The 107,737-nt window shown below is 64.0% G+C and carries 130 protein-coding genes, 3 tRNA genes and 1 pseudogene (1 of these 134 cut by a window edge); 70 read left to right on the top strand and 64 right to left on the bottom strand.

Translation table 11 applies throughout. From position 1 onward, the window contains the following. Both ACR652_RS00985 and ACR652_RS00980 read right to left on the bottom strand, forming a co-directional pair. A protein-coding gene (locus tag ACR652_RS00985) for a hypothetical protein (protein WP_434504648.1) crosses the window boundary here: on the bottom strand, window positions 1-110 show its beginning. 637 nt of this gene lie to the left of the window's left edge; 110 of the gene's 747 nt are visible here — the first part of the coding sequence; the start codon lies at window positions 108-110; the stop codon falls past the left edge of the window. 67 nt (window positions 111-177) lie between these two features. Then, window positions 178-648, bottom strand: a complete 471-nt coding sequence (locus ACR652_RS00980; protein WP_434504647.1) for a type II toxin-antitoxin system RatA family toxin — start codon at window positions 646-648, stop codon at window positions 178-180. A gap of 105 nt (window positions 649-753) precedes the next feature. Between ACR652_RS00980 and ACR652_RS00975 the strand changes: the two genes are divergently transcribed. Next, on the top strand, window positions 754-1,248 hold the full coding sequence (locus ACR652_RS00975) for a hypothetical protein (protein WP_434504646.1): 495 nt from the start codon (window positions 754-756) through the stop codon (window positions 1,246-1,248). Between the two features lie 39 nt (window positions 1,249-1,287). On the opposite strand, the gene ACR652_RS00970 is transcribed toward ACR652_RS00975, so the two are convergent. From ACR652_RS00970 to ACR652_RS00945, 6 genes are all read right to left on the bottom strand, one after another. Next, window positions 1,288-1,581 (bottom strand): Flp family type IVb pilin, encoded by a 294-nt coding sequence (locus ACR652_RS00970; protein WP_434504645.1) that lies wholly within the window; start codon window positions 1,579-1,581, stop codon window positions 1,288-1,290. A gap of 11 nt (window positions 1,582-1,592) precedes the next feature. After that, window positions 1,593-1,754, bottom strand: coding sequence for a Flp family type IVb pilin (locus ACR652_RS00965; protein WP_434504644.1), 162 nt, complete (start codon window positions 1,752-1,754; stop codon window positions 1,593-1,595). Between the two features lie 61 nt (window positions 1,755-1,815). Beyond that, the gene (lipA, locus tag ACR652_RS00960) at window positions 1,816-2,784 is read right to left on the bottom strand and encodes a lipoyl synthase (protein WP_434504643.1); all 969 of its coding nucleotides are present in this window, start codon (window positions 2,782-2,784) and stop codon (window positions 1,816-1,818) included. Between the two features lie 19 nt (window positions 2,785-2,803). Further along, complete coding sequence (locus ACR652_RS00955) at window positions 2,804-3,139, bottom strand: hypothetical protein (protein ID WP_434504642.1); 336 nt, start codon at window positions 3,137-3,139, stop codon at window positions 2,804-2,806. Between the two features lie 398 nt (window positions 3,140-3,537). Beyond that, window positions 3,538-6,999, bottom strand: coding sequence for a DNA polymerase III subunit alpha (gene dnaE, locus ACR652_RS00950; RefSeq protein WP_434504641.1), 3,462 nt, complete (start codon window positions 6,997-6,999; stop codon window positions 3,538-3,540). Window positions 7,000-7,173: 174 nt separating this feature from the next. After that, entirely contained in the window at window positions 7,174-7,512 is a 339-nt protein-coding gene (locus ACR652_RS00945; protein WP_434504840.1) for a phasin family protein, read from the bottom strand. Window positions 7,513-7,779: 267 nt separating this feature from the next. On the opposite strand from ACR652_RS00945, the gene ACR652_RS00940 reads away from it, so the two are divergent. Continuing rightward, window positions 7,780-9,534: a serine hydrolase gene (locus tag ACR652_RS00940; protein ID WP_434504640.1), complete on the top strand. Its 1,755-nt coding sequence runs from the start codon at window positions 7,780-7,782 to the stop codon at window positions 9,532-9,534. Between the two features lie 50 nt (window positions 9,535-9,584). On the opposite strand, the gene ACR652_RS00935 is transcribed toward ACR652_RS00940, so the two are convergent. Together ACR652_RS00935 and ACR652_RS00930 are read right to left on the bottom strand one after the other, a co-directional pair. Continuing rightward, window positions 9,585-10,295 carry a DnaJ domain-containing protein gene (locus ACR652_RS00935; RefSeq protein WP_434504639.1) on the bottom strand — a complete coding sequence of 237 codons (711 nt, stop codon included), beginning with the start codon at window positions 10,293-10,295 and terminating at the stop codon, window positions 9,585-9,587. 3 nt (window positions 10,296-10,298) lie between these two features. Further along, window positions 10,299-11,009: a VWA domain-containing protein gene (locus ACR652_RS00930; protein ID WP_434504638.1), complete on the bottom strand. Its 711-nt coding sequence runs from the start codon at window positions 11,007-11,009 to the stop codon at window positions 10,299-10,301. A gap of 110 nt (window positions 11,010-11,119) precedes the next feature. Here ACR652_RS00930 and ACR652_RS00925 point away from each other — a divergent pair, with 110 nt between their 5' ends. Continuing rightward, the gene (locus tag ACR652_RS00925) at window positions 11,120-11,668 is read left to right on the top strand and encodes a DUF2478 domain-containing protein (protein ID WP_434504637.1); all 549 of its coding nucleotides are present in this window, start codon (window positions 11,120-11,122) and stop codon (window positions 11,666-11,668) included. 121 nt (window positions 11,669-11,789) lie between these two features. Here the strand turns inward: ACR652_RS00925 and ACR652_RS00920 are convergent, their stop codons facing one another. Further along, the gene (locus tag ACR652_RS00920; protein ID WP_434504636.1) at window positions 11,790-12,854 is read right to left on the bottom strand and encodes a transporter substrate-binding domain-containing protein; all 1,065 of its coding nucleotides are present in this window, start codon (window positions 12,852-12,854) and stop codon (window positions 11,790-11,792) included. Between the two features lie 136 nt (window positions 12,855-12,990). On the opposite strand from ACR652_RS00920, the gene metC reads away from it, so the two are divergent. Beyond that, a complete protein-coding gene (gene metC, locus ACR652_RS00915) occupies window positions 12,991-14,178 on the top strand; it encodes a cystathionine beta-lyase (protein WP_434504635.1) in 1,188 nt (395 codons plus the stop codon). A gap of 51 nt (window positions 14,179-14,229) precedes the next feature. On the opposite strand, the gene ACR652_RS00910 is transcribed toward metC, so the two are convergent. The 5 genes from ACR652_RS00910 to ACR652_RS00890 form a co-directional block, all read right to left on the bottom strand. Beyond that, entirely contained in the window at window positions 14,230-14,703 is a 474-nt protein-coding gene (locus tag ACR652_RS00910) for an NUDIX hydrolase (RefSeq protein ID WP_434504634.1), read from the bottom strand. Beyond that, on the bottom strand, window positions 14,700-15,698 hold the full coding sequence (locus ACR652_RS00905) for an inorganic phosphate transporter (protein WP_434504633.1): 999 nt from the start codon (window positions 15,696-15,698) through the stop codon (window positions 14,700-14,702). The genes ACR652_RS00910 and ACR652_RS00905 overlap by 4 nt, the downstream gene beginning before the upstream one ends. 9 nt (window positions 15,699-15,707) lie before the next feature. Then, complete coding sequence (locus ACR652_RS00900; protein WP_434504632.1) at window positions 15,708-16,352, bottom strand: DUF47 domain-containing protein; 645 nt, start codon at window positions 16,350-16,352, stop codon at window positions 15,708-15,710. 79 nt (window positions 16,353-16,431) lie between these two features. Beyond that, on the bottom strand, window positions 16,432-17,229 hold the full coding sequence (locus ACR652_RS00895) for a DUF2865 domain-containing protein (RefSeq protein ID WP_434504631.1): 798 nt from the start codon (window positions 17,227-17,229) through the stop codon (window positions 16,432-16,434). Between the two features lie 1,332 nt (window positions 17,230-18,561). After that, window positions 18,562-18,822: a hypothetical protein gene (locus tag ACR652_RS00890; RefSeq protein ID WP_434504630.1), complete on the bottom strand. Its 261-nt coding sequence runs from the start codon at window positions 18,820-18,822 to the stop codon at window positions 18,562-18,564. Between the two features lie 12 nt (window positions 18,823-18,834). Between ACR652_RS00890 and ACR652_RS00885 the strand changes: the two genes are divergently transcribed. Together ACR652_RS00885 and ACR652_RS00880 are read left to right on the top strand one after the other, a co-directional pair. Beyond that, a complete protein-coding gene (locus ACR652_RS00885; RefSeq protein ID WP_434504629.1) occupies window positions 18,835-19,011 on the top strand; it encodes a hypothetical protein in 177 nt (58 codons plus the stop codon). A 306-nt stretch (window positions 19,012-19,317) separates the two neighbouring features. Then, the gene (locus tag ACR652_RS00880) at window positions 19,318-19,533 is read left to right on the top strand and encodes a hypothetical protein (protein ID WP_434504628.1); all 216 of its coding nucleotides are present in this window, start codon (window positions 19,318-19,320) and stop codon (window positions 19,531-19,533) included. An 8-nt stretch (window positions 19,534-19,541) separates the two neighbouring features. Here the strand turns inward: ACR652_RS00880 and ACR652_RS00875 are convergent. The 5 genes from ACR652_RS00875 to ACR652_RS00855 form a co-directional block, all read right to left on the bottom strand. After that, window positions 19,542-19,618, bottom strand: a tRNA-Arg gene (locus ACR652_RS00875). Window positions 19,619-19,627: 9 nt separating this feature from the next. After that, a complete protein-coding gene (locus ACR652_RS00870; RefSeq protein WP_434504627.1) occupies window positions 19,628-19,939 on the bottom strand; it encodes an ETC complex I subunit in 312 nt (103 codons plus the stop codon). 176 nt (window positions 19,940-20,115) lie between these two features. After that, window positions 20,116-20,192 (bottom strand) — tRNA-Pro (locus ACR652_RS00865). A 68-nt stretch (window positions 20,193-20,260) separates the two neighbouring features. After that, window positions 20,261-20,746 (bottom strand): DUF192 domain-containing protein, encoded by a 486-nt coding sequence (locus ACR652_RS00860; RefSeq protein ID WP_434504626.1) that lies wholly within the window; start codon window positions 20,744-20,746, stop codon window positions 20,261-20,263. Window positions 20,747-20,805: 59 nt separating this feature from the next. After that, entirely contained in the window at window positions 20,806-21,420 is a 615-nt protein-coding gene (locus ACR652_RS00855; RefSeq protein WP_434504625.1) for a cold-shock protein, read from the bottom strand. Window positions 21,421-21,845: 425 nt separating this feature from the next. Here ACR652_RS00855 and ACR652_RS00850 point away from each other — a divergent pair, with 425 nt between their 5' ends. The 3 genes from ACR652_RS00850 (at window position 21,846) to ACR652_RS00840 (ending at window position 24,447) form a co-directional block, all read left to right on the top strand. Next, window positions 21,846-23,297 (top strand): aspartate aminotransferase family protein, encoded by a 1,452-nt coding sequence (locus ACR652_RS00850; protein WP_434504624.1) that lies wholly within the window; start codon window positions 21,846-21,848, stop codon window positions 23,295-23,297. 327 nt (window positions 23,298-23,624) lie between these two features. Beyond that, the gene (locus ACR652_RS00845; RefSeq protein ID WP_434504623.1) at window positions 23,625-23,945 is read left to right on the top strand and encodes a hypothetical protein; all 321 of its coding nucleotides are present in this window, start codon (window positions 23,625-23,627) and stop codon (window positions 23,943-23,945) included. Further along, on the top strand, window positions 23,923-24,447 hold the full coding sequence (locus ACR652_RS00840) for a hypothetical protein (RefSeq protein WP_434504622.1): 525 nt from the start codon (window positions 23,923-23,925) through the stop codon (window positions 24,445-24,447). The genes ACR652_RS00845 and ACR652_RS00840 overlap by 23 nt, the downstream gene beginning before the upstream one ends. Before the next feature lie 355 nt (window positions 24,448-24,802). Here ACR652_RS00840 and ACR652_RS00835 read toward each other — a convergent pair whose 3' ends face one another. Continuing rightward, the gene (locus tag ACR652_RS00835; protein WP_434504621.1) at window positions 24,803-25,021 is read right to left on the bottom strand and encodes a hypothetical protein; all 219 of its coding nucleotides are present in this window, start codon (window positions 25,019-25,021) and stop codon (window positions 24,803-24,805) included. Then, a complete protein-coding gene (locus tag ACR652_RS00830) occupies window positions 25,018-25,383 on the bottom strand; it encodes a hypothetical protein (RefSeq protein ID WP_434504620.1) in 366 nt (121 codons plus the stop codon). The genes ACR652_RS00835 and ACR652_RS00830 overlap by 4 nt, the downstream gene beginning before the upstream one ends. Window positions 25,384-25,529: 146 nt before the next feature. On the opposite strand from ACR652_RS00830, the gene ACR652_RS00825 reads away from it, so the two are divergent. Further along, window positions 25,530-26,312: a hypothetical protein gene (locus ACR652_RS00825; protein WP_434504619.1), complete on the top strand. Its 783-nt coding sequence runs from the start codon at window positions 25,530-25,532 to the stop codon at window positions 26,310-26,312. On the opposite strand, the gene ACR652_RS00820 is transcribed toward ACR652_RS00825, so the two are convergent. The 7 genes from ACR652_RS00820 to ACR652_RS00790 all read right to left on the bottom strand — a co-directional run bounded on the left by ACR652_RS00820 (window position 26,309) and on the right by ACR652_RS00790 (window position 32,776). Beyond that, window positions 26,309-26,521 carry a hypothetical protein gene (locus tag ACR652_RS00820; RefSeq protein ID WP_434504618.1) on the bottom strand — a complete coding sequence of 71 codons (213 nt, stop codon included), beginning with the start codon at window positions 26,519-26,521 and terminating at the stop codon, window positions 26,309-26,311. The genes ACR652_RS00825 and ACR652_RS00820 overlap by 4 nt on opposite strands. A 228-nt stretch (window positions 26,522-26,749) precedes the next feature. After that, window positions 26,750-27,172 (bottom strand): hypothetical protein, encoded by a 423-nt coding sequence (locus ACR652_RS00815; protein WP_434504617.1) that lies wholly within the window; start codon window positions 27,170-27,172, stop codon window positions 26,750-26,752. A gap of 9 nt (window positions 27,173-27,181) precedes the next feature. After that, complete coding sequence (locus ACR652_RS00810) at window positions 27,182-29,443, bottom strand: hypothetical protein (protein WP_434504616.1); 2,262 nt, start codon at window positions 29,441-29,443, stop codon at window positions 27,182-27,184. A gap of 4 nt (window positions 29,444-29,447) precedes the next feature. Further along, window positions 29,448-29,780 carry a hypothetical protein gene (locus tag ACR652_RS00805; RefSeq protein WP_434504615.1) on the bottom strand — a complete coding sequence of 111 codons (333 nt, stop codon included), beginning with the start codon at window positions 29,778-29,780 and terminating at the stop codon, window positions 29,448-29,450. Window positions 29,781-29,912: 132 nt separating this feature from the next. Then, complete coding sequence (locus ACR652_RS00800; protein ID WP_434504614.1) at window positions 29,913-30,491, bottom strand: hypothetical protein; 579 nt, start codon at window positions 30,489-30,491, stop codon at window positions 29,913-29,915. A 46-nt stretch (window positions 30,492-30,537) separates the two neighbouring features. After that, window positions 30,538-31,323, bottom strand: coding sequence for a hypothetical protein (locus ACR652_RS00795; protein ID WP_434504613.1), 786 nt, complete (start codon window positions 31,321-31,323; stop codon window positions 30,538-30,540). 10 nt (window positions 31,324-31,333) lie between these two features. Next, complete coding sequence (locus tag ACR652_RS00790; protein WP_434504612.1) at window positions 31,334-32,776, bottom strand: terminase large subunit domain-containing protein; 1,443 nt, start codon at window positions 32,774-32,776, stop codon at window positions 31,334-31,336. Window positions 32,777-33,441: 665 nt separating this feature from the next. Between ACR652_RS00790 and ACR652_RS00785 the strand changes: the two genes are divergently transcribed. Further along, window positions 33,442-34,017 (top strand): recombinase family protein, encoded by a 576-nt coding sequence (locus ACR652_RS00785; RefSeq protein WP_434504611.1) that lies wholly within the window; start codon window positions 33,442-33,444, stop codon window positions 34,015-34,017. A gap of 144 nt (window positions 34,018-34,161) precedes the next feature. On the opposite strand, the gene ACR652_RS00780 is transcribed toward ACR652_RS00785, so the two are convergent. The 6 genes from ACR652_RS00780 to ACR652_RS00755 all read right to left on the bottom strand — a co-directional run bounded on the left by ACR652_RS00780 (window position 34,162) and on the right by ACR652_RS00755 (window position 39,166). Beyond that, window positions 34,162-35,097, bottom strand: a complete 936-nt coding sequence (locus ACR652_RS00780; protein ID WP_434504610.1) for a ParB N-terminal domain-containing protein — start codon at window positions 35,095-35,097, stop codon at window positions 34,162-34,164. Window positions 35,098-35,108: 11 nt separating this feature from the next. Next, window positions 35,109-35,684: a hypothetical protein gene (locus tag ACR652_RS00775; RefSeq protein ID WP_434504609.1), complete on the bottom strand. Its 576-nt coding sequence runs from the start codon at window positions 35,682-35,684 to the stop codon at window positions 35,109-35,111. A 214-nt stretch (window positions 35,685-35,898) separates the two neighbouring features. Next, the gene (locus ACR652_RS00770; RefSeq protein ID WP_434504608.1) at window positions 35,899-37,017 is read right to left on the bottom strand and encodes a hypothetical protein; all 1,119 of its coding nucleotides are present in this window, start codon (window positions 37,015-37,017) and stop codon (window positions 35,899-35,901) included. Between the two features lie 128 nt (window positions 37,018-37,145). Further along, on the bottom strand, window positions 37,146-37,388 hold the full coding sequence (locus tag ACR652_RS00765) for a hypothetical protein (RefSeq protein WP_434504607.1): 243 nt from the start codon (window positions 37,386-37,388) through the stop codon (window positions 37,146-37,148). Continuing rightward, the gene (locus tag ACR652_RS00760) at window positions 37,388-37,678 is read right to left on the bottom strand and encodes a hypothetical protein (protein WP_434504606.1); all 291 of its coding nucleotides are present in this window, start codon (window positions 37,676-37,678) and stop codon (window positions 37,388-37,390) included. Before ACR652_RS00760 ends, ACR652_RS00765 begins: the two co-directional genes overlap by 1 nt. Before the next feature lie 225 nt (window positions 37,679-37,903). Beyond that, complete coding sequence (locus ACR652_RS00755; RefSeq protein ID WP_434504605.1) at window positions 37,904-39,166, bottom strand: tyrosine-type recombinase/integrase; 1,263 nt, start codon at window positions 39,164-39,166, stop codon at window positions 37,904-37,906. Window positions 39,167-39,525: 359 nt separating this feature from the next. Here ACR652_RS00755 and ACR652_RS00750 point away from each other — a divergent pair, with 359 nt between their 5' ends. Both ACR652_RS00750 and ACR652_RS00745 read left to right on the top strand, forming a co-directional pair. Then, entirely contained in the window at window positions 39,526-40,044 is a 519-nt protein-coding gene (locus ACR652_RS00750; protein WP_434504604.1) for a hypothetical protein, read from the top strand. A gap of 31 nt (window positions 40,045-40,075) precedes the next feature. Next, entirely contained in the window at window positions 40,076-40,582 is a 507-nt protein-coding gene (locus ACR652_RS00745) for a hypothetical protein (protein ID WP_434504603.1), read from the top strand. A 72-nt stretch (window positions 40,583-40,654) separates the two neighbouring features. Here the strand turns inward: ACR652_RS00745 and ACR652_RS00740 are convergent, their stop codons facing one another. After that, window positions 40,655-41,527 (bottom strand): branched-chain amino acid aminotransferase, encoded by an 873-nt coding sequence (locus tag ACR652_RS00740; RefSeq protein ID WP_434504602.1) that lies wholly within the window; start codon window positions 41,525-41,527, stop codon window positions 40,655-40,657. Window positions 41,528-41,725: 198 nt separating this feature from the next. On the opposite strand from ACR652_RS00740, the gene ACR652_RS00735 reads away from it, so the two are divergent. From ACR652_RS00735 to ACR652_RS00725, 3 genes are read left to right on the top strand one after another with little or no spacing between them, the layout of a single operon-like run. Continuing rightward, window positions 41,726-42,238: a MarR family winged helix-turn-helix transcriptional regulator gene (locus ACR652_RS00735; RefSeq protein WP_434504839.1), complete on the top strand. Its 513-nt coding sequence runs from the start codon at window positions 41,726-41,728 to the stop codon at window positions 42,236-42,238. Further along, a complete protein-coding gene (locus tag ACR652_RS00730) occupies window positions 42,235-42,993 on the top strand; it encodes a response regulator transcription factor (RefSeq protein WP_434504601.1) in 759 nt (252 codons plus the stop codon). The genes ACR652_RS00735 and ACR652_RS00730 overlap by 4 nt, the downstream gene beginning before the upstream one ends. A gap of 9 nt (window positions 42,994-43,002) precedes the next feature. Next, window positions 43,003-44,373 (top strand): ATP-binding protein, encoded by a 1,371-nt coding sequence (locus ACR652_RS00725; RefSeq protein ID WP_434504600.1) that lies wholly within the window; start codon window positions 43,003-43,005, stop codon window positions 44,371-44,373. Here ACR652_RS00725 and ACR652_RS00720 read toward each other — a convergent pair whose 3' ends face one another. The 4 genes from ACR652_RS00720 to ACR652_RS00705 form a co-directional block, all read right to left on the bottom strand. Further along, a complete protein-coding gene (locus ACR652_RS00720) occupies window positions 44,374-45,030 on the bottom strand; it encodes a TetR/AcrR family transcriptional regulator (RefSeq protein ID WP_434504599.1) in 657 nt (218 codons plus the stop codon). Window positions 45,031-45,186: 156 nt separating this feature from the next. Further along, the gene (gene proC, locus ACR652_RS00715; protein WP_434504598.1) at window positions 45,187-46,014 is read right to left on the bottom strand and encodes a pyrroline-5-carboxylate reductase; all 828 of its coding nucleotides are present in this window, start codon (window positions 46,012-46,014) and stop codon (window positions 45,187-45,189) included. Continuing rightward, window positions 46,011-46,514: a YbjN domain-containing protein gene (locus ACR652_RS00710; protein ID WP_434504597.1), complete on the bottom strand. Its 504-nt coding sequence runs from the start codon at window positions 46,512-46,514 to the stop codon at window positions 46,011-46,013. Before ACR652_RS00710 ends, proC begins: the two co-directional genes overlap by 4 nt. Window positions 46,515-46,862: 348 nt before the next feature. Beyond that, window positions 46,863-47,393, bottom strand: a complete 531-nt coding sequence (locus tag ACR652_RS00705; RefSeq protein ID WP_434504596.1) for a L,D-transpeptidase — start codon at window positions 47,391-47,393, stop codon at window positions 46,863-46,865. A 239-nt stretch (window positions 47,394-47,632) separates the two neighbouring features. Between ACR652_RS00705 and ACR652_RS00700 the strand changes: the two genes are divergently transcribed. Together ACR652_RS00700 and ACR652_RS00695 are read left to right on the top strand one after the other, a co-directional pair. Further along, window positions 47,633-48,505, top strand: a complete 873-nt coding sequence (locus ACR652_RS00700) for a methyltransferase domain-containing protein (protein ID WP_434504595.1) — start codon at window positions 47,633-47,635, stop codon at window positions 48,503-48,505. Between the two features lie 90 nt (window positions 48,506-48,595). After that, on the top strand, window positions 48,596-50,059 hold the full coding sequence (locus tag ACR652_RS00695; RefSeq protein WP_434504594.1) for a pyruvate kinase: 1,464 nt from the start codon (window positions 48,596-48,598) through the stop codon (window positions 50,057-50,059). Window positions 50,060-50,061: 2 nt separating this feature from the next. Here ACR652_RS00695 and ACR652_RS00690 read toward each other — a convergent pair whose 3' ends face one another. After that, entirely contained in the window at window positions 50,062-50,406 is a 345-nt protein-coding gene (locus ACR652_RS00690) for a protease inhibitor I42 family protein (protein ID WP_434504593.1), read from the bottom strand. Then, on the bottom strand, window positions 50,400-51,653 hold the full coding sequence (locus tag ACR652_RS00685; protein WP_434504592.1) for a glycosyltransferase: 1,254 nt from the start codon (window positions 51,651-51,653) through the stop codon (window positions 50,400-50,402). Before ACR652_RS00685 ends, ACR652_RS00690 begins: the two co-directional genes overlap by 7 nt. Window positions 51,654-51,817: 164 nt before the next feature. Here ACR652_RS00685 and rlmN point away from each other — a divergent pair, with 164 nt between their 5' ends. After that, complete coding sequence (gene rlmN, locus ACR652_RS00680) at window positions 51,818-52,981, top strand: 23S rRNA (adenine(2503)-C(2))-methyltransferase RlmN (protein ID WP_434504591.1); 1,164 nt, start codon at window positions 51,818-51,820, stop codon at window positions 52,979-52,981. A 33-nt stretch (window positions 52,982-53,014) separates the two neighbouring features. Here rlmN and ACR652_RS00675 read toward each other — a convergent pair whose 3' ends face one another. After that, window positions 53,015-55,570: a rhamnosyltransferase WsaF family glycosyltransferase gene (locus ACR652_RS00675; protein WP_434504590.1), complete on the bottom strand. Its 2,556-nt coding sequence runs from the start codon at window positions 55,568-55,570 to the stop codon at window positions 53,015-53,017. 159 nt (window positions 55,571-55,729) lie between these two features. Here ACR652_RS00675 and ACR652_RS00670 point away from each other — a divergent pair, with 159 nt between their 5' ends. Beyond that, the gene (locus tag ACR652_RS00670) at window positions 55,730-56,362 is read left to right on the top strand and encodes a GDSL-type esterase/lipase family protein (RefSeq protein ID WP_434504589.1); all 633 of its coding nucleotides are present in this window, start codon (window positions 55,730-55,732) and stop codon (window positions 56,360-56,362) included. Here ACR652_RS00670 and ACR652_RS00665 read toward each other — a convergent pair. Further along, window positions 56,359-56,856 (bottom strand): disulfide bond formation protein B, encoded by a 498-nt coding sequence (locus ACR652_RS00665; protein WP_434504588.1) that lies wholly within the window; start codon window positions 56,854-56,856, stop codon window positions 56,359-56,361. The two genes, ACR652_RS00670 and ACR652_RS00665, sit on opposite strands and share 4 nt — an antisense overlap. A gap of 2 nt (window positions 56,857-56,858) precedes the next feature. Further along, window positions 56,859-57,437 (bottom strand): YqaA family protein, encoded by a 579-nt coding sequence (locus ACR652_RS00660; protein ID WP_434504587.1) that lies wholly within the window; start codon window positions 57,435-57,437, stop codon window positions 56,859-56,861. Between the two features lie 154 nt (window positions 57,438-57,591). Here ACR652_RS00660 and ACR652_RS00655 point away from each other — a divergent pair. Together ACR652_RS00655 and ACR652_RS00650 are read left to right on the top strand one after the other, a co-directional pair. Further along, a tRNA-Leu gene (locus ACR652_RS00655) sits at window positions 57,592-57,676 on the top strand. Window positions 57,677-57,885: 209 nt separating this feature from the next. Continuing rightward, window positions 57,886-59,151: a tyrosine-type recombinase/integrase gene (locus tag ACR652_RS00650; protein ID WP_434504586.1), complete on the top strand. Its 1,266-nt coding sequence runs from the start codon at window positions 57,886-57,888 to the stop codon at window positions 59,149-59,151. 29 nt (window positions 59,152-59,180) lie between these two features. Here ACR652_RS00650 and ACR652_RS00645 read toward each other — a convergent pair whose 3' ends face one another. From ACR652_RS00645 to ACR652_RS00585, 13 genes are all read right to left on the bottom strand, one after another. Then, on the bottom strand, window positions 59,181-59,825 hold the full coding sequence (locus tag ACR652_RS00645) for a hypothetical protein (RefSeq protein WP_434504585.1): 645 nt from the start codon (window positions 59,823-59,825) through the stop codon (window positions 59,181-59,183). 326 nt (window positions 59,826-60,151) lie between these two features. Beyond that, entirely contained in the window at window positions 60,152-60,415 is a 264-nt protein-coding gene (locus ACR652_RS00640; protein ID WP_434504584.1) for a hypothetical protein, read from the bottom strand. 35 nt (window positions 60,416-60,450) lie between these two features. Then, window positions 60,451-61,290: a hypothetical protein gene (locus ACR652_RS00635; RefSeq protein WP_434504583.1), complete on the bottom strand. Its 840-nt coding sequence runs from the start codon at window positions 61,288-61,290 to the stop codon at window positions 60,451-60,453. Then, window positions 61,287-61,490 (bottom strand): hypothetical protein, encoded by a 204-nt coding sequence (locus ACR652_RS00630; protein ID WP_434504582.1) that lies wholly within the window; start codon window positions 61,488-61,490, stop codon window positions 61,287-61,289. Before ACR652_RS00630 ends, ACR652_RS00635 begins: the two co-directional genes overlap by 4 nt. Continuing rightward, a complete protein-coding gene (locus ACR652_RS00625; RefSeq protein ID WP_434504581.1) occupies window positions 61,487-61,768 on the bottom strand; it encodes a hypothetical protein in 282 nt (93 codons plus the stop codon). The genes ACR652_RS00630 and ACR652_RS00625 overlap by 4 nt, the downstream gene beginning before the upstream one ends. Further along, window positions 61,761-62,069, bottom strand: a complete 309-nt coding sequence (locus ACR652_RS00620; RefSeq protein ID WP_434504580.1) for a hypothetical protein — start codon at window positions 62,067-62,069, stop codon at window positions 61,761-61,763. Before ACR652_RS00620 ends, ACR652_RS00625 begins: the two co-directional genes overlap by 8 nt. Next, window positions 62,062-62,331, bottom strand: coding sequence for a hypothetical protein (locus ACR652_RS00615; protein ID WP_434504579.1), 270 nt, complete (start codon window positions 62,329-62,331; stop codon window positions 62,062-62,064). Before ACR652_RS00615 ends, ACR652_RS00620 begins: the two co-directional genes overlap by 8 nt. Window positions 62,332-62,356: 25 nt before the next feature. After that, window positions 62,357-62,653, bottom strand: a complete 297-nt coding sequence (locus ACR652_RS00610) for a hypothetical protein (RefSeq protein WP_434504578.1) — start codon at window positions 62,651-62,653, stop codon at window positions 62,357-62,359. Further along, window positions 62,650-64,656, bottom strand: a complete 2,007-nt coding sequence (locus ACR652_RS00605; RefSeq protein WP_434504577.1) for a ParB/RepB/Spo0J family partition protein — start codon at window positions 64,654-64,656, stop codon at window positions 62,650-62,652. The genes ACR652_RS00610 and ACR652_RS00605 overlap by 4 nt, the downstream gene beginning before the upstream one ends. A 7-nt stretch (window positions 64,657-64,663) precedes the next feature. Further along, the gene (locus tag ACR652_RS00600) at window positions 64,664-64,894 is read right to left on the bottom strand and encodes a hypothetical protein (RefSeq protein WP_434504576.1); all 231 of its coding nucleotides are present in this window, start codon (window positions 64,892-64,894) and stop codon (window positions 64,664-64,666) included. Between the two features lie 259 nt (window positions 64,895-65,153). Then, window positions 65,154-65,651, bottom strand: a complete 498-nt coding sequence (locus tag ACR652_RS00595) for a DUF6948 domain-containing protein (RefSeq protein ID WP_434504575.1) — start codon at window positions 65,649-65,651, stop codon at window positions 65,154-65,156. Between the two features lie 510 nt (window positions 65,652-66,161). Further along, window positions 66,162-66,413, bottom strand: a complete 252-nt coding sequence (locus ACR652_RS00590; RefSeq protein WP_434504574.1) for a hypothetical protein — start codon at window positions 66,411-66,413, stop codon at window positions 66,162-66,164. 453 nt (window positions 66,414-66,866) lie between these two features. Next, complete coding sequence (locus ACR652_RS00585) at window positions 66,867-67,427, bottom strand: helix-turn-helix domain-containing protein (protein WP_434504573.1); 561 nt, start codon at window positions 67,425-67,427, stop codon at window positions 66,867-66,869. A 124-nt stretch (window positions 67,428-67,551) separates the two neighbouring features. Between ACR652_RS00585 and ACR652_RS00580 the strand changes: the two genes are divergently transcribed. The 9 genes from ACR652_RS00580 (at window position 67,552) to ACR652_RS00540 (ending at window position 71,681) form a co-directional block, all read left to right on the top strand. Further along, window positions 67,552-67,797, top strand: a complete 246-nt coding sequence (locus ACR652_RS00580; RefSeq protein ID WP_434504572.1) for a helix-turn-helix domain-containing protein — start codon at window positions 67,552-67,554, stop codon at window positions 67,795-67,797. Continuing rightward, window positions 67,794-68,000, top strand: coding sequence for a hypothetical protein (locus ACR652_RS00575; RefSeq protein WP_434504571.1), 207 nt, complete (start codon window positions 67,794-67,796; stop codon window positions 67,998-68,000). Before ACR652_RS00580 ends, ACR652_RS00575 begins: the two co-directional genes overlap by 4 nt. After that, window positions 67,997-68,218 carry a hypothetical protein gene (locus ACR652_RS00570; RefSeq protein WP_434504570.1) on the top strand — a complete coding sequence of 74 codons (222 nt, stop codon included), beginning with the start codon at window positions 67,997-67,999 and terminating at the stop codon, window positions 68,216-68,218. Before ACR652_RS00575 ends, ACR652_RS00570 begins: the two co-directional genes overlap by 4 nt. A gap of 50 nt (window positions 68,219-68,268) precedes the next feature. Beyond that, on the top strand, window positions 68,269-68,475 hold the full coding sequence (locus ACR652_RS00565) for a hypothetical protein (protein WP_434504569.1): 207 nt from the start codon (window positions 68,269-68,271) through the stop codon (window positions 68,473-68,475). Between the two features lie 279 nt (window positions 68,476-68,754). After that, window positions 68,755-69,144: a hypothetical protein gene (locus ACR652_RS00560; RefSeq protein WP_434504568.1), complete on the top strand. Its 390-nt coding sequence runs from the start codon at window positions 68,755-68,757 to the stop codon at window positions 69,142-69,144. Between the two features lie 137 nt (window positions 69,145-69,281). Continuing rightward, window positions 69,282-69,641, top strand: coding sequence for a hypothetical protein (locus ACR652_RS00555; RefSeq protein WP_434504567.1), 360 nt, complete (start codon window positions 69,282-69,284; stop codon window positions 69,639-69,641). A gap of 189 nt (window positions 69,642-69,830) precedes the next feature. Continuing rightward, a complete protein-coding gene (locus ACR652_RS00550; protein ID WP_434504566.1) occupies window positions 69,831-70,130 on the top strand; it encodes a hypothetical protein in 300 nt (99 codons plus the stop codon). Further along, window positions 70,115-70,675: a hypothetical protein gene (locus tag ACR652_RS00545; RefSeq protein ID WP_434504565.1), complete on the top strand. Its 561-nt coding sequence runs from the start codon at window positions 70,115-70,117 to the stop codon at window positions 70,673-70,675. The genes ACR652_RS00550 and ACR652_RS00545 overlap by 16 nt, the downstream gene beginning before the upstream one ends. A 124-nt stretch (window positions 70,676-70,799) precedes the next feature. Next, window positions 70,800-71,681: an MT-A70 family methyltransferase gene (locus ACR652_RS00540; RefSeq protein WP_434504564.1), complete on the top strand. Its 882-nt coding sequence runs from the start codon at window positions 70,800-70,802 to the stop codon at window positions 71,679-71,681. Window positions 71,682-71,725: 44 nt separating this feature from the next. Here ACR652_RS00540 and ACR652_RS00535 read toward each other — a convergent pair whose 3' ends face one another. Further along, window positions 71,726-72,136 carry a hypothetical protein gene (locus ACR652_RS00535; protein ID WP_434504563.1) on the bottom strand — a complete coding sequence of 137 codons (411 nt, stop codon included), beginning with the start codon at window positions 72,134-72,136 and terminating at the stop codon, window positions 71,726-71,728. Window positions 72,137-72,159: 23 nt separating this feature from the next. On the opposite strand from ACR652_RS00535, the gene ACR652_RS00530 reads away from it, so the two are divergent. The 36 genes from ACR652_RS00530 (at window position 72,160) to ACR652_RS00355 (ending at window position 100,670) form a co-directional block, all read left to right on the top strand. Next, window positions 72,160-72,504, top strand: coding sequence for a hypothetical protein (locus ACR652_RS00530; protein ID WP_434504562.1), 345 nt, complete (start codon window positions 72,160-72,162; stop codon window positions 72,502-72,504). Beyond that, window positions 72,501-73,565, top strand: coding sequence for a helix-turn-helix domain-containing protein (locus ACR652_RS00525; RefSeq protein WP_434504561.1), 1,065 nt, complete (start codon window positions 72,501-72,503; stop codon window positions 73,563-73,565). Before ACR652_RS00530 ends, ACR652_RS00525 begins: the two co-directional genes overlap by 4 nt. A 10-nt stretch (window positions 73,566-73,575) precedes the next feature. After that, a complete protein-coding gene (gene nusG, locus ACR652_RS00520; RefSeq protein WP_434504560.1) occupies window positions 73,576-74,181 on the top strand; it encodes a transcription termination/antitermination protein NusG in 606 nt (201 codons plus the stop codon). Then, window positions 74,182-74,556 (top strand): HNH endonuclease, encoded by a 375-nt coding sequence (locus tag ACR652_RS00515; protein ID WP_434504559.1) that lies wholly within the window; start codon window positions 74,182-74,184, stop codon window positions 74,554-74,556. 148 nt (window positions 74,557-74,704) lie between these two features. Then, window positions 74,705-75,259, top strand: coding sequence for a P27 family phage terminase small subunit (locus ACR652_RS00510; protein WP_434504558.1), 555 nt, complete (start codon window positions 74,705-74,707; stop codon window positions 75,257-75,259). A gap of 26 nt (window positions 75,260-75,285) precedes the next feature. Beyond that, the gene (locus ACR652_RS00505; protein ID WP_434504557.1) at window positions 75,286-77,049 is read left to right on the top strand and encodes a terminase large subunit; all 1,764 of its coding nucleotides are present in this window, start codon (window positions 75,286-75,288) and stop codon (window positions 77,047-77,049) included. Next, window positions 77,037-78,320 carry a phage portal protein gene (locus ACR652_RS00500; RefSeq protein ID WP_434504556.1) on the top strand — a complete coding sequence of 428 codons (1,284 nt, stop codon included), beginning with the start codon at window positions 77,037-77,039 and terminating at the stop codon, window positions 78,318-78,320. The genes ACR652_RS00505 and ACR652_RS00500 overlap by 13 nt, the downstream gene beginning before the upstream one ends. After that, on the top strand, window positions 78,317-79,003 hold the full coding sequence (locus ACR652_RS00495) for an HK97 family phage prohead protease (RefSeq protein ID WP_434504555.1): 687 nt from the start codon (window positions 78,317-78,319) through the stop codon (window positions 79,001-79,003). The genes ACR652_RS00500 and ACR652_RS00495 overlap by 4 nt, the downstream gene beginning before the upstream one ends. 28 nt (window positions 79,004-79,031) lie before the next feature. Then, complete coding sequence (locus ACR652_RS00490) at window positions 79,032-80,360, top strand: phage major capsid protein (protein WP_434504554.1); 1,329 nt, start codon at window positions 79,032-79,034, stop codon at window positions 80,358-80,360. A gap of 95 nt (window positions 80,361-80,455) precedes the next feature. After that, window positions 80,456-80,914, top strand: a complete 459-nt coding sequence (locus tag ACR652_RS00485) for a hypothetical protein (protein ID WP_434504553.1) — start codon at window positions 80,456-80,458, stop codon at window positions 80,912-80,914. A gap of 5 nt (window positions 80,915-80,919) precedes the next feature. After that, on the top strand, window positions 80,920-81,549 hold the full coding sequence (locus ACR652_RS00480; protein WP_434504552.1) for a head-tail connector protein: 630 nt from the start codon (window positions 80,920-80,922) through the stop codon (window positions 81,547-81,549). Further along, window positions 81,546-81,893, top strand: a complete 348-nt coding sequence (locus ACR652_RS00475) for a hypothetical protein (RefSeq protein ID WP_434504551.1) — start codon at window positions 81,546-81,548, stop codon at window positions 81,891-81,893. The genes ACR652_RS00480 and ACR652_RS00475 overlap by 4 nt, the downstream gene beginning before the upstream one ends. Window positions 81,894-81,896: 3 nt before the next feature. Further along, window positions 81,897-82,316 (top strand): hypothetical protein, encoded by a 420-nt coding sequence (locus ACR652_RS00470; RefSeq protein ID WP_434504550.1) that lies wholly within the window; start codon window positions 81,897-81,899, stop codon window positions 82,314-82,316. A gap of 32 nt (window positions 82,317-82,348) precedes the next feature. After that, window positions 82,349-83,275 carry a phage tail tube protein gene (locus ACR652_RS00465; protein WP_434504549.1) on the top strand — a complete coding sequence of 309 codons (927 nt, stop codon included), beginning with the start codon at window positions 82,349-82,351 and terminating at the stop codon, window positions 83,273-83,275. Beyond that, window positions 83,275-83,466 carry a hypothetical protein gene (locus ACR652_RS00460; protein ID WP_434504548.1) on the top strand — a complete coding sequence of 64 codons (192 nt, stop codon included), beginning with the start codon at window positions 83,275-83,277 and terminating at the stop codon, window positions 83,464-83,466. The genes ACR652_RS00465 and ACR652_RS00460 overlap by 1 nt, the downstream gene beginning before the upstream one ends. Next, a complete protein-coding gene (locus tag ACR652_RS00455) occupies window positions 83,453-83,863 on the top strand; it encodes a hypothetical protein (protein ID WP_434504547.1) in 411 nt (136 codons plus the stop codon). The genes ACR652_RS00460 and ACR652_RS00455 overlap by 14 nt, the downstream gene beginning before the upstream one ends. Before the next feature lie 20 nt (window positions 83,864-83,883). Then, on the top strand, window positions 83,884-84,192 hold the full coding sequence (locus ACR652_RS00450) for a phage tail assembly chaperone (RefSeq protein WP_434504546.1): 309 nt from the start codon (window positions 83,884-83,886) through the stop codon (window positions 84,190-84,192). Further along, window positions 84,192-84,851 (top strand): hypothetical protein, encoded by a 660-nt coding sequence (locus ACR652_RS00445; RefSeq protein ID WP_434504545.1) that lies wholly within the window; start codon window positions 84,192-84,194, stop codon window positions 84,849-84,851. Before ACR652_RS00450 ends, ACR652_RS00445 begins: the two co-directional genes overlap by 1 nt. A gap of 9 nt (window positions 84,852-84,860) precedes the next feature. Next, window positions 84,861-87,593: a phage tail length tape measure family protein gene (locus ACR652_RS00440; RefSeq protein WP_434504544.1), complete on the top strand. Its 2,733-nt coding sequence runs from the start codon at window positions 84,861-84,863 to the stop codon at window positions 87,591-87,593. A gap of 140 nt (window positions 87,594-87,733) precedes the next feature. After that, window positions 87,734-88,243 carry a hypothetical protein gene (locus ACR652_RS00435; RefSeq protein WP_434504543.1) on the top strand — a complete coding sequence of 170 codons (510 nt, stop codon included), beginning with the start codon at window positions 87,734-87,736 and terminating at the stop codon, window positions 88,241-88,243. Beyond that, window positions 88,240-88,815, top strand: coding sequence for a hypothetical protein (locus tag ACR652_RS00430; RefSeq protein WP_434504542.1), 576 nt, complete (start codon window positions 88,240-88,242; stop codon window positions 88,813-88,815). Before ACR652_RS00435 ends, ACR652_RS00430 begins: the two co-directional genes overlap by 4 nt. After that, entirely contained in the window at window positions 88,809-89,171 is a 363-nt protein-coding gene (locus tag ACR652_RS00425) for a hypothetical protein (protein WP_434504541.1), read from the top strand. Before ACR652_RS00430 ends, ACR652_RS00425 begins: the two co-directional genes overlap by 7 nt. A gap of 116 nt (window positions 89,172-89,287) precedes the next feature. Then, window positions 89,288-91,216 carry a phage tail protein gene (locus ACR652_RS00420; protein WP_434504540.1) on the top strand — a complete coding sequence of 643 codons (1,929 nt, stop codon included), beginning with the start codon at window positions 89,288-89,290 and terminating at the stop codon, window positions 91,214-91,216. 12 nt (window positions 91,217-91,228) lie between these two features. Next, window positions 91,229-92,119 (top strand): hypothetical protein, encoded by an 891-nt coding sequence (locus tag ACR652_RS00415; RefSeq protein WP_434504539.1) that lies wholly within the window; start codon window positions 91,229-91,231, stop codon window positions 92,117-92,119. A gap of 355 nt (window positions 92,120-92,474) precedes the next feature. Continuing rightward, complete coding sequence (locus tag ACR652_RS00410; protein WP_434504538.1) at window positions 92,475-93,701, top strand: hypothetical protein; 1,227 nt, start codon at window positions 92,475-92,477, stop codon at window positions 93,699-93,701. A 90-nt stretch (window positions 93,702-93,791) separates the two neighbouring features. Beyond that, window positions 93,792-94,019, top strand: coding sequence for a hypothetical protein (locus ACR652_RS00405; protein ID WP_434504537.1), 228 nt, complete (start codon window positions 93,792-93,794; stop codon window positions 94,017-94,019). A 44-nt stretch (window positions 94,020-94,063) separates the two neighbouring features. Beyond that, the gene (locus ACR652_RS00400; RefSeq protein WP_434504536.1) at window positions 94,064-94,483 is read left to right on the top strand and encodes a hypothetical protein; all 420 of its coding nucleotides are present in this window, start codon (window positions 94,064-94,066) and stop codon (window positions 94,481-94,483) included. 102 nt (window positions 94,484-94,585) lie between these two features. Beyond that, window positions 94,586-96,952, top strand: a complete 2,367-nt coding sequence (locus tag ACR652_RS00395; RefSeq protein ID WP_434504535.1) for a hypothetical protein — start codon at window positions 94,586-94,588, stop codon at window positions 96,950-96,952. Beyond that, complete coding sequence (locus ACR652_RS00390) at window positions 96,952-97,503, top strand: hypothetical protein (protein ID WP_434504534.1); 552 nt, start codon at window positions 96,952-96,954, stop codon at window positions 97,501-97,503. Before ACR652_RS00395 ends, ACR652_RS00390 begins: the two co-directional genes overlap by 1 nt. 39 nt (window positions 97,504-97,542) lie before the next feature. Next, a complete protein-coding gene (locus tag ACR652_RS00385; protein WP_434504533.1) occupies window positions 97,543-97,779 on the top strand; it encodes a hypothetical protein in 237 nt (78 codons plus the stop codon). Beyond that, entirely contained in the window at window positions 97,779-98,147 is a 369-nt protein-coding gene (locus ACR652_RS00380) for a hypothetical protein (RefSeq protein ID WP_434504532.1), read from the top strand. Before ACR652_RS00385 ends, ACR652_RS00380 begins: the two co-directional genes overlap by 1 nt. A 124-nt stretch (window positions 98,148-98,271) precedes the next feature. After that, entirely contained in the window at window positions 98,272-99,084 is an 813-nt protein-coding gene (locus tag ACR652_RS00375) for a lysozyme (RefSeq protein WP_434504531.1), read from the top strand. Further along, window positions 99,084-99,506, top strand: coding sequence for a hypothetical protein (locus tag ACR652_RS00370; protein ID WP_434504530.1), 423 nt, complete (start codon window positions 99,084-99,086; stop codon window positions 99,504-99,506). Before ACR652_RS00375 ends, ACR652_RS00370 begins: the two co-directional genes overlap by 1 nt. A gap of 232 nt (window positions 99,507-99,738) precedes the next feature. After that, window positions 99,739-99,873, top strand: a complete 135-nt coding sequence (locus tag ACR652_RS00365; protein ID WP_434504529.1) for a hypothetical protein — start codon at window positions 99,739-99,741, stop codon at window positions 99,871-99,873. 132 nt (window positions 99,874-100,005) lie between these two features. After that, entirely contained in the window at window positions 100,006-100,257 is a 252-nt protein-coding gene (locus ACR652_RS00360; protein WP_434504528.1) for a hypothetical protein, read from the top strand. A gap of 116 nt (window positions 100,258-100,373) precedes the next feature. Next, window positions 100,374-100,670: a hypothetical protein gene (locus ACR652_RS00355; RefSeq protein ID WP_434504527.1), complete on the top strand. Its 297-nt coding sequence runs from the start codon at window positions 100,374-100,376 to the stop codon at window positions 100,668-100,670. A 129-nt stretch (window positions 100,671-100,799) separates the two neighbouring features. Here the strand turns inward: ACR652_RS00355 and ACR652_RS00350 are convergent, their stop codons facing one another. Together ACR652_RS00350 and ACR652_RS00345 are read right to left on the bottom strand one after the other, a co-directional pair. Continuing rightward, a complete protein-coding gene (locus tag ACR652_RS00350) occupies window positions 100,800-101,201 on the bottom strand; it encodes a hypothetical protein (RefSeq protein ID WP_434504526.1) in 402 nt (133 codons plus the stop codon). Window positions 101,202-101,814: 613 nt separating this feature from the next. Further along, entirely contained in the window at window positions 101,815-102,069 is a 255-nt protein-coding gene (locus ACR652_RS00345; RefSeq protein ID WP_434504525.1) for a hypothetical protein, read from the bottom strand. Between the two features lie 666 nt (window positions 102,070-102,735). On the opposite strand from ACR652_RS00345, the gene ACR652_RS00340 reads away from it, so the two are divergent. From ACR652_RS00340 to ACR652_RS00330, 3 genes are all read left to right on the top strand, one after another. Continuing rightward, window positions 102,736-104,934 (top strand): multicopper oxidase domain-containing protein, encoded by a 2,199-nt coding sequence (locus ACR652_RS00340; RefSeq protein ID WP_434504524.1) that lies wholly within the window; start codon window positions 102,736-102,738, stop codon window positions 104,932-104,934. An 83-nt stretch (window positions 104,935-105,017) separates the two neighbouring features. Further along, on the top strand, window positions 105,018-105,332 hold the full coding sequence (locus ACR652_RS00335; protein ID WP_434504523.1) for a hypothetical protein: 315 nt from the start codon (window positions 105,018-105,020) through the stop codon (window positions 105,330-105,332). Window positions 105,333-105,689: 357 nt separating this feature from the next. Beyond that, a complete protein-coding gene (locus ACR652_RS00330) occupies window positions 105,690-106,751 on the top strand; it encodes an outer membrane protein (protein ID WP_434504522.1) in 1,062 nt (353 codons plus the stop codon). A gap of 97 nt (window positions 106,752-106,848) precedes the next feature. On the opposite strand, the gene ACR652_RS00325 is transcribed toward ACR652_RS00330, so the two are convergent. Together ACR652_RS00325 and tuf are read right to left on the bottom strand one after the other, a co-directional pair. Then, entirely contained in the window at window positions 106,849-107,313 is a 465-nt protein-coding gene (locus ACR652_RS00325; RefSeq protein WP_434504521.1) for a redoxin family protein, read from the bottom strand. A gap of 283 nt (window positions 107,314-107,596) precedes the next feature. Beyond that, window positions 107,597-107,737, bottom strand: a pseudogene (gene tuf, locus ACR652_RS00320) (elongation factor Tu); the annotation flags it as partial.

Genomic DNA, 107,737 nt, shown 5'->3' with positions numbered 1-107,737 from the left:
AGCAGCTTTGGCTGCGTCGGGGAGGCCCAGCCGTCTTCGAGACGGCAGGTCCCCACCAGGCCCGCCGCCAGCAGCGGCGCCTGTTCGGGAGGGTTGTGGATGAGAAACATGGTCTGCCCCTGGTAGCCATCTCCGACATCCCCGCGCGCGGGGAGCCCCCGTCGGATCGCAGGCGCGCTAGCGCCGGCCGTAGACCTCGTCCGCCCGTTTCACGAAGGCGTCGGCGTATTTCTGAAACGCCTTGTCGAACATGGCGCCCATCACCAGCCCCAGCGCCATGCTCTTGAACTCATAGGCGATGAAGAAATCGATGATCGAGCGCGGGCGGCCGTCCGGCCCCGGCGCCTCCTCGCGGAAGGACCAGCGATTGTCCAGCTTGCGGAAGGGTCCGTCGATATAGCCGACTCTCACCTCGAGCGCGTTGGCGTCGCATGTGACGCGGCTGGCGTAGCGCTCGCAGATCGCCTTGAAGCCCACCTGCATCTCCGCGACGATCTCGACCACGCCGGGAGCAATTTCGGCGCGGCGGCGCACCCGCATCGACTCGCACAACGGGACGAACTGCGGATAGGACTCGACGTTGCAAACCAGCGCGAACATGTCGGCGGCGCTGTGGGAGACGTGGCGGCGCGTGCGAAAGCTTTTCATGGTCTCGGGCTTTTAAGCGATTTCCGGCGAAGTTGAAACGCTGCCGTGTCGTCGTCTACCCTGAAAACGCCTCCCGGTCGCGGGTCGGCCGTTTGGAGGAAGAGAATGGCGACGAAGAGCGATTTCACGCCCGAACAATGGCGCAGGCTCCTCGCGGCGCCCCTTCTGGCCGCCTTCGCCGTCAGCGCGGCGGACCCCAGCGGGCTGATCGGCACGCTTCAGGAAAGCATGGCCAGCGCCGGCGCGCTCGCCTCCGCGCGGGCCAATGGCGCCGCGAACGCGCTGATCCGGGCGGTGGTGGACGATCTCGACTCGGCGGAGGGCCGCACCTCGACCCGGGCGGATGTCCAGCGGCTGATCGAAGGCGCGGAACTTCCGGACATCAGGGCGGCGGCGCTGGCTGCCCTGCGGGACGTCGCCAGCATTCTCGACGCCCGCGCGCCGCAGGACGCCGCGGCGTTCAAGGATTGGCTGACCGACATCGCGCGACGTGTCGCGGCCGCCGCGACGGAGGCCGGCTTCCTCGGATTTGGCGGAGAGAAAGTGAGCGCGGCCGAGCGCGCCGCGTTGAAAGATATCGACGCGGCGCTAACGCGATAGAAGGACAGAACCGCCCCAACAGGACCTGTCCCCGACGGGTCACAGATTTCCCGAGACCTTCTCGAAGGTCGCGGAGACGGTCGTGCCCAGTTTGGTCGAGGCAACAATGATGACCAGCCCGATCAGGCTCGCGATCAGCGCATATTCAATCGCGGTGGCGCCCGACCGATCATCCAGGAACCTCTGCATCAGCTTTGCCCTTTTCCCGCTTGGGTTGAGTTGATGCTGCGAATTCAACTCCAGAATGGTCAAGGTCACGTTAAAGCCGGCGCACGCGCCGCGCTGGCTCAGATCGACTTTGCCCTTGGGCGGTAGACAGCCGGGCGACGGCAAGGCTGTCTGCGTCAGAGGTTTCCGGAAACCTTGTTGAAGGTTGCGGAGATCGTCGTGCCCATTTTCCGGGAGCCCGCGATAATGACCAGGGCGACCATGGTTGCGAGCAGGGCGTATTCAATCGCGGTGGCGCCCGATTGATCGTCCAGAAATCTCTTGAAAAGCTTCGCCATCGTTTCCCCGTCGAACGTCAACGTGATCTTTGTCGTCATTTAGCGAGGCGAATGGTCAAGATCACGTTAAGGCCGGCGATCGGGAGGCGCGGAGGCGCTCGAAATCCTCGCCGGCGTGGTGCGAGGAGCGGGTCAGGGGCGACGAGGCCACATAGGCGAAGCCCTTTGCCAGGGCGACGGCCTTGTAGGCGTCGAATTCCTCCGGCGTCACGAAGCGCTGGACCGGGTGATGCTTGCGCGTCGGCTGGAGATACTGGCCCAGCGTGATGAAATCGATGTCGGCCGAGCGCATGTCGTCCATCACCTGCATCACCTCGTTGCGCGTCTCGCCGAGCCCGAGCATGAGCCCCGATTTGGTGAAGAGCTTCGGGTTGAGCTCCTTGGCGCGCTGCAACAGGCGCAGCGAATGGAAGTAGCGCGCCCCCGGCCGAACCGTCACATAGAGGGACGGGACAGTTTCGAGATTGTGGTTGAAGACGTCGGGCGCCGCCGCGACCACCTGCTCCAGCGCGCCCGGCTTGCGCAGAAAATCGGGGGTCAGAACCTCGATCGTCGTCCCGGGACATGTCTCCCGGATCGCGGCGATGGTGCGGGCGAAATGATCCGCCCCGCCATCCGGAAGGTCGTCCCGGTCAACCGAGGTGACGACGACATGGGAGAGCCCGAGCGCCCGCGTGGCCTCCGCCACCCTGCCCGGCTCACCGGAATCGAGCGGCGCCGGGAGACCGGTGGCGACATTGCAGAAGGCGCAGGCGCGGGTGCACACCTCCCCCATGATCATGAAGGTCGCGTGCTTCTTCTCCCAGCACTCGCCGATATTGGGGCAGGCGGCCTCCTGACAGACAGTCGCGAGCCCAGCGCCGTCGAGCAGCGCGCGGGTCTCGCTCCAGGCCTTGGACCCCGGCGCCTTCACCCGGATCCACGGCGGCTTGCGCAGCACGGGCTGGTCGGGCCGGGACGCCTTTTCTGGATGCCGCAGCGCCCCCGTTCTGGGGCGCGGGTCATTGTTGAGCAGATCGATGACGGGCACAGGGAGCCTCCCTGCGCCTTTATCTAGGCGCTGATCCGCTTCCCGGCAACGCGATCCTGTCCGACGTCTGGGGGTGATGGCGCCGCCAGGCGTAGCCAAGGCCCAGCGCTCCGATCACCGCGGCCACAAGCGTCGGTTGGCTGCCGCTTTGAGCCTGCCCGAACAGGCGGGCGAACTCCGCCCCCATCCAGGCGCCGCAGACGCCCACAATGGCGAGTGAAGCCGACCACGCGCGCCAGAGGCGCACGCCCGAAAACACCCAGCCCACGGCGCCGCCCAGGGCGAGGAAGACGAAAAACTGGACAACACACGAGACGACCGGCGCGCCCTGCGCCGCGTCGAGAAGACTGTCCATGGAAGACTCCCCCGAGACCCCCCGGCCCCGGCGCCGGCGAGCGGCGACCTGATGGTAAACGCCGATCCCGATCCTATCGTTCCGCTTGACGCGCGCGAGTCCGGCAGGAACGCTTTCCCTCTTCTTTTGGAGACGGGCTGTCGTCCGATCGGCCGCAGCGTCGCCATTGAGCGCGACCTCGCGCTCCGCCGCTGAGCGGGGCCGGCCGAAGCGGCTGGCTCCTGAGGCGGCGCGGGGCGAAGAGCCCCTTGATCCGCCTGCCCCTGGGCGCCGGCCAGACCTGGGCATGGCCGAGACCGGGCCTCACAAAACACTTCTAGAGCAATGCTTGAAGTTACGTAAATTGTTAAATTTCAATGATTTGATATTTAAAGTTAAAGTTTAACTCTAATGTTTCCCTAGAGGTATTCGACGTCGAGCACGCCGGGTATGTCCCGCAGAGCAGACGCAACCTCGGCGCTGACGGGATAGCTTCCGGGGAGCCGAATCTCGATCTCCTCGAAGGCGGCGTCGCGCCTGATGAGCAGCGACACTTCACCTTCCCCCCTGCCGGAGAGCCTGCCTTTGATCCTATCAAGCGGACTCTGGTCTTCGATCACCACGCGCAGCCCCTTCTGGGCGCGAGCGGCGGCCGCGGCGAGCGACTCGACCGCGACGATGCGGGCGCGCACGTCGTCGCCCTCGACGCTGGCCGAAAGCGTGACCAGCACTGCCGCGCCCTTCTCCAGCGCGTCGCGATACTGGTTGAGCGCCTCCTGGAAAAGGATGGCTTCGTACTGGCCGGTCGTATCCGAGAGCTGGACGATGCCCATCTTGGAGCCCGACTTCGTGCGGCGCTCGGCGCGGTCCAGAACCACCGCCGCGAGCCGCCCGGCGGTCGCTCCCTTCTTCACGTCGGCGGCGAATTTCGCCCACCGCGACACCCTCAATTTGGGTAGGAGTGACGCATAGGAGTCGAGCGGGTGCCCGGAGAGGAAAAACCCGGCCGCCTCATATTCGCGCCGCAGCCGCTCCTCCCCCGCCCATGGCTGGACCTTCGGCAGCACGAGGTCGTCGGCCTCGGCGTCGCCGAAGAGCGCGTTCTGGCCCGCCTTGCGATCCTCGGCGTGGCGATTGGCGGTGGCGAGGATCGATTCGATCGCCGCGAAGGCGCGGGCGCGATTTGCCTCCAGCTCGTCGAAGGCCCCGCAGGCGGCGAGATTTTCGAGCACCTTCTTGTTGACCTCGCGCGGGTTGATCCGCCGGGCGAAGTCCGACAGGCTCGTGAAGGGGCGGTCGCCGCGAGAGCGCACGATCGACTCCGCCTGCCCCTCCCCCACGCCCTTGATGGCGGACAGCGCGTAGCGGATCACGAGCTTGCCGTCGGCGCCGGGCGCCACGTCGAAATCCACGCCGGAGCGTTTGATCGAGGGCGGCTCGACGGCGATGCCGAGCCGGCGCGCTTCGTCGCGGAACTCGGCCAGCTTGTCCGTCTGGCTCTTGTCGAAGGTCATGGAGGCGGCCAGGAACTCGGCCGGATAATGCGCCTTGAACCAGGCGGTCTGATAGGCGATCAGCGCATAGGCCGCCGCATGCGACTTATTGAAGCCGTAGTCGGCGAATTTCGCCAGAAGGTCGAAGATGAAATTGGCCAGCTCGGTCGTCACCTCGCGCTCGACCGCGCCCCTCACGAAACGCTCGCGCTGGGCGTCCATCTCGGCCTTGATCTTCTTGCCCATGGCCCGGCGCAGCATGTCGGCCTCGCCCAGCGTGTAGCCGGACAGCACCTGCGCGATCTGCATCACCTGTTCCTGATAGATGATGACGCCGAAGGTCTCCTTCAGGATCGGCTCGATCTTGGGGTGATAATAATCGGCCTCCTCGTCGCCGAGCTTCACCGCGCAATAGGTGGGGATGTTGGCCATCGGGCCGGGTCGGTAGAGGGCGACCAGCGCGATGATGTCCTCGAAGCGGTCGGCGTGCATCTCGACCAGCGCCTTGCGCATGCCCGCGCTTTCGAGCTGGAACACGCCCACCGTCTCGCCGCGCCCGAGCATGGCGTAAGTCTCTTTGTCGTCGAGCGGAATTTTCTCCAGATCGACGCCGGGGTCGCGCCGGCGGGCGAGCCGCGTCGCCATGGCCAGCACGGTCAGGGTCTTGAGGCCGAGGAAGTCGAATTTGATCAGCCCGGCCGGTTCGACCCATTTCATGTTGAACTGGGTCGCCGGCATGTCGGATTTGGGGTCGCGGTAGAGCGGCGTCACCTCGGTGAGCGGCCGGTCGCCGATGACGACGCCGGCGGCGTGGGTCGAGGCGTTGGAATAAAGCCCCTCCAGCGCGCCGGCGATCTTGAACAGCCGCGAGACCCGTTCCTCCTGTTCGGCGGCCTCCCGCAATTTCTGTTCGCCGGCGACGGCTTCGGCCAGAGTGACGGGCTTGGCCGGGTTCTGCGGCACGAGCTTGGCGAGCTTGTCCACCTGCCCGAGCGGCATTTCCAGCACGCGGCCGACGCTGCGGAGCACGCCGCGCGCCAGGAACGAGCCGAAGGTGATGATCTGCGCCACGCGATCCGCGCCATAGCGCTCGCGGACATAGTCGATCACCTCGCCGCGCCGCGTCTGGCAGAAGTCGATGTCGAAGTCGGGCATCGACACGCGCTCGGGGTTGAGGAAGCGCTCGAAGAACAGGCCAAAGCGCAGCGGGTCGAGATCGGTGATGGTGAGCGCATAGGCGACCAGCGAGCCGGCGCCCGAGCCGCGCCCCGGCCCCACCGGAATCCCCTGCGCCTTGGCGTATTTGATGAAGTCGGAGACGATCAGGAAGTAGCCCGGAAAGCCCATCTTCTCGATGGTCGACAGCTCGAAGTCGAGGCGCTTGAAATAATCCTCGCGGGTCTGCCCCTCGCAGGGGCCATGCGCGGCGAGGCGCGCCTCCAGCCCCTCGGTCGCCTGCCGGCGCAGCTCCTCCGCCTCCACCTCGGTGAGCGGCCGGTCGTCCGGGGCGTCGCGCAGATAGCGCGGCATGATCGGCTTGCGGGTCTTGGGCCGGAAGCTCACGCGGCGGGCGATTTCCACCGTATTGGCGGTAGCTTCGTCGAGATCGGCGAAGATCGCGCGCATCTCGGAGCGTGTCTTGAAATAATGCTCCGGCGAGACCCTGCGCCGGTCGGCGACGCTGGTGACGGTCCCTTCGGCGATGCAGAGCAGCGCGTCATGGGCCTCGAAATCGCCGCGCGAGGCGAAATAGGGCTCGTTGGTCGCGACGAGCGGGACGCCGCGGCGGTAGGCGAGATCGAGAAGCTGCGGCTCGACCTCCTGTTCGGAGGGCAATTTGTGCCGCTGGAGTTCGAGATAAAGCCGATCCCCGAACAGGCTTTGCAGCGTCTCCAGCCGCGTGTGCGCCAGTTCTGGCCGGCCGGCGGCGAACATGCGGTCGAGCGGGCCGTCGGGACCGCCGGTCAGGGCGATCAGCTCTGCGCCGTCCTCGGCCAGCGCGGCGAGGGTCAGATGCGGCTCGTCGCCTTCGCCCGTATCCAGCCAGGCGCGCGAGGCGGCGCGCATCAGGTTGAGATAGCCGGTCTCGGTCTTGGCGAGCAGGACGATATTGGCGACGCTTTCGTCGCGCGCCGAAGGGCTGCTGGCCCTGGCGTCGCCGAAATCGACCCGCAACTGCACGCCGGCGATGGGCTGAATCCCCGCCTTGGAGGCTTTCTCCGAAAATTCGAGCGCGGCGAAGAGGTTGTTGGTGTCGGTGACGGCCAGCGCGGGCTGCTCGTCACGCACGGCCAGATCGATCAGCTTGCCGATCGTCAGCGCCCCCTCGCGCAGCGAAAAGGCTGTGTGGAGATGGAGATGGACGAAACCGGGGGATAAGGCGCTCATGGCGGGATGTTAACGCCTGGGGCCGCCGGCTGGAACAAAGGGATGTGGCGCGTCCACAGCCACGAAGCGGCGAGACCCACGCCAGCAAAAGAAAAACCCGGCGGAGGGCAAAACCTCGCCGGGCTATGATGCGTGGGGCCGCGCCCCTGGACGAAAGGGGCGGGACGCCTGGCCTTACTCGGCGGCCGTGAAGGTCTTGGTCGCGGTTTCCAGCGGCTTGAACACTTCCTTGGCGATCGAGGTGTACAGCTCGCCGATCTTGGTCGCCTCGGCGATGAAATCCTCATAGGCGCTCTTGGCGAAGTCCGTCTGAAGCGCGAAGGCCTCGTCGATCTTCTTCACCGTGATGAGCTTTTCCGCCAGGAGACGGCTCTTCTCGAAAGACTTCTTGGAGTAATCCGTCGTCTCGGCCGCAATGCTCTGCCAACCCTTCGTGACGGCCGCGGCGGCGGCGGACACAGCCTCGAACTGCTCTTTACCGATCTGCTGCACGCTGTCGAAATTGCCGACCATGGGTTTCGTCCTCTTCAATGGCGCGTCCTCGATACGCCGCCCCCTGGCGGCGCGGCGTATGCGCCAGCTAACAGTTGAAATATATGCGGCGCACAAAAGTTCGTCAATGAAAATGTTGCAGCGCAAAAAGTGGTCGTAAATTTCAGTCAAGCCTTAACTCTCGGGTAACCGCGTTCTCCTACCCTTGTCGACTGTAGCGTTTTTGTGACGCCAACCTCAGGTTGTCGTCTCGAGCGCAAGTGCCAGTTCCGTATGGGGCGCGTAGAAATGTCGAAACCGAGTTTGCTGGACCGTCTGGCCCAGCCCCGCTCTCTTGCCGCCATCTTCGCGGCGATCCTCGCCTTCATCGCCGTCACCGCGATCCCGGCGGAAGCGCGCCGCCATGGCCACCGGTCCTACGCCCGCCACAGCTTCCACCATCATTTCGCGCATAGCCGCCTCCCCGGCGCCAGCCATCATGGCGGCGACGAGATCATCGGCGAGCATCGCGGTTTCGCGGCCATCGTCGTCGACGGCAACAGCGGCCACACGCTCTACGCCCGCAATGAGCACGAGCTGCGCCACCCCGCCTCCGTCACCAAGGTGATGACGCTTTATCTCCTGTTCGAGCAGCTCGAAAAGGGTCGCCTGCGGCTCGATACGCCGCTGATGATTTCGTCGCACGCGGCCGCGCAGGCGCCCTCGAAGCTCGGCCTCCAGCCCGGCGAGACGATCAGCGTCGAGAACGCCATCAAGGCGGTGGTGACGAAATCGGCCAATGACATCGCCTGCGCCATCGCCGAGAACATCGGCGGCGACGAGCGCAGCTTCGCGCAGATGATGACGCGCAAGGCCCACGCGCTCGGCATGCGCAACACCCATTACGCCAACGCCTCCGGCCTGCCGGACCCGGCGCAGATCACCACGGCCTATGACCTCGCCCTCCTCGGACGGGCGATTCAGGACCGCTTCCCGCGCTATTATCGCTATTTCTCGATCCACAGCTTCGCCTACAACGGCGCGCTGCACGCCAATCACAACCATCTCCTCGGCCGCGTCGAGGGCATGGACGGCATCAAGACCGGCTATACCCGCGCTTCCGGCTTCAATCTGCTGACCTCGGTGCGTCGTGGCCATCACCACATCGTCGCGGTCGTCATGGGCGGGACCACCGCCGCCGGCCGCGACCACATCATGGCCAATCTGATCGAGGACTACATCGCCGGCGGCTCCCCCAACCGCACCGCGGCGGCCATCACCGAGGACGGCGCCGCGGCCGATGAGAGCGCCGAAGCGCCGGCCATCGAGCGCGTGGCCGAACGCCGCGTCGTCGCGCCCGAGCCGGTCGCCGAGCCCGTCGCGCCCGAGCCGGTCGTCGACCGCCAGCCGCAGCGCGTGGCCGCGCTCGCCGAGCCGGAGATTGACCGCGAAGAGGTCGGCGCCGTCCCGCCGCGCTCCGCTCGCCACGCTGCTCCCGTTCCCGCCGGCCTCACGCCGCCCCTCGCCGTGCCGATGCGCGAGAAGGTGGAGAAGGTCGAGAAGCCGGCCGAGAAGGACGCGGCCGAGAAGGTGCGCCCCGCTTTCGTATCCGGCGTGCAGAAGCACGTCGCCGCCGAAGAGGCTCCGGCCAGAAAGGCGCATGGGAAGGACCTCGCCAAACAGCAGCTCGCCGCCGTCATCGACGGCTCGACCTCGGGCCACGCCGCGCGCGCCCGCGACATCACACCCGCCACCACGACGCCCTCGGCGATCCGTTCGACGACCAGCGTCGCCAAGGCGGATGTGGCGCGGCCGTCGAAGCCCGGCTGGATGATCCAGATCGGCGCGGCCGAAGACCCCGAAAAGGCCAATGCGCTGCTGTCGCGCGCGAAGAGCCAGTTGCAGGGCTTCCCGGCCACCGCGCGCGCCTTCACCGAAAAGGTGCAGAAGGGAAATGAAACGCTCTATCGCGCCCGCTTCGCCGGTCTCGAGGAGCAGAGCGCCCAGTCGGCCTGCAAGGCGCTGAAGAAATCCGGCTTCGCCTGCTTCACGACGAAGAACTGAGGGCGCGGCCAATGTCGACGACATGGGATCATGCAGACCCCGGGCGGCGTCTAGTGGTGTCGCCGCATCAGGACATCCTTGGCTTCATTTACCCGCGCCGCGAGATCCGTCGTCCCGCCAAGGTCTGGATGAAGTTTCTTCATCAGATCGCGGTGCGCCCGGGCAATGTCGGCCGCCGCCGCGCCCTTTTTCAGACCGAGGATTTCGTAAGCTTCATCCTCGGTAATCGTGCCCGAGCGGCGCGCGCGCGTCTCGCCGCCGCTCCCCGCGTCGTGGTGCGGATCGCCTGCCGCACGCCAGCCGGCAAAGCGGCGGTCCAGATACGCCTCTAGAAGCCGGGCGCCGTCGGGGTCGTCGCGCAGGCAGATGTTGTAAAGCTCGAACAGGGCCGGCCGCGTCAGCGCGTCCAGCCGCTTGCCCTCGTCCTTGCCCGCGAGGATCATGCCGCGAATGGCGCCCGTCGCATGGTCGAGCTCCATCTCGATCATGGCGGAGCGCACCCGCGAGACGCCGCCCCCGCCGGCTCCGGCGTCGCGCATGGAGCCCTGCGACCCCAGGCCCATCAGCCACAGCCCGGCGGCGGCGAGGCCGAGGCCGAAGTCCAGCCGCCCGCGCGCCAGCAGCAGTCCGCCCAGCGCCATCAGCAGAAAGCCCCCGCCGCGCCTGAGCAGCCACGCGAGAAAGGCCGGCGAGGCTTGCGTATAGACCTTGAGCGCATAGAGCCCCAGCGCGAGCGCGAAAAATCCGAGAAGCACAGGCATGGCTTATTGTGACCCCATCTGCGACAGCAGCAAGCGCGCGGCGTCTTCGCCCTGCCCCGCGCGTTTTTCAAGTTCCGGCAGGCCCCCAACGGCATAAGCGGCGGCCGCCCCGAGCAGTTCCGCCAGACGGCGCGGAGCCGCGAGATCGAAGGCGGCGTAGGCGCCGCCCGTCAGTCGCGCGATTTCACGGAAGGCGCCCTTCGCGATCGGGTCCGCGCCCTCCTGAAACAGGAAAGCCTTCAGCCCCAGCAGGCCGAGCTGTCCCGCAAGGGCGCAGAGATGATCGGCGTTCTCCTCCATCGCGTCGCCGATATAGACGAGCGCGCCGACGCGCTGGGCTCTGGTCTCGTCGAGGGCGTGGCTCAGCACCCGGCCAATCTGGGTGTGGCCGCCCTGACAGGAAATGCGCGCCATCAGCGCGGCGAGGCCCGCGCCCTGCGACACGAAACCGGAGGCGCGGCACTCCCGAAAACCTCGGAAATAGACAAGCTGCACGTCGAGACCGCCCTGCGCGGCCGTTGTGCGAAACATGTCATGCTGAATGGATTGCGCCAGATCCCAGGTCGGCTGGCGGCTCATGGTGGCGTCGAGGGCGAAGATCAGCCGCCCGCGCCCGCAGGACGGCGCAACATCCCGCGCCTTGTCGAGGAAGGCGTCGACAGCGCTTCTTTCCGCCGGGCGCGGCGCCGGCGCCTTTTTGAGGTCATCGCCCACGGCTGTTCACGTCGCTTGTTCGTAACGATATATAAAATCGGCTCCGCGGCATACAAAACAAGTGCCTGTACGACGCCCCGGCGGCGCGATTCACAAGGGAAAAGACGGCCATGGAACACGACGCCCTGCCCCCCACGCCCATCGCCGCCCTGCCCGCGCAGGACAGCCGCGCCGTGCAATCCCTCATGCGGGCCTTTGCGCTGGAGCTGGCGCAAGCGGGCGTGCGCGTCGCGGGCGTGACGCAAATGCGAGGCCAGGACCCCGCTGGCCGCTCCCGGATTTTCCTGCGCGACGTGGCGTCGGAGGCGGAGTTCATGATCTCGCAGGATTTGGGTCCGGGCTCCACGGCCTGCAATCTGGACGCGGGCGAGCTGGCGCTGGCCTGCGCCGCCGTCGAACGCGCCGCGCGGGACGGCGCCGAGCTGATCGTGGTCAGCAAATTCTCCAAGCAGGAGGCGGAGCGCGGCGGCCTTTGCGACGCGTTCCGGGCGGCGATGGGCGCGCGCATTCCCGTCATTGCGGCGGTCTCGCCGCATTTCCGCGAGGAATGGCGGGTCTTCGCCGGACCTCTGGCCGAGGACGTCGCCCCCTCGCAGGAGGCGCTCGCGGATTGGTGGGCGCGGGCCAAAAGCTTCTCGCATGACAGGCGCGCAATCTGAGGAACGATGCAGGTTCGGCTTGCCTTCCGGCGCTCTGTTATGTAAGTAACCTTATGTAACGCATCCCTCGGTGCGTGACGCTGGAGGGCGGCGTCCCATCCCACCCACGGGACGCCGCCTCTCACTGCGCCGCCGGCGCGTACAACAAGCCACCCTTGTTCCAGAGCGCATTGATCCGTCGTTCCATGCGGAGCGGCGAGCGCTGGCCCAGATTGCGCTCGAAGATGTCGGCGTAATTGCCGACGTGCTTGATTATGCGATAGGGCCAGTCGCCGGCCAGCGCGAGACCCGCGCCGCGGTCGCCCTCGACGCCCAGAAGGTGGCGGATGCGCGGCGCCTCCGATTTCAGCGCGGCGTCGACCGTCTCGGCCGAAACCTCGAGCTCCTCCGCGTCGATGAGGGCGAAAAGCGCCCAGCGCACGATGGAGAGCCATTGGTCGTCGCCCTGCCGCACGAGCGGCCCATGTGGGGCCTTCGTCAGCAGATCGGGCAGAACGTCATGGTTTTCCGGCCCTGTGAGTTTTGCGCGGGCGCCATGCAGCGCGGCGGCGTCGGCGGTCAGAGCGTCGCATCGACCGCCCGCATAGGCGGCGGCCGCCTCCTCGAAACTCGGAAACAGCTTCGGCTCATAGGGAGTCTTGCGCATGCGGAAGAAATCGGCGAGCTCGAGCTCGTACGTCGTGCCCTGCTGCACGCAGACCGAAACATCCGAGAGGTCCTGCGCGGAGGCGAAGCTGCGCTGCCGCCGCACCAGAAAGCTCTGGCCGTCATGGAAGGAAACGCCGGCGTAGATGGCGCGCTGCGCTCCGCCGTCGCGCGACTGGGTCCATGGCCCGGCGCCCCCGATCAGATCGACCCATCCCGATTGCAGCGCGGCGACGCGCTCCCTGGCGCCGAGGCCCAGGAACCGGACCTTCGCAGGATCATCGAAAAGGGCAGCGGCGAGGGCGTGGCAGAAGTCGACGTCGAAACCGCGCCAGACGCCCTTGTCGTCGGGCTGCGCAAAGCCCGCCGCATCCGACACGCCGCAGGAGAGATAGCCGCGCCTCAATACCTGCGAGAGAGTCGGCCCCGGCTCCGTCTGCGCGACGGCGGTCTGAGCCGCGACGGCGAGCAGGATCGCCAGGGCGGCAAGAAGGATGTATCGGGCGATCATCGACTGGCTCGTCTGGTCCGCAGTTCCCACAAGACCGTTTCCCGGTCTGATTGCATCGCCGACATACCGCCGGCGTTCAGAGTGGCCGCACGTTTCATTCAGCCCACATCGGCATTAGTTTCTCTTCCTGTCGGCGCACGCGGCGCGCCCTGGCACAGGAGCTTGAATGTCGAGCGATAAGCTTGAAAAGCGGCGAAAAAAGCGCATGGCCACGCTGGTGACGCAAGCGGGGCGCGCGCCCTTCGATCATTTCGGCTTCGTCAATCCGCCGGTCTATCGCGGCTCCACGGTCCTTTTCCCGTCGGTCGCCGATCTGGAAGGTCTGCGCCAGCCTTACACTTACGGCACGAAAGGCACCCCCACGACGCGGGCGCTGGAGACCGCCTGGAGCGAGATTTCCGGCGCCGAGGACACGGTGCTGGTTCCCTCCGGTCTGGCCGCGATTGCGCTCGCCCTGCTCACGGCGACGAAAGCCGGGGCGCATCTTCTCGTGACCGATTCCGCCTATTCGCCGACCCGCGCCTTCTGCGACGGGTTTCTGGCGCGATTCGGTGTGACCGCCGAATATTACGATCCGGCGATCGGCGCCGGGATCTCCGGGCTGATCCGGCCCGAGACGACCGCCGTGCTGGTCGAGTCGCCCGGCTCGCAGAGCATGGAGGTGCAGGACGTTCCGGCCATCGCGGCGGCGGCTCACGAGAAGGGGCTGTGCGTCATCGTCGACAATACATGGGCGACGCCGCTGTTCTTCCCGCCGCATGAACGCGGCTGCGACCTCGCGATCGAAGCGGGCACGAAATATCTCTCGGGCCACTCCGACATTCTGCTCGGCCTCGTCTCCGCCAACGCCAGATGGGCGAAGCGGCTGCGTCATACGTTCAATCTCTTCGCCATGGGCGCGAGCCCCGACGACGCCTCGCTGGCGCTGCGCGGCCTGCGCACCATGTCGCTGCGCCTGAAGGAACAGGGCCGCGCGGCGCTGGAGATTGCGCGATGGCTGTCGGCGCGGCCGGAAGTGGCGCGCGTGCTGCACCCCGCCCTGCCCGACCATCCCGGACATGCGCTCTGGAAGCGGGACTTCTCGGGGTGTTCGGGTGTCTTTTCGATCATCCTGCATCCCGCCCCGAAAGCGGCTGTCGACGCCTTCGTCGACGGGCTGGAGCTCTTCGGGATCGGCTATTCCTGGGGCGGCTACGAGAGCCTCGTGCTGCCCTTCGACTGCGCGTCCTACCGGACCGCGACGCGCTGGGCGCCCGAGGGGCCGGCTTTGCGTTTCTCGATCGGGCTCGAGGATGTGGACGATCTGAAGGAGGATCTGGAGGCAGGTTTTGCGCGGCTTCGGGATGGAAGCTGACGCGGGTCGCGAGGCGAGGGCTGCGGCGACAGGCGAGACGCCTGAGACGTCCTACCCCTCCAGCGCCTTGCCAAACGCGAGGATAATGTCTTTCAGCTCCGGCTCGTCCACCTGCTGCGCGGCCACGCCATACAGGAACCAGTAGGTGACGCGCTGGCCCTTCTCGGGCCATTTCTTGCGCTGGCGCTCGACATGAAGCGGATAGACCTCGACGACGCAGTCGACCGCGCCGCCGCCCTTCATGCGCTTTTCATATTCGAACTCGCCGAGCTTGATCTTCTCGACCTTGCCATGAAGCCCCGCCTCCTGCTGCGCCTCGATCGCGGCGACGATATGCGGCTTGCGCCCCTTCATCGGCCAGCCCTTGGGGATCACCCACCGACGCGTGTCCCTCGACGTGACGAGCAGAACCTCGACCCTGTTCTCCTCATTCAGGCGCCAGGGAAGCGCGGCGAATTGCAGGCGCGGCGCGGACCGGGGGACATTGACGAACTTCGGCTGTGGCTCCTTCTTCGATCGCTTCATCCAAAGAGACCCGCGCCAGTGTAGAAGGCGGCCGCGATGAAGGCGGACATGGGCATGGTGACGATCCATGCGATCACAATGTCCTTGGCGACGTTCCAGCGCACCGCCGAAACGCGCCGCGCCGCGCCGACGCCGACGATCGCGCCGGTGATCGTGTGCGTGGTGGACACCGGGACGCCCAGGCCGGTCGCCAGAAACAGGGTGATCGCCCCGCCCGTTTCGGCGCAGAAGCCCTGCATGGGGGTCAATCGCGTGATCTTCGATCCCATGGTGTGAACAATCCGCCAGCCGCCGAAGAGCGTCCCAAGGCCCATCGCCGCCTGGCAGGTCAGCACCACCCAGAACGGCACCTGAAACTCGCCGCCAGAGACGCCGTGCGAATAGAGCAGCACGGCGATGACGCCCATCGTCTTCTGCGCATCATTGCCGCCGTGGCCGAGCGAGTAAAGCGAGGCAGAAACAAATTGGAGCGAACGAAACAGCGTGTCCACCGCGCTGGGCGTGCTGCGTACGAACACCCACGACACCGCCAGCACAAGGAGAAGCGCCAGCAGGAAGCCCAGCGCGGGCGACAGCACGATGGCGACGCCTGTCTTGGTCAGCCCGCTCCAGACGATGGCGCTGGTTCCCGTCTTGGCGACGCCCGCCCCCACGAGCCCGCCGACCAGAGCATGCGAGCTCGACGAGGGAATGCCGAGCAGCCAGGTGATCACATTCCAGGAAATCGCGCCCATCAGCGCGCCGAAGATCACCTTGTCGTCGACGATCTGCGGCGAGATGATCCCGGAGCCGACCGTCTGCGCGACATGCAGGCCGAAGAACAGGAAGGCGACGAAATTGAAGAAGGCCGCCCAAAAGACCGCATATTGAGGGCGCAGCACGCGCGTCGACACAATCGTCGCGATCGAGTTCGCGGCGTCGTGCAGGCCGTTGAGAAAGTCGAAGGCCAGCGCGACGGCGATCAGGCCGTAGAGAAGAAGCGGGACGTCAGCCACGCCGCGCTCCTAGCTGTGCTCGATGACGATCGCCGTCACCCGGTTCGCAATGTCCTCGAAGCCGTCGACCACCTTTTCGAGATGGCCGTAGATCTCCGAGCCGACGACAAAGGACATCGGATCGCTCTGGCGGTGGGCGCGGAACAGACCCTTCAGCCCCTGATCATGCAGGGCGTCGGCCTCGTCCTCGATTCGCGTGATCTCCTCGCCGAACGCGTTCAGCTTCGTCGCATTCTGCCGCATGGCGCGCAGCAGCGGCATCGCCCCGCGCGTCAGCTCGGCCGACTGCACGACAATGTCCCCGATGCGGCGCATGGAGGCGTCGAAGTCCTGGAATTCGTAAAGCTGCGTCGCCTTCGCGGTCTGGTGCATCTGATCGATGGTGTCGTCCATCGTCGTGATGAGATCGCGGATGTCGCTGCGGTCGAACGGCGTGATGAACGTGCGGCGCACGGCGAGCAGCGCCTCGCGGGTGATGTCGTCCGCGGCATGCTCCTGCCGGCGGATCTCCTGACAGCAGGCGAGATAGCCTTCGCCGCCGTCCAGCATCCGCCGCAACGCCCGGGCGCCGCCGACCAGCGTTTCCGCATGACGCTCGAACAGGTCGAAGAACCCTTCTTCCCGCGGCATCAGCGCCTGAAACCAAGACAGCATCCCCGCCCCTCCCGGCTGTCACAAAAACGTCATGTTCAGGGGCATAGCCGCGCCAATGCTTCCTGTAAAGGCGAGAATGTCACTGCCGCGCCGCCGCCGGCGTGCTCCCTGTCCGGTCCTCCGTGCTGATCTCAACCTTGGACGCGGGCCGCTGCGTCACGACCTCCGCGGGCGTCGTGCTGCCGGACCGGCGCAGCATGGCGCGCAGCCGGTCGCGCAGGGCCGAGGACATGAAGGACGCGTTGCTCAGCGGCACGAGCTTCGAGCCGCGATAGACAAAGGCGCCCCGGGTCTCGACGATCACGTCGCCGGACTGGAGCGTCGGATCGCGCCTTGCGGTTCGTTCGAAATAGGACTGCGAGGTTTGGGGATCATTGCAGGCGCACGCGCCGACGGCCTTGTCGCGAAAGGCGAAAGCGTGGGGCATCGCCGAATAGCGCTGGCCCTTGCGGTTGCGCGCCGTCTCGATCGTCGGCCCGTCGAAGACATCCATCTGCGCGGCCGGACAGGCCAGTTCGCAGGATTGCTGCCGCGTGGCCCGCGTCGATTTGATCAGCGGAAAGAAATAGCCGTCGCAGGTGCGCACGCAGAAGCCGCCGACTGTCGGATCGGTCGAAAAACCATTGCCCCCCACCGGGCCGTCCTTCGGCGGCGCGAAGCGAAGCTCGCCCACGGCGCCATGCGCCCGCGCGCGCCGGGCCGGGGCCGACTCCCGGGGACGCGGGTACGCCGGCCGAGCCGTCGGATCGGGGCCGAACAGAAATTCCAGAAGCCCCTGCGCCTCGCCGGGCGCTGGCGCGAGAGCCAGGCAGATCGTCAGCGCCAGCCCACCCCAGGGGGCAAGAAGGCGCGTCGTCGCTCTCGCTGCTTCGGCCATGCCTTCGGACCTTCCCTCTCAGCGTCGCCGACACGCCGCCAGCCCAACACGCCAGCGGTCGATGACCTGTTATATGGCGTCGTCCGTCGCCCCCAGGCAGGCTCCGACGCAATTATGTCGATTCTGACGCCCGCGCCGCTCACATGCAGACGCACTGCGTCCGATCATGCGGCAGAATCGCGGACGAACGACGATCGGGCCGACGTAAACGCTCGCGGCGCCCCTTGCAAGGCCAAGACTAAGCTTCGCCCTGCCCCCCGCCCTTCCTTCGGGAAATCATCTGACGCCGGGAGCCGGATGTGCAGCAACACGCCCCGCCGGTTCAACCATGGCGGGGCGTCTGACAGGCCTCAAACCGCAATCCGCAACGCTGTGAAGACCATCAGCAGGAAAGCCTCCAGGGTGACGGCAAGGGCTATGACAAGGTTCGACATGGTAAGCTCTCAGGCAAGCGGGCGCCCCCCGATGGCTAATGCGAGAAACCAAGTTCCGTTCCAAAGAGTTAGGCAAATCCAAAAACAAAATCGAAGCGCCTGTGCCGCTTGACGAAGCGCAAGCGCCTGTCTTGATTCATGCAAGCCACGATCAATCAGCGTTCTAGTTGGCGGCGAGCCATGCGGCGCCGACGGCGATCAGGACCTTCACAATTCTGATGCCGAAGAGCATCACGATCGCCACACCCATCGCGGTCAGGATTGCCTGGCTGGGAAACATGGTCGCAACTCTCACGCGCAGCCTCTCTGCGGCGTTAGCTGAGAATGGCGTGTGAAAAGGCAAGCATCGCAGCCCGCTGAAATCCCTTGCCGGAGGGCGGGCCTATGGCGGTCTCCCGCCTGACCTCTCGCCGGCGCCGGAGCAGCCTCGCCGCCATGCTTCCGGGCGTTGAACGCGACATCTGGCGGCCGCCGAGGAGCGACGCAGGTTCGCGTCTATGCGCCCGCGCACAGACTGCCGACTCTCCGCGCAAATACAGGGGGTGGACCGGTGCGCGCTTACCTCGCGCTCGGGAAGAGAGGCCGCCGAAGCTACCCGAGCCTCCGGCGGCTTCTCACTCCACGGGACTTTCGACCGTGCTGAAAGAAATCATTCGGAGACAGCACAGGAACTGAACCGGGTTCGTTTCATTCCCTCGTCAGCCGCCCATTCCAAGAGGCGGTTCGCAGGGAGGCTCCAATGCCGAAATATTCAGTCTTGCTCATGGTGCTCGCCTTCTTATGCGTCGGCGCTCTGGCGACGATTGCCTGAGACACATGATGGAAGCGCTGGGGCTTCACCTCCCATGCCCCAGCGCCGCAAGGCGATCGGCGCGGAGTCGACGCGGCTGCTGAGCGATCAAAATTGCCCCATCCCCGATGCGCCGCACGTGACTGATTTATTCAGTTCGCCAACAAGCCGGTCCCGGTCTGCCAGATGCAGCGCCTGGATTTGATGAAACTGTGCGAGCAGCCTGGCGGCCTCAGCGAGAAGCTCTTTGTGGTCTTCGTGGCATTCCAGCGAGGCGATGACCGCCCGCTGGCGATCAATGCACATCTCGCCGACTGCGATGTGCCTTTCGGCGGCTTTGAGATGGCGTTCGATATTCTCTGACGACATTGGATGCTTGCGGTGGCGCTGAAAGATCGCGATTCGAGCAACAACGCTTTGTCTGAACTGGGGTTCCGGATGAAGAATGCGCGCTGGGAGCGTGCGTCCCTCCTCACGACCCTGCGAAACAATGAGCGTCAGGAGCGGGTGACCAGCAGAAGCAGGCGCGAGCCTGAAGAGGCAAGCGCCAAACCCTGATTTCGACGCGCGGAGACGCTGGCGTGACGCAGGCAGCTCGGGGAACAAAGGGGCGGGCTACGTAGTTCCGCGAATGAGCGTGACAATCGCCGCGGGCGGTGGTTAGGTCAAACTCCTGCGTTACATGAGTGTTCGATAATGTCCCTTGTAGACCCGCAACAAGGCGCGCGCCCATCGTCGGCGTGGTGGAGTGTCGCATCGGCAGGACGATCGAATCCACGGTGGAATGCATCCGTTCAAGCCAGCGCGATATCGAGCGGCTCAGGGTGGCGGAGCGACCGGGCGATCCTGGAGCGGCGCCTCGCCATGGCTGAGCGCCATGTCGCCCGCGGCGAACACATCCTTGCCGAGCAGCGCCAGCGCGTCGCGAAGATGGAGCGAAACGCTCGCGATTCCTGGCGATCACGACAGCTCCTCGCACAGTTCGAACAATTGCAGGAGATGCACGTCGCCGGCCGTGACCGGCTCAGGACGCAACTGCTGGAACGCGATGGCGATCTGACGGCCAGCTCAGGCCCTTGATTTTATAGTGGCGACCCCGACAGGATTCGAACCTGTGACCTACCGCTTAGAAGGCGGTTGCTCTATCCAGCTGAGCTACGGGGCCGGGCAAGGCTCAGTGCGTCCACAAACCGATGCGGTTCGTGCGGAAGTTATCCGAATAGGAGACGGTGCGGCGCGCCGCGCGGTCCGGCCTGGGCTCTTCGACGCGGTAAGGCACGCCCACGCGCTCGGCATAGGCCACAGCTTCTTCCTTCGTCTCGAAGCGCAGGCGAATCTGTTGCTTCATGTCGCCCGAGCTGGTCCAGCCCATCAGCGGCTCGATCGAACGCGGCGTTTCGGGGTCGAACACCAGCCGCCACGGCTTGTCCGAACCCGGGCCGGACTGCGTCACGCTCGGAGACTGGCGAAAAATGCGAGCCGTCATCTCAACCTCTTGCTTCCCTGAATGGCGACTGCGCGTCGCCTGGTCCGTTTGCCCGCCGGAGGGGCTCCGCCCCTTCCTAATCGGCCAGAGGAATTTTTCAACCCGCCGGGTTCGCCGCATCGGCGCCGGCGGCGCTCCTCCGGGGCGGCGCCTGAGCCGGGGCGAAGGAGGAGACATGGTCGGGGCAGCAGGATTCGAACCTGCGACCTGAAGTACCCAAAACTTCCGCGCTACCAGGCTGCGCTATACCCCGACGAAACCCAACCGCTTCCCGTCGCCTAACATGCGCCGCCGCGCCTCACAAGGCGCGTCCGGCGGGCGCTAATGTTTGAACGCCGCATGCCGGACTTCGTCGCCCGGCTTCAGCCCGATCTGTTTGGCCACGCCGGCGTTCAGCTCGATGACGGCATAGGCCTGCCCCCCGTCGATCACCGCCTCGGACATGGGCGTCGTCTCGGCGGCGATGCTGGTGACCACGCCCGCGCGCGACACAAACACCATGTCGAGAGGAATATAGGTGTTCTTCATCCACATCATGACGGGGACCTCGTCGTGGAAGTCGAACAGCATCCCCTGGTCCTGCGGCATCGACCGGCGGAACATCAGCCCCTTCGCCCGCTCCTGGGGCGAATCCGCCACCTCGACGCGGAACGGGTGCGCGCCGCTCTCCGTGACGAATTCCAGACGCTGAAGCGGCTCGCCGGCCCTTGCGTCCGGCGAGGTCAGAAGCAGAAAGCCGGTGAACAAGGAGGCAAGGACCGCCAGAATCGTCAGTTTTGCATTGATGGCGAAGCGCCCAAGTCTCATTTTGCGGCTCTCCCGGCTGCGGTCGGCAGCCCGCTTTAAAGCGCCGAAGCGCCGCAAGGTCAATGAGACGGATTCTTCGCTTCCAGCGGCCGCACCTCCGCCGCCATCAACCCCTTGGGGCCATCGCCGTAGCGAACGAGAACGCTGTCGCCCGGCTTCAGCTCGGTCATGCCGAAACGGCGCACGGTCTCCATGTGGAGAAAAATATCCTCCGTGCCCTCCCCGCGGGTGAGGAAGCCGAAGCCCTTCACCCGGTTGAACCACTTCACAATAGCGATCTCGTAGCCGCTGGTCGGCTTGACCTGCACATGCGTGCGGCCGGCCGAAGACTGGGTGGGATGAACGGCCGTGGACTCGTCCATGGACAGCACGCGGAACACCTGCATGCCCTTGGCGCGCTTCTGCGCTTCGCAAACCACCCGCGCGCCCTCGAACGCCGTTTGCAGGCCGCTGCGGCGAAGAATGGTCACATGCAGGAGAATGTCAGGCGAGCCGTCGTCCGGAACGACGAAGCCATAGCCCTTCGCAACGTCGAACCATTTGATGCGTCCGCCTACTTCGACCAGTTCGAGCGCTTCTTCACCTTCCGCGGTGGACAGGGCGCCGAACTCGTCCTCGAAAGTCACCTTTGCTCCCAAACGACCAACTCCCCCCAGTGCGCTGATCCAGAGCATTCGACCAGCGCAGAAAACGAGCAATCAGTTTCCTCGAATCGCCGCGCGGCAAATGAATCACTAACAGGAAGATAACATCCCGCACCGGTCATCCAACCAGAGAATTTTTTCCCTCCGGGGAATGGCTGTGGATACGCGGCGCGCGCGCAGGCGCAGGCATTCGGCCGGCTTGCCCTGGCGCCGTGCAAGCGATTCAATCCAAACCGGTTTCCCGTCGCCGGCCCGCCGCGGACGTGGTATGGAGGCGCGCCGGCGGGGCGGCGGACCGGACGCCGCGCGAAAAGTCCGCGTCCGGAACGTGAAATCGCCGGAAGGCGCGCTCCGGCCGAATTTGACAAATTGCGCGGGCCGCGCAATCGAAAACCGACGCGGACCTTCCAGGACGAGCGCCCGCGCTTTCATCCCATCCATCGTGGAGCCGTCGCATGACCGATCTCTCGAACGCGCCGTCAAGCGTTTCAGCCGCGACGGGCGCCGGCGCGAGCGCCGCCTCTCCCTATGATCTCGCCGCGCTGGTCACCGCGCGGGAGGACGAGCGCTTCGCGCTGCACTCGAAATATCTCAACGACATGTGGGTGCGCGTCCTCAAGACGATCGGCTATGACGTCGGCTTCACGCGCGGGCTCGGACCTTATCTCTGGGACCGCAAGGGCGATCGCTATCTCGACCTTCTGAGCGGCTGGGGCGTGTTCGCGGTCGGCCGCAACCACCCTGACGTGCGCCAGGCGCTTGTCAGCGTGCTCGACGGCGAGTTCGCCAACCTCGTTCAGCTCGACGTTTCGACGCTCGCCGGCGTTCTCGCGGAGAAACTGATCGCGCGCGCCCCCTGGCTCGAAAAGGTCTTCTTCGCCAATTCCGGAGCGGAGTCGGTGGAGGCCGCGATCAAATTCGCGCGCTCCGCGACGGGTCGGCCGGGCATTCTGCACTGCGACCATTCGTTCCATGGCCTGACCTACGGGCCGTTGTCGATGAATGGCGACGACATCTTCAAGAAGGGCTTCGGCCCGCTGTTGCCCGGCGTGCGCCAGATCCCCTTCAATGATCTCGCGGCGCTGGAAGAGGCGCTCGCGTCGCGCGACGTCGCGGCGTTCTTCGTCGAGCCCATACAGGGCAAGGGCGTGAACATTCCCGCCGATGATTATCTGGCGGGAGCGCAGGCGCTGTGCCGAAAGTATGGAACGCTCTTCGTCGCCGACGAGATTCAGACGGGGCTCGGCCGCACGGGAAAATTCTTCGCGATCGACCATCACCCGGGCGTCGAGCCCGACATGATCGTCGTCGCCAAGGCGCTTTCGGGCGGGCATGTGCCCGTCGGCGCGGTGCTGACGCGCAAATGGATCTTCGACAAGGTCTTCGACCGCATGGACCGGGCGGTCGTGCACGGCTCCACCTTCAGCAAGACGGACCTCGCCATGGCGGCGGGCGTCGCCACTCTCGAGGTGATGCAGAACGAGCGTCTGGTCGAGAACGCCGCCGCCACGGGCGAGCGCCTGCTGGCCGCCTTCCGGGGAATGGCCGAGCGGTATGAACTCGTGTCCGACGTGCGCGGCCGGGGGTTGATGATCGGCGTGGAGTTCGGCCCGCCGAAGTCGCTGATGCTGAAAGCGACCTGGAATCTTCTCGAAACGGCGAGCTCCGGCCTCTTCGGTCAGCTCATCTGCATCCCGCTCTTCAAGGACCACAAGGTTCTCACCCAGGTCGCCGGCCACGCCAATCCGACCATCAAGCTGCTGCCGCCGCTCAATATCAACGACGCCGATTGCGACTGGATCGAAAGCGCTTTCGACGCGGTCATCGCGGATGCGCACAAGTCGTCTGCCGTCTGGTCGCTCGGCAAGACGCTCGCAGAGCATGCGATCAAGGCGCGCATAGGCTAGACCATTAAACTCGTTTCACATCAATAGCTTATCGCGGCGCGATGCTGAAACGTAGCTGGGTGGGGTAAAAGCTGGGTATAGCGCGGCGGCGAGGAGGAGCGAGTCCGGATGATGGCGTGGTGGGCGGATAGGTGCGAGGAAATGAGGGGCCATTAGCACGCCGGCGCTGTAAAACGCTTCGCTTTCCAATTCCGCGAATAGAACTTAGCTTAACACCCAAGCGTGCACTTGAGTGGGCCGGATTACAACAACCCGAAATGAGCGGTCTCCGAATGGCGGCTCGCTCCCTTGTAGTATATGTAGCCATTGCAAACAGGAAAAATTCAGATGGACGACGATCGAGAGAGGCCGTCTTACGAGGCTCGCATCGAAGCCGCGAAGAACGCTAGCGTAGCAGAAATCTACACGAACGGCTTTCTCACTTCTCTGGGCCCGGGCGACATAAGCTTGGTTCTCGAGCGGAATGGACGACCAGTGGCAATGGTGAACATGTCCTTCACCGTAGCGAAAACGCTTGCCATCTCGCTAGGGAGCGTTATAGCGCAGCTCGAGGAGAGAACCGGTCGAGACATGTTAACGACCCACGACCTTGAAAAAGTCTACAGTCAAGCAGGCGAAGCTAGCAATGTTTCCAAAGACGGCAACTAGACAGAAAATAGCGAGCTTTGCCTCTCTGCGGGAAGGTTGGCACTACGGTCGCGGCGGCCCAATCTCTGGGAGCGTCCTAAGTGACGCCACCCAAGTCTATCATTCATTCTTGCTGAATGGTTTTTCAAGGACTGACGCATTTGCGGGAGCTGGCGGCGAAGTCCTGGTCACGGCCTATTACGTTTCGTCCGGTGGCGACGACCATTACGTCGCAGCGATGATCAATCCATCCCACAGTTTTACGCTCAGGCATGAGCTCAACGATGTCGATGTCGAGTCTGACTACATTGAAAGTCAAAGCCTGAATGTCATCAGGAACGGCGTCGCGCGAATTGCGAGAGAGATATGGAATACGTCCGGCTTGTCCATCCAAGAGACTTCGACTTCAATAAAGGCAGGTTCAACGATTTGGCGTTCAAAAACTCTCCGGATGGGTCAGGAATGTCAGTCTTCGAGATACCGTGCGCTGAGGCACTGGCAGAGCGATCCGGCGGCGGCGTGATCTGCGATCACGCTAGGCGCTTTTATCCGTTAATCTCTGGGGAGCCGCCGATTTTCTATAGGCTCCCGGAGGAGGAGTTGCCACAGGGGCACAGCTTCCTAGCAGTCCCGTCCGACACTAACGACGGATGCCATCGCGAGGTTCAAGGCGTTTCTGACAACAGACTATACAAGGCCTTCCGTAATAGAAGGGCACCGGAACTGTTTTTCATTTGCGACGCCGACGGCCCCCGAACGCTGACAGTGGATGATATCCGGCGACTCCGCCCTGATGCGCAGTAACAAAAAACGCCCCGCCGATACATCCACGGTCGGGGCGTTCCTTCAGCATCTTGGGACGGCTGCTTGCGGGTAAACTACAGGCGCGGTGCGTGCTTTGCAATCCTGAGCGCCTCGGCCATTGCCGCCTCAACAGCCGCGAAGGATTGGCTCCGCGCTCGGTGCTGGGCCGCGGCAAAGGCGAGGCAGCGGGGCCAGGTCCACCTGTCGGGCCCTGCAAGCTGGTCCCAGCCCTTCATGCGGGCATACCGCCACTCCTTCCAGGCGGCGCGCATGACGGCGGCGCGGTCGGTCATTGTGGCCGCCCCTTTAAGGGCCGGTGGATGAATTCGACCTGGGCAGCGGCGGCGAGGAGTTCCTCCGGGGTGAAGTCGCTCGGCAGCATCACCGCCGACCTGAGGCACAGCGACGGGACATGCCGGCGCATGGTCTTGAGAAGGTCGACCATGGCCGCGAGATAGCCGTCGAGCATGGTTGGCGGGATATGGGTATCATGGATCTCGCTCAGGCCCTCTTGAACCAGCGCGACATGCAGCTCGAGCTCCGGATCCCCGACCGCGCCGGCGAGGCTCTCTTCAAGTGACCCCAGCGCCATCAGGGCGGCCTCAAACTCGAACTGAGGGATGTGGTCGTGCACAAACTGATCTGCGATAATCATAGCGCTTCTCTGTTGCTTTGCTCAGTAAGCAGACGCTCATGCAAATTCGAAGAAAAAGCAAGCTGAAAAGCATCCTACTTTCAGCGCGTTAGTAGGAAACATCCTACGATTTACTTGCAAGGCCTTGATTTGTGCTTTGTTGCTGGTTGCGAGACTTTCCGCGATATTGCGGAGGGTTCGAGGTCGTTCCTCTCTCCCTGGCGCATATTGGCGATTTCGGCGGCGACAGCCGCGCGCTGATTGTCGTTCAAATGGCGGCGCGCGAGGTTCTTGCTGATGACGAATGCCAGCGGGTCGGCGCCGTCGAAATGCTCGTAACGCGGCGAGAGCCCGGCGAGCTGGCAGGCGCGATAGCGGTTGCGGACGTCAAGGATGCGGCCCGCGGCGTCGAGCACAATCGGATGCTCGAGGCCGAGGAGGCGAAGGCCCATACGTTGCAATACATGGCCGTGCTCAAAAAACACGGGCTGGTCGCGACCGAGTCTGAAAAGAAAGCCGAGGCGGGCGCTAAAGGCAATGCAGCGCAGGGGAAAAGACGCACTGTGATTGCCGGTCACAGTGCGTCGGTTGCCCCCTCCAAACCCACCGCGACACAGAAAACCTCGACTGATCTCGGCGTGAAGCGGGAGACGGTCTCCCGCCGGGTCAGCGAGGCTGCGAAGGGTGTCGGTCGAAGCGACGCCCCTGTTCGGGCGCCCGCCCTTGCTGGGGGTTTTTTGCAAACTTGCAGAAAACTCCCCTTCCTCCTTCGCCGCCCTTTCCGCCATCAACTTCGACCGGCGCGCGGCCACCATCGCGCGCTGCGACTCGTCGAGATGGCGGCGGGCGAGGTGCAAATGCTGCAAATTTGCAGCGAAGGCGGCTTGGTCGGCTTCGCCAATTGGCGAAAGGCTGAAGGGGTCAGGTCGATTGACTCCCTTGGCTCCTAAATCGGAAGCATACTTCCGTTTTGCCGCCGCTCTTCTCCGGGTAGATTGCGCGTCTCAGGGCGGACCCAGCCTTCGGCGAGGGCGATTTCGAGCTTGTCCTCGGGGAGCTTGGTGAGCTCGTAGAGGACGCAGTATTCGCTCGGCAAAAGCGACAGCGTTGTCGGTTTTGAAAGCTCCTGGCTGCCGCCGAATGTCCTCGCGATAGCCATGTATCTTTGCGCCGTCCTTGGCGAACAATTCACCGGCTCCGGCAGCGGGTCCGCGTGGTTGGCGAACAGGCGCTCGAACTGCCCGTGCGGGAGCGCCTTCTTCGGCCGCAGGGGCGGCTCAGGAGCGGCCTTTCCTGCTCGCTGCTATATGGGGGGCTCTACCGTGCTTCGCGCCTCTCTGGCGCCGCGCGCCCCGTTACGGAAGGCGTAAATAAGGGCGGCAGAGGTTCATAGGGCCGCCGCCGCAGCGAGATCCGCCGCGGCGAGCGCGGCCCCGCCGAGCGCTGACACGCTGGCGTTCTGCGCGACGACGCAGCGGATATGGTAGAGCACGTTCATCGGCAGCCTCTCGATCTCCGCCTCGAAGGTCGCGATCACCACCGTATAGGCGCGCCCCGCGTAGGCGAGCGGCAGTTGCACGCCTGATCGGCGCAGCGCGTCGAGGGCGTTGGCGGTCCCCAGCGCATTGTCGCCCCACAGCCGGCCATGCCAGGCGATGTCCATGTCGTCCGGCCCCAGCGTGTCGATGACGCGCTGGCCGCCGGGCAGCTTGTGAACCACCATGGCGTGGTCGCCGCCGAAGGGGATGTGCTCCGGCGTCGAGAAGGAGTCGAAGGCGAAGCCGCCGAGGATGAGCGTGTCGAGCGCCATGTGGCCTCCTTAGCCGACGGCAAAGTGACCGTCGGGTCCCGCGAACATGCCCGTGCCGCTGAAATACGGGCTCTGCCGCGAGTGCTCGTGCAACTGTGCGACATGGTGCGTGACCGCCTGCGCGATCTTGCGGCCGTCGAGGTGGATGTCCGTATGGACTTGCACCTGCTTGCCCGATTTCGGCGGCGGGCCGACTTCCCTGGACGGCGAATAGCCCATGTTGCCCCAGCTCGGGTTCCAGTCGCGCCTGCCGTGGAACCCGTGCCAGGGCGACATATCGCCCGTGCGGCGGATATGCTCCGCGGTGAAGCGCGCCATCGCCCGCATATTGGCGGGGTCCCTCACGCTCAGTCCGGTCTGCTTCTCGAACGCGTTGCCGAGACCACCGCCCGTATAGAGCTGGAAGGGGCCATGCGACCGGCCGCCGTCGCCGATGTCGAAGTGGTTGCCGTGCAGGCTCTCGCCAGCGACGATGCCATACATGAGGCGCGGGTCGATGCCGGCGCGCGCCGCCTCTTGGTCGATGAGGCCTTTCATGTCGCCGCCGGAGCCGGTCCCGGCCGGTCCCTTCAGACCGAAGCCGAGCTTGCCGCCGCCGACACCTGACATCCACGACAGCGAGTGCATGCCACGCATGCGAGCGGCGGCGTCCGCATAGGAGCCCCCGCCTCCCGGAAGCCATTTATTGACGATTTGCCAGGCGCTCGAAAGCCACAGGCCGAGGCGCCAGAGGAGCTTGTCAAACAGGTCCGCAAGCTTCGTTCCGAAATCGGCGAAGCCGGTGACGAACTTCCCGAGGTCGGCAGTCACGCCGGGGATGGAAGATTTCATCGCGTCCCAGTTCAACGCCGCGAGCGCCCCCAGGCTGCCCGCCAGAGCGCCGATGAGGCCGCCGGCGGGGCCCGCGACCATCATCCCCAGCCCGCCGACGATCGCCGCGCTCCCGAGCTCCGCAAGGCCCTTGGCGAGGTTTTCAAATAGGCGCGGGTTGGCGTTGGCGAAGGCGCCGATCTTCGTGAACATCTCGGTCGTCGCCTTCATGACCGGAAGCGCCGCCTGCATCGCCGGCGCGCCGATCGCCTGCATCATCGACTCGTATTGGCTGTGGAAGGCCTTTTTGACGCCGACTGGATTGTTGGCGGCGTAGTCGCCGTAGCCGCGTTCGATGTCCCGCACACTGCCCGCGATGCCAAGATCCTTAGCGATCTGGTCGCGGAAACCGGCGTCGCCGAACATGTGGATCAGCTTCGAGGCGTTGCGGTTCGGGGCGAGCTTGCTGATCATGTTTTCGATCAGGCCCTCGTCGCCGCCCGCGGCTTTCTGGAGCGCGGGGTAAATGACGTCCTGGATCCATCCGGGCAGGTTGCCAGTGTAGGCCAGTGAGCCCTTGATGCCGCCTGGCTCGACTTGCAGACGCCCGCCGCCGAAGCCGGTCTTCGTGGTTTTCGACATATCAAGCAGGCCAAGCTTCGCCAGGACGTCCCCTTGTTGCTTGGAGAGCGTCATAGCGCCCGTCTGGAGCTGCTGCAGCGTCATCAGCGTCGTGCCGGCGCCGGAGCCGCCGAGGTCTGCGGCGAGCACGGCCAGCGGTCCTAGGGCTTCAGGCTTCGCGTTCATCCACGCCGCGCCGCCGCGCCGGGCGAGCACTTGGAAGTCATCGGCGGTCAGCTTGCCGCCGAAGCCTGCAATGTATTTGTAGGCTTCGTCGATGAACGCCTCGCGCTTCTTCGGGTCGGTCGCAATGCCCTTCATTTCACCCGACCGCAGGAGCTTGTAATATTCGTCCCCGGCCTTCGTTCCCATCTCGTTGCCGAGCAGTTCGTTCATCATCATGGCCTTTGGAGCCATGCGCGCGGCCGCGGCGAGACCAGCCGCGTCGCCCCCGGTGACGGCGCGCAGCTCCCGGATGGTCTTCAGGTATTCATCCACCGTTGACGTCGGGACCGCCTTGGAGATGCTCTTGAAATAGTCGGCCTGCATCTTCAGGATTTCATTTTGCTCGACGCCAAGATTGCGCAGCTTGAATTGCTGGTCGAGCAGCTTCTCGCCATGCTCAGCCACGTTTTTGAATGCGGAGAGAACGGCGACGCCGCCAATCGCCGCGAGTCCACCGACGACCGACGCGCTGATTTTGTTGAGCGAGGCGAGCGAGCCCTGGAGGCTATTGATGCTCCCTTCGACCTTCAGAGCATCCTTTGCGATAACGGCCAGGACACCCGAGACGCCGTTGACCATCGAAATTTTGGTGGCGATTTCATAAACGGTCGACATGTCTTCAGGCCCTTATTTTGTCGAGAACGATATTACCACCAATCGCGCACATGAGCGCGCCTGTCCCAGAGCCGTCGCCCTGCACTTCGAAGGGCGTCCCCTGCATCTGCGATATGGGCAACCGCGCGAGGGTTTCGTGGTCGATCTTGACGACCAGGACGCGCCATTCATAGCCGCCGTCAAGCGCCGGGATCGGGCTGCAGTCGATCGCGAAATGAGACCCGAGGCTCTTCGAGAAAATCCGCTCGAGCTCGCCGTCAGCGGGTCGGCGGACCCGGAGATTTGTCGCTCTATTCCGCTTGAACCAGGCGCGGTCGGTAGAGGTCAGTTCGCTCATTTGTCATCCCCAACGGGGCGGCGCCTGGAGCAAACGCCGCCCCTCCCTCTGCAACTCTCCCGCGCTCGAGGGCTTCCGCCCTGTTGCCCGTGACGCCGATTTCCTCCGGCGCCACCACGGGATGCTGAAAACTCACGCCGCGAGCTTCGCGAATTCGCCAGCGTCAATCTCAGCGGCGCGTTGAATGTCGTCGGATGCCACTTGCAATGCCGCCTGCGCCTCGCTGTAAGCGGCCTCGAGCGCGTCGATCGCCTTCAGGTGCTCGCCGTGCACGGCCTCAACGGCGGCGGTCACCGCGTGCTCCCACACGTCCTGCGGCAGCCCGCTCAAGAAATGTGGGGCGCTGACAACTGCCTCGCGAATGAGCGGATCGTCAGTCTGGATCATCTTCATTCGCTCTTTGGGCTCGAGCTCCCGCAAATACTGCCGAACCTCCTGCTTGAGCGACTTCGGGAAATTGTCCGCGCCCGTCACGCGATCGCGCAGCACGCTCCGCTGCCCTGTCGCGTCCGAAAGGCGCTTGTCCACATCGGAGCGAAGCTGCTTGAGGTGCCCGATCGGCCCCGCCTTCAACGCCCGTTCGATCGCGATCGACTGCCCGGCGCGCGTCAAGGTCGCGTCCTTGCGAATGGTGGCGATTTCAGCGGCGGCGCGCTCGCTGATCTCAAATGCCTGGGCGATGTGCCCAAAGGCTTCCTGCGGCGCGCCCATCGGCAGCCGGGTGAGAAACATCGTAGACTTGCTCATGGGTTGAACCTCACTTCGCGGATTTAATCAGTTGATCCCGGCGGGCTGCAATCTGATCTCGCCATGACACGGCAGGATCGATGGGGGCGAACTGGGGATGTTCGAGCGCCGCACCTTGATTTTGAGGAAGCGTGGCGAAGGTCAAAGCATAATCCTCGCGGCCATTAAATTCTCGCGTCAGCGCTGCTTCGATCGCGGCCAACTCGACAAAGCTTTCGCGGAGTCGGTCGACTGCCGTGGCATACACCTTGCCGGCCGCTTCGCGGGCGGTCAGGAGGTCCGCGATCATGATCTGTTTGAGGATCTGATCTCGGCGGGATGTCACAGCTTCGCACCAGTCATCGCCGGGATTGGCCGGCGCGAATTCAGGATGGTAGAAATTGCCAGCGTTGGAGGGGATCTGATCGAAGCTGCGCACGACCTCGCCGAGTCTCGTGAGGGCGCCCTCGATCGCGGCGAGGGTGATGAACGCGACGCGGAAGCGTTCGAGCGCGGCGGCATACGTCGCGCCGGCCGCCTGGCGCTGGGCGCGGAGGTCACCAAGGTCGATGGACTTTGCGAGATCGTCTCGCCGCGCCCGCACCGCTTCTCGCCAATCATCCGCAGGATCGACCGGCGAGAACTCCGGGTGAGCGAGTTTTCCAGCGTTCTGGGATAGCCCCGCGAACGTGTCGGCCGCGACGGTGGCAATGTCGGCCGCGCTAAGTTCGATGTAGGCGCTTCGCAGCTGATCGAGCGTGGCCTTGTATTCGGCTCCCGCAACGGCGCGGGCGTTCTTTAGGTCTGTGACGTTCATGGGTGCCTCATCATATGCGTAAGGGGGTGACGATCATGCGGCCGCCGCGTTGCACGATGGCCTCAACGCAGGCGCCGGCGATGCAGTTGGCAAGGTCATCGTGACCGCCTCGAGGGTGATCAATCGAGTCCCGGCCACCGCGCGCCGTCCGTCGCTCAAGCGCGGCGATCTGTGTCACCGCCCGCTTGTGTTCGAGCAGCTCGGCGCGCCCGGCGTTGAGGATGGGCAACAGTTCGCGGTAAAGATCAGCCTTCGTGCGCTCGCTGACCTCATAGTGAATGCCAAGGTTTTTGAAGCGCTCCTGGACGAATTCCGAGCCCCACCTGTCGCCCGTTACCCGCTTCACGCCGTAGCTCCGCAGGGTCGCGCAAAACTCATCCACGATTGCCTGCGGACTAAACGGCGGCCGCGCTTCGCGGAGGCAGTCAATCACGGCGACTTCGTTGCGGGAGTGCGCGACGCAAAGGGTCATGGAGTCGCTGCCACTGCCGCCCGCGGCGTCGACGAAGGCGCAATAGTGCACGCCAGGGCGCGGCGGCAGCTCGAAGCGGCCAGGCGCGACCAAGGCCTCCACGGCCTCTCTCGAGATGAATGACGAGATGTCGGAGCGCCACGCAATGCCTTCGGACAGCGAGCCGAATTCCGACGCGGCCGCAACGGCGTCCTCTTCAAAGGCGTCGTCAATGAAGTCCTGCGGCACCGTCGGGTTCATGCGCTGCGTCGGCGCCATCCAGGAAAGGTGGCGCGGGTCGTCTTTCGAGTGCCACTTGTTCCAGTGCTCGAACAAGATGCCGGAGCGCCGGTAGGGCGAGCTCAACATGATGAGCTTGGCATGCGCGCCGAACTGGGCTTGCGATGCGCGCACGGCCGTCAGGACCTCTTTGTCGGGGTTAGAACCTGTGTCCGAGTCCGACCAGAACGCGCTTTCGTCCAGTAACGCCACTGCGACGGACCGGCCGCGCACGCTCCGGAAGTTCGTCGGTTGCGTGATGATCGTGACGCGGTTCGATAGCTCGAGGATCGTCTCTGTCTCGCGCTCAATCATCGCGGACAGGAGCGGCGAGGCTTTCAGAATGCCACGGACATAGTTTTGAATGACTTGGGCTTGCTCGCGGGTCGCGGCCAACGTCATGACGACAGCCTGCTCGCCGGGACCGAGCAATGGTGACCAGTCGCGAAAGCAAGCCTCGAAAACCGCCAGAGCAGCCGCTGCAGCGCTTTTCCCGCTTCGACGGCCACACACCATGCTGACCATCGAAACGGGCGCCAGCGGGCTCGCCTGCCTCGCCGTGCACGCCTGGTAGACTTCGAGCTCTTCGCCGGTGAGCGGCCGCCCATACACCGCCTTGAGAAACGCGCGCCACGGCGTCCAGGACGCGCTTCGGACGACGGAGCCGAGCAGCTCGAGGTGATCGAGCGCTTCGTCGATATGGACGCCCGCAAGCGCGGTCATTCGGCCGCTCCGCGCTTGGCCAGGATAGATGCGGCGATGTCAGCAGCGGCGGACGATGGCGCTGAGGGCTGTGCTGCCTTTCGATCGCGGAGCGCCGCTAGCTTGCGGTGGAGCAGCGCGGACAGGCGCAGAGCATCCTGGCGCGCGCGAGACCGGAGCCACGGGTCTGTCGCTCCCAACGCCTCTGAGGACGCCTGCTCGCCGGTCGCCGCCAGCATTGCCAGATCCCGGAGGGTTGCGGGGTCTGCGTCGGGGAACTCGGCGGAGAAGGTTTGGAAATGCCTGGCATACAAGCGGCCCCCTTCAGAACGAAGGTCCAGGTCGCCGAGACGATGCGGCAGATAGGGCTTTCCAGCGCGGCCGGAACGTCGAGAGGGTCGGGTCGAAGAGTTGCAAACCTCGGGCATGGGCGCATGGCACTCGAAGCACGCGCGAACAAAGCGCGAAAATGGGTAAATATCCCTACTTTGATCGCCGCGCAAAGACTGTGTTCAGATGTCAGCGACTTTGGTCCGTTCTCAGGATTAAATGCCTGCGAATGACCCTCCTGTGCCAAAACGATCGGTTGCGCACAGGCCAGAATTGGCCCTGAGCGAAAGTAGCTATTGAGCATTCCGCCCATATGTGCGTTAATCCCTATCTGTTCCGCACATATGGAGGGGCTCGTGTCCCGCACATTCGTTTACGCGCGCGTTTCGACCGCCGATCAGGCCACGCGCAATCAAACCGCCGAGATCGAGGCCGCCGGCTTCAAGGTCGACCAGCGCCGAGTCGTCGAGGAGACAATCTCCGGCGGCGTCCAGGCGTTGCAGCGCCCGGGCTTCGCCAAGCTCCTCGATCGCCTCGAAGCCGGCGACGTGCTGGTCGTCACAAAACTCGACCGGCTCGGCCGCAACGTGATCGACGTGCGCCAGACGGTCGACCAGCTCGCCGAGCGCGGCGTGCGCGTCCATTGCCTCGCCCTCGGCGGCGCTGATCTGACCTCCTCCGCCGGAAAGATGGTCATGTCGGTGCTGAGCGCCGTTGCCGAGTTCGAGCGGGATCTCCTGCGCGAGCGCACGGCCGCCAGAATCGAGCGCGCCCGCGCTGAGGGGAAGGCCCCCGGGCGCCCGTCTCGGCTCACCAGCGACCAGCGCAGCGAGATTGTGGCCCGCCTCGAGAAGGGCGAGACCATCTACTCGCTGGCAAAGGCCTTCAACGTCGACCGCAGGCTGATCCAGCGCGCTCGGGACGCCGCCTGACCCAACCGGTTCCTTTCGGGAACCACTTAGCCCGCCCGGCCGCCGCTGGGCGGGTTTTTCGTGCCTGCAGCGCTAACGGCTAAGCCCCCGGCCGGACAATTGGTGTAGCGTAAGCGCAAGAGGCGCACGGGCCTTTTTGGCAGGTTACGCGCCCTCGAGGACTGCGGCGAGGCGATCGAAGTCGAGGCCGTCGTTTTGGCGGTGGAATTCGCGCCAGTTGTTTTTGAAGCCTTCTGGGATTGGCTTCTGGCCATAGCTCTGACGGTAACGATCTCCGACTGGTCCGAGCCAGTCGTCTACTGTCCGAGATCCGGTTCTTCTGAGCCACTCGAAATGCGCGTGGGCGTCATGGGGAGCCCACCCGTGTCGGGAGACGAGGAAGTAGACGAATGTCGCCCACTCGCCGATTTCCACCGTCGTCAATCCATGCAATGGGTCCGGGGACGGGATTCCGCGCATGACGATGCACGTATGGCCTGAAATCCCCGCGGCGAACATTTCAAGTTTCAGGCTGTCCGGGATGGCGTCAGGAGCATCGCTGAGGCGGACGCCTCCGAATGCTGGAGCCAGCGCCTGTGCGCTCCATTCCTCGGGATTACCTCTTGGCCTCTTTGGCTTCGCCGAGCGGTGGGGACGCGCCTTCCCATCGGCCCCGATCAACTTCTCCAACTTCGGAATTTCCGAAGTTGCCTCCATCGAGGCGCGGACCGCGGCGACAGTTTTGTCGTCGACGCCCAGCAAAGCACCAATCCGGTTGTTTGCCCATTCGGTGGTGTCCAGGATCTGGTCCCGGATCAGTTCGCGCATTTGGTCGCGGGTTAGCTGGCGCCGATTGACGTTGAGGCTGCGAGCGTGAGTGCGCTTCTGTTCATCCGTCATACCGGCGCGGACGACAGTCGGGTAATCGTTAATCCCGAGCTCGCGGCAGGCGCGGACTCGGTTGTGCCCGTCCAAAATGACGCCGAATTCGTCGACCTCGACGGCGACCATTACACCGCGCTGTGCAATATCCGCTTTCAGCGCGGTGAATTGCTCGGCCGGCAGCGGCGGCAGCATCTGGTATTTCTCATGGGCTCCCATGATGTTCCCCTTCAATCTTGAAACCACATGCGCCCGGCCGGCTCCGGCTCCTGCCGGCGCTTTCGGCGCTTGGCCGCCTCTCCGTCGAAATGGATGACGGTGCGCTTGCCTGTCACGATATTTTCGATCTCGAGGCGGCCCTCGGCCCAGTCGGACAAAGGCTCGCGCCACCAAGCGGGCGGGGTTTCGGGAACGGTCCCTGAAGGCTCCAGGAACCGCGCCGGCTCCTCGTCTATTTTCTCGCCACGCGTGGAAGGCAAATCTGGATCGCGGCTTCGGTTGGCCGAGAACCGCTCGATCGGACCGTCGGTATTTGGTTCGTCCTTCGGCACCTCGGCCGGGTCGAGGTGCCCGCCGGCGACGAGGCTCCCCTCCTGGTCTGCGCCGACCACACTTGCGCCATCGGGCGCGGCCGCACTTGCGACAAGGTTCACACTTGCGACAGCCGCCGGACTTGCGTCACCTCTCACACTTGCGACACGGCGACGCTCCCAGGTCCGGCGGCTGATCCCCTCCGCCTCCCACGGCTTCAGCCGCGAGAGGGCATTCGAGAGATACTCGGAGCGGGGCTGGCGCTGCTTGCTCATTGCGGCGCCCCCGCAGATTGTGCCATCGCCTTCTTGGAGCGCCGGTAATACGTCCCGCGGCTGACGCCAAACATCTCCCACGGGCGCATCCTCTCGATCGACCGGGCCTCATACACCTCTCTCGGCAAGGCGCGCGCTGCCCGCCGCTTCGCCGCTTGCCTGATGCGGTCTCTCTCGCGCTTTCTTGCCCGCACGTCATCGTTCTGGGGTTTGGTCATCTGCCTGCCTCCAACCCAAACGCCCTTACGACTTCCGGAACAGCGAAGGTCGGCCGAAGGACCATCCTTTGCAGCGCCTGCGGATTGAGGTCGCGGGCTGCAATGATTGCCCACCCCATCGTTGGTGAAAAAATCTGCCAGGCACGAGCGACGGCGGGGCTTATCTGTGATCCATCAGCCGCACGGGCAAACACCTCCCCGCCCCGCCCCCCGCAGGGCGGGACGGGGGGTTGCCGGCGCTGGGTTGCTTTTTGAGGACCAACCGCCGGCGGGGCGGAGGAGGCAGACGGCTGTCCCGTTCGTGAAGCTTTTCGTGTTTTCTTATTATTAGGCGGCTTCACAAAGGGGACATCGCCGCCGACCTTCTCAGCACGCGCTTTCTGCCTCCGCAGATGGGTGCGCAGCGTGTTGGGTTTGATCCCCAACGCGCGAGCCTGAGCCGCAATACTCTGTGCGATCGACGGCATGCCCTTCGCGCGGCGGCGCGCCCGCTGCTTCTCATTGCGGCGATGGCGCATGATCTCCGCCCACTCCTCGGAAGTGACGTCGACAGCCTCGACGCTCCACGCCTCAGCGGCGAGCTTTTCTGCCGCCGTCACGCCCAGCGCGCGGCCGATGTCTGAAGCGGTATAGCGCACTCGCCGACCGCTCGAGAGTGCATCAGCAACGCCCTGTTTAACGGCGGCGAGGATCTCGGGGGGCGCTTGGTCAGGCCGATCGAAGAGCCTGTGGGCGCCGTAGCAAAGGACGACGGCGGCGCTCACCTGCGGCCACCGGACGACCTTGGTGCGCGTCTTTGTCAGGGTCGTTCGGTCATAGGCATGGCCAGAGACAGACCGCTCGGTCTGCTCGAACACATGATCGCCCGGCGCGGCAGTCAGCAACAAGTTGGCGACGAAGCACGCCCATTTTCGCCACGGATAGCCATGGTCGTGAACATGCGCCCGCGCGAGCCGTTGCAGATCCCCGGCGCACCTCCTGGCGGCGAGCAAGCTATTCGCTTTGACATGCGAGCGCTCAGACCCTATTTTTGCAGGGTCGGAGTTGGAGAGCTCTTGGCGTTTTTTGGGAAGGGCTGCCGTGCCACCGGCAGCCTTTTCTGCTTTCTGGATCATTGCAACTCCATGGTTTCGTTATGAGCGCTATGCGCTCCGTCGTTCTGGTCGTTGAGGTCATCTTCGGTCTCCGTGGCAGTGAAGCTGATCGCTTCGCAGATGGCGCCGTGACGCCATCGCCGAAGGGGTCACGCGGCTTCTTCGTCATCATTCCAGCCGTTTGCGTCGATGATGTCGTCGAGCTTGCTGACGATCGCCCGATAGAAGGCCGCCTCTCGCCCCAGTCTTTCAGCTTCGGCGCCGGTTGGTCGGCCAGACTTTCGGGATAGACGGTCAGCGATGCCTTCTGCTTGCAAGTTGAAGTCGCTGCGCAGACCCCACGCTTTCTCAGCGTCGAGCTCAATGGTGAGGGTTCGGGACAGGGACGACATCAGGCGGCCTCCCCTTCCGTCACCGGGCCGGCAACGCGCTCGCCGAGCCGTTCGTCAGCATCCTTCACGCGGCGCCAGAAGGTGCGGACAGACAAGCCGAGCTCCGCTCGCACGGCAGTTGCGGGGATAAACCGCTCGCCGCTTTCCGGTTCGACGTAGGCTGGCGGCTTCTTGCCCATCCCTTGGGCGATCAGCGTCTTCTTCAGGTGCTCGATTTGTGAATAGCGATAGAAGCGTCGGCGGCCGATTTTGAAGCTCGGCGGCAGTTCGATTTCAAGTTGCGCGGGCATGGCACGTCCTGTCTCAACTGAGAAGTGACATTATGATGGCGAGCTCATACACACGTTATCAATAGGCCCGTGCAGAAAACTGCGGGAAAACTTGCTCTGGAATAATCCTGAAATAGGACGGCGAAAACATCGACTGCGGCAGGTGGATTGTAAATGCTAATCTGTTGAACGCCACTCTGTAGGACTAACCCTATTCAGGCGGGATGAATATTTTTCGGGAAAACTTTAGGCCCCCTTCCGCGCCGGAAGGCTGACCACGTTGTCGCCAGCCACGATCACCTTTAGGTGCGCCGCCCAGCGATCCATGGCGTCGACCATCTCGGGCCAGTAGCGTGACTTGTTGTAGACGCCGGCGACGCCGCCGCGAAAGCCGCCGACGTGGTTGAGAAGGCACTCGACTACGTGCGGCGCGACCCCAAGATTGCCCCATCCCGTCGCGGCCGTCCGGCGCAAATCGTGAAGCTGCCAGTGCGGGATCGCCTCCCCGCCATTCAATTCCGTCACGATCTCGTCAAGCCGGCTCTTCGCCCTTGTCCCGCCCCAAGAGGCGCCGCCCTTGGGGCCCGCGAAGATCCGATCCTCCCCATCGACGCGGGGCAGGCCCTGTAGGATCGCGATAGCCGGCCTGGAGAGCGGGAACGTGTGCTCGGATTGGTTCTTCACCCTGGCCTTCGGCAGCGTCCAGGTGCGCGACGCCAGGTCGACCTCGGACCAACGGCCGTCGCCGATCTCGCTTTTACGCTGTCCGGAAAGCATCAGGAGCTTGATCACCGGGCCGGTGGGCCATTCCAGCCGATCGCAAGCAAGCCATATTAGGCGCAGCTCCGCGTTGGATAGAACCCGCTCTCGGGCGTCGTTGGTGGCCGGGCGCGGGATGCGCGCCGCCGGGTTCTCGTCAATGTGACCCATCCCCTCGGCCCACCGGAAGAAACCTGAGACGTAGGAGAGCAAGAGATCGGCGGCGCGCGGCGCTTCGTCAGAAAGGTCATGAACGAGCTTTGCGACCATGGCGCGGGTGATCGCCTTGATGGGAAGATCGCCCCATGCCGGAATGACCCGCCGCCGCATGACCAGGTTCTCGGCATGGGCCGACCTCTTCTTAGGGCGAAGCTGGCGCCTCTCGTAGGCGTCATACAGGGAAGCGACGTTATCAGGGCCAAGGGCAGCCACCTTGGCGGCCACACGAGCCTCTTCGGCGGCTGCGCGCGCCTCAGCCCTGCCCCGCTTCCTCTCGGCCGCTGGATCCACCCCCCGAGCGCGTTGGGCGCGGGCCTCGAGAGATAGCCGGCGCGCCTCCGCCAGCCCTATGTCCGCGTCACACACCTTCAGGGGCGGGAAGCCGGATTGGCGGAGCCAATAAGACGCGGCGCCGGACGCCCTGACCCGGAGATAGAGCCCTGCCCCGTCGCCCGTGAACTCTTTGACCGACTCGCCCGCGGCGGCCCGGCGGAGGATGGCTTCGACGGCCTTGACGGTCAGTTTCGGCATTCACTTTCCCCGGCTTGCAACCTCGAACCCATCGCATGAACGGGCCCTGGGGTATTTCTGGGGTATTTTTGGGGTATAGTCTATCCCTTGGCAGCGAGAGTCACTCACTGGCACGAATTAGAATTGCAAATGACTGTTTTTCTTAAGTTACGATTGCATACGTGTGCTTGTGCCACAGGTTGCCAAAAAGCGCCAGAAAACGCCAAATCATGCGATCAAGGCGCGCATGAGCGGCTGAGCGCCCGCCGGAACGAACGTTGCCCCAACGTGTCAGCGCGCAGGCCATGCGCGCCGAATGTGAACAGTCGCCCGCGCGGGAGCGCGGGGCTGTTCCGGAATGACACGAAAGGGCGTCCCTCATGTGTATCAAATCGGGACTGCGCGCGGTCGCCACGGCGGCGGCGCTCCTTCTGCCGGCGGCGCTGTCGCCGGCGGAGGCCGGCAATTTCGGCGGAGGCGCGCCGCCGCCTGCGTCCCTGCCGGGAATAGGGGTCGGCGCCTATGCGCCCGGACAGGGGCCTGTCGGAACCTCCGGCTGGAACGGGGGCAACTGGCATGGACACGCCAACGCCTACGGGACCTTCTGGGGCGGCGGCTATTATGGCGGCGAGGGCGGCGGCGGCGACTCGGTCGCCCATGGCGGCGGCGCTGCGGTCTACACTTACAATCACTACGACAATCGGCGCCGCGACGGCGGCTTCTACGGCGGCGGCGGCGTCTTTTATGGCGATGACGGCTACAGCCGCCTGACCCCCGCCGCGCCCGCCGCGCGCGGTTCAGCGACAGGCGTCCAAGAGAATCCGCACATCATCCGCCTCCCCGAGGTCAACGCAACCGCCGCACACCGCAGGGCCATGCGGCGCGAGGCGATGCAATAACGCGCGCCCATCTCAGCACGGAGTTTGTCACATGCGTCACACATCTCTTCTTTGGCCGTTGCTCGCCGCGGCCGCCGGCGTCCTCGCCGCGAGCGCGGCCCCGGCACAGGGCGTCTTCGACCAGCCCTATTACGGCGGCGGCTATGCGCCGGCGCCCGGCTATGCCTATGGCGGGTATGGCGGCAACGGCGGATACGGCGGCTACGGGGGCAATGGCGGATACGGCGGCTATGGCGGCGCCTATCAGAGCTACGGCGGAGTCGCCGCTGTCGGCTACGATCAGGGGTACTACCAGGGCGGCTACCAATATCCGGCCGGCGGCTACGGGGGCGGCGATTATCGCCGGGCGGCCTACACCGCGGCCGATGTCTATGTCAGCGCGCCGCCGCCGTCCTATGCGCGGCCCTGCGCACGCGCGCCTCGCCTGGCCTATCCTGTGCGCGGCTACGCGCCTCCGGTCGGCGGCTCCTACACTGTCGCCAATTATCGCCGGCCCAACGGCCCGCGCCGGCGCTGCCATTGCGAGACGCTCTACTGAGAACGCATCGCGGGTGAATCCTGTGATCCAGAGCCGTTGGCGGCTCTGGATCACAGCCTGCGACCCGCGCCGTCAGGCGTTGACGGCCTTGTCATAGTCCTCGATCAGCGCGCGTGAAATGGCGCCGGGGACGAAAGTGTAAGGCCCGATCTCGGCCACCGGCGTGACTTCCGCGCCCGTGCCGCAGATGAAGCATTCCTCGAGGCTCGCCAGCTCGTCCGGCATGATGCGGCGCTCGATGACCTCGATCGCACGCTTTTTGGCCAGATCAATGACCGTGCGGCGCGTAATGCCGTCCAGGAAGCAGTCGGCGATCGGCGTGTGCAGCGCGCCGCCCTTCACGAAGAAGACATTGGCGCCGGTGCATTCCGCCACCCTGCCCTGCCAGTCGAGCATCAGCGCGTCGGCGTAGCCGCGGCGTTCGGCGCGATGCTTGGAGATGGTGCAGATCATGTAAAGACCCGCCGCCTTCGCCATGGACGGCGCCGTCTGCGGATCGGGGCGGCGATATTCGGCGACGTCGAGCTTGATGCCCTTCATCTTGGTGGCGATGTCGAACATGCTCGGCCAGTCCCACACCGCAATGGCGACATTGATCGTGGAATGCTGGGCGGCCACCGCCATCATCTCGCTGCCGCGCCAGGCCACCGGGCGGACATAGGAGTTGAGGAGATTGTTCGCCTTGAGCGTCGCGTCCTTGGCCGCGTCGATCTCGTCGAGCGTGTAGGGAATCTCGAAGTCGAGAATCTCGGCGGAGCGCTTGAAGCGCTCGGAATGCTCGCGCGACTTGAAGATCTTGCCGCCATAGGCGCGCTCGCCCTCGAAGACGGAGGACGCATAATGCAGGCCGTGCGAGAGAACATGCAGTTTGGCGTCGCGCCACGGGACGAGCGCGCCGTTGTACCAAATGAATCCGTCGCGCTGATCGAAGGGCGGGACACTCATGGCTAGCTCCGGGAAAGCGGCGTCGCGATGAGGGCCGAAAGGGCCGCTTTGGACGCTTGCGCAAGCACTAGCCATCGGTCAGAAATATGTCAATATAGCTGACGTAAAGCCGCCCGGAATAAGGGCCTCAGGCCGGAGCCACCCTTCTTGAGCGAGCTTCTCCAGCGAAAACCAGCCGCGCCGGGCGCAGCGGAGCCTTTGCGCTGCGCGCGGACGCCGCCGCGTCAGGAGGAGGACAGCGAGGCGCTCGATCTGGTGGAGCTGTTTTTCTTCGCCTATCGGGATTTCGTCGGCGACGCCGACCGGCTGCTCGAAAACTATGGATTCGGCCGCGCCCATCATCGCGTGCTGCATTTCGTCAGCCGCCGGCCCGGCCTGACCATCGCCGCGCTGCTCGACATTCTCAAGATCACCAAGCAGAGCCTCAACCGCGTGCTCAAGCAGCTTCTGGACGCAGGCTTCGTCGAGGCGCGGGCGGGCGCGATGGACCGCCGGCAACGCCTGCTCTACCCGAGCCCGCGCGGCGCCAAGCTCGCGCGCGAATTGGCGGCGCTGCAATCGGCGCGGTTCCGGCGGGTTCTGGAGTCGCTGCCGCCCGCCACCCGCGACGCCGCCGCGGAGTTTCTCTTCGCCATGCTGGACCCCGAAGAGCGCGAGCGCGTGCGCGGTCACCTCGGGGGTCCCGATCTCGGCCGGAGCGCGCGGCCATGAGCCTGACGCCGCCGCGCCGCCCGGCGCCGTCGCGCGCCGCGCCGAAAGACGCCCATATCCTCGTCGTCGACGACGACCGCCGCATCCGCACGCTTCTGGCGCGTTACCTCTCCGAAGAAGGCTATCTGGTCAGCTCGGCGGCCGACGCGCGGGAGGCGCAGGAGCGCCTGCGCGATTTCGCCTTCGATCTGATCGTGCTCGACGTGATGATGCCGGGTGAGAGCGGCACGCAATTCGCCGCGCGGCTGCGAGAGGGGCCGGAGCCGCTGCGCTCCGCGCCGATTCTCATGCTCACCGCCCTCACGGAGACCGCGAACCGCGTCGAGGGGCTTGAGGCGGGCGTCGACGATTATCTCGCCAAGCCATTCGATCCGCGCGAACTCTCGCTGCGGATCGCCAGCATTCTGCGCCGCGTGCGGCGCGCCGGGCCGCCGGACCCGTTGGTGCGCTTCGGGCCCTTCGCCTATGATCCCGCGCGCGGCGAACTGACTCGCGCGGGCGAACCGGTGCGGCTGACGACGCGCGAGCGCGACTTGTTGCAAACACTCGTTCAACACGCGGGCGCCATCGTCTCCCGCCAGACTCTCGCCGCGCGCGCCGCGGAAACGCAGGCGGCGGAACGCACGGTCGATGTCGAGATTGCGCGCCTGCGCCGCAAGATCGAGACCGACCCCAATGCGCCCCGCCATTTGCAGACGGTGCGCGGGCAAGGTTACCGGCTGCTCGTCGAGCCGCCGTCGCATTCGCAGAGCTAGAGGCCGGTCATGTCGCTTGTGATCAACGAAGTCCTTTCCGCGCCGCGCCAGATCTGGCGCCGTTTCGCCGACTGGCTTCACGCGCGCATGCCCAAGGGGCTTTACGCGCGCGCGCTGCTCATCGTCATCCTGCCCGTGGTGCTGCTCCAGTCGGCGGTGGCCTATGTCTTCATGGAGCGGCATTGGGAAGTCGTGACCTACCGCCTCTCCGCCGGAGTCGCGCGTCAGGCGGCGGCGGTCGTCGACATCTACCGCACCTTCCCCGACGACGCCGAACACAGTCAGTTGCGGCGGATCGCGGCGCTGGATCTCAACATGGAGCTGACGATCCTGCCCAGGGAGCCGCTGCCGGCGCCGGTGACGAAACAGTCGCTGTTCGCGCTGCTCGACAAGGCGCTCAACGCCGAATTGTCGCGCAAGCTGATGCAGCCCTACTGGATCAACACCAGCCTGCCGGGCAATCTCATCGAAATCCGCGTCGCGCTCGACGACGCGACGCTGCGGATGCTCGTCACGCGCACCCACGCCTATGCGTCGAACTCCTATATTTTCTTCATGTGGATGGCGATCGCCTCGATCATCATTCTCGCCATCGCGACCTCCTTCCTGCGCAATCAGATCAAGCCCATCCTGCGGCTGGCCCGCGCCGCCGAGGAATTCGGCAAGGGCCGGGACGTGCAGTTCAGCCCGCGCGGCGCGCGCGAGGTGCGGCAGGCCGGCGCCGCCTTTCTGGAGATGAAGCGCCGCGTCGAGCGCGCCATCGAGCAGCGCACCACCATGCTCAACGGCGTCTCGCACGATCTGCGCACCATCATCACGCGCTTCAAACTGTCTCTGGCGCTGATGGGCGAGAGCAATGAAGCGCGGGAGATGCGCAAGGACATCGACGAGATGGAGCGCATGGTGGAAGCCTATCTCGCCTTTGCGCGCGGAGACGGCGGCGAGGCCTCGGCGCCAACCGACATGCGCGCGCTGCTCGATGAGCTGAAGGCCGACAGCGAGCGCCGCGGCGTCGCCGTGTCGATGAGGATCGACGGCGACCCGGTGCTCGACGCGCGTCCGGCGGCGGTCAAGCGGCTGTTCGCCAATCTTGTCGGCAACGCCCAGCGCTATGGCAAGAAGCTGGAATTCGCCATCGCCAACGACGGCGAGGCGATGGTTGTCCACATCGACGACGACGGACCCGGCATTCCGGTGGAGCGGCGCGAGGACGCGTTCCGGCCGTTCTACCGGCTCGACGAGTCGCGCAATCAGGACAATGGCAATTCCGGCCTCGGCCTCGCCATCGCCCGCGACATCGCGCGCTCGCACGGCGGCGACATCACCCTGGACCGCAGCCCGCTGGGCGGGCTGCGGGCGACGGTGACGCTGCCGATCTGATCAGGCGTGCGAATGCGGGTGATCGTCGTCGGCGTGCCGGCGGCGGCCGCCACCCCATTCGAACAGCCGGTTCGCCATATCGGCGAAGGGGCGCGTGATCCGGGCGAAGTCCTCGACATGTTCGACATAGCGTTCGCCGCGCGCGATCTCGCGGTCGAGCGTCTCCAGCGCGAAGGAGAAACCGTCCTGGAACCAGGCGTCGAGCACGCGGCCCCAGGCCATGGCGAGACCCTGAAGCTTTAGCGACCCCACCGGACCGTCACAGTCGATGTCGGCGGCCTCGAGCATGAAGCGCATGGAGTTGACGGTCTCGCGGTTCAGCGCCGCTGAGGTCAGCGGATCGCGGGCCGCCCAGCGGGCGATGCTTTCCAGCGCGTCCCGATGGGGCTCCAGCGCCTCCAGCCGCTTGCGCAGCACTTCATAGAGGCGGTCGCGGGCGGGGTCGTGCGAGTTCTTGGCCGAGAAGTCTTCGAGAACCTGACGGTCGATTCGGCGCGAGAAGCCGCCGACGATCGCGCCCTTCGAGGGGAAGAGATCGCGCAAATCGGCCAGCGACAGATCGGCCTCGAAGGCGATGTCCGAAAGGCTGACGTCCCCGAAATCGCGGCGTCCCGCCAGCTTCATCGCAGCGTCGATCACTCTGTTGCGAGTGCTCATCTTGATCTCCGAAGTGGGGTTTCGTCTTCTCTGCCGTATCTATGGCCGCGCCGCAACCGGGCAAGGCCGAAAACAGCGCCGGATTGGCGCGGCTCTCGGGCGCACGGCCGCGCCCTCCCCCAGCCGGGGCAAGGCGCGCGCTTCATCATCGACAGCTTAACCCGACAGTTCGCCGGCGCGCTTTTTGGCGGCGGCGACGGCGCGGGCCATGAGCGGCGCCAGCCCGTCTTCCGCCATCAGCACGCCCAGCGCGGCGGCGGTCGTTCCCCCGGGCGAGGTGACGCGCTGGCGCAGCGTTTCGGCGCTCGTCCCGGGCTGACGATACAGAAGCTCCCCGGCGCCCTCGATGGTGGCGCGCGCCAGGCGCTCCGCCAGATCCTTCGGCAAACCGGCCTCGGCGCCCGCCGCCGCCAGACACTCGACGAGATAGAACACATAGGCGGGACCCGAGCCCGAGACGGCCGTCACCGCGTCGATCAGCGCTTCGCTCGCGACCCATTCGACCTGCCCGGAGGCCTTCAACAGCGCATCCGCGAGCGCGCGCTGACCCTCGGTCGTTTCAGGGCTGGCGAAGGCGCCCGTCATGCCTCGACCGATGGCGGCGGGCGTATTCGGCATGGCGCGCACGACCGCCTTCGCCGCAGGCAGGCGCGCGGCAATATCGGCGATGCGCTTGCCCGCAAGGATCGAGACGACGACCGAGCCGGCGCCGACGAACGGTTCGGCCGAGAGGGCGCCGGCCTCCAGCGCTTGCGGCTTGATCGCGAGAATGACCGCGTCCCGCGCGGCGCCGGCCGCCGGCTGCGTCGTCAGCGCGAAGCCCCTCGATGCGCAGAGTTCGCTCAGCCGCTGGGACGGATTGGGCTCGACAATGACGACGTCGTCGCCCGCAAGCCCCTCGCTGGCCCAGCCCTCGAGCATCGCGAGGCCCATGTTGCCAGCGCCGATCAGCGCGACCGACGCCCCTTTGAGAGGCTGCGTCACGCCTCCCCCTTGGTCTCGAAATTGGCCGTCTCAATGGCTTCCCGCGCCGACTTCCCGGCCCAGAGGACGAACTGAAACGCCTGGTAATAGCGTTCGCAGGACGTCAGCGCATGGTCGAGCAGAGCCGCGCATTGCGAGGCGGAGGGTTGCGCCCCGCCCGACAGGATCAGCCCATGGCGGTGCATCGCCACGCCCTCCCCCGGCCAGAAATCGAAATGGCCGATCCACATCTGCTCGTTGATCGCGCTCACCAGCGCCATGACTTCCGCGCGGCGACGCTCCGGCGCCTTCAGGTCGAAGGCGCAGCTCACATGTAGCGTCTCGATCTGCGGCAGCCACGTGAAGGCGACCTGATATTCGGTCCAGGCGCCGGTGACGGCGATCGAAATCTCATCTTCGTCGTCACGGTCGAACGTCCAGTCATTGGTCGCGGCAAGCTGCTCCACGACATCGACCGGATGCTCGGCGCGTTCCGTTTCTTTTTCTGTAGCGATCAGCATGAGCCAACCTTTATCGGCGTGTTCAGCAAGACGCGGCACTACGAAACATTGGACGACGCACGGGACTTCGGACGACAGGCCCCTCCTTTTCGAAGAAGAGCTTTCCGCTGACGAATCAGCAGCTCTGGCCAATATACTCCACCTGTCCGAAGATGCGTGACGGCGCTTGTGCGACGCGCGCCCCAACCTCCCGGGCAGACTGGGAGATTCGTGGGGCGTCGTCTATGGCCCGGAGGCTTTATTCCACAGACATACGCGGGTTTAACGATAAAAAGCTTTGGAGAAACCGGTTTTTACTTCGGCCCGGCGGGGACGCGCGCCAGCCGGGCCGCCGTGCGCGAAGCGCCGTCAGGGCTGCATGAGGACGGGCGAGCCGACTTCGACGCGTGAATAGAGGTCCGCGACGTCCTCGTTCAGCATGCGAATGCAGCCGTAGGACGCGGCCGTTCCGATCGAGGCGCGCATCCTCGCAGTGGTCCCATGGATAGCGACTTCTCCGCGATCCAGCGTGAGAGCGGCGAGGCCCATGGGATTGCGCGGCGATCCGCCGGGGATCAGGTCCGGCAGCTCCGGATGATCCGCCTTGACGACCGGCGGCGGCGTCCAGTCGGGGCGCAGATATTTGCCGTCGACAGAGGCGTAGCCCGACCACTCCTTGCCGCGCTTCGGCACCGCCACGGAGTAGCGAATGGCGACGCCGGGCCTCACGATGTAGAACAGTTTGCGCTGGCTCGCGCTGATCACGATCGTGCCCGGCTCGATGCTGGCCGAGAAGGCGACCGTGTCTCGGGCGGAAGCCGCTTGGGGGAATGAGAGACAGCCGAGCGCCGCGGCGGCGGCGAGGACAGGGGCCGTGAGCCCGAAAAACGCGTTACGCATGACACTCACCTTTACTCGGACGCAGGACGCGAAACATCAACAGCCACATTTTAGCCGTCATTCTGTCGAAGTCGAAACGTTCCGCTTCATGCGGTTACGGCTTAAGGTTAAGGAGTCCTCCACACTGGGAGGGGCCTGCCGCGCGCCGTCTCCGCCGCCCCCTTCCCTAGATGGATGGCGCGCAAAAACTCCTTGTCCAGCGCTTGTCCACGGAGAATTTGAGCGCAATAGACAGTGGCATGACCAGCCAGCCCGCTCCGCCGCGCATTTTTGACCGCAACCTTCTGCATCGCCGCCTGCGACGCGCCATTGCGAGGGGCGCGCCGGATTTCCTGCTCGCGCGCGCCGCGGACGACCTTCTCGACCGATTGCTGACCGTCAAACGCGCGTTCCCGCGCTCTCTCGACCTTGGCGCGCCGGCGAACCATTTCTCGCAGGCCATCGTCGCCAGCGGCCGGGCGGCGCCGCTGCGCGCGAGCCGCCATGGCGGGGACGTGATCGCCGACGAGGAGGCGCTGCCCTTCGCGCCCGCCTCCTTCGACCTCGTCGTCTCGGGCATGGCGCTGCAATGGGTGAACGATTTGCCGGGCGTCTTTTCCCAGGTGCGGCGCATTCTGGCGCCGGACGGCCTGTTTCTGGCCTGCCTGCCGGGCGGCGCCAGTCTGGTCGAACTGCGCGTCGCGCTGGCGCAGGCGGAGGAGGAGCTGACCGGCGGCGCCAGCCCACGCGTCTCGCCTTTCGTGGACGTGCGCGACATGGGCGGGCTGTTGCAGCGCGCCGGCTTCGCTCTGCCGGTGACCGACGTCGACAGCTTCGCCCTGCGCTACGACTCGGTCCTGGCCCTGATGCGCGATCTGCGCGCCATGGGCGCGGCCAGCGTGCTGGCGCAGCGCTCCTCGCGTCCGTTGCGCCGGGACGTGCTGGCGCGGACGGCGGAGATTTACGCGCAACGTTTCTCGGACCCTGACGGGCGTGTGCGGGCGACGTTCGAGATCATCTGGCTCTCCGGCTGGGCGCCGCATGAAAGCCAGCAGAAGCCCGCCAGGCCGGGCTCGGCCACCGTGCGGCTGGAGGACGCCATGAAGGCCGCTCGCGGGGACCCGGAAGGCTAGCGCCGCAAGCAGCGCTCAACTTCGCGCCGCCCTTTGCAATTCTGTCATATCGGCGGTGGAAAGATGCGCAGGCGGAACAGGGGCGGTGGAATGGTTGCGGCGTCGAAAGAGTTGGCGAAGGACTTCGTCGCATTGAGGGACGAGGTGGCGGCCATCCGCGACGCGGTGGTTCGCGCAGGCGACGACCGCCTGTCCGCATGGGGCGCCGGCGCCTCGGACCATCTGCGCAACCTTGCCCATTACCTCGCGCTGCGCAGCCATGATCTCACGCAGCTTCAGTTGCGCCTCTCCGAATACGGCCTGTCATCGCTGGGCCGCAGCGAAGCCGATGTTCTGGCGTCGCTGGACGCCCTGCTGGCGACGCTGCGGCGGCTGTGCGGAGAAGACGCGGCCTATCCGCCGCATGACATCCGCCGCCAGGGAGAGGAGCGACTTGCGCGCGCCTGCGCGGAGGTGTTCGGCTCCGGCCCGTCGCACGCCCGCATCATGGCGACGCTGGCCTCGGAAGCGGCGGACGACCCCGCCCATGTTTCGGAGTTGCTCGAAGCCGGGGTCGACTGCTTTCGCATCAACTGCGCCCATGACGACGCGGCGGCGTGGGAGAAGATGGTAAAAAACATTCGGCGCGCGTCGAAACATCTCGGACGGCCCTGCCCTGTCCTGATGGATATCGCCGGACCGAAGCTGCGCATCGACGGCGTGCGCGCGCCGGAGAAATACCGCCTTCATCCCGGCGAGCGGTTGCGACTCGTCACGAAGCTGCATCACGGCGGGGACGCGGCCGCCATCACGCTCACCATGCCCGAGGTCGTCGCGCAATTGCGGCTCGGGTCGGCGGTCTCCTTCGACGACGGGAAGGCCGTCGGGGTCGTGACGGCGGCGCATGGTCCCGGCGATATGGAAATCGAAATCACCGCGGCGCGGGCCAAGGGGCTCAGGCTGAAGCCCGACAAGGGCGTCAATTTCCCGGCGACGGATCTCGATCTGTCGCCGCTGACCGAAAAGGACCTCGCGGACCTCGACGTCATCGCCGAACATGCCGACCTCGTCGGCTTCTCTTTTGTCCAGCGGGTGGAGGACGTGGCGCGGCTTCAGGCCGAACTCGACAAGCGCCGCAAGGGCAAGCGCCCCCTTGCGCTGGTTCTCAAGATCGAGACGCCGCGATCGGTTCGCAATCTCCCGGAGCTGATCGCCCAGGCCGCCATGCGCAATCCGACCGCCGTGATGATCGCGCGCGGCGATCTCGCGGTCGAGGTCGGCTTTGCGCGGCTTTCCGAAATGCAGGAAGAAATCCTCTGGCTCTGCGAGGCGGCGCATGCGCCGGTGATCTGGGCGACGCAGGTCCTCGACCAGATGGTGCACGAAGGCGTGGCCAGCCGCCCCGAAACGACCGACGCCGCAATGGGCCAGCGCGCCGATTGCGTCATGCTGAACAAGGGTCCCTTCCTCGCGCAGGGCGTGCGCTTCCTGCGCGACATTTTCAGTCGCATGGACCGCCATCACGCGAAGAAATTCTACCGGCTGTCCAGGCTCGACGCCTGGTCGCGCGGGTGACCCTATCCGCCGATCTCCACGACGACGTCCCGCGTCTCCACGGGCGCCGGCTCCCACGGCCGCTGATGCACGAAATGGATCGTGGCTTTCCCGGATGTCAGCGCGCGGATGGTCCAGCCATGCGCCCCCGGCGCGCCCGGCAGGTTCTCGCCACGCTGATGGCCCCGGTCGATGATGGCGACATGGTCGAGCCCCGCGCTCGCGGCCGCGTCGATGCGCCAGGAATAGCCGGTCGACGGATTTTCGGAGAGTCGGAAGGTCGTGTCGGCGCCGGGCGCAAGCCGGAGGGTCTCGGCCATCGCCAGACCTGACAGCGCCACGAAAAGAAAAGCCACAAGCCTCAACATGCCGCGCGCTCCCTGATCGCGGCGCCCTGTCCGACAAGCGCGGCGATCCGCGTCGCGGCGGCGGCGGCGCCGTCTTCCGTCCTTACGATGTCTGCTATTTTTCGCGCCCGCGCCTCGTGCCCGGCGTCGAGACCGGCGAGCGCGCGCCACAATGCGTCCTGCGTGGCCGTCTTGCCGTCCACCACATGGGCGACGCCCAGCCGCGCCAGCCGTCCGGCATTGTCGAACTGGTCGCCCAGGAACGGCGTCACGACCTGCGGCCGTCCGGCGCGCAGCGCCTGCCCCGCCGTGCCGACGCCGCCATGGTGCACGACCGCCGCCGCGCGCGGGAAGATTTTCGAATGCGGGGCATAGGTTGCAATGAAAACCTCGCCGGGCGCGCCAGCCGCGAGCGCGGGCGCGTCCTCCTCATGGGCCAGCAACACCGCTCGCCGACCCAGCCGCCGGGCGGCGGCGATGCAGTCGCGGTAGAAATCGCGACGCGCGCGAGTCACGAAACTGCCGAGCGTGAAGACGATGGGCGGCGCGCCGGCGGCGAGGAACGCCTCCAGCTCCGGCGTGAGCGTCCCTGTCCCCAGGAATCGATCATGGAAGGTATGGCCGGCGATAACCGCCCGCGAGCCGTCGTCCCGGTGGGCCGGCGCCAGGACCGGGCTGAACAGGCCGATGACGGCGCTGCTCGATTTCGAGCCCAGCAGCAGGTCCAGACCATAGCGCGGGCGCAGGCCCAGCTCCCGGCGCAGACGGCGCAGCGGCTCGGCCCAGAGCGCGACGGCCTGTGAGACGGACCAGAGAAGAAAGCGGTTGTAGGCGAACTCGATGCGCCACACGGGCGCCGTGCGCAGGGGAACCTTGGAGCCCAGCGGCGGATCGAAGGCGGAAGAGAGCATCAGCGGCGACAGGAGCACCGTGGCCAGCGGCAGGCCGTGCGCCTCGGCGACGAGCCGCGCCGAAAAGGCCAGGCTGTGCGACACGATGGCGACGGCGCCCTCGGCGGCCGCGTCGAGATCGTCGAAGCTCTCCCTCAGATGCGGGAAGATCAGCGTTTCGAAGAGAAACCTGTCGTCTTCGGCCATTTTGCGGGCAATCTCGCCGAGGTCCATGCCGAGGCGCCCGGTGAGATCGTCGGCGTCCGGCCGGATCGGGGCGAAGCCGAGGCCCTCGCCGTGGATGTAATCCGCGTAAACGGCGCTTGCGCCGATCACCGGCGAAAAGCCCTCCCGCGCCAGCGCATGAGCCAGCGCCACGAAGGGATGAAGGTCGCCAAGCGAGCCAAATGTCGCTATGAGGATTTTTCGCCCGGACAGTTTCGTCCCCTTCCCGGCTTGGATAAAACCTGCGGAATGCGCATCTCCAGATCGACGCCTCGCCTTTCGCGCCTGTTTTAGAGCGCCACGCTGACGGACCGAATATGACTTTGTCTCAGACCGACGCCAAGCCCTCCCTCGCCGGCATGACCCGCGCCGGCTTCGCCGACGCCTTGCGCGCGCTGGGCCTGCCCGAGCGGGAAATCCGTATGCGCGTCTCGCAGCTCTGGCACTGGATCTACTTTCGCGGCGCCCGCGACTTCTCCGAGATGCTCAACGTTTCCAAAACGTTGCGCCACACGCTCGCCGACGCTTTCGACATCCGCTTGCCGGAGATCGTCGAGGAGCAGATTTCGGTCGACGGCACCCGCAAATGGCTGCTGCGCCTCGCCCCCGTCGACGCGCTCGACAAGGGCGCCGAGGTCGAATGCGTCTATATCCCCGAGAGCGACCGTGGCACGCTCTGCGTCTCCTCGCAGGTCGGCTGCACGCTGAATTGCAGCTTCTGCCACACCGGCACGCAGAAGCTCGTGCGCAATCTCACCACCGCCGAGATCGTCGGCCAGCTTCTCGTCGCCCGCCAGCGGCTCGGCGACTTCCCGGACCGCGAGCGGCCGACCGACGGTCTCGTTCCGTCCGGCGAAGGGATGCGCGCGGTCTCGAACATCGTCTTCATGGGCATGGGGGAGCCGCTCTACAACATCGACAATGTCATGGCCGCGATCGATATCATGGCCGACGGCGACGGACTGTCGCTCTCCAAGCGCCGCATCACGGTCTCGACCTCCGGCGTCGTGCCGCAGATCGAGCGGCTCGGCGCCGACTGCGGACCCGCTCTCGCGATCTCGCTTCACGCCGTGCGCGACGATCTGCGCGACGTGCTGGTCCCGCTCAACCGAAAATATCCGATCGACGTTCTGCTTCAGGCCTGCCGGGATTATCCCGGCGCCAGCAACGCGCGCCGCATCACCTTTGAATATGTGATGCTCAAGGGCGTCAACGACAGCCCCACCGAGGCGCGCGAACTCGTGCGCCTGCTGAAGGGCGTGCCGGCGAAGATCAATCTCATTCCGTTCAATCCCTGGCCGGGCGCGCCCTACGAGTGCTCAGACTGGGAGACGATCGAGCGCTTCTCCGACATCGTGTTCAACGCCGGCTATGCGAGCCCCGTGCGCACGCCGCGCGGCCGCGACATTCTCGCCGCCTGCGGCCAGCTCAAGAGCGAGACGGAAAAGCTGCGCGCCCGCGCCCGTCTCGCCGCTCAGTAACGTCGCCCTCAGTAATGTCCCGCTCGCGGCCGCTTACGCGTCGGCGGCCGCGAGCAGGTTCTTGAGCGCGGGGCGCTGCACCGCCTTGGCTTTGTCGCGGCGCGGCAATCCAGAGATGTCGGTGGCGACCATCCCCGCGAGACGGGGAATGTCGAGCAGATGACGGGTCGCCAGCGTCGGCAGCCGGCCATGCGCGCGTTCTCCGATCTGGCCGATCGTCGGCTCGGCCAGCGCGACGGCCGTCTCGACCGCCACGGCGACGCTCTCGCCATTGAGCCTGTCGGGCGTGACCGCGCCGGGGAAGCGCGCGCGCGGGTCCTTCTGTCCGTAACGGTTGGCGACGGTCTGAAGGCCCGCGGCCGCCATGTCGAGCGCCGCCGGACCGGGATGCGCCGAGAGCGTCAGCGAAACGCCCACAGCCGCGCGGTTGAGGCGCTCGGCATAGGCGTCGACGGCCAACCGGCCCTCGACCGTGGCGTTGCGCAACGGGCCGAGATAGCGCGAGGGAAAGTCCTCGCCGATGAAATGGATGGTCCATAGCCGCGCCCGCAGCGGATCGCTTTGCTGCCAGCGGAAGAGACCGTCGCAGACAATTTCAAACGCGTCCTGAGCGACGCCCGGCCGCGCATGGACCAGGATCAGCCGCTCGCGCGGGGCCGGCGCCAGCAGCGCCGCGAGCCGCTCGTCCATCGTGTAGGGCAGACACCATGCGGCGCGGAAGGCATGGCGCCCGGTCACTTCGGCGAAGACTTCCTCGGTATGGATCACCGCCAGCGTCCGTCCGGCGTCGCGGTAGCTGTCGGCCGCCAACGCGGCGCGCACGCCCGCGCCATAGAGCGCCGGGTCGTCCTCCTCGATCAGGCGCAGGGTGGGAAGATCGCCCCCGAAGGCGCGGCTGCGGTCGGCTTCGAGCTGGCCGGCGAGGCCCGCCGTCCACCAGCTCGTGGCGAGAAACACGTCGCCCTGACGCAGATTGAGCCGACCCTCACGATCGCTGGCGTCCGTCAGGAGCCGCCGGGCGGCATCGAGAGAGGGCGCGCAGGGTTCCGTCGCAAGATCGCCGAGCGCCGCGCAAAGTCCGCTGTCGATCGGAGCGTCGGTCGTGACGATGCGACGGTCCCAGTCCTCGCCCAACGCGCTTGCGATCTGCCCAAACAGCTTGAGCGACGTAGCGGCGCCATTGGGATCGACCGCCGGCGCCAGCAGATTGAGGCGCGGCCGCTCGTTGCGCGACGGATAGGACAGCAATGGCCGCGTCTCGGCGGGCGCGAGCGGCGTCGGCCAGCCGAGCGCACTGGCGAAACTCATCACCGGCCGAAAGACTTTGAGCCTGTGCTGGGCCAGATCGCGCGGCTCATGGACAGGGAGCGCCACGCCGTTCGTTCGCGCGCGCGACCGCCCGACAACCTTCAGCCATTCGTAGCCGGCGGATTCCGCAACGATCAGCAGGGAGCGCAGAACGGCGCCCGCGAGCGTCCCGCCGGCGCCGGCGCCATCCCGCTCGAAATCGGCGCCGCGCAGGCCGAGGTCCAGCAGGGGCCGGAGCGCCGCGCTGCGCCCGAGGAACGATCCGCCGGACGGAAACTCGAGCGGAAGCGCCTTGTTCAATGAGAGCCCCAGACGGCGCGACAGCCCGCGCGCGCGGTCGAAATCATGGCTCCAGTCGATCTCCGCGCCGCTCGCGTGCTGGGGGAAGACGATCCCGAGGCGCGGGTCCGTGAAGAGCGAGAGCGTCGCCCGGGCGATCTCCTTCGAGCCGATGAGATCGTCGATGGGATCCGCGCCCGCCCCGGCGCCCTGTAACGCCGGCCCGCCATGGAGGCAGATGAAAAGCTCGTAACGGGCGAACACGTCCCCGAAGCCGACGAGCATCGGCGCGATGTCTCCCCCGCTCGCCGGCGTGACTTTCGCCTCGACGGCGCCCTTTCGCCAGGACGCGGCGGCCTTCAACGCCGCCTGCCGCTCCTCCTCCGACTCCACGGACAGATAGAGGTCGACCGGCAGCGGCATGTCGGCGAGCCTCAAGAGGAGCGACCGTAGACTCGCCGGCTGGCCGTACTGAATGATGGCGGCGACCGCCGTCGCGCCGGGAATGTCCTTCACCGGACACCGAAAGGGAACCTCCAGGGCGAAATCCCTGTCCGGCGGCGGCCGGCGCGCGGGCACAACGCCGTTGGGCAAGGTCAGATCATAGGCCGCGCCGTTCTCCGGGCCTGCGAGCAGCGCGCGGCCCGGGTCCACATCGGCCTTCCGATAGAGCCGCCCTTCCGCCCGGCCATACTGGACGTAATGCAGCGTGAGGCGCCACTCCTCGGGATAGATCGCGGCGATGTCCGGGTTGAGCGCGCGATAGCCCGCGGGTGAAAAATCGCCCGGCAGCGGACCGGACTGCTGCTGAAGCGCCGTCAGCGCCTCCCTGAAATTGCGGAAACGGCCCTCGCCGGCGCCGTGACGGCGATAATGCTTCCGCGCATTCGTGTCGGCGGGAAGGTCGGCGTAGAAGGCCCGGTAGAAGTCCTCGTCAAGATCACCGGCGGGAACGAGCCCCAGATATGACAACAGACCCAGCATCGCGGCCCCTGCAAACATCAGCCTCTCGCGCAGGTTATATCTGTAGCTTGACCATTGCCAGCCAAAACCGCAAAGACCCGGAACAGGCCGCAAAATCAGGGCCGCAGCGGCCACGGGCGCGCCGGCGCCCTATGTCAACCAGGACGCGGGAGGCTTCAAAGAAGGCGATCGACCTCCATGGCCCATCTGGCTCTCGTCGGTGATTCGGTGTTCGACAACGGCGCCTATACGGCGGGAGGGCCCGCCGTCGTGTCGCAGGTGAAAAGACATATGCCGCTCGGCTGGCGGGTGACGCTTGGCGCCGTCGACGGCGCGCGCATCGACGCCGTGGCGACGCAGCTCGCAAGACTGCCGGCGGACGTCGAGCGGCTGGCCGTGAGCGTCGGCGGAAATGACGTTCTCGGCCATGTCGCCCTGCTCGACGCGCCGGTGCGCAAAGGTTCCGACGCCGTGGGCATGATCGGCGAGGCCGCGCGCGCCTTCGAGGCCGCCTATCGCGAAATGATCGCCGCCTGCCTTCACGTCGACCGGCACGCCATCATCTGCACGGTCTATTCCGGAAACTTCCCCGACCCGGTCTTTCAGCGGTTGGCGCGCACCGCGCTGACGCCCTTCAACGACGCCATCATCCGGACCGGCGTCGAGTTCGGACTGACGGTCATCGACCTGCGCCTCGTCTGCGACGACCCGGAGGATTTCGTCAACGCCATCGAGCCGTCGTCGGTCGGCGGCGACAAGATCGCGAAGGCGCTCGTCCGCGCGGCGACGGGCGACGGCGGCTGGGAGCGGAGCGCGCGGATCATCGGTTAGGCTTTCCGCGCGCCGATGGCGGCCAACCAGGCCAGCGCGCCGCAGATCAGGACGTTCCAGTTCGCGAGCGTGAGCCCCAGCACCCAGAGCGTCGGCTCGTCGCAGCGCACGACTTTCACGGTTCTGAGCTGAGCCATGAAGTCGTCCATCGAGGCCGCCGTGTTCAGCGCGCCGGAACAATCGGACGGCCCCGCGAAAATCTTCCACTCGACGCCGGAGTGGTAGATGGACAGCGCCGAGTCGGCCAGGAAAAGCACGGACAGCAGCAGGAGGGCGCCGCGCGCCAGCCCTGCCCTGCCCGTGTGCGCCGCGAGGCCGGCGAGCGGGGCGAGCGCGAAGGCGGCGTAATAGGGAACGCGCTCCTTGTAGCAGAGCTCGCACGGCAGATAGCCCAGCGATTCATAGGCCCAGGCGCCGCCGATGGTTGCGGCGGCGGCGAGGAAGATCAGCGCCGCGAGAGACCGCGGGCCGGCGCTGGCGAGAAGCCTCTTCACGTTCAGAACATCTTGGCGGCCAGCGCGAAGCCGGCCACGACCACGACGGCGAGCGAGCCCACGAAGAGGCCGAAATGGCTTTCGAGCTTCTCGCGGATGGGGTCGCCGAAATGGTTGATGGCGGCCGCGAGCACGAAGAAGCGGGCGCCGCGTGTGATGAGGGAGAGGAAGATGAACAGCGGGAAGTTATAGGCGAGCAGGCCCGAGACGATGGTGACGAGCTTGAAGGGAATCGGCGTGAAGCCCTTCACCAGGATGAACAGGGCGCCCCACTGGGCGTAAAAGGCGCGCAGCGCCTCCATTTTCGTCCCATAGCCGTAGAGATCGATCAGCCACAGGCCGATGGTGTCGTAGAACAGCGCGCCGAAGGCGTAGCCGAGCGCCCCGCCCGCGACGGAGGCGATGGTGCAGATGGCGGCGAAATACCAGGCCTTGCGCGGCTCCGCGAGCGTCATTGGAACAAGGATCACGTCGGGCGGCACGGGGAAAAAAGAGCTTTCCGCGAAAGCAATGGCGCCGAGAGCGACAGGCGCGTGCCGGCTGGCGGCAAGCGACATGGTCCAGTCGTAAAGCTTTTTCATTTTTCCTCGTTTCGGCCGCCAACGGAGGTCCGGCGCCGCTTTGACAGCCCTTATCACGGAATCTTTAACATAAAGAAGGCAGATCGCGGGTTGACGGAGCCAGCCGCCTCGCTAATATCCGCGCCGCTCACGCGCTGCTTCGCAGCCCCGGCGGGCCCCAGTGGCGGCATTGGTAGACGCGCTCGACTCAAAATCGAGTTCCGCAAGGAGTGCTGGTTCGACTCCGGCCTGGGGCACCATGAGCGATTTTTCCCCCGTCTCGCACCCCCTCGTCGCCCCCCGCTTCTCCCCGCTAAATCGCTGATCTTGCGCCGCTTTCCGCGCGTGTTGGCGCGCCGACGCGCCCGCCTCTCCCCGCCTCTCCCCGTGGCCAACCGCCGCGTTTTGTTGTATCCCGTGTTGTATCAGCTCCGCCCGATACAACGCGTACAACGGGAGCGCCGCGCCCATGGCCTTAAGCGACGTCGCCATCAAGAACGCCAAGCCCGACCCGCTCAAAGTCAAAAAGCTCTCCGATGGGCGCGGGCTGCAACTGTGGGTTCGCCCTTCCGGCGATCGCACCTGGCGCCTCTACACGCGCGCCAACGGCCGCCAGGTCGCCGTCACCTTGGGCAAATATCCAGCCCTCAGCTTGCGCGAGGCGCGGCTCGCCGCCGATCGCGAGCGCTTGAAGCTCACGGAGGCCGCCGCCGCCGGAAAGGCCAACGCCGAGGCGACCCGCTTCGGCGTGATCAAGGCGCAATGGCTCGACATGGTCGAGCGCTCGCCGGCCTCGGCGTCGACGCGCGAAAAAGCCATTTGGCTCTGTTCGCTCTTCGGCGCGCTCGATCCGCTGCCGATCTCCGCGATCCGCGGACCGCAAATCCTGGAGCTGCTCAAGCCGCTCGAAGCCCAGGGCAAGCGCGAGACCGCCGCGCGGGCGCGCTCGACGCTGTCGCGCATCTTCCGTTTCGCCGCCGCGCACGGCCTCGTCGAGCACGATCCGACGGCGCTCTTGAAAGGCGCGCTGCTGGCTCCGGCGCCGAAGCCACGCGCCGCGATTGTCGAGCGCGCCGGCTTCGCGCGCCTCATGCGCGCGATCGCCGGCTACGGCGGCGATCGACCGTCGATCGTCGCCGACGGGCTGATGCTCTTAGCCTTGACCGCCGCCCGCCCCGGCGAGCTGCGCTTGGCGCAATGGAACGAAATCGATCTGGATCGCGCGATTTGGGAGCTGCCAACCGGCCGCATGAAAATGCGCACAGCCCATCGCGCGCCGCTGTCCGGCCCCGCCTGCGACATTTTGCGCCGCCTGGCCGAGGAAAATGGCCGGCTGCGGCCGCAGTCGATATTCGTCTTGCCGTCGCCCCGCCCCGGCCGGGCTCTTTCGGAAAACGCCTTCAACGCCGCCTTGCGGGCCATGGGCTTTGGCAAAGACGAAATGACCGCGCACGGCTTTCGCTCGTCGTTTTCGACCCTCGCCAACGAGTCGGGCCTTTGGGCCTATGACGCGATCGAGCGCCAGCTCGCCCATCAAGACGCGTCCGACGTGCGCCGCGCCTATCACCGGGCGGATTATTTCGAAGAGCGGCGCCGCCTCATGGACTGGTGGGGATGCGAGATCATGGGGATGATCGCACGCGCCGACGAACGGCAAAAGGCACCCGAAGCAGTTTTTGATCCTGACGCCGGCACCGTGTTCGCTGCCGCGCCACGCCGAAAGCAAAGCTTTTGAAGCGCCCTTCTCGAAGATTGTGCCGTCAACTACTCGCTCAGCAGGCAAATATTCCAAAGCCCGACCCTCAAAACCCTAACTGTAACTTCGATTAACAGATGGACCTCGTGTTCATGATCGCTGTTAGGAAAAAGAAGACGGCCAGTAGTTACATCGAAGCCTGAGACAAGAGTGTCGCTTTCCAGCAGGCAATATGTGGTTTCGTTTTCCTGGGGATAGACAGCGTCCACATCTCTGTCCGGTTTTCTCAACGCGTCAAACAGAGTTTTGATGCGGTTATCTAAATCCCCTCCTTTTAACACCAGGCACCCGGGGTCCTCTTGCCGCAAGAAGTGTATGTCGAGATGGCAGTTAAGGTCCAATGAGCTTCTGACGAGCGGAATATAGGTGCGGCCATTTTGTTGAAGAGGCTCACAAAGATCCACTTCATGTTCTTCTATTGGATATGCATTAAAATCTCGCTCCGTAGCAAAAGGGCTATCAGGCCCATCCAAATATTCATGAGGCTTTTTCTTTACTACGGCGGTTTGCCGCAGCCTCTTTAAAGAGGCGTCATTTTCCCATAGAAATTTTAGCTGTTTACTAAACTGGTCACGGATGTCTCTGACGTACTCTGGTTTTGGCTTATTCCCGGAAGCAGGAAGTCGGCCATGATAGACAAGATAGAAGCGCATTAGGACCGCCGGGCATGACAGATTCTGTAAGACGAATGTGTCGCGTGGATCGAACCTATTCATCATATCGCCCCGTCAATCGGTGCGCAAAGTGCAATATTTGGCATTTGCGCCCGTGCTCGCCCGTCCCAATGCGCCGTCATGCCGCGTAGCGCGCCGCGGGAAAACCGCGGGGCGTACAAAACCGGAGAAAAGCCAACGCCACTCGTCGGTGATGTGCTTTTGTTGAATTCGGTCCAGCACATGTCAATTCATCATTTCGCTTTTACGGAAGAGGGAAACACCACGGAATTCAGGCGAAGGGCACGGACTCCCGCGGCTCAAGATCACTGCTGTTTGGCCTCCCGCGCATTGGGAAGGGCGTCCAGATAAGCGTCGAGCGAGTCGACGAAGACGACGACCTTGGTCTTGCTGATGCGCTTCGCGGCAATTTTCTGGGCCCCGATGAGCTCGTCGATTTTGGTCAAGCCGCATCCGATGTATTTCGCGGCCTCGCGCTTCGCGAGCACGCGCGGGCGAATGGAGACGAGGGCGTCGCGGGATGGATTGTCGATCGGCATGGCTTGGGGGTTCGGGGCATGGGCGCTCACGGGCGCACCTCCTGTTTCGATCTGGCCTGTTCTAATCACGCAGCTGAAGAGCCGTTAGACTCTCCCGATCCATCCGGCGCGTGCCGCGTGAAGGGGGTAACATTTGGCGCGTCGCTGCTTGCCAGTGTTCCGATCGTCGCCCAAACAGGAAGCCGGTCAGCCTCGATGAATTTTTGTGGCATCAACGCCCCGATAAATTCCGGAACGCCAGGTAGACGAAGAAAGAGCGGCGATTCCGGACCGTCGCCGAACTCAACCTGAAACTGCTTCTTCTCATCTTCAGGGAACAGGTCGTAAACCGGGTCGAAATTTGCGAGCCGTTCTGGTGCGAAGCAGATCTGCGAGAGCGCGCCACGCGCCCGCGAAAAAATCATTCGCCATGGCAAGCCCTTATCCGCGTCGAGTCTAAAATCCTCCGCGCGTATAACGTTCCCAGTTTCTATCATCACATGCGCGAGGCAGGGCTTATCGTCGTCTCCCCCCCAGGCAGGATGGTTCATGCCCGCGAAGAGAAGCGCGCAGACCGGCAAGATATGCACGTCGGATGGCTGCGCCCATTCAGGGAGATCGACAAAGACGCGGCCTTCTAGAAACATTTCGACGCGTGCCGGCGCGCAGCGCGCAACGAATTCTTCCGGAAACTGTGCGCGGAAACGTCGGTTTGCTATCCCCTCGCAATCGTAAAAAATGGCGAGCGATGGGCCGCCGATCGCGATTACGAAGACTCCGCCCTCCTCGGCCGGCTCAATATACAAGCCAGCCCTCGGTTCCAGCCTCTGTCGACCCGAAGCGAGAATGGCGCGCGCCGCGTAGAGATACTTCGCTTTGAAGATCGCATGGCAGTCCGGAAGTTCCCTTCGCTGATTAGTGCTCATTGGCCATCCCCCTCTAGAACGTCGAGAATTGTTACCTGAACGCGCGCAATCTTCGTTAAGTGTTGCGGGTCGTGCTCATTACGATCGCAAAACTCGCGCTCCTCACGCGCCGTCTCGATCGTCGTGCCTTCTGATAAGACGCCAAACGAGCCATCTGAATACACAAGCGCAAGGCGGTCGAACCGCTGAGAATGAATCACCTGCCTTCCTCCGAGATGTTCCCGTCGCAGTCGATCTTCCGGCCTTGTGCGTCGAAATATTCCACGATACGCGCTTCATCGCGGCACTTCGGGCAGGAAAACCGCACGCGGTAGGCGCTTGGCGGATCGGTTTCGTCGCGTGCGACGCGCTGTTTGCGACCACATTGCGGGCATTCGAGCCAGACTTGGCTGGGCGCGACGTCGTCAGTCGGCTTGTAGCCGCAGGCGGCGTCGATCGCCCGTTCAATCGGCGAGAGGGGCCGCTGAGACTTACTCATCGGCCGCTCCATTTCTCGCCCTTGCGACGGCAGCCTGATCCTCATCGACTATGCGCGCGTAATTGACGCGCTCGGCGTCCTCACGCTCGCGGCGGGCGTTTGCGTGTCCGTCTAAAGCGCGCTTCCATGCTTCGAGTGGACTAATCCCCTCTTCAAAAAGAGGACGCCAATGGCTGGAATAGACCGTAAGCTCGCCGGGCTCATAGCCGTATTGACCTTGGATGACGTCTTCGTCCAATTCGCGGAGCCATTCTTCGAATTTGTCCGGTTGGCTTATGTCGGGCTGCTGACTGTTAGTCATCGGCTTCGCCTTCCTCTCTCGGCTGCGGCCCAACATCGACCAAGATCGGCGGGTGCATGGTTCCGACAATCCGAACATGGACCGCGGCTCCGGCGATCAAGGCTTCAAGTTCCTTCGGTGTTGGCAACCATGCCGTAACCATCACGGGCGTGGTCGATCCGTTGACGGTACAAGTGACAATCTCGTCGCGCACCGGAAGGCCGAGATAGCCTTGTGATTTCCCGAGAACGCGCGTCGCGCCCTCGATCCGTCCTATCTGCACGGCGCGCCTCCAGACTGACTGTTAGTCATCGGCTAGCCCTTTCAGACGCCAGATCAATAAGGATCCTCGTGTCAGACCCCTTGACCATTCGACCAAGCGAGTCGGGCTCGGAGAACTGGTCGCCGAGTAATTGTCGCCCGTCGTCCTTGTGCTGACGCTTAGCGATCTCGATCGCATCGCGAAGCGCTTCCATCATTACGGCAGCGCTGTTGATCGAGAGCAAAGCAATCCGCTCCGCCCTCCGACCGCGGAGTGGATTTATCGAAATGCGGTGGAGCTGGACCGCGCCCTCGCGAGCGTTGAAGTCGAAAATCTCGCTCATGCGCGAGCCCCAGCCTTCGACGATTGCTTCCTTTCGGCAGCCTTCTCGATCGGCGTCTTGCGCGGCGTCCGCTTTTTCTTTCCAGCCGCCGCGTCCGCGGCGATTGCATCGGACATAGCTTGCGCGAGCGGCATCTCGGGCTTCGCATAAATTGCGTCTTCACCCCCGTTGGGAAGCGCCGGAAGCGCGGCCCAGTTGCTCAGCGGAGCGGGCAGAAATCCCTTCTCGGCGGCAAGTGTCGCGGCGTATTGGGCGAGCTTGTCTTTCGCATAGCCCTTTACCGCCTTCTTTTCGCCAGGTCCGATCAGGGCGGCGACAATATCGAGCGTCTTCGCCTTCCCGGCCGCTTCGAAAAAGCCGCGGCGATCGATCGCTTCACTCATAGATGCCGCGAGATTGGCCCCGCGGGCGCGGGCGGCTCCGCAAAGCGCGCCGATCGCCGCGAAAGAAGCGCCTTGGGTCTCGATCGATCCAGCGACCAAGCTGGCGAGCGCGACCGTCAAGTCGTTTGTGGGGGCTGCCGCGCATTCCGCGAGCGCGTCCCCAAAGGAGAGCGGCCGGATCCTCTTCAGGAGATCGTGCTCTTCGGTGTCGCGCGCGTGCACCGGTCGCAGGCCAATGCCTGTCACCCCGTAGGCGCAGCCAAGCGCCGCAACCGCATACATGAGGGCAATATCGACGCGCCTTTGCGCCTGGTCGCGCAACCCCTTGGTGACGCAGGCTTCAATTTCCGCGCGCAAAGCCTTGGAGGAAGGTTCGGCAAGCGGATCGAGAGTCGGCGCCTGACCGTCAGCCTCGCCCTCCTCCTCGCTTGCGTCGGCGCCTGGCGATAGGCTCTCCCCGCTCTCGCCCGGCGGCGACTCTGCCTCGTCGCCGCCGGGCTCTCGCGCGGCTTCGTCGGGGGGGACAGCGACGCCGCGGGTAAAGGAAACTGTGCCATCGGGATTGATGAAAGCGCCGACGCCAAGATTGGCGCGCTCCTCGATCGGGAACTCGCGCAAGGTGGCGTAGAGCATGATCTTTTCCTGCTCGCCCTTCAGCGCGTCAAGGTCCACAGCTTCGTCGCCAGTAAGGGCCACCTGAATTTCGTCCAGGCGCGCTTCCTCCTCGGCCGTCAGCTCGGGTTCGTTCTCGTAAAAATCAAAACCGCAGTCGTCGCCTTCGATCAGCCCTCTGCTCCAGCCCTCCGCGTCGGCCACGCGTTGCGCTTCAGCGCGGAGCAGCTCGTTGGCCACGCGCTCGGCGATTGGCCCATCGCAAAGGCGCGCAGGCTCGAAAAGGTCGTCGGTTGTCCGCCCGCCGGCGGCGAGATAAGCGCGCACCCGTTCGGCGTCGCGAAGAATGAAGCGAGAGACGGGGTTATGCTCCGGAAGCACCTCACCACGAAGCGCTTTGCGGATCTCGTAGGGGGCCTTGAGCCAAGGCTCATATGTGGTCCCGCGCCAGTTGTCGACGAGCGCCTCCTGCGCCGCGACCGGGCCCGTCGTAAAGGCCTCTGCGGCTTCGCGGCTAATCTTGCCGTCCCGCCACAAATCTCGGACGACGGGAGCGAGCGCGCCAAGCGCCAGCCGCTGGCGAACATGTCGCTCAGTCTCCCCGAAATCTGCCGCGATCTTCTCGACCGTATAGCCGTGCCGCTCGACCAGCAACGCAAAGCGCTCGAATTCGTCGACTGGGTGCTTGGCGTGGGGCGTTACGGAAAGCGTCAGCGCGATTTGCAGCGCCGATGCCTCGTCGCCGTCATGGATTTCGACGGCGGGATACTCTTCATCTGGATAGGAGCCAGAGTTGCACAGCTGCCGGAGCGCTCGCCAGCGCCGCCCGCCGTCCAGAACCTCGTATTCTCCCGGCGCATCCGGACGCGGCCAAACCGTGAGAGGATATTGCAGCCCAATCGCACGAATGGTTGCCGCGAGAGAGGAAACGTCGCTCGCCATGTCCTGGTTCGGATTGAGCGGAGAGATGCGCGTAATGCTGGAAAGAGGCAGGGTGGAAATCTGCATGACAGCCTCAGAGGAAGAAACGCAAAAGGGCGGCCTCAAGGCCGATCGCGAGCAGCCCGCTCGAAAGCAGCGCGACGTTGGCGTTGCGAGCTGCAGCGCGCTCGGCAGCGTCCGCGCGCCAGAGTGCCGAGGCTAGCCGATCGGCCTCGTCCTGCCGGTATGGGGCCCCCGTCAGACTTGACATTGCAACCTCAACCAAGGAATTGGCAGAAGACCTCAAGGTGTCGAAAAGCTTCATGGTCAATTTGCCTCTTGTCTTTCGCTGTAACTCTCAGCGTCAGGGTCGTCCCAACGCGATAGAATGGCTGTGAGAACCTGACGGAGCCCCTCGTCCGACATGCTGGTTGCGAGATGCGCCCCGCCGCCATCCGCTTCGCGTCCGGGCACGAAAACGAAGAGCGCAACACCGGCGCCAGGACCGAACGCATTTTGCGCAGCTTGCATGGCTTGATCGACCGTCTCCGCGGTAACGGGCGTGTAAGCCCGCGGACCCCGCATCACGGAGCCTCGATCGATTTTGCCGCTTCCTCGGAAGCGTCGATGATTTCGCAGGCGTTTAGGAGCAGAACGCTCGGCACAGCGACGTCGATGCGACTGTTGCGCCTGATGAGGCCGCAGCGCGCGACCCCGTATAGCTCCTCGCCCATGACGGGCAGGACGGACATAAGAAGCCGCGCGTCTTTGAGCCAAACCAGGCGGCCGTCGTAAGCTTCAAGCTTCCCGAAATAGGCGAGCTTGCCCTCGCAACGGACAATCACGGGGCGCAGGTCGCCTTCGGTGCGGGTGGAAAGCGGCTTCAGTTCCGTAAAAGCGGCGCCGTCAACCATGTCGCGGCGCGGGATGTTTATCGGAATTGCGCGCCCATCACGAGTTGGCACAAAAGCCTCCGCGCCGTCGCGGCAATGGCCGTGCACCCCGGCGCTTGGGCCCTCGTTTAGCGACTTAAGGATGATGTGCGTTTCGTATTCGTTGATCTTATTGACTTGAATGTCCATGCCTCTCCCCATGTGGGTTGCGGCTGGGTCAAGGTCATCATGACACCCGTCCGCGTGGCGGTATGGGGCGTGATATTCCCCATTTTGGGGATTTATGTCAACCCCAGTTTGGGGAACTTTTCTTGTCGCCCTTTCGAATCTCCAGTATCATGAGCGCAGGCAGAAAAAACGCCGCTCGGCGCAGCGGGCGGTTCAGGAGACATGGCTATGGAGATTGTCTTGGCTCTAGTCGGTGGCGGGTTGGCCGCGTCGGTTTGTCTTCAGTTCGTGCTCATCCGCCGCCTGCACCAACTTAAAATAGAGATACGCAGGATTCCAGAGATCAGTGCTAACGCCAACCGACGGGCAATTTAGGAGATGAGGTAATGCTCGATTTGAAATCGAAAATCGAAGTTTGGCGAGGCCGCTCCCCGAGCATTGTTATCGTCACCCCGCTCGGGGAGCGGATCGAAATTTCCACGCAACTTCGAAGCGATTGGCCTTCAATGGAGGGCCCTATAGAAATTTCTGTTAACCGGCCACAAGCTCCTTCAATCGTTGTAAAATACGCGCTTTCGCTTTTTCAATTTCTTCGTCGAAACTCGCGATAGGAGAGTCGACAAGTTCCGTCATGATGATGGATCGTCCGTCGCGTTCGTGAATACGAAAGACAAACTGATAGCCATTCCATCCTGGCTTAATTTTTGAGCCATCTGGAAAATTGGTTGTGGCATCCCCGCTCATCATACCGATGATGCTCTCTGTAGTTATTGCTAGCGGCATCTTTCGTCTCCAGTCTTGACAAGGGGAATAGAGCATTACTACCTAACTGGCTCAGCACCTTCGTTGCGACAAACCTGCAATGTCGCAGTTATCTCGCTTTCTGAGCCGCCAACGCCAATTGCGGTAAAAGAATCGCCATCTCCGCCCACAAGAAACGGCTTATCCCCCGTGTAACCGCCAAAGGAATTCTTGGCGTTTACGAACCCGCAGACAGTTATTCCCTTTGGCGTCTTTGAAGCGACGAACGGGGAATTGAAGCGAGCCGACTCAGGGTCTTTTAGTAATCTCGCGACCGCAGCCTTCACCTTCTCAATCATTGGGGGCGTAAGCTTATACGGAATCGCCTCAGCAGGAGGCCGAACTGAAGCGCTAGTCGCCGATGGAGATGATTGGCAGCCGGCGAGAATAGCCGCGAAAAGAATTGCAAAGGCACCAAAACGCATATCTAAACCCTCATTTTGGAGTCATATGTCGAACCCGCGCCGCCCATAGGACCTCAGCATCGTAGATCGGAAGTTCGCCGACGTTGGATTCAAGGGTGTAGCGACCCTTCAGGTGTCCCGTCCGGAGAATTTTAACGAGCACGCGACCGTCTGCGAGCCCAACCACGCAGAGTCGCCCTAAAAGGCTAGCGGTGGGCGGATCGCGCACCTCATCATAGTAGACATACCAGCCGTCGAAAGCCGGCCCGAGGGACAGTCCCCTGACCTCCACCGCCACGGTATTCTCGGAGGCGCCGTCTGGCGCCGAAACCATATCGAAAGGCCCTTGGCCGTCAGCAAAGCGGTGCGTCTCAGCACCCGCGCCGACATAGCCGACGAGGGAAACTTGCCGCGGATCTTCCTCAATGATTTCCGCTTCTCGCACGCCTAGCGCCTTCGCTGCGAGAGCGATGTATCGTGAGTTGAGGCGGCGGACGCCATCCTCGATTTTCACGTATCCGCTCTTAGAAAGCCCCATCGCCTCGGCAACTTGAGCTTGTGTTTTCTTGGCCGCTTTTCTCAGGCTTTTCAAGTTATTCCCCATAGCGGGGATGCTGCCACCGTTAGCGCTGTCGCGCGCTCCCCATTTCGGGTTACTTCTGGCTTGACGATGCTCCCCATTTTGGGGAATATGTCGCCTAACCGGAAAGGGGCCCATGAAGCTTCTCGACTACCTCAAGGAAAACAATCTCTCGGACGCGGCTTTCGCCGAGCACCTTGGCGGCGGTCTATCTGAAAGCGCCGTCCGCAAATGGAAATATGGAGAGCGGACGCCGCGCCTGCGCGATCTGGTTCGGATCGAGGAAGTCACCAACGGCACCGTCACCCCGAGCGACTTCCTTCCCCAGTCCGAGCGTCCTGCCGAGGCGCCCTCCCCTTTCCCCCCGGAGGCCGCGGAATGATTTGCGCCCCGCGCCCTGCCCAGATCGTATCTGTCTCTGCTATCGCCGGCACCGACCGCTATGAAGTCCTGGTCGACATCGACGGGCAGCAAGAGGCGCTGAGCATCGGAGCCTCCATGCTCGACATGCTCTCCGAGACATGGCCGGCGCTCAAGGCCGGAGAAATCCATTCCGTCCGGATGAAAGGCGAGCGGAAGCAATGACGCGCATCTCCCAGCTCGTTCTCATTTCGGCTTTTTCGGCCCGGCTCGATTATCTCACGGACGCAGCGCTCAACCTGCCTGCCATTCGGCGCGTGATTTACCCGCAGATCGAATGCGCCGCGCTCACTGACGAGGAATACGCACTGTTGGACGCTGCCGCCTTAACCGCACAGCGGGCCCGGCGCAGCATCCTCGCGGCCGCGCGGCGGGCTGCATGACTGGTTTTCGGAGCGGTAAGGAGCCGCTTCCTTTGAAAGTGGAGCGATCGATGGGTGATATTGAGACTGAAAAACAAGGGTTCAAGTTCAACCTCCGGCAGAGCGTCGCGCTTACCCAGTCGGCTGAAGCGGGAGTCGTCGTCGGACGCGTCGAATACACGTACTCCGACAACAACTACCTCATTCGATACCGGTCGGCAGACGGTCGCCAGGTTCAGGATTGGTGGCCAGAGGACGCCATCACCGCCGCCAATTAGCAGCTTCCGACGCGGCTTCTGGATCCTTTTCCGCGTCGTGGGCCGTGTGCCGCAGCGGATGTGCGGTAGTGCTTCTTGGACGTTTCCTCCCTTGACTGGCCGGCGTTCCAGCGCCGGCCCTTTTCCGGGCGGATCGAGAGTTAGGCATACTCGTTGGCGTTTGGCGTATGTAAGTATGAAAAGGGCGCATCCAGTTCCAGCCAAAAGCGTCCCTAGGTCGAGATGAACTCATTCGCATACGCCTCCCATGTCGAGAGATTGGCATGGAAGGCTTCGGAAATGTCCGAAAAATCGTCGGAGACGAAATTGAGCGCGTTGCTTGAGGTCCAGACCCTTGTTCGGGACGTCGCCGGTGTCGAGCCGGGCGATAGCATCAAGGCTCAGATCGCTCGGGCAGCGCGCCGGATCGGGTTCATGTCCGCATCGCGGGTGAAAGACTGCTGGTATGCGGACAGCAGAATGAAAATTGGCGCCGACGAACTCCGTCGCCTGCGCGAAATAGCCAACGCTCTAGACGAGGCAAAAGAAGCCCGTGACGAATTCGCCAAACTCAAACAGCGAGTTGAACTTCTTGAAGCTGCCCTTCGCCTTTCGGATTCGGACGCGTATCGGCTCTTGGTTCGCCCGCAGCGGGATGGCCATCGGCAGGTTCATCGCCTGGTGGATTGAATCGGCGGAGTGAATAGCCTTGGGTCTGGATATGACGTCGATCGGCCGCCGTTATTGCGTTTGTTGCGTCGTTGCGTTTTGCCCGGGCCGCGCGGCGGCTTTCGAGGTTCCGGCCTGGGCTATCGAGCGGAGCTACGATGCAAGACGATTTCAAAGAACGGCAAAGACGCGCTTTGGAGTTCTCGGCGCAAGGCGTCCAGCGCAGCGTCATCGCCTTTCGATGCGGAATCACGCCGAGACAGGTGCGCGATCTCCTCGAAAAAGCGCGCGCGGCCGGAGACGAGCGGGCGAATCCGCGGGCGGTCCGCGCTGTCGCAGGAGGCGTTTACGGCGTGCCCCGCGACCTCGTCGGCGCATTCCGCGGAGCCGCCAAAGCGCGAGGCATGACGCCAGACGAATTGCGGCTTCGAATCCTGGACGTCGTGACCCGCGATAACCTCTTCGACGCGCTCGAACTCGGCGAGCGGCCCCGCCCCAAGAAGGGAGGCCGCCATTGAGCGACCTCTTCTCTCGCCTAGCGCCTCGGCGCAGTCCCCTGGGCAAGCCAAAGGAACTCCGCGCGGATCCACTCCCGGCGCCCCCTGCCCCACACCAATGCGCAATTTGCGGCGCGTTCGCGCCTTTTGGCCGAGGCCTGCCGCATCGCGGAGAGAAGGTTGCCTACCTCTGTAAGGAGCATAGAGATTATGAGCGCTTTTAACACGCGCGATTGCTATCAGGATCGGCCGCCCGAGGTCGCCCCGGCGACTGGGGGCTACAATCGCAATTACTGGCACGCCGTCATTGCGACCATGGGAGGCGGCGATATTGACCCCCTCTTTCACCCGCTTGCCCTCTGGATTTGCGATATCCCGTCCTGGGCGCTGCCGGCGGTCTATTTTCGCCTCGGCATGCCCGCGCACGAGATTGAGAAGCGCTTGAACCGCCCGCGCGGATCCGTGAGCGCCTGCCTGGAAGCGGCGCGGAGGGAATGGAGCGGGCAATGAGCGAACGCATAGAAGAAATTCAGACAAAATCGCGCGTCTGCTTGTGCGATCGCACCATTGACGTCGACGCAAGGCTCGACTCTCGAAAGGACGCGGAGGCGCTCGTAGCCAGAGTTTGGGCCGTCGCCGCCGTCTTGTGGCCAGAGGATCAAGAGCGCGACCAAGGACTGAACCGCGAAGCAGACGCGGCCGGAGAGAGCAGCGGGACGGGCGCCTTGGGGGGATTGCCCGATCAAGGCAAAATCGGCGTTCAAAGGGAGGGCGGGCCGGAAGATGCAATAAGTCTTTCGGAGGCGCGTCGCAAATTCAAGGAAGGGGTCTTCCCGGTCCAAGTTATTGAAGAAATCGTCGCGCAGCAATTGGCCGATGATGAATTCGAAAAGCTCTCGCCAGCGCAGGCCGAGGCCGTCGCGCTGAGGCGTCTCGGCCTGACGGTTCCGGAAATTACTAACGCTCTGTGTCTTAACAGTGAGAACGCTGTCTGGAGCCGAATCGGAAAGGCCAAAGATAAAGGCGTGACCGCGGATGCCCCCGCGCATGAATGAGCTCGCGCTTTACGATGCGGCGCGCATCGCGCTTGAGGAAGCGACGCGCGTCGACGAAGTCAAGCGCGTTCGCGACAAGGCGACGGCGCTCCAGCTCTACGCGCGGCAAGCCAACGATTGCGCGTTGCTGGATCATGCGACCGATATCCGATTGCGTGCGGAACGTCGCGCGGGCGAACTGCTTACGAAAATGGCCGTCGACGGCGAGAGAGATGCGGGCAAGGGAGGTGACCGCAAATCACCCTCGCACGATGCGAGGGTGAAACTTGCAGACATGGGCATCACCTATTCGCAATCACAGCGATGGCAGGCGCTTGCCAAATTGCAAAAAGCGGAATTCGAGGAGATCGTCGCCAAGCGCAAAATCGAGGCTCAGAAGGCGACACAGGCATCGCGCGCCGAGCGCCAGGCCGAAAAGAAATCGAACCGCGACGCGCGCGAAATAGAACTCGCTCAAAAGCAACGCGCCTTGCCGGAAAAGCGTTACGGGGTAATCTACGCCGATCCCGAATGGCGCTTCGAAGTCTTCTCGAGCGAAACCGGTCTCGATCGCGCGGCCGACAACCACTATCCCACGTCAAACCTCGAAGAAATCATGTCGCGTGACGTGGCGTCGATCGCCGCGCCGGATTGCGTGCTGTTCATGTGGGTGACCGGCCCCATGCTCGCCAACGGCTTCAAGGTGCTGGAAGCATGGGGATTTGCCTATAAGTCGCGATTTGTGTGGGGAAAGGAAAGGATCGGCAACGGCTATTGGGTCCGCGATAACGCCGAAGAGCTGCTGATCGCGACCCGGGGCGACGTGCCCTGCCCAGCCATGGGCGACCAATTCGAGGCGCTTCAGCTCTCGCCGAGGGGCGTCCATAGCGCCAAACCGGAGCGCTTCGCCGAGATCATCGAAAGCTATTTCCCCAACCTCCCAAAAATCGAGTTGAACCGCCGTGGGGCCCCGCGCCCTGGTTGGGATGCTTGGGGGAATGAATCTGAAGAAAGCGAGCATTCGTGACTGGCGCCGCGAAAATCCCGATCGCGGATCAAATTGCGGCCGTCTCAGGCTCCGCAATGATCGTGAGGGCGACAGGCGAACATAATGGCGACAAGGCGGTTCTCGCTCGCGCGGATCAACTCGACGCAGCCGTTCGCACGCTCAAATGGGTTCGCGCCAACGCAGACGCGCTCCGCCGCACCGTCGCGCATCAGCAGGCGCGGGCTGAGCGCCGCAGGTTTGGGGATCTGCCGCTCGCGCAGCAGGCTGCGCTGCGATGTGGTGATGCAAGATTTCAGAAATTTATGCGCGTTAGCGACTCTGACGAAGCCGCGCGAGTTGTTCGCGGCGCTTGCAAGGTGGAAAGCCGGGCCGAGCTCGACACGGTTGCGGAAGCCGGCGCCGTTTGGCGGCGGATGAACGATGAATTTGAGGTATGGCTGCGTGGAATTGGGGATGACGAGGAAGCCGTTCAAGAGGCAACCGAAGGGGCGCGGGAATGAGCATGCGCGTCGAAGGCTTTTTCCGCCTTGCCGAGAAAATTGCGGGGGCTGCAGGGATCGACCCCGTTTGGCTGATTGCCAAGAAATACGAAAGCTATCCGCGCGTGCGTGAATTGCGCGCCGAACTTTACGTGGCTGCCCTCGCTGAGGAATTCGACCCCCGTTTCATTATGGCCTGCTGCGGGCTTGCGAACGAAGCAAAGTTCTACAGGAGAGCGATGGCGGCATGCCGGCTTCCGCAGCGCGAGAGCATCATGCGCCGCTGCATCGCCCGCATCAATGCCTTGGAGACGAGCTCCGATAAGACAGGACGCGCCAGCAGTTCCAGAGGTGCGGCATGAGCTTTTCCGCGCTCAATTGGGCTTGTTCAATCCGTGACCCGAGCGTCTCGGCTGGTGCTCGTCATGTTCTGTTGACGCTCGCCCAATTCGCCGACGAACATCAGACCTGCTATCCCTCGCATGCGGCGCTTGCGGCGATCACGAACCTTTCCCCAGATACCGTTCAGCGCCGGATCAAAGACCTTATCGAGCACGGATTAGTATTTGTTGTAAAGCGCAAGAACAATGACGGCCGCCGTCTCACGAATTACTATGTATTGCTTGTAGATGCGGCGGCGCGCGCCCATGCGCTCGCCCATGGCATGGCAGAAGACGGGTCCGAACGGGAGGCCGAAGACGACCAACCTGCAGGTCGCGGAATAGACCAACCCGCAGGTTGCGGCATGGACCATGCCGCAGGTTGCGGCATGGACCATGCCGCAGGGGAAACGGATCCATGCCGCAGGGTACACGAAACCATGCCGCAACTGTGCGGTATAGAACCATCAAATAACCATCAAATAACCCTCCCCCCTACCCCCCATCGGGGGGAGGGAGGGGGCGCTTCGCGCAAGCTCTCCGATGATGACCAGGCTCGCCTTGACCGGTGGCAGGCCTTCCGGAAGGTCTGGCCATGGGACGCGGCCGAGCTCGTCGCTGAGGCGCGCGCGGTGTTTTTGCGGCTCTCCACGGTCGAGCAACAAGCCGCGATCGACGCCGCGCCCAGATATGTCGCCGCGTGCCGGGAGCGCGAGACGCGAGCACGCAATCACGGGATCGCTCACGCCAAGCGCTGGTTGAGCGGAGAGGGTTGGGCGGCGTTGAAGGCGCGCAGCGCGGAGAGCGCCGCATCGCTGGCTGGCCGTCCCTTCGCGGTTCGGCAGGGCTCGCCGCAGGCAGCCGCCTGGGCGCAATACGAGGCCGCCGTCAATGGAGCGCCTCGGCTCAAGTTCTTCCACTCTAACGCCCTAGGCATGATCTGCATGCGACCAACCGAATGGCCGCCAAGCCCGAAGCTAACGGGAGTGGGCGGCCCAGAGTCGGCGCGCGACGGCCCGGAGGGCCAGGGGCGTGAGGCGTAGGATCGGGAGTTTGGGCGAAACGGATGGCGGCGAGGGCAGGATGGCTTGGCATGTGATCGAATGCTTCGAGGGGAAGGATCGGGAAGTCTATGGGCGGCTCGCGGCGCTCGGCTTCGAAGTATGGCGGCCAGTGCTAAAGGTGCGTCCATCAACGCGCTGGAGCGGGAAGCCGCTCGAGGCCAAGAGGCAGAAGCCGCGCTACGTAGCGATATTCGGGCGCTATTTGTTCATCCACATCGAGATGACCGATTCGGTTTATGGCGCGATCAAAGAGCAGCCCGGCGTCGAGGCATGGCTGTGCTTTGCCGGCTCGAATGAACCTGCAACTGTCCCCGACGCTTTGATTGAGCATTACCGCCAATTCAAACCCGAACGCGTTGATACAGCTACCGTTTACAAGAACGGCGATATCGTAAGGGCGCTGCAAGGACCGTTTGCAACCTTTCATGGGGTCGTTGACCGGATTGACTCGAGGGGCGTCCTGTGTGTTGAAATGAGCATCTTCGGCAGGCCGACGCCCATCATCTTTCCAGTCGGCCACGTCGAGCTCGTGGAGCAAAGCCGCCGGCTTCCGATCGAGCGCGACGTCAAGCAACGCCCGCGAAAGCGAGCGTAAGTGCGAAGCCTGCCCGGCCTCGACCCTCGATCATCAAGCGCCATGCCCTCCTCCCCGAAGACGGCTCGCCCGTCTCACTCCTCCACAACGCGGGCCGAAACGCGCGTCGAATATGACGCGCGCCGCCGGGATCGCTACGCGTGGCGCAAGTGGTATGGCTCCCAGCGGTGGCGGCGGATGGCCAAGGCGCAACTCGCAAGCCACCCACTCTGCTGCATGTGCGAGGCGGAGGGGCGCGTCGAGATCGCGACCGTGGCGGACCATGTCGTCCCCCATAGGGGCGACTGGGCGCTGTTTTGGGACGGCGCGCTGCAATCGCTCTGCGCCCACCACCACAACCGCGCGAAGCAGCGCGAAGAGGCCCGGGGGGCCTAAATCTTTAGGCCCTTAGGGGGCGCAACCGGTCAGGTAAGCGCCTGAAAAACTCCGCGATATTCCGGAAAGTTTTTTTTTACAGGACGCCATGGGACGTCGGAAAGATACGCCGCGCATGCAAGCCGCCAAAGGATCGCCGGGAAAGCGCATGTCGAAAGCCGATCGCGCGCTCGCCGAGGCCGAGCGTTTGGCGAGCGTCATCGCCGCGGCGCCGGCGGAGTCGAGCGACCCCTTCGCGCCGCCGGCGATGCTGCTCGACGAGCGCTTGAAGCCGGCGCTGACCGTTTGGCGCGAGCTTGCTGCCGAACTCAAGCAGTTCAACATCGTCAGCAATCTCGATCGCTACACATTCGCCGTGCTGTGCATTTCCGTGGCCGACTATATGGCCGCCGTCGACAATATCCTCGTCAATGGTCCGCAGTATTGGGCAAAGACGCATGGCGGCAACAAAATGCTGCGCACCAATCCGGCGGTTATGGTCAAGGAACGGCTCGGCAAGTTCATTTTCGACGCGGCGGCCGAATTCGGCCTCTCGCCGTTGCGCCGCTATGCGCTGTTGCGCGAGCAATCCGCCTATGGCGGCGGCTCCATGTCCGCTGGCGTCGCGCATTCTGCCGACGCGCCCGCCCTGACTTGTGCAGATGATGAGGATTTGATTGGCCTGGCGGCGCGCCGAAACTCGCCGCCGCCGACTCTGCAATAAGTTTTGGGCTGGAAATATCTCACCAAATGACCGCGCCAGCGCTCGCCTCGGCCGGCGCAGCGACGTTGAGCTGCGATCTACCCGAATTTATCGCCCGCGCCGCCGCGCAAGGCTGGCCGTGGGCCGAAATTGCCTGGCGGCGCGCGGCTGCCGTTGAGGGCGCTTGGTATGACCAGGCCAAGGCGGATGCAATCGTCGAGTTGTGGCCGAAAATCTTTCGGCTCACCGATCTGCATTTCGCCGGCGTGCCGTTCCGCTTGGCGCTCTGGCAAGAGGTCACAGTGCGCCTGCTCGTCGGCTGGAAAATCGGCGCCGAGATCGTCGATCCACACTCCGGCCGCGCTGCGATCGAACAGGTGCGACTGTTTCGCCGGCTGTTGCTGTGGATTCCGCGCAAGAACGGCAAGAGCGAATTCCTTGCCGCGCTCGCCCTTTTGTTCTGGGCGCTCGACGCGGTGCACGGCGGGCAAGGCTACTGCTTCGCGCTCAATGAAAAGCAGGCGCGCACGGTCTTAAACAAAATCAAGGCCATGATCTTTCGCGAGCCGCGCCTGGCGAAAGATTTGACCGTGTTCGGGCGCTCGATCTGGATGGCGCGCCGCCAGGCGCGGTTCGAGATTTTGACCGGCAAGGCGGAGGGAAAGCACGGCCTGTCGCCTTATGTCTCCGTCGGCGACGAGATGCATGAATGGCAATCGCGCGATCTCGACACGACCATCCGGCAGGGCATGGGCGCGCAATTGCAGCCGATTGAGCTCTTCGCCTCGACCGCCGGCCTCAAATCGGCGGTCACCGGTTACGAGCTCTTCCAAGAGTCGTTGAAGATTCTGGCGGGTCCGATCAGCCCGCCGGCCCATGGCGACGACACCGGCGACGGTCTTTATGATCCCACGTCCCTCGTCGTCATGTTTTGCCTTGAAGACGACGACGATTGGCAAGACGAGAGCAATTGGCGCAGGGTCAATCCCAACCTCGGGCTGTCGCCGACGATCGACTTCCTGCGCCGCGAGGCGGCGTTGGCCAAGAACAACTCGCGCGCGGAGTCGCATTTCCGCCGCTACCACCTCAATCAATGGGTCGAAAACGCGGTCAAATGGCTGCCGCCGAAAAAGTGGGACGCGTGTTGCGAGGATAAGGACGCCTGGCGGCGCCGCGCCGACGAGCTGCGCGGCCGAAAATGCTTCCTCGGCTTCGACGTCTCGTCGACGCAAGACATCACCGCGCTCGTCGCCTGGTTCCCGCCGGACGAGGATTTCGACACTGTCCGCCTCTTCGCCCGCTTCTGGTGTCCTGAGGAAAATATCGACGTTCGTTCGAAGCGTGACCGCGTTGCTTACGATCGCTGGGTGAAAATGGGCGCGCTGGAGGCGACGCCCGGCGATTATGTCGATCAGTCCTATGTTCAAGCGGCGATCGGAGAGGCGTTGGAAGCCTTCGACGTGCAAGTTATTGGCTTCGACCCCTGGAACGCGACGAAGCTCGTCACGGACCTGCAAAACGACGGCGTCGAGCCGGAGCGCTTCGTCAAGGTGCGGCAGGGGATTCCCTCGCTCGGCGAGTCGACGAAAGCCTTCGAGAAGCTGGTTTTCGCCGGGAAACTCGATCACGGCGGCCACCCGGTTCTAAAATGGATGGCCGGAAACGCCTGGGTTCGTTTCGACCGCAACATGAATTTCGCGCCCGACAAGGAAAGGTCGCGGGAAAAAATCGACGGAATCGTCGCCGCCGTCATCGCTCACGCCGTCGCCATCAACGCCGATCCGCAGGGACAATCCTTTTGGGACTCTTAACGAAAATCGCAGATTTGTGGCGCGGCTCGGTCAAATCCGGCCTTGTCAGCATCCCGGATTTCCTGTCTTACCCTGGCGTCAAGTCGGGCGTCGCCGTCACCTGGCGCTCGGCGCTGGAGGTTACGGCGGTCAACGCCTGCGTGCGCGCCATTGCGGACGGCTTGTCGCAGACGCCCATGCGCTTTTATGACGGCAGCCAGGATCGCCTCGCCCGAGTCTTAGACCACCCGCTCGAAGCGGTCTTCCGCCGGCCCAATCGTTGGCAAACCGAATATGAATTCCGCGAGACGATCGCGATCCACGCCGCCTTGACTGGAAACGCCTTCGTTTTTGTCAATCGGGTGGGTCCCTCGAACGCGCGCCGCATCGAAGAGCTGATCCCAATCTCCCCGGGGCGGGTAACGGTCTATCGCAAGGCCGATTTGAGCCTCGAATATCATGTCGCGGCGGAAGTTCCCGATCAGTCTGGCCTCTCGCAGGGCCTTTCGCAGCTTGCGAGCGGCGGCGTCACGGTCTTTCCGCAAGACATGATTTGGCATTTCCGGGGGCCGTCATGGAACTCCTGGATGGGAATGGAGGCGGTGAAGCTCGCGCGTGAGGCGATCGGCCTTGCCATTGCGACGGAAGCCGCCCACGCGATGCTGCACAAGAACGGCGTCCAGCCCGGCGCGCTCTATTCGGTCGACGGCAAGCTTTCCGAAGAGCAGCATGAGAAGCTGAAGGGCTGGATCGAAAAGCACGTCGCCGGCGACAATCTGTTCAAGCCGCTCGTCCTCGATATGGGCGCAAAATACGCCTCGCAGGCGATGACCGGCGTCGACGCCCAGCACCTCGAAACGCGCCGCTTTCAGATCGAAGAAATCTGCCGAGCCTTCCGCGTCAATCCCATCATTGTTGGCTATAGCGACAAAACATCCACTTACGCCAGCGCCGAGCAAATGTTTATCGCCCATGTCGTGCATTGCATCGCGCCCTGGGCCAAACGCTTCGAGGATTCGGCCCGCTGCGCCCTGCTCGCCCCCGATGATCCCACGATCATTCGCCTACACCTCAACGGCCTCATGCGCGGCGCGGCGCGCGACCGTTCCGATTTCTACGCCAAGGCGCTCGGCCATGGCGGCGGCCAGGGGTGGATGACGACAAACGAGGTCCGCGAAGACGAGGGCCTCGATTGGATCGAGGGCGGCGACGTCATTCCCGCTCCCGTCGCCCCCGCCGCCCCCGCCTCGGCTGCTCAAGACGATCCCGCATCGGACGGAACCTCCCAATGAATTCATTCCTCGCGCCCTTCGAGATCAAATTTGCGACCGACGCCAAGGCCGGGGCGTTTCAGGGCTACGGCGCAATCTTCGGCAACGTCGATTCCTATGGAGACGTCATCGCGCCCGGCGCCTTCAAGCGCACCTTGAAGGAATGGGGCAAGAAAAAGAGCCTGCCCGCCATGCTCGCGCAGCATGGCGGGTGGGGCATGACGGCCGGGGACATGATGCCCATTGGCGTCTGGACGGACATGCGCGAGGACGAAAAGGGTCTTTGGTGCGAGGGCGTCTTCGCCGATACGCCGCGCGGCCAGGAAGCCTATGCGCTCTGCAAGATGGAGCCCCGCCCCGCCCTCGACGGCCTATCGATCGGTTATGCCGCCAAAACCTACACAGTAGGGACGAAGCCCGAAGAGCCGCGGCGCACATTGCAGGATATCGAGCTCTTCGAGGTGTCTCTCGTCACCATGCCGGCCAATCCGAAGGCGCGGGTCTCCGCCGTCAAGTCGGCCGGCGAAATGACCAAACGGGAATTCGAACGGGCTCTGGAATGCGGGACGCTTCCAAAGCTCACGTCGAGCGAGGCCAAACGGCTGCTTTCTGGCGGCTGGGAGGCCATGAGCGCCGTGCGGGACGCCGGCGACAGGGAAGCTGCGGACATCCTGCGGCGGTTGCGCGCGCTGCGCGGCGAATAGCTCAAACAAAGGACTTATCGAGATGCCGATGGAACGTAAAAACTATGAGCGCAAGGACTCAGGCGCCGTCGATCCGGCGGTTTCCGCGCTCTTTGCCGAGCAGATGAAAACCTTCGAGGCCTTCAAGGCGACGAATGACGCCCTGGAGAAAGAGGTCAAAAAGCTCGGCTCTGCCGACGTCCTCACCGAGGAGAAGCTCGGCAAGATCAACAAGACCCTGGACGACATCGGCGACGCCATCAAGCTCTCGCGCAAGCACGCTGAAGAGATCGAGGCGAAGTTCAATCGCGGCGGCCTGGGCGGCGCCGGCGGGGAGGATGCGGAAATCAAGGCTGTCGGCGATTTCGCGGCTTTGACCGGCCACGCCGTGACGGTCGACGATTTCCGCGACTATAAAAAGGGCTTCAACACCTATATGCGCAAGGGCCCGGATGGCCGCCAGCCGGAGCTCAAATCGCTCTCGGTCGGCTCCGATCCGGACGGCGGATATCTGGTCACGCCCGACGTCACCGGCCGGATGGTCAGCAAAATTTACGAGTCCTCGCCGATCCGTCAGGTCGCCAACGTCGTGACAATCGGGACGGATTCCCTCGAAGGCCCAATCGACAACGGCGAGGCAGGCGCGGGCTGGGTTGGCGAAAAGGCGACGAGAGCCGAGACGACAACGCCGCAGCTCGGCAAATGGACGATCGCAGTCAACGAGGTTTACGCCGAGCCGCGCGCGACGCAAAAAGTTCTCGAGGACGCGATGATTGATCTTGAGGCCTGGCTCGCCACCAAAGTCTCCGAGAAGATCGCGCGCGTCGAAAACGCCGCTTTCGTCGCGGGCGACGGCGTCCTCAAGCCGAAGGGCCTGTTCGCCTATGCGTTTGCGGCGACGACCGACAAGGCTGGAACCCGCCCCTGGGGCACCTTTGAATTCGTCGGAACCGGAACCTCGGGGGCCTTCAATTCGGCGGCGCCCGCCGACGCCATCTATGACCTCGTCTATCGCCTCAAGGCGGGCTATCGCACGAACGCGCGCTTCATGATGACGCGTGCGACCGTCGGCGCGATCCGCAAGTTCAAGGACACGACCGGCCAATATCTGTGGCAGCCGGCGCTGACCGCGGGCCAGCCGCAAACGATCCTCGGCTATAACGTCGTCGAAGGCGAGGATGTCCCCGAGATTGCCGCGAACTCCTACTCGATTGCCTTCGGCGATTTTGCCGAGACCTATCAGATTGTCGATCGCGTCGGAATCTCGGTGCTGCGCGATCCCCTGACGCTCAAAGGGTGGGTCAAGTTCTACACCCGCCGGCGCACCGGCGGCGGCGCGGTGAATTTCGAATCCATGAAGTTCCTGAAATTCGCCTGAGATCGCGGCGCTAAGGCGCGATCTATCCCCGGCGGGCGGTCGCTTCGCCTCTTGAAGCGACCGCCCTTCCCTGCGCTCATAAGGAAATTGAAGAGATGACCCCCGAACGCGACGCAGTTTCATGCTGCAGCTATGCGAACGCCATCGCTCCAGCCGTCTATGCGGCCGACCAGGCCGGCGCCCTCGTCGATCTTCGCGACTATCGCTCTGCGACAGTCCTCCTCCATATCGGCGTCGGCGGCATTACCTTCTCGGGAACGAACAAGATCGAATTCGTTCTTCAGGCTGGTAACGCCAGCGATGGCTCCGACCTCGCCAACGTCACGGATGACGACGTCCTCAATATCGACAGCGTGGCGCCGGCCTCGATTTCGAATGGCATCGTGCGCGCCCTCACAGCGGCGCACGCCGCCGCGACTGTCCAGAAAATCGGCTATATCGGCGGCAAGCGTTATCTCAAGCTGACGGCCGATTTCTCTGGCACGCATGGAACTGGAACGCCGATCTCCGCGCTCGTCGAGCTCGAAGACGGCGAAATCAACCGCGTCGCCTGATCGAAATGTCGACCCTTCGCCTCGTTACCCCGCCCACAGCGCAGGCCGTCTTGCTTGACGAGGCGAAGGCCCATTTGCGCGTCGACGCGATGGATGATGACGCTCTGATCGCCGCGCTGATCAGCGCCGCGACGGACGCCCTCAATTATCTCAACCGCACCATTGCTCCTTGCCTATGGGAGCTCGATCTCGCCGCCTTTGCCGACGAGATTATTTTGCCCCGTCCCCCGCTGAAAACAGTCTCTTCGATCGTCTACCGAGACAGCCAAAACATAGCTCAGACGCTACCGTCAAGCGTCTATGACGTCGTCACGGACAGCGAGGGCTTTGGATACGTTCGACTTGCCTACGGGCAATCCTGGCCAGACGTGCGCAGCGGCGGCGAGCCGGTGACGATCCGTTTTGAGGCCGGATATGACGCGCCGCCCCCGCCGATCAAAGCCGCCATTTTATTGCGGGTCGCTCGCCTTTACGAGCTGCGGGATGCGGCTTCGCTCGCGCCCCGCCTGCGCGCTGAGACCAACGAGGGCATCAACCGCTTCGAATATGCCGTGTCGACGCCCGCCGGCGCTTCCGAAGCGATCTCGGAAGCCGAATCCCATTTGCTGTCCCGTTACCTTGCTCGGTCGCCATGACGCCTACCCAAGCCCGCCAGTCGCTTGCGCGGTCATTGAACGCCTCGGGGCAGACGGTTGTCCTCCAGCGTCTTAACGGCGCCGGCGCGGGCGCCTACAGCGTCAAGGCCAGAATCATGGGCGCGGAGGCGTCCGACGTCGTCGGCGCGGTCCAGCAATTGCGCCGCAAGGCCATTGTGAGCGCGGAAGACGTCGAGTCGAGCGGCTTTCCTGTCCCATTCCTGCCCAAGCAGGATCGCCTGATTTGGAATGGAAAGACGCTCGTCATCACCTCGGTTAATGACGCCACACGGCGTCTTCAGGGCATCCTGATCGGCTATGAACTCGAACTGGCTGGCGCTTAGCCCATGGCGTCACTTGCCGTTCAAAACACCGTCACGTCGATCCTCGCCGCCAATTGGAGCTATACAGACGTTTATGGCCCGAACGCGGCCGGGTCTGTTCCGTCAGATAACCGCGCCTTCCTAGAAATCCTTTTTCCGGTCTCCAACGAGCAGCAATATTCCTTTGGAGCGCCGACGAACTATCACGAGGAAACCGGCGCCTTCCGCGTCGTGCTGAACATCCCGGCGGGAATTGGCATTGATCCCTCCGGTGCGCCGTGGACGACCCGGATTGAGGCGCTGATGCAGCAATTCCGTGGGAAATTCATCAACAGCACGGAATTCCTCGGCTTCGTCGGGCCAACCATCCTGGATGACTCCGACGACGGCGCCTATTTCGAGATTTCCTTCGCGTGTTCGTATCGCCACATGCTGCTGGCTTGACGGGCCAACTCGCGCCTTACAGGAGAACGTAAATGACCTTCGCTTCCGGCTTGCAGCGCGATGTAGCTGTCATCGACGAAGTCACTTGGGGAACGACGCCAGCGACTCCGGCCTTCAGTTATGCCCGTGTCCTCGAAGGATCGGGCATGAATGCGACGAAGCAGACGGAGCTGATCCGCCAGCTCTCGAACCACTCCAACCCGGTCGATCTCGTCCAGCTCGGACAGGATGCGAGCGGCTCCTACGCGCTCGTCCCGAGCTACGGCGGCGCGTTCGAGTCCATGCTTCTCGCCACGATCCGGCAGTCAGCGTTCACGACGAATACGGCGTGGAACGGCCGCGCGATCCTTTCCAAGACGTTCGAGGAAAAGATCACGGGAACGGCGGCGAACTACCTCCGCTATACCGGCGTCGAAATCGAGTCGATGGATATCAGTCTCGCCGCGCGCGGGCTGATGGAAGCGACGATCATCGTCCAGGGCAAAGTCGGCGCCTATGCGACGTCGCTGATCTCCGGAGCGACTTATACCGCGGTCAATTCCGAGGAATATTACAACGCGCTGGGCGTGGCCAATATCGCGCTGGTCGGGCTTTCGCCGGTCCCGTCCATCCGATCGCTCAAGATGTCGATCAAGCACGCGTTGACGCCGATCAATGTGGTCGGGAGCCTGACGCGCCTCGGCAACGCCTTCGACATGATCGAAGTCACCGGATCGATCGAGACGCTCTTTGAGACGAATGCGGCGTTGGCCGCCTTCCTTGCGCACAGCAGCGGGTCGCTGGCCTTCACCGTCGGCACCGTGACCAGCAAGAAATACACCTTCACCATGCCGAAGGTTTATTTTCAGGAGGGCAACGTCTCCCAGGCCGGCACCGGCCCCGTCCTCGCGACGCTGGGCTTCTCCGCCGTCTATGACGGCACGAACGGCACCATCAAGATCGACAAGGCGGTGGCGTAATGAAGATCGAAGTCACGCAGGCCTTTTACGGGCGGCCCGACGAGGCCGCCGCAGAAAACACCCTCTTCCTAGAAGGCGCGGTCGTGGATGTCCCCGACGACTTCGGGAAGATGGTTGTCGCCAAGGCGCTGGCGAAACTCGCCCCCGCCGCATCCCCAGCCGAGAAAGTGAAGCCGAATGAAGCTCAGTGAAATCGCGGTCAATGCGGAGGCCATCGAGACCGGGCGGTGGGTCTCCGTTGGTCAGTTCTTGCCTGGCGTCCGACTGAAGGTGCGGGGCGCCGACAATACCGATTGCCGCCGCCTGAGGAACAAGCTGATCGCGGAAGTGCCGCGCGCCGAGCGGATCAAGGGCTTGGACACGAAAACGTCCGACGCGATCAACGCACGGCTTCTGGCCGAAACCGTTGTGGTCGATTGGTCCGGCCTTGAGGATGATGACGGCGCCCCCCTTCCGTTCTCGAAAGGAAGGGCTCTTGAGATCCTGTCTAACCCCTCGTTCGTGGTGCTCAAGAACGCCGTCGAGTGGGCCGCTGCTGTCGTCGGCGAAGACGATCTCGCCGAGACCGAGGACGCCTCAAAAAACTGATCCAGGCCCTTGAATGGGCCTTGGCTTATTCCAATGCCGAGGGATGGCTATTGGAGGAGGCGGCTGACGGCGATCCGGTAGCAATGCGCGCGATTTCCGCGCAACCGGAGATTGCTCCGCACTTGCAATTCGTCTGGGGGGCGTTCTGGGAGTTGGGATCAGATCGATCCCTGACAATGGGCGGCGTTGGCGCAATCCCCTTCTCGTCGATCGACCGCTACGCCGTGCGGTTCGGGATAACCGACACCGATCAGTTCACCCGCTTCATTCGCCTGCTCCGGCAGATGGATGCGAAGTATCTGCCAATCGCGAACAAGAGGTCCAACTGATGCCGGCGAGCGCGAAATTTCCGGTCATCAATCGGAACATCGTGTTCGGTGGCAACGGGGTTTTCTCGCCGGAGACGCGGGCGGCCGCCTTTGCGGATATGGCCGGGCGATCAATCGCTGAGATCGACAAGGGGAACGACGCAGCGCTCGGCCGCGACGTTCACTATCGGACGTTCGTGGACGGCCGGGAGACGGCAAATCTCCGATCAGCCAAAGATACGAGCGCGATTGTCGCGCGCTGGGATTTAACCCCCGGCGTGATCTCCTATATCGACGGCCTTCTCGCCAATTCCGGTCCCACCAAGACCGGCGCCTATCGGAACTCCCGCGTGATCTATGCGGACGGTGTCGAAATTGACGATCCGCAGAAGGCGGCCGGTGCGCGCGAGGTACTGTTCATGTCGCTTGTGCCTTATGCGCGCAAGATCGAGCGCGGCAAAAAAGGCTATGCGCCGGGGCATGTCTACGAGGCGGTTGCGGCGATGGCGAAGGCGCGCTTCGGCAATCTCGCGATGATAAAGTTCACCTACGCCGAGCCGGAAGGTCGGGCCCCCGCGCTCGATCATTGGGCCGCGACGAGCCAGACCGCCGCAAGGCAGCGCAAGACCAAGGGGCGCGACAATCCGAGACGACAGCCCGCCATTTTGGTCTATCTGTGAGGTAGGAACGTGAAGCTCAGCGCTATCGTCCAAGAGGCCGAATACCGCCAGACGGTGACGGGCGTCCAAGAGGCCGCGCGCGACTTCGACAAGATGGCGGCGAGCCAGAAGAACGCGGCTGCGGCTGGCGAGGTGCTGGTCAAGCAGCAGGACGTGGCCGAAAAGTCGATTACGCGCCTTGGGTCTAAGCTCGACGCCTACACGCGCCAGTTTGACCCGATGGCGAAGGCCCTGAGGGACGTCGAACGCGGCGAGCGGCTTGTCGCCGCCGCGCGCGGCCAGGGGCTCACGGTCTCCGATCAGACGCTCGCCGCGCTGGAAAGCGCCCGGCAGAGATATCAGAAGCTTTCCGGAGGGCTGAACGACAATACGAAGGAAGTCGCGCTCAACCGCGCCGGCTGGATCAACCTTTCCCGCCAGCTTCAGGACGTTGGCGTGTCGCTCTATGGGGGGCAGTCGCCGCTGACTGTCCTTGCCCAGCAGGGCGGCCAGATCGCGGACGTTTTCACGTCCAGCAAGGGGGGCGCTGCGGCGGCGCTGGGCGAGTTTGGCGCGGCCGTGGGGAGGTTCGTCCTCAATCCGCTGACCTTGCTTGTGGCCGGCCTCGGCGCGGCTGGGGCCGCCTATCTGAAATTCGATGCCGATCAGCGCCAGTTGGAACAATCGCTCAACGGCGTCGGCCGCGCGGCGGGCGTGACCGCCGAGCAGTTGCGCGTCATCGCCCAGATCGGCGCCGCCCGCGGTGGGATGACGAGCGGGCAAGGACGCGACGCCGCGTCGACCTTCGCGGCCAGCGGGCTCGATGCAAGTCTGATCGGGGGCCTTACCGCGTCATCGCGCCAGTATGCCGGCGCCTTTGGCCTCGACATGAACGCAGCGACCAAGGAATTGGCGTCGGTCTTCACTGACCCGGCGAAGGGGGTCAACGAACTGGAAAAGCGCCTCGGCGTCCTCGACGGCACGACCAAGCGATACATCGAAGACCTTGCCGCGCAGGGCCGCCTGACCGAGGCCCAGAAGGCCCTATATGACGCCTTTTCTGGTTCGCTGGCCAAGACGACCGATGCGACTTCCGCATTGTCCCGCGCCTGGCAGGATCTCTGGTCTTGGGCGACGCGGCCGATCGGAGCACTTGACGATACGCTCCGCAAGATGCGCGACGGGCTTTCCCTGCGCGAGCAGCTCGCCAAGGCGCGGGGCGACTATCTCTATCTGAACGCACAGCGGAAGGGTGATGCGTCCAGCTATCCCGGCGAGTCGGATGCGCTGAAGCGCGTCAATGACCTCGAGCGCCAACTTCAGGAGCAGGAGCAAGCGCGCATTGACGCGCAGCGCGCGCGCGACGCCGCGTTCATGGCCGACAAAGCGCGGCCGATCGTCCAGGCGAATGAACCCCTGATCGGGAACGCTCAGGCGCTCAAGAATTCAGCGGAGCTCTTCAAGACCGTCCAGGATAACGATCTCGCCCTGAAACAGCTTGGAATTACGCGGGAGAAGGCCGCCGGGATTGCCGAAAAATTGGTGACGAAGGAAAGCCTACTCACCGATGAGGCGACCAAGACGCGCGAAGCGAGCGACGCCAGGACGCGAAGCCTCGGGGCCTATTCCGAGACGGTGAAGGCGGCGATCGACGCCGATCAGACCTACAAGGAAACGCTACGGGATACCGGGGACAAGCAACTCGCGGCGGCGAAGGCGGACGCCATCCGCGCCGAGTCCATGGCGCGCGTCAACGCCGCCATCAAGCAATACAATGACGCGGCGAAAGATCAGCTCGCCCTCGCGGGGCTGTCCCCTTATGAGCGCGCGCGCACGCAGATCGGCCAGGAGGCGGACAAGTTCAAAGAGCAATATGGGGTCGTCCCATCAGGTGTGGCCGACAAATACGCGGCGCTGAAGAAGCAGTTCAATTACGACACCTTCGGCTCGCCCATGAAGGATATCGAAGCACAAGCCCGCATGCTCGATGTTCAGAAAGCAGGCCTCGGAAAATCGACCTACGAACAGGCGTTCGATACGGCCTATATGGAGAAATACAATCAACTCCTGAAGGACAATATTGAGATCACGCCCGAGGCGGTCGATCAGATGAACCAATATGCGAAGGCGCATGCTGATCTTGCCAAGGCGTCGGAGGAAGCCACCAAGCAACAAGATATGGTGAAAAGCTCGATCGAAATCGTCAGTTCAGCGACCAAGGATTTGGGGTCTTCTCTGGTCGATGCGTTCCGTCACGGCGAGAACGCCGGAACGGCGCTTCTCGGGGTGCTCGATCGTCTGACGTCAAAGCTTCTCGACAAGACGCTGCAAGCTGGCGTGGATGCGCTGTTCAGCAGCGGGTCGAAGGGCGGCGCGACCGGGGGGATTTTCGGTTCCCTTCTGAGCGGCGTCGGACACCTTTTCGGCTTCTCGGGCGGCGGCGTCATGACGAGCGGCGGCCCGCTGCCGCTCATGCGCTATGAGGGTGGTGGCGTTGCGGATCGGCCGCAGCTTGCGATGTTCGGGGAAGGCCGAACGCCGGAAGCCTATGTGCCGTTGCCGGACGGGCGCACCATCCCCGTGAAGATGCAGGGGAACGGCGGGGTGAATGTGAAAGTCATCAACAATGTCGCGGGCGCTCAGCCCGAAGTTCAGCGAATGAGCGACGGGGAGCTTCTGGTCGTCTTCAGCAAGATCGTGGACCAGAAGTTAAAAACCGATGTCCCGGGAATCCTGGCGAATAGCCAGCGGCGTGGGATGTGATGCGCGACCCCAGCATTCTCGTTTGGCCTGATGCGTTTCGACCGCGGTCGATCACGCCTGTCATTGACCGGCCGCTTCTCAAGGGGCCAAAGCCGCTGGACGGCAGAGAACAGGTCGTCGCGTCTTCGTCTGGCGGTTGGTTGGTCCAATATGAAGGGGTCGCCATCTATGGCGCCCTCTACCAGCACTTCCGGCCCCTGTGGATCGCAATGGCGGCCATGGGCGCACCCGCCTATGTGAAACCCGACTTTCTCGCCGCTGTCCCGTCCCCGACGACGACGACCTTCTCGGACGCAACGACCTTCTCGGACGGCACGCTTCTCGCCCAGTCAACCGGCGATTGCTCCCTGTCGGCCGCCGCCGCGCGCGGCGCCCGCACGATCAGCGTGACGAATTCGGTGTCGCGGCCCAGGGCCGTGGGGGACTGGTTCGAGATCGATGGGCGCGCCCATCTCATTCAGGCGATCGACGGGTCAAACTGGACGATCTGGCCGACCCTGCGCGCCAACTATGCTTCGGGCGCGGTCCTCGAAATCGATGACCCGCGCGTGCTCGCTTACCTGACAGCGGACTCGCGCGCGAACGCGATGCCCATAGAAGCTCGGCAGTTAACGCTCATGTCCCTTGAATTCATCGAGGTCGGCTGGTGACGCTCTACTTCCCCCAAGCCGTCGAGGAAATGCTCGCGGGCCGAGAGGTCCGCGCGAGCGTCGGCGTCTGGTTCGATTTCCTGTCGGAGGAAATCCGAGTCTGGCAGGGACGCGGGGCCTTCACGGACGCGACCGGCAACATCTGGAACGGCCTTGGCGAATTCGGCCAGATCAGCGGATTGCAGGGCTCGTCCATGCTGTCCATTGATCCGGTGACGATGACCCTCTCCGGCCTCGACCCGACGATGATGCAGCTCGTCCGATCTCAGGCTGAGGAGATCAGCGGCCGGCGTTGCGGCGTTTTCTTCCTCGCCTTCGATGAGAATTGGCGCCCGATCGACAGCCCATTTCTCGCCGAGCTGTATCTGATGGACAAAGCGACGCTCAGCGTGGACGGGGAAAGCCGCACGCTAGTCATCAGCCTGTCGGCCGAGCCGCTGTTCTTCTCCAAGCACATCCCGCCCGTCGCCATGGTCACGGACGCTGATCAGCAACGCAAATATCCCGGCGACACGATCTTCAAGCGCGTGCCGCTCTTGAACGGCCGGCAGACGGTCTACTGGCAATGGTGAGGCCCCTCGAATTCGCCCGCACCGCGGGCAACATCAAAGCCCCCTGCTACAACCTTGTCGCCGCCTGGCTGCGCCACCACGGAGCGCCAAACGTGCCGTCCGAGAGCCAGGCGCGGCGCCGCTGGATCGAGGACGGATCGGAGGCCGGGGCGCGCTGGGCGGCGGCCCAGATCGGCCTCGTCGAACGGCTGCCCCGAATGTCCGGGGACGTCTGCCTGATCGCCCAGCGGGACGCGGAGCCGCTTCTGGGCATCGTTTTGGATGACGGCTTCAGCGTCGCCCGCGCCTTCGGCCGCATGTTCGTCGGCCGAGCTCACCTTCTCGTCTCTTGGGGTCTTCCTTGCCGGCAGTCGTAGCGCCTCTCTTCGCCATCGTCGGCACTTTGTTTGCTGGCGTTGGGGCTGCGGTTGGTGTCGCGGCTGGCGCGATTGGCGCAGGGATTGGTGCCCTTGGCATCGGCACGGGAACCTTGTTGGCGGGCGTCGCATCGGCGGCGCTCGTCGGTGTTGAATACCTCCTGCGGCCCAGCGTCGGCGGCCAACCCCAGCTTCCCGCGCCGCAGACAGGCCCGGCGCCCGTCCCGGCGCGCAGGACCATCCGGCAGGCGGATGCGCCGCGCTGTTTCATTTTCGGTCGCACGCGCATTTCCGGGTCATATTTCCTCTACGAGACAGACGGGTATTTCGGGGATTCCACTCCGTTTGCCCGTCAGCTTTATCAAGGGATCTATATCTGTGACGGTCCGATTGACGGGTGGGACGCTTTCATTTGCGACGATGAGGCCGCGCCGGTTGTAAGAACGACAGACGACCATTCGATCACAGACGGGAGCGCGGACCAGAACATCTTTGTTTTCACGAGCGGCTCGAAGAAGACCACTTCGGCCGGAAACTCGATCATCACCTACTACGTCGTTTCTTTTGAGCCGGTAAACGCTACCGAGGCCGGATACTATCCTCACACATGGAGCTTTTGCGTAAAGCAGAACATCGGCGGAAGCAGCACGCGCATGGACGGCGTGTTCCCGCCATCGTCGGTTGGGAAAGGAATTACTTGCGTCTATACCATGGCGAGCATGCAGCGCATTTCGCAGAATGAGCGCCCCTCTGTCTTCCCGTCCGGTTTCCCTGAATGGTCGTTCTGCGTGCGTGGCGCGCGGGTCTATGACCCCCGCGATCCTTCGCAGTCGGTCGTCCAAAATGGGGCCTGGACGCTTTACAACGCTACGTGGAAGTGGTCCGAGAACCCGGCGCTGATCGCCGCGCATTTCATCATGTGGCTGATCAGCCAGAACCTCACGGCCATCGTCGACGTCGATTGGGCGTCGATCGCGACGGCGGCGAATGACTGCGACCGCCTTGTCTCCGCGACGATGCGGAATATCAACAATGGAGCGAAGGGCGGCGCGACAGAGCCTTTCGCCCGACTGACCGGCACATATTATTTTACCATCCCGCCGCGCGAATTCCTTTCCCAGATCATGGCGGCGTGCGACGGCTCCTACAGCATCGACAAGGACGGCCGCTTCACGATGTGGATCGGCAAATGGGAAGACCCGGCGGTTACCTTCACGGAAAGCGACGTCGCGAGCTTCACCGAGGAATTCGTCGCCCCCGTCACCGAAGCCGTCAACGAAATACATTCGACCTATGTGGAGCCCGCGAACGCCTATCAGCGCTATGAGGCGCCCGTCTGGAGGGATGAAGCGTCTGTCTCGAAGATCGGCCGGCGGCTGGTCTCGATTAAATATGATCTCGTGCCGTCCGCAAACCAAGCCTATCGCCTGTCGCAGCGCTATGCGCGCCGCATCAACGGCAAGCGCAAGTTGCAGATCACGCTTGGCCCGCGCGGAATGTTGGCGTTCAAACAGCGGGTCATCGGGCTCAACCTTCCGAACTTTGGAATTCCGCAAAGCACCTGGCGCGTCGAGGCCTTGCAACCGGATGGCAATCTCACGCGCTGGACGGCAACGCTACGCGAACTGACGCCGGACGTGTTCAGTGATGATCCCCCGGACAGTGATCCGGCGGCGAACCTGAAGATCGTTTCGGCGTTCAGCACGTCCGCCCCGTCGAACTTCCTTGTCGCCAAATACGCGTCGGGTCCCGGGGCGTCGACAAGCTATGTCGTCGTGTCGATGAACCAGCACCTCAATGCGCCTGATAATTCGGCCGCTGGCATCGTCACATCGGACGTCATTCAGGAGCAGACGCTTGTCTTTGAGGCCTCCTATTCGACGGACGGCGGCCTCAACTATGTTCAGGCAACGACCTATCTCTCAAACTACATCGTTCGGACGCCTGATATCCCCAATGGGACGACCGTCTATGTCATGTGCCGCTACATGAATGCGGATGGCTCCTATTCCGCGTTTTCATCCGCGCAAGCAATCACCCTGTAAGAGAGGCCATCAATGGGCGCGATCGACACCGCATTCAAGGCGGCGTGGCGTGACTATGTGACAGACGGCGTGCCGGCTTCAGGCGCGCGCAATACGCCAAAGTCGGACGCCCGCGCGCTTGGCGCGACGATTGAGGCCTATTTCGCTGCGCCTCTGACCATTCCGCTCGTTGAGGCGGAGCGCGCATCCCTTCCCAGCGTCCCGGCCGGCACGATCTGGCGGCTTGGAGGATCGGGCGGGAATGCCTATCAGTTGGGGGTCGTAGACGCGTTCGGCGGCATCCCGGCAATCCGCCTTCGCCGCGTGAACGGCACGGTCGCCGCCCCGACAGCAATCCAGAGCGGGGACGATCTCGGCGAGCTGGAATTCGCCGGCTATTACACGACAGGCGGCGCGGCCTTCTCAACGAAATCCGTCAACCTTCGCGCCGAGGCAACGCAGAACTGGACATCGACGACGCTGGGATCGCGTCTGGTCGCCCAGGTCACTCCAAACGGCTCCGCAACGCCCGTCGACTCCCTTTGGCTGGAACAGGATTCGTCCCTACGCGTCAAAGGCGCGCTCGGTTATCAGACGGGTGTGGGCGCTGGCGGCACTGTCACGCAGGCGACGAACAAGGCGACGGGTGTCACCCTCAACGCCCCCACGGGCGAAATCGTTTTGGCGGCGACGGGAACGACGCTCTACAACACTTATTCGAACACCTCATTCGTGCTGACGAACTCTTTCATCGGCGCCAATGACACGGTTGTCGTGTCGCATAAGGCGGGAGGCACGTCGGGTGCGTATTGGTTCGGGACCAGGGTCTCCGCTGGCGCAGTTGTGATCTCCGTCTTCTCGGCCGTGTCGCTCGCGGAAGCGATCACGATCCAATTTTCCATCATCAAGGGCGCCGTCAACTAACCGACGCGAAAGGCTCGAAGCGATGTCAAATATCATTAGCGGCACATTCACGAACACGGGACAGAGCTCGTCTTTCACAGTCGCGAAGTGGCAACCGTTTAACATCTCTCTTTGGGGGACGTTCAACGCGACGACGAGACTAGAGCGCTCGTTCGATAAGGGCACAACGTGGCTCCCACTAACGGCGGTTGGACAGGCGCTCTATTCCTGGACGGCTCCCGCGAGTGAAAGCGCTGAGGAGCCTGAGGAAGGGGTTCTCTACCGTCTGAACTGCACCGCCTATGTGAGCGGCACAGTCAATTATCTCGTCAGCCAGTGAGAAAAGCCTTCTTCTTCCGTCGCCGAGGCAAATGAAATGAGCATCGACATTATCGCGCGCGGCCTCGCCGCGAAGGCCCTCGCCGGTGGGGGTGGATCGCCTGGCGGGTCTTCAACGCAATTCCAGTTTAACAACGCTGGAGCCTTCGGCGGCACGTCCGGCTTCACATGGGACAGCGCCAATCAGGTCGTCACGCTCGCTCCGGCCGCGTTTGCAATCGCGCTGAGCGCGCTTTCGATCAATCCGACTTGGAATAACGGCGCGCTGGCGTTCCCCGGCGCGCTGGTTATCAATCCGACAGATACGGCGAGCGGCGCGCTTTCGGCGCTGGCCGACTTCCAGCTTGGCGGCATTTCGCAGTTCAAATTCACCAAGGGCGCAGTCATCGCAGGCAATTCAGGGGCTGCGTTACCGCCCTATATGATGTTCGCCAATAACGCCTTTTACTTCGGGTCAGGCTCCCCGGTCTCTGCAAACAACCGTCTCGCGATGATCGCGAACGGTAGTTATCAGGTCGTTTCTGGGGGGAGGTTTGCGTGGACGAACAGCGGGAGCAATCCCGACACAACGATTGATTTGATACTCTATCGTGACGCCGCTAGCACGCTGGCGCTCCGCAACGGCGTGAACCCGCAGACGTTCAACATCTACAACACCTATACCGACGCCTCTAATTATGAGCGTGGTATTCTCCAGTGGAACAGCAACGTCCTGTTCATCGGAACGGATAAGGGTGGAACTGGTGTAGCGCGTGAGCTTCGCCTGACATCTACCGGATCGGTTAATATCGCGCCGAATGGCGGGACGCTGGCGTGGACATTCACCACCGGCGGCCATTTCCTTGCATGGACTGACAACGCCTACGACATCGGCGCGAGCGGCGCGAACCGGCCGCGCAATCTCTATCTCGCGGGCGTCGCCAACGTCGGCGGAAACTTCAATTTTACCGTCAACGCGACGATCCAAGTAAACGGCATCAACTATCTCAGCTTTGGTCCGAGTAGCGCGCTGACGGCCTCCAAGAGCATCATCGTGGATACGGGCAACCTGATTGCTTTTGGCGGTCTGACTTCCGCAAGTTCGGCGCTGAAAGGATCGTCTGCGACGGTGCAAGTTCGTCTGGCTGATGACACCGCGTTCGCCGCCATTCAGGGCAAGCTCACGACTGACAACGCCTACACAGCGGGTGCACCCGCCGCGACCGGCTACGTCACTATCTATGACAGCGCCGGAACCGCCTACAAGGTGCTCGTGAGCACCTGATAGCAAAATCAGGCGCGGGAAGATCGCTCGCTCGACCCGCGCCCGGCGATTGATCCCTGAGCGAGCGCCTATCCAAAGAAAGCCCCAGTCATGAAAAGCACTAACGTTCCCTTCGACGACGCCGACATGAACGACATGGTCGGACTCTTCGATCTCGCCGTGAAATCCGGCGGCCTCCAAGTCGCGCCAGCAGCGTTGCGCATCCTCGGTAAGATGCAGGCGGCGGCACAGGCCGCCGCTGCCCCTGACGCCCCGGCGAATGCGCCCGCGCAGGATGCGCCGAAGCCGCCGGTCTCACCAAACAAGCCGGCCGCTTAATTCAAGCGGCCTGACCCATCTTTCCAAAGCAGGAGACAGTCGAAATGAAACTCATCCTCCGCGCGGAGCCGGAAGCCGGCGATACCGCCGCCGCTATCGAAATCAGCAGCACGATGGCGCAGGCCGATTTCGAGTTCATGCTCAATATGGGTCGCTCGATCTATGACGAGATGGAACCCAAACAGGCGACCGACACGAACGGCGCACTGCTCTTCGTCGGCTCTGACGGCGCGGATTATACGGAAGCGCAGAAGGACGCGAACACGAACGGATCGCTCACCTTCACGCCGAAGTATCGTGCGCGGACGGACTTTGAGGCTTGGGCGAAGATCGGCGCTGGCCTGACCAAAGGCACGTGGGCCAATGCTGTGCGCCGGAAGAAGGAGCTAGACGCGCGGGCCGCGCAGACGGAAAGCCCCCCCGATCGCGTCCCCGCCACGCCGCTCGTCCCCGCCGTTATCTGACGGACGGGACCAGGCGACGAAGGAAATGATCTTCAGGATCACCCTCGCATTTTCTGTCGTGCGCCTAGTCGCCTCTTTCATCCCAAATCTGCGAAAGATCAGGTGAGGCGGTCCTTCCTCACATCCCCCCGCCGTCGCTGGCGCGAGGCGACGCGCTGGCTCGCGGTCGGCGCGTGCGCCTTCGCGATCGCCCATCATTGGCGATCCGAAAGCGGCGTCGTCACGCGTGAAACCTATGGGCTGACGCGATCCGTTGACGGGTCCGTCAGCCGCCAGCAGCTTGCGACGGTCGGGTTCATTGTATCTGGCGCGAGCACCTGGTCTGTCCCGAGCGACTGGAATAATTCCGCCAATACGATCGAGGGGCTCGGCGGCGGTTCGAACGGCCTGACTGGCACCATCACGAACGGCGGCTCCGGCGGCGGCGCGGGAGCCTATGCCAAGGCGGTCAACGTTGCTCTGACCGCTGGCGCGACGCTCAACGCCGGCACGGATTATCAGATCGGCGCGGCCAACAGCGGGACGGCCGGCTCCGGCACGGCCCGCGCCTGCAACACCTGGCTGAAGGACAACACGTCCACGGTCGTCCTGACCGCCGCCGGCGCCGGGGCCGCCTCGGCAACGGGAGGCTCATCGACGAACTGCGTCCCGACGACGGGCGCGGTCTCTGGGGGCAACGGCGCGGCGGGCGCGATCGGCTCGGGCGGCGGCGGCGGCGGGGCGGCTGGCCCGGGAGGGCGCTCGAACGGCACAAACCCCGGCACGGGCGGCGCAGGCGGCGCAGGCAACGGCGGGGCGGCTGGCGGCGGCACAGGGGGGGGCGGCGGCAATCCGCCCACAGCGGGCGGCGCAGGGACGCTGTGGGACGCCACCCATGGCCCCGGCGGCGGCGGGGGCGGCCGCTACAACACGGGCGGCAACGGCGCGGACGCGGGCAATTACGGCGGCGGCGGGGGCGGCGCTGGGTTCAACCCGGGCGTCGGCGGCGCAGGCAAGCCGGGGCTGATCGTCTACACCTACACGCCGTTCTCTGGCACGACCTATAACGACTCGATCTCCCTCGCGACCACGGGCGACGCGCCCGCGTCCGGGGCGCTGGGGATGTCCCCAAGCACCTCTCTCGGCACGACAGGCGGCCACGCCTCTGCGGCGGCGCTGGATGCGGTTGGCGCGGTCTCCGCCGCCCTCACCGGGGGCGTCTCCGCCGCCCAAATCCTCGCTGCTGTCGGGGCCATCAACCCATCGGTCATGGGCAACCTGTCCGCAGCCGCTCAGGCGGCTCAGGTCGGCCAGATCACGATCGGAGAAACGTCCGGCCTTAGTGATAGCAGCCAAGCGAACAGCGTTGGCGCTGCGACGCTCGCTGAAACGGGCGGGCTGAGCGACGCGGGCCAGTCGAACGGCGTCGGTCAATCGACGATCGCCGCAACGGGCGCGCTGACGCCGGCCGCTCAATCAGCGGGCGTCGCGGCGGCGGCGATTGCGGAACTCGGCGCGCTGTCCCCGTCTGCGCTGGCGAATATGCTCGCAAGCGCCGCGTTGGCCGAGACCGGCGGCATGTCGTCGTTCGGCGGGTTCGTCTTCGCCGCTTCGGCGTCGATCGGTGAAACAGGAGGCGCGGCGGCCGCCGGCTCCCCAGCCTATTCCGTGTCGGCAACGATCGGAGAAATCGGCGGCGCCGCCATCGCCTATCAATTGAAGCTCGTCGGCTCGGCGACGATCTCAGAAAACGGCGCTCTTTCTGACAGCAGCATCGCGACCGCGATCGCTGGCGCGCAAATAAGTGAGGCCGGCGCCATTTCGCCTGTGTCACTGAATACGACGCTCGCCGTAGCGAGCATCGCGGAAACGGGGCAAGCCGCGGCCTCGAGCGCGATGACGACGCAGGGCGCGTTGACAATTGCCGAGACGGGCGGCCAGGCGCCATCAGCCGCGCTGAACACGCGCGGCGCAGCAGCGCTGGCGGGGACCGGCGGGGTGACGGGGAGCGGCGTCATGCTGTTGCCCGCATCGGTGGCGATCGGGGAGGCCGGCGGGTTCACGGATGGGGTTTCGAACAGGATCGCGGTCGGGGCGGCGATCGGCGTCTCAGCGTCTTTCAATGCCTCGGGAAGAATAGTCGCCTCCGGCACAATCCAGCTCGCCCAGACCGGGAATGTTGGCACCACCAACAAATCCACTTCCTCGCCTTCGATGACTTTCACGGCGTCTTTCACGGCAGACATATCCGGGGGCCTATCGCTTGCGGTTGCGGCGGGGATCGCGGCCGCCCTCGCCGAGTCGTGCGATGGAAATCTAGTTCGGCCTGTCGTCTTCGATCTGACGGCGGTGGTTCTGTCCCTGCTTGGGCAAAGCGCGATCGATGCCCAGACACGCAGCATGTCCGCGACGGACAATCAAACGCAAATACTGAGCGGGACGGTCGAAATTGTCTTCGACCAATCTGCGGCGGTTAAGGAGATCATCTAATGCGACACGCTTTGAAATCTGTTGCTCGCGCCTTCGCGAATTGGGCTGGCGTCAATGATAACGTCATCGGCGCGCGCATGCGGACTTTCTACAAAGTCGAATGTTTCGACAAAGACGGCAATCTGAAGTGGGTCGAGAACTGCGAGAACCTCGTCACGACCGCTGGCGCGACCGATCTCCTGGCCAAATATTTCAAGGGCTCCGCTTACACGGCGGCCTGGTATGTCGGCCTCTACAAAGGGACCGGGACGCTCGCGACCGGCGACACGATGGCGTCCCACGCCGGCTGGACGGACTCGACGGATTACAGCAACGCCAGTCGCCCCGCATGGACGGGCGGCACGCCTTCCGCCGGCTCGGTCGATAACAGCGGATCGGTTGCCGTCTTCAATATCAACGCGACCGCCACGATCCTTGGCGCTTATCTCGTCAGCGATAACACCAAGGGCGGCACGACCGGCGTGCTTTACGGCGAAGCGGCGTTCGGCGCTTCCCGCTCCGTCATCAGCGGCGACACGCTGAATGTGACCGTCACTCTGACTGCGGCCTAATCCTCGCCGCAGCGCAAGCCAACCGCAGAGAGGGCTTCAATGAAAATCGAACTCCTTGTGACCGTCGAGCAGCCGATCGTCGTGCCGCTCGATGCTCTGTTCGCGCCCGCCGTGAACGAGATCGCCGCGCGCGGCGCCTATGAGACGGCGCGAACCATCGACGAGGAAGTCGGCGTCGCCAAGATCGTCTGGAAATTCCCGGTCGGCTCGATCGTGGATATCCCCGACAAGGCGGCGAAGACGCTGATCGATCTCGGCTACGCGAGGGCGGTCTGATGACGAACGCTGTGGAGGTGACGCAGGGAGACGTCTTCTCCCTGCGCTTCCCTTTGCTTGATCCGAGTGGCCAGCCGGCCAGCTATGTGGGGACGCCCGCCGCCAAATTTGCTCTTGGAAAAAATCCCTACATTGCTCCGGGTGAGACGCCGATCCTGTCGAAGTCTTCTCCCGCGTCTGGATGCCGAGTTGTCCAGGAAGCCGTCAACGCACTTCAGACTTGGGTCGTTTACGTCGACTTCGTCAAAGTCGATACGCTCGGCAACGCCAATGTCCCGGCAGGCCAGCACTATTATGAGCTCAAGGCGAACGAAAACACGGTCGCCACTGGCAGCCTGATGATCCAGCCGACGCTGATCACCTCCTGATTTCCAGACAGGCGACCAAGCCATCCAATGCCCGTCTAGTTCTCGGGAGCACTCGGCGCTTGACCGCGGGCGATGTTGAATGCTCCGCCAATTACCATTCCAACTAAGGGATACGACAATGCGAATGAGCGCAGCCGGCCGCGCGCTGCTGATTCAGCGCGAAGGCTTTAAGACAAGGGCTTATAGGGACAGCGTCGGGGTGCTGACGATTGGCGTCGGCCATACGAGCGCCGCGGGAGCGCCGGCTGTCTCCCCTGGCATGACAATCTCGAAGTCCGAAGTCGACGCGATTCTATCGCGCGATCTTTCGCAGTTCGAGAATGCGGTCGAAGGCGCCGTTAACGCCCCTCTGACGCAAGGCCAGTTCGACGCCCTTGTGAGCCTATGCTTCAACATCGGGATCGGCGCCTTCCAAAAATCGACGGTCGCCCGCCGGCTGAACGAAGGCAATTACCGCGGCGCGGCCGACGCCTTCCTCATGTGGAACAAGCCGCCGGAGATCATAAGGCGGCGCCGTGGCGAGCGCGATCAATTCTTGAAAGCGACCGCGACCGGGACGGCTGGCGCCCCCGTTCGGTTCGTCGCCGAGCACGAACTCGCCGAGGATGAGGGCGTGAACCTGGATTATCTGCGCGCCTCCGGTTCGCGGACCGTGACGATGGCCGACAAAATCAAAGGGTGGGCGGCTTCCCTTGGCCTGAGTGACATCATGGGGATGGCATCGCAGGGGAAGGAATACGCTTCGCGAGCGCATGATCTCGCCCAAGGCTTCGAGTCCGGCGCCCCAACTGGGGAGCTGCTCGAAACCTATGCCCCGTTCCTGATCGGGGCGGGCGTTGGCGTGCTGGTCGTCGTCGTGGCTGCGCTGGTTTGGTGGGCGGCGCACCGAATCCAATCCGCGCGCCTTGAGGACGCGGTTTACCAGGCGGCCGCATAATGCCCGCTTTGGCCCCGATCCTCTCCGGACTCTGGTCCTTCGCGACCTCGACCTTCGGCATGGTCCTCATCGCGGCGATCGTTGGCTTCTCGTCGGGCCACCATCGCGCGAGCACCGCTTGCGCCGCGCGGGAGGCCAGGGCCCGCGCTGCCGTGATCCTCGCCCAGCAAGCCGAGTCCGCCCGGCAGGCCAAGGCGGCCGACGCCATCGCGGCGACCGACCGCGCGCGGCTGGCGGCCGACGCCAAGGCCGGCGCAGCCATGGCGGCCGAGGTCGACCGCCTACAATCCGAACTCGCCAAAAAGGAAATCGACCATGTTCCAGCCCCAGCCGGGACGAAGATCGTTCTTGTGGATCGCTGCCGGCTCGACGCTGATTTTTTGCGGCGGGTGCGCCAGCACGACGCCGCTGGAGCCCATTAGACCCCACCTGCCCCCGCTCGCGGCCTCATGCACGCCTGCGACGCTGCCTGACCCCCAGATCGGCATGGATGCCCGGGTCTTCGCCCTGAAGAACCGCTCGGCGGCGATCCAGGCCAATCGCGCTGTTGGGGACTGCCAACAATTCTATGCCGACGTGCGGCGTGAATTCAGCTCGACGGAGTAACAACACCGCGCCGGGCGACGCCCGGCAATATTGAGAGGGAGCGCGGGCATGCTTGCGATCAAAATTCTCGGTGTCGTCGCGGCGCTGTGGTTGCTCCCGGCCGAAAGCGACTGGCCTGCGCCGGCGACGGGCTGGCTGCGCCTTTTGGCGCTGATCGTCATTTGGGCGGCGATCGCGGCATAAGCGCCGCTGCCCCCACCATAAGCGAGACGCGCGGGCGTTTGCCCGCCGCGCGCGTCTCTGGCCGCCACTTGTAGAGCCAAATGGACGGTTGAGCGCCAGTCTCAACCAAAACTCTTAACGGTTGGGACAGCCATGCCGACGCCGCAGCACCATTTGCAAAACGCCCTCGAAGCCATTGCCAGCCCCGCCGCCGAGAAAATCGGATATGTGGTCGCCGGCGGCATGATCTCGACGCCGCTGTGGCGCGACAGATTGCATGAATGGGCGGGCATCGCGACCGACCTCGCGCCACTTCTCGGCTGCGCCTGGCTGGTCGTGCAAATGGTCGTCAAAGTGATCGAGGCGCGCCGGAGGGCGCGCGAGGTGGACGAAAGCGAGGCGTGAGGCGCCGGGTCCACGGCGCTTTCGCGGGCGGTTCTCGCCGCAAAGCGCCCGACCGTGCGGGATCGGGAGCTGGTCCGCTAAAGTTGGTTTGTCGGACATAGACGAAAGGCGATCAAATGCGGATGACGCTCTATGAATTGACCTGGGCAAGCGATGGTTTTGGCGGCGCGCCCCGCTATTTTACGTTTGACCGGCAAAGCGACGCGGCCGTCAGATTGGCCGAGCGAATTTGCGAACTGGATCGCGGCGCAGCGAGCGGCGCTTGGGTGATCCTGAAGCGCCTTCCCGATACGGTTTATCCGCAAGGAATGACGCTCGTCGCCTGGACGAAGACGAGCGACGAGAGGCCGACGCATGCGGGGCTTGAGACGATCCCGCTCGCTTACTTCTCGGCGGCTCCCGACGCCGCATAAGAGCGAAAGGCCGCGCCGCAACCGTTCCAGAATATCTGGGGGATTTGTCAACTAGAGGCCCCGCGCCGGTTCACTCCGGCGCGGGGCCTTTTTGCGTTCAATGGCATTCTCGGGGATTCCGACCGAATTCTAATTCGCCTGGCCCTGATATTGGGCGAGCGTTTGCGCGGCGTCGAAAGCGTCTTTCGCGCCTGGCTCGTCGGCGTGAAACATTGTCACCGTGGCAGCGCTGCTCTCGACGTGGACCCGATCGACAGAAGCGCTCGCCCAGCCGCGCCCGCCGACGCCGGTCACGCCGGCAACTTCGCTGCCTTGGCCCATTTCGGGGGCCGAGAGCTTGAAGTGCGAATAGCCTCTGGCAAGCGTTTCCTTTGCGGCGGCGGTCATCGTCGCCGGCACGGCCTTCCCGGCATAGAGCCAGCCGCCGGCCTTTGTGTCGATCCTGACGACGTTGGGAGCGAGCGGCATGGTTTGCGTTGTCACGCAACCGACGAGCGAGGCGGCCAAGAACAAAAGAGCGAGGCGGCGCATGGCATTAACCTTTTCTTAAAGCTTCAGAAATAAAGCCGAAAGAATCGCCAAAGCCGGCGGTTTTGTGGCGAAGCGTTACGGACGCTGAAGCGACGTAAAAGGTCATGCGAAGTCGCCGCGCGATTTCCGCGCGTTCGCGTGATTAGGGGGGGCTGCCCGCGCGGAAATAACCAAATAACCCGAGAAATAAACAAATGACCCGCCTTTGGGTTATTTCGCTTTCGGATCGATATTCCATGCAAATCAATAAGATATAGAGAGCGCCAAGTCCGGCAAAAAAGCGCAACTGCTGTTTCTCACTGGAAAAAATTGCGCGGACGGCCGCGCGATTTCCGCGCGTTCGCGTGATTAGGGCGCCTGGCCCAACATCGTTGTATCGGCGCTGACTCGACGCATAAAAGCCTTTCGAAATCAATGCTCGAAGGTTCCGGCCTGGGGCACCATCCAGCAGCAAAAATCGTCATAAAATCAAATGGCTGCGAAACACATTGCAGCCGCTCGGCCGTCGCCGCCCTATCCCGCTTGTCCGGTCTGGCGCCAAGTCGGTCTCACGCATTCCGGACGCGAGCCGCAGTCTGAGCAGCGCAGCCCCGGCAGCGTTCTGGAGAGACGCTCACTCAGGCTCATCGAGCATGTAGCAGGAAAAGTCGCGGTCGAATCCACTGCGCCAGCCTTTCAGATCGTAACGGTAGCCAGGCGGGGGATTTGGGCCGCAATCGCCCGCATAGGGCGTGGGCTCTTTTGGATGGGGACAGCAGAACAGCTGCGCCTCGTGGCCGCGCGCCTCGGCGCGCGAGGTCAGGGCCGACACGGCAAAGGCAAGGCATAGCGAGAGAGACAGAACGGAGAGGATCGGCGGTCGGCTCATGTCTCTGCTCCCATCGCGTTGCTACGGGAGTTTCAAATAGGGCTTCTCCCCTCGCAGGCCAGAAGGAGAGCGGAAGGCCGCAGCGCTGTGTCGGTGGCGGCGCAATACGCGCTGCGTTAATGATCTGTTAAGGATTGGGCGCAACCTTTCTGTCACAGCGTCAGACCCACCGCCCTCCGCAGACTCCGTTGCCTGAAGGCGAGATGGCTGACGCTGACCAACCCTCCTCAATCCAGCAGATGACGAACCGGGTCACCGATCGGTGGCCGAGCGTCTCGGCGACGCAGATCCACCCACATTGGCAAGCTTGGCAAGGGCCGTCCTGACGAGGATCACAGGCACGGGTGAGGGGCAAGCAGCACAAGCCGAAGAGAAGGTTTGCAGCGGCAAGGGGCGCCCGTGCCTGAATTTGCGCATCAACAGAGTCGAACCTTAACCATTAAATCGGATTCCAATTTAATAAAGTTTTGCAGATCCACCTCTTTCAGCGTTGTTTTTACAAAAGAACGCGCATTGTTGCCACATTTCATACCATTTAGAACACTATTGCACGAATACCGTTACATAGGGTTCCATGAATTATGGCGACTTCGAGGCTGACGCTCCTGTCGGGCGCCATAATGTCCGAATGTTCGTTATAGAACATAGATGTAGCGAGTAACGCGTATGAAAAAGAATGTCTTCCACACAGCCGTCGGTGTCACGCTGATCGCGGCGGCGTTACCGGCGTCCGGCGCAGGCGCCGCCCCTCTGTCCGACCCACCCGTTTTCGCAAGCGCCAATGGCGTGCTCGACATTGTGATGATCGCGCAAGAAGCGAAGGGCGCCGGCGGCAATCCCGACGTCAAAGGATGGGTTTACACGACCTGCTACAGCGGCGACGCGACCAGCACGACCGTCAATCTGCCAGGCGGCGGTTCGACGGCGGTCCCCGATTGCACCGGCAAGAGCACGCAGAGTCGGTTTGGCGGCGTGCGTCTCGCGCTGACGCCGGGCGATCGGCTGAAAATCAAATTCCGCAACAATCTGCCGACGCTGAATCAGTCCGACAACGGCCTGCCAAAGACCACCTTGCCGGCGTCGACGGCCCAGGTCGACTATCTGTATGGGAATCCCCTGCTGGCGCTGAATCCCACCAATTTGCACACGCACGGTCTCATCGTTGACGCCCGGCCGAATACAAACCTCAGCGGAACGCCGGTCTACGGCGATTTCATCTACACGTCGATCTTCAATCCCGCGAACGGCCTTCCGACCGCAATCGACCCCAATGCGAATGATCCAGCTCATACACATGGCGACATCGTGCCGTTCGGCGTTGCGCAATACGACATCCAGATCCCGAAGAACCATCCGGAAGGCTCGTACTGGATCCATGCGCATACGCATGGGCTGACCGTGAACCACCTGGCGGCCGGGCTCTCCTCCATCATAACGATCGGCAAGGCGGCCACCTATGACTGCGGCGACGACTCCTGCGCCAAACCGGTTCCCGAGAGGAACGTCCGCCATCTCGTCTTGAAGGACACCCAACTGATCCCGCAGAACGGAGGCGGAGTCACGCCGCTCCTGCAGGAAGATCCGGCCTTCTGCGGCGTGGGCGTGATCACGACGCCCTCCCCCAACGGGTCATGCCCTGGCGATGGATCTTACGCCGGCGGGCAGTGGAATTTTCCCATCAATGGCCAGCTCTATCCGTCCATCCCCGTGGCGACGGCCGACGGCGAAGTTTGGCGCTTCACCAACGCCTCGCCGACCGTGAGCTATCGGCTGCAGATGCAGATGGGCTCGGGCTACACGATGCCGGTACAAGTCCTGTCCATTGACGGGATCTCCGTGTCCTTCCCCACCGGCGCGAACGCCGGACAGGTGGTCCAGCTCGGCCAGAACCGCTTTACTCTGGCGAGCTGCGGAAAAACGGCGCAGTCGTACAAGACTCAGCCTGTCTGCGCCTCCGAGATCGTGATGATGGGCGGCACGCGCGTCGAACTTCATGTCGCCGCGCGGGACGCGAACGGCAACCGCCTGAATACGGCTCTGACCGGGAAGCTGGTGACGGCTGGCCTGGATACGGGTGGAGCCATCCCCGCGAACGGCGACCGCTGGCCTCCGATCGAACTCGCCAGCGTCAGCATTCCGGCCGGAAAGCCGAGCCTTGTCACGGAGCTTGTCCATGTCCTGAACGGCGCGGCGATGAGCACACGGTCGTCGGGCGGCATTTTCCAGACCGCGGTTCCGGGCGCGACGGATACGCCGGTCCCGAGCAACTGCAAGGCCCTGCCGGCTGGCTGGAAGCGGCGCATCTACTTCGGCAATCTTGCCGATGATGGTCCGGATGGACAGGCCCAGTTTGGCCTGGGCTATGAACTGGTCGACTCGTCGGGCGCCGTGGTCGAAAGCCAGGACGTCGTGCAATTCGATCCGAGCCAGGTGATCTGCGTGCCGCTCGCCAAGGGCCAACTGCCCGTGGTGGAAACATGGGAGCTCATCAACCTCGCGACTGAACTCCACAACTTCCATATTCACCAGACGAAGTTCCGGCTCGTCGATCCAAGCCAGAAGACGCCTTCCAACAGCCTGCTGAATGTCGCGTCGACAAACCCTGGCCTTCTCGAAGACAGCGTTCCCCTGCCGGTCGCGGTCAATAAGGGCGCAAACGAGTGCCACAAGATCGCGGACTACAAGGCCGGAAAATGCGTCGTCACGCCGATCACCGTGCAGATCCCCTTCGCCAAGCTCGGGAAATTCGTGGCCCACTGCCATGTTCTGGAGCATGAGGACGGCGGGATGATGCGAGCGGTCGGCGTCGTGCCGTGGGGGTCGACGATATCGACGAGCACGATTGCGGCCGCGGACATTCACTAGAATTCGAAGGTCTCGTTTTGGGGAAGGCGTTCGCCTTCCCCAATTCGCCGATGTCATCCAACCATCCACGATGAGGCGCGAGCATGGCCTGCCTGCTTGGCACATTCCTGTGCGCAATGCTGATGTCGCCGCCCGGAGCGGCGCATGCCCCAACAATCGCTGGCGTCCAGGCGGCTTTCGATCGCGAAGCGGTTGTCGCCGACGGGAAACACGACAAGGACCTGAAGATCACGGGCCTCGAATGCCAGCCCAATCAGCCGTCCGGATATTTCTGTCAGGTCAACTTTGTGCGAACTGCACAAACGTCTGGTCAGGTGTATCTGGACGCGGCTCTTGTCGAGCAAGGCAACAACGGTAACTGGAAACTGCTCAAGGGGCTTTGCCGGCGCTTGCTTTAGGCGGCCATTCGCCGCCAGAAGGCCGCCCCACACCCTCGATGAAATCCAGGTTTTGCGAGGCGCATCCAAATAGCCTTGGAATTGCAGACAAGTTTAGATTGCCGTCGGCGACGAGCGAAAAAGCCAAGCTTAAGTCATCACGTCCGTAAGCTGAGCCTTTTATCTTGATCTTGGCAATTACATACTGTTAGTACCCGCACTGAATAGGCTAAGATGGCAACTCTTTATTATCCATATCATCTTCATTTGACGAGGTTTTGTTAGAAATCTTTTGACTGTGCAACTTGGCGGGGCGTTTTGTTACGTCATGGGTCACGTCGAGACCCCAGCTATTCTTTTCAAAAAAGAGGCTCCACCATGAAGAAAATCGCTCTCGCCGCCGCCGCATTGGCGCTCACCGCAGGTTCTGCAATCGCTGCTGATCTTCCGTATCGGAAAGCGCCGCCCGTTCTTCCCCCGCCGCCCCCGCCGCCGCCGATGTGGACCGGCTTTTATGCGGGTATGAACGCCGGTTACAATTTCGGCACGAACAACAATGTCCAGAACGCGGTCTGGGCGCAGGACGCGACCGTGTTTCAGGGTCTCGACGGCAACATTCTTCGCAGGGACGGAAATCACGTCCACCTCGGCAACATCACGCCGCTTTTCGGCGTGCTGCCCACCGGCGCGGGCCTGGCGCAGTCTGGCTCTTTCGCGAATACGCAGAGCGGCTTCATCGGCGGCGGCCAGATCGGTTACAACTGGCAGTGGGGCACGAACTTCCTGCTCGGCTTCGAGACGGACATTCAGGGCACGGGCATTCGCGGCGGCGCGCATGGCGGCGCGACGGGGATCTCGAGCCTGTCGAACACAGCGTATAACTGCGGTCTCTTCAGCAACAACTGCTCCCCCGGCAGCTGGACCAATACGGCCACCTCGATCGGCGGCACGAGCGTCAATGCGGGCGTCGATTGGATGGGCACTGTGCGCGGCCGTCTTGGCTACCTCTGGACCCCCACGATGCTCATTTACGCGACGGGCGGTCTGACCTATGGCGGCGTCTACGCCAATGTGCGTCATACGGGCGTGACGCAGTTGGATAACTCCTTCACGACCGCGCCGAACTTCATCAACCGCGACGTGGTCAGCCCCGGGCTCACCTACACGTCGATTGGCGGCGGCAACAAGTCGCAGACGCTCGTCGGCTGGAACGTCGGCGGCGGTCTCGAGTGGATGTTCATGCCGAACTGGTCGGTCAAGGCCGAAGGCATCTACTGGAACATGGGGAACATGAACGTTCCGACGGCGACCTTCGCCGCCGCGCCGGTCAGCACCGCGCTGAACAGCGCCGGCATCGGCGGCATCGGCGCCACCCGCGTGAACTATCAGGGGGTGATCGCCCGCGCTGGCGTGAACTATCACTTCCACTGGGGTTACTGAGACCGCTGACCGCCGGCTTCAGCCTCGCCGGTTGTCAAGCAGGAGAAAGCCCGGCGTTTGCCGGGCTTTTTTCTTTTTCGCCGCGTGGAGTCTTGCCTCAGCCGGTCGGGGGCGTCAGCCGGGGGACGATCTCGCGCTCGACGATCTCCTCGGTCAGCCCCTCATAGGTCGCCCATTCGATCCGATGCCCCGGTCCCACGACCAAAGTCGCGGGTACGCCATGCGCGCCGAGCGCGCGCTGGAGATAGGTGTCGGAATCCGCGCCCACGGCGGTAAAGGGGTTGCCGTATTTGGCGAGAAAGAATTTCGCCCGCGCCGGCGGGTCACGCACATCCGCCCCATAGATCGGCGCCAGATTGCGTTTCGCGAGCGCGACGAGGTGTTTGTGCTCCTCCCGGCAGGTCGGGCACCACGACGCCCAGACGTTGAGGACCGAGCGCTTGTTCGCGAGATCGGCGCTGGAGAAGCCCGGCACGGGCCGGCCGTTCGAGTCGAGAAGCCCCTCCACCGGCCGCAGATCGAAATGGGCGAGGGAGAAGGGATTGAACAGCCGCGCCGTCATATCCTTCTTCTTCCAGAGATATTCCCCGACGGCGCCGCCCGCCCCGGCGCTGACCGCCCCGAGCGCCCCGAACAGCAGACTAGCGCCTCGTGGCGAACCATTCCGCCCTTTCGGGCGCCTCGGCGGAACTCGACATCGGCGACACTCACAAACACCCCAGGCACAGCTCATGCTTAGCCTTGAAGCGTTAAACGAATGGTATGCGCCGTCTTCTGCAACGGGTGGAAACAAAAAAGGCGCGGCCCCGCGGGCCGCGCCGTCCTCTCACGCCCTGCGGCGCTCGTTACTCGATGATCGAGGCGACGACGCCGGCGCCGACGGTGCGGCCGCCTTCACGGATGGCGAAGCGCAGCTTCTCCTCCATCGCGATCGGAACGATCAGCGCGACTTCCATCGTCACATTGTCGCCCGGCATCACCATCTC

The sequence above is a fragment of the Methylocystis sp. genome, from assembly GCF_051061225.1.
Lineage (GTDB): Bacteria > Pseudomonadota > Alphaproteobacteria > Rhizobiales > Beijerinckiaceae > Methylocystis.
Note: the sequence above shows the minus strand (reverse complement) of the source record. Positions and strands in the feature narration are given on the sequence as shown.

Bases quoted from the DNA above. Each gene is read 5' to 3' on its own strand.
- ACR652_RS00505 (WP_434504557.1), top strand. From the start codon at position 75,286: ATGACCGCGCCAGCGCTCGCCTCGGCCGGCGCAGCGACGTTGAGCTGC.
- ACR652_RS00710 (WP_434504597.1), bottom strand. From the start codon at position 46,514: ATGCTGATCGCTACAGAAAAAGAAACGGAACGCGCCGAGCATCCGGTC.
- ACR652_RS00380 (WP_434504532.1), top strand. From the start codon at position 97,779: ATGACGAACGCTGTGGAGGTGACGCAGGGAGACGTCTTCTCCCTGCGC.
- ACR652_RS00700 (WP_434504595.1), top strand. From the start codon at position 47,633: ATGACCAGCCAGCCCGCTCCGCCGCGCATTTTTGACCGCAACCTTCTG.
- ACR652_RS00410 (WP_434504538.1), top strand. From the start codon at position 92,475: ATGAGCATCGACATTATCGCGCGCGGCCTCGCCGCGAAGGCCCTCGCC.
- ACR652_RS00705 (WP_434504596.1), bottom strand. From the start codon at position 47,393: ATGCGTAACGCGTTTTTCGGGCTCACGGCCCCTGTCCTCGCCGCCGCC.
- ACR652_RS00390 (WP_434504534.1), top strand. From the start codon at position 96,952: ATGCGACACGCTTTGAAATCTGTTGCTCGCGCCTTCGCGAATTGGGCT.
- ACR652_RS00400 (WP_434504536.1), top strand. From the start codon at position 94,064: ATGAAACTCATCCTCCGCGCGGAGCCGGAAGCCGGCGATACCGCCGCC.
- ACR652_RS00330 (WP_434504522.1), top strand. From the start codon at position 105,690: ATGAAGAAAATCGCTCTCGCCGCCGCCGCATTGGCGCTCACCGCAGGT.
- ACR652_RS00335 (WP_434504523.1), top strand. From the start codon at position 105,018: ATGGCCTGCCTGCTTGGCACATTCCTGTGCGCAATGCTGATGTCGCCG.
- ACR652_RS00350 (WP_434504526.1), bottom strand. From the start codon at position 101,201: ATGCGCCGCCTCGCTCTTTTGTTCTTGGCCGCCTCGCTCGTCGGTTGC.
- ACR652_RS00925 (WP_434504637.1), top strand. From the start codon at position 11,120: ATGGAACACGACGCCCTGCCCCCCACGCCCATCGCCGCCCTGCCCGCG.
- ACR652_RS00730 (WP_434504601.1), top strand. From the start codon at position 42,235: ATGAGCCTGACGCCGCCGCGCCGCCCGGCGCCGTCGCGCGCCGCGCCG.
- ACR652_RS00725 (WP_434504600.1), top strand. From the start codon at position 43,003: ATGTCGCTTGTGATCAACGAAGTCCTTTCCGCGCCGCGCCAGATCTGG.
- ACR652_RS00445 (WP_434504545.1), top strand. From the start codon at position 84,192: ATGCCGGCGAGCGCGAAATTTCCGGTCATCAATCGGAACATCGTGTTC.
- ACR652_RS00910 (WP_434504634.1), bottom strand. From the start codon at position 14,703: ATGAAGCGATCGAAGAAGGAGCCACAGCCGAAGTTCGTCAATGTCCCC.
- ACR652_RS00370 (WP_434504530.1), top strand. From the start codon at position 99,084: ATGCCCGCTTTGGCCCCGATCCTCTCCGGACTCTGGTCCTTCGCGACC.
- ACR652_RS00675 (WP_434504590.1), bottom strand. From the start codon at position 55,570: ATGTTTGCAGGGGCCGCGATGCTGGGTCTGTTGTCATATCTGGGGCTC.
- ACR652_RS00755 (WP_434504605.1), bottom strand. From the start codon at position 39,166: ATGCCGAAACTGACCGTCAAGGCCGTCGAAGCCATCCTCCGCCGGGCC.
- ACR652_RS00600 (WP_434504576.1), bottom strand. From the start codon at position 64,894: ATGAAGCTTTTCGACACCTTGAGGTCTTCTGCCAATTCCTTGGTTGAG.
- ACR652_RS00810 (WP_434504616.1), bottom strand. From the start codon at position 29,443: ATGTCGACCGTTTATGAAATCGCCACCAAAATTTCGATGGTCAACGGC.
- ACR652_RS00850 (WP_434504624.1), top strand. From the start codon at position 21,846: ATGACCGATCTCTCGAACGCGCCGTCAAGCGTTTCAGCCGCGACGGGC.
- ACR652_RS00900 (WP_434504632.1), bottom strand. From the start codon at position 16,352: ATGCTGTCTTGGTTTCAGGCGCTGATGCCGCGGGAAGAAGGGTTCTTC.
- ACR652_RS00575 (WP_434504571.1), top strand. From the start codon at position 67,794: ATGATTTGCGCCCCGCGCCCTGCCCAGATCGTATCTGTCTCTGCTATC.
- ACR652_RS00345 (WP_434504525.1), bottom strand. From the start codon at position 102,069: ATGAGCCGACCGCCGATCCTCTCCGTTCTGTCTCTCTCGCTATGCCTT.
- ACR652_RS00470 (WP_434504550.1), top strand. From the start codon at position 81,897: ATGGCGTCACTTGCCGTTCAAAACACCGTCACGTCGATCCTCGCCGCC.
- ACR652_RS00660 (WP_434504587.1), bottom strand. From the start codon at position 57,437: ATGAAAAAGCTTTACGACTGGACCATGTCGCTTGCCGCCAGCCGGCAC.
- ACR652_RS00980 (WP_434504647.1), bottom strand. From the start codon at position 648: ATGAAAAGCTTTCGCACGCGCCGCCACGTCTCCCACAGCGCCGCCGAC.
- ACR652_RS00740 (WP_434504602.1), bottom strand. From the start codon at position 41,527: ATGAGTGTCCCGCCCTTCGATCAGCGCGACGGATTCATTTGGTACAAC.
- ACR652_RS00695 (WP_434504594.1), top strand. From the start codon at position 48,596: ATGGTTGCGGCGTCGAAAGAGTTGGCGAAGGACTTCGTCGCATTGAGG.
- ACR652_RS00480 (WP_434504552.1), top strand. From the start codon at position 80,920: ATGTCGACCCTTCGCCTCGTTACCCCGCCCACAGCGCAGGCCGTCTTG.
- ACR652_RS00510 (WP_434504558.1), top strand. From the start codon at position 74,705: ATGTCGAAAGCCGATCGCGCGCTCGCCGAGGCCGAGCGTTTGGCGAGC.
- ACR652_RS00770 (WP_434504608.1), bottom strand. From the start codon at position 37,017: ATGATCCAGAAAGCAGAAAAGGCTGCCGGTGGCACGGCAGCCCTTCCC.
- ACR652_RS00890 (WP_434504630.1), bottom strand. From the start codon at position 18,822: ATGTCGTCAGAGAATATCGAACGCCATCTCAAAGCCGCCGAAAGGCAC.
- ACR652_RS00645 (WP_434504585.1), bottom strand. From the start codon at position 59,825: ATGCGCTTCTATCTTGTCTATCATGGCCGACTTCCTGCTTCCGGGAAT.
- ACR652_RS00610 (WP_434504578.1), bottom strand. From the start codon at position 62,653: ATGAGCGAGATTTTCGACTTCAACGCTCGCGAGGGCGCGGTCCAGCTC.
- ACR652_RS00895 (WP_434504631.1), bottom strand. From the start codon at position 17,229: ATGGCCGAAGCAGCGAGAGCGACGACGCGCCTTCTTGCCCCCTGGGGT.
- ACR652_RS00795 (WP_434504613.1), bottom strand. From the start codon at position 31,323: ATGAACGTCACAGACCTAAAGAACGCCCGCGCCGTTGCGGGAGCCGAA.
- ACR652_RS00405 (WP_434504537.1), top strand. From the start codon at position 93,792: ATGAAAAGCACTAACGTTCCCTTCGACGACGCCGACATGAACGACATG.
- ACR652_RS00455 (WP_434504547.1), top strand. From the start codon at position 83,453: ATGAAGCTCAGTGAAATCGCGGTCAATGCGGAGGCCATCGAGACCGGG.
- ACR652_RS00780 (WP_434504610.1), bottom strand. From the start codon at position 35,097: ATGGGAGCCCATGAGAAATACCAGATGCTGCCGCCGCTGCCGGCCGAG.
- ACR652_RS00830 (WP_434504620.1), bottom strand. From the start codon at position 25,383: ATGATTATCGCAGATCAGTTTGTGCACGACCACATCCCTCAGTTCGAG.
- ACR652_RS00550 (WP_434504566.1), top strand. From the start codon at position 69,831: ATGAGCGCTTTTAACACGCGCGATTGCTATCAGGATCGGCCGCCCGAG.
- ACR652_RS00945 (WP_434504840.1), bottom strand. From the start codon at position 7,512: ATGGTCGGCAATTTCGACAGCGTGCAGCAGATCGGTAAAGAGCAGTTC.
- ACR652_RS00940 (WP_434504640.1), top strand. From the start codon at position 7,780: ATGTCGAAACCGAGTTTGCTGGACCGTCTGGCCCAGCCCCGCTCTCTT.
- ACR652_RS00460 (WP_434504548.1), top strand. From the start codon at position 83,275: ATGAAGATCGAAGTCACGCAGGCCTTTTACGGGCGGCCCGACGAGGCC.
- ACR652_RS00765 (WP_434504607.1), bottom strand. From the start codon at position 37,388: ATGTCGTCCCTGTCCCGAACCCTCACCATTGAGCTCGACGCTGAGAAA.
- ACR652_RS00650 (WP_434504586.1), top strand. From the start codon at position 57,886: ATGGCCTTAAGCGACGTCGCCATCAAGAACGCCAAGCCCGACCCGCTC.
- ACR652_RS00525 (WP_434504561.1), top strand. From the start codon at position 72,501: ATGAGCTTTTCCGCGCTCAATTGGGCTTGTTCAATCCGTGACCCGAGC.
- ACR652_RS00975 (WP_434504646.1), top strand. From the start codon at position 754: ATGGCGACGAAGAGCGATTTCACGCCCGAACAATGGCGCAGGCTCCTC.
- ACR652_RS00580 (WP_434504572.1), top strand. From the start codon at position 67,552: ATGAAGCTTCTCGACTACCTCAAGGAAAACAATCTCTCGGACGCGGCT.
- ACR652_RS00385 (WP_434504533.1), top strand. From the start codon at position 97,543: ATGAAAATCGAACTCCTTGTGACCGTCGAGCAGCCGATCGTCGTGCCG.
- ACR652_RS00745 (WP_434504603.1), top strand. From the start codon at position 40,076: ATGCGTCACACATCTCTTCTTTGGCCGTTGCTCGCCGCGGCCGCCGGC.
- ACR652_RS00465 (WP_434504549.1), top strand. From the start codon at position 82,349: ATGACCTTCGCTTCCGGCTTGCAGCGCGATGTAGCTGTCATCGACGAA.
- ACR652_RS00845 (WP_434504623.1), top strand. From the start codon at position 23,625: ATGGACGACGATCGAGAGAGGCCGTCTTACGAGGCTCGCATCGAAGCC.
- ACR652_RS00670 (WP_434504589.1), top strand. From the start codon at position 55,730: ATGGCCCATCTGGCTCTCGTCGGTGATTCGGTGTTCGACAACGGCGCC.
- ACR652_RS00815 (WP_434504617.1), bottom strand. From the start codon at position 27,172: ATGGCGCTCGACACGCTCATCCTCGGCGGCTTCGCCTTCGACTCCTTC.
- ACR652_RS00415 (WP_434504539.1), top strand. From the start codon at position 91,229: ATGGGCGCGATCGACACCGCATTCAAGGCGGCGTGGCGTGACTATGTG.
- ACR652_RS00775 (WP_434504609.1), bottom strand. From the start codon at position 35,684: ATGAGCAAGCAGCGCCAGCCCCGCTCCGAGTATCTCTCGAATGCCCTC.
- ACR652_RS00840 (WP_434504622.1), top strand. From the start codon at position 23,923: ATGTTTCCAAAGACGGCAACTAGACAGAAAATAGCGAGCTTTGCCTCT.
- ACR652_RS00790 (WP_434504612.1), bottom strand. From the start codon at position 32,776: ATGACCGCGCTTGCGGGCGTCCATATCGACGAAGCGCTCGATCACCTC.
- ACR652_RS00620 (WP_434504580.1), bottom strand. From the start codon at position 62,069: ATGACTAACAGTCAGCAGCCCGACATAAGCCAACCGGACAAATTCGAA.
- ACR652_RS00545 (WP_434504565.1), top strand. From the start codon at position 70,115: ATGGAGCGGGCAATGAGCGAACGCATAGAAGAAATTCAGACAAAATCG.
- ACR652_RS00590 (WP_434504574.1), bottom strand. From the start codon at position 66,413: ATGCCGCTAGCAATAACTACAGAGAGCATCATCGGTATGATGAGCGGG.
- dnaE (WP_434504641.1), bottom strand. From the start codon at position 6,999: ATGAGCGCCTTATCCCCCGGTTTCGTCCATCTCCATCTCCACACAGCC.
- ACR652_RS00820 (WP_434504618.1), bottom strand. From the start codon at position 26,521: ATGGCTATCGCGAGGACATTCGGCGGCAGCCAGGAGCTTTCAAAACCG.
- ACR652_RS00955 (WP_434504642.1), bottom strand. From the start codon at position 3,139: ATGGACAGTCTTCTCGACGCGGCGCAGGGCGCGCCGGTCGTCTCGTGT.
- ACR652_RS00805 (WP_434504615.1), bottom strand. From the start codon at position 29,780: ATGAGCGAACTGACCTCTACCGACCGCGCCTGGTTCAAGCGGAATAGA.
- ACR652_RS00595 (WP_434504575.1), bottom strand. From the start codon at position 65,651: ATGGACATTCAAGTCAATAAGATCAACGAATACGAAACGCACATCATC.
- ACR652_RS00880 (WP_434504628.1), top strand. From the start codon at position 19,318: ATGGCTGAGCGCCATGTCGCCCGCGGCGAACACATCCTTGCCGAGCAG.
- ACR652_RS00355 (WP_434504527.1), top strand. From the start codon at position 100,374: ATGCGGATGACGCTCTATGAATTGACCTGGGCAAGCGATGGTTTTGGC.
- ACR652_RS00760 (WP_434504606.1), bottom strand. From the start codon at position 37,678: ATGCCCGCGCAACTTGAAATCGAACTGCCGCCGAGCTTCAAAATCGGC.
- ACR652_RS00860 (WP_434504626.1), bottom strand. From the start codon at position 20,746: ATGAGACTTGGGCGCTTCGCCATCAATGCAAAACTGACGATTCTGGCG.
- ACR652_RS00935 (WP_434504639.1), bottom strand. From the start codon at position 10,295: ATGCCTGTGCTTCTCGGATTTTTCGCGCTCGCGCTGGGGCTCTATGCG.
- ACR652_RS00325 (WP_434504521.1), bottom strand. From the start codon at position 107,313: ATGACGGCGCGGCTGTTCAATCCCTTCTCCCTCGCCCATTTCGATCTG.
- ACR652_RS00720 (WP_434504599.1), bottom strand. From the start codon at position 45,030: ATGAGCACTCGCAACAGAGTGATCGACGCTGCGATGAAGCTGGCGGGA.
- ACR652_RS00800 (WP_434504614.1), bottom strand. From the start codon at position 30,491: ATGGGCGCGCCGCAGGAAGCCTTTGGGCACATCGCCCAGGCATTTGAG.
- ACR652_RS00375 (WP_434504531.1), top strand. From the start codon at position 98,272: ATGAGCGCAGCCGGCCGCGCGCTGCTGATTCAGCGCGAAGGCTTTAAG.
- ACR652_RS00340 (WP_434504524.1), top strand. From the start codon at position 102,736: ATGAAAAAGAATGTCTTCCACACAGCCGTCGGTGTCACGCTGATCGCG.
- ACR652_RS00495 (WP_434504555.1), top strand. From the start codon at position 78,317: ATGAATTCATTCCTCGCGCCCTTCGAGATCAAATTTGCGACCGACGCC.
- ACR652_RS00625 (WP_434504581.1), bottom strand. From the start codon at position 61,768: ATGAGTAAGTCTCAGCGGCCCCTCTCGCCGATTGAACGGGCGATCGAC.
- ACR652_RS00565 (WP_434504569.1), top strand. From the start codon at position 68,269: ATGGGTGATATTGAGACTGAAAAACAAGGGTTCAAGTTCAACCTCCGG.
- ACR652_RS00635 (WP_434504583.1), bottom strand. From the start codon at position 61,290: ATGAGCACTAATCAGCGAAGGGAACTTCCGGACTGCCATGCGATCTTC.
- ACR652_RS00360 (WP_434504528.1), top strand. From the start codon at position 100,006: ATGCCGACGCCGCAGCACCATTTGCAAAACGCCCTCGAAGCCATTGCC.
- ACR652_RS00555 (WP_434504567.1), top strand. From the start codon at position 69,282: ATGCAAGACGATTTCAAAGAACGGCAAAGACGCGCTTTGGAGTTCTCG.
- ACR652_RS00475 (WP_434504551.1), top strand. From the start codon at position 81,546: ATGACGCCTACCCAAGCCCGCCAGTCGCTTGCGCGGTCATTGAACGCC.
- ACR652_RS00570 (WP_434504570.1), top strand. From the start codon at position 67,997: ATGACGCGCATCTCCCAGCTCGTTCTCATTTCGGCTTTTTCGGCCCGG.
- ACR652_RS00965 (WP_434504644.1), bottom strand. From the start codon at position 1,754: ATGGCGAAGCTTTTCAAGAGATTTCTGGACGATCAATCGGGCGCCACC.
- ACR652_RS00365 (WP_434504529.1), top strand. From the start codon at position 99,739: ATGCTTGCGATCAAAATTCTCGGTGTCGTCGCGGCGCTGTGGTTGCTC.
- ACR652_RS00490 (WP_434504554.1), top strand. From the start codon at position 79,032: ATGGAACGTAAAAACTATGAGCGCAAGGACTCAGGCGCCGTCGATCCG.
- ACR652_RS00560 (WP_434504568.1), top strand. From the start codon at position 68,755: ATGTCCGAAAAATCGTCGGAGACGAAATTGAGCGCGTTGCTTGAGGTC.
- ACR652_RS00870 (WP_434504627.1), bottom strand. From the start codon at position 19,939: ATGACGGCTCGCATTTTTCGCCAGTCTCCGAGCGTGACGCAGTCCGGC.
- ACR652_RS00485 (WP_434504553.1), top strand. From the start codon at position 80,456: ATGACCCCCGAACGCGACGCAGTTTCATGCTGCAGCTATGCGAACGCC.
- ACR652_RS00425 (WP_434504541.1), top strand. From the start codon at position 88,809: ATGGTGAGGCCCCTCGAATTCGCCCGCACCGCGGGCAACATCAAAGCC.
- ACR652_RS00690 (WP_434504593.1), bottom strand. From the start codon at position 50,406: ATGTTGAGGCTTGTGGCTTTTCTTTTCGTGGCGCTGTCAGGTCTGGCG.
- ACR652_RS00530 (WP_434504562.1), top strand. From the start codon at position 72,160: ATGAGCATGCGCGTCGAAGGCTTTTTCCGCCTTGCCGAGAAAATTGCG.
- ACR652_RS00605 (WP_434504577.1), bottom strand. From the start codon at position 64,656: ATGCAGATTTCCACCCTGCCTCTTTCCAGCATTACGCGCATCTCTCCG.
- ACR652_RS00750 (WP_434504604.1), top strand. From the start codon at position 39,526: ATGTGTATCAAATCGGGACTGCGCGCGGTCGCCACGGCGGCGGCGCTC.
- metC (WP_434504635.1), top strand. From the start codon at position 12,991: ATGTCGAGCGATAAGCTTGAAAAGCGGCGAAAAAAGCGCATGGCCACG.
- rlmN (WP_434504591.1), top strand. From the start codon at position 51,818: ATGACTTTGTCTCAGACCGACGCCAAGCCCTCCCTCGCCGGCATGACC.
- ACR652_RS00855 (WP_434504625.1), bottom strand. From the start codon at position 21,420: ATGCTCTGGATCAGCGCACTGGGGGGAGTTGGTCGTTTGGGAGCAAAG.
- ACR652_RS00835 (WP_434504621.1), bottom strand. From the start codon at position 25,021: ATGACCGACCGCGCCGCCGTCATGCGCGCCGCCTGGAAGGAGTGGCGG.